Source organism: Nitrospirota bacterium (assembly GCA_026387665.1).
Classification (GTDB): domain Bacteria; phylum Nitrospirota; class Nitrospiria; order Nitrospirales; family Nitrospiraceae; genus Palsa-1315.
Map to the genome: position 1 here is coordinate 1 of JAPLLG010000012.1, position 106,713 is coordinate 106,713.

Genomic DNA, 106,713 nt, shown 5'->3' on the forward strand with positions numbered 1-106,713 from the left:
CGAGGACTTTCAGGTTGCCTACCCGTCACTGAATCCGTCCCTCTCGCGCAACGGGTTGCGGCTATCTCGCAGGCTATTGATTTATTGACGTATTTGGTGGGCCGTGTAGGGGTTGAACCTACGGCCCGCTGATTAAGAGTCAGCTGCTCTACCAACTGAGCTAACGGCCCACCGGGTATGTCTCTGGCAGATATCGTACGTGCGGCTACTGTTTCTTGCCTGTTTGCTGGTGCGCCTGACAGGATTTGAACCTGTGGCCCTCAGCTCCGGAGGCTGATGCTCTATCCAGCTGAGCTACAGGCGCTCCCGCAACCAAGATTGGAGACAGTAGCACAGGGTTTTATCTTCTGTCTAGCCGGATGCTGAAAAAGTCCTCCGGCGTCGTTCTCGCTTTACTCAGAGGCTCAACGTACTAAAACGTACGCCTCGCCCCTTCGCTCGCTGTGGCCTTGCCGGACGGCCTTTTTGAGCATCCGGCGTTGCCACGGGCATGCGACCTGGATGGCACTGACGTGTGCACAAAGCTTTTCCGTCGTCTGCTAGCGCGGGTCTCTGTCAGATCTTTTCTGACTACGGTTGGCTAAGAATCCATAGGGCAGGAAGACTTCTTCCCCGGCTGACCCCGTAGCCAGCCGCAACGCGTCCAGGGCGGCTGATTCTTCCTGGATCAAACGGTCTTCCTCCTCTCGGAATGATGAGGGGAGCCGCAGAATTGGAATGAAGGTTTGGACCTCGCAGGCACCCTGGGCCAGCCCCTGCTGCTCTGTTGGGATACCCATCGATCGGCAGACTAGGGGGCGGTGCTCGTAGAGGCCGCAGCCTCCGTCAGCCTCTAATGCCGGGCAGGGATGCTGGTGGAATTCTGTGGCCAACCGGTCGATCTCCTGATCGGACCAGGTATCGAGCAGATCGGTCTGGGTCAGTTGCGGGAAGGCTGTTTCCATCGCAGTGGTCTGTTCGATGGCGCGTTGTTCGATGCGCTGGCGGTGGTCTGCCGGGAGGCCGGCCAGTCCCTCTTGGAGGATCTGGACGTCGAGGATAGTGATGGGAAAGGGGCCGATGCAGCAGCTGGTGCAGCCGAGCCGGCAGGGCACTTCACCAAGCAGGGAGGCGGTGGCCCGCTGGAACCAGCGATCAGTCTTTTGATACAGGGGGGCAGGGTTAGGTTGCGTTGGACCTGCCACGGTCGCTCATTCCACTTTGACGGAGAGGTCGACGATGAGATCGCCCTTGGGGGAGTAGAAGCCCTGGTTGTCGATCTGGACGATCCCATTGCACTGTTCTTGGTAGAACTCCAGGATCCATCCGTTGAAGTCGTAGCCCTCGTCGGTCATGTCGTTTAAGGAGAATCGAGTCGTGAGCACAAATCGCGCACGCTCGACATATTCGCGCACGAGTCCTGCTTCGATATCGTCGTGAGCGGAGAGGAGGTCGAGAAACTGCGTCTTTTCTTTCTCGAACACGTCTTGATAGGTGCCTCGATCCCGGACGCAGAATATCTGAATCGGCTTCCGGTCACGATCGTATCCGAGCGTGACCTGGACCCAGGCCCATTCGTCCAGCATGGTTTCGTCCATGTCCGGCGGGGCAATCGGCGTTTGGCTACGGGACTTGAGGAACTCCAAGAGCAGCCGGAGCGGGGGGGAGTTTTCTTTTTGACAAAACACGCGAGAATAGAGGAATTCCTCTGCTGGCGCGGCCTCAGCCGGTTGGGCGGCCGAGGGCAGAATCGGTAGTTCTTTTCCCATGCTAGCGACTCCGAGGATACGGCAACATTGCCCCATAAAGGCTATACAGGCCTGTACTTTACGCTGGCTGGTCTCGAAACTGCAAGAGTCAGCGAAGACGTTTCCCTATGCCTGGCCTGTGTTTTTCCGGTTGACAGCCTTCAATCGCTTGGATAGACTCCCGCTGGTTTTCGTCGAATACAGCAGTACGACTGTTCGTTTATGAATGTGGATCGAGTTTGAGCGGAGTCAAGAAGAGGCGGGTTTTGTTGTTTTTCACCATCTTGTTTTTTTAAGGAGGTTACTTGCATGGCTAAATCAATGACCAAGTCGCAGATTGCTGAACATATGGCCGCGAAGACCGGCTTAACCAAGAAGGCCACGGTCCAGATGATCGAGGACTTTGCCGCCTTGGCCTACAAAGAAGCGAAGAACGTCTTCGTGGTGCCCGGGATCGGGAAGCTCGTCTTGGCGAACCGCAAGGCTCGCATGGGACGGAATCCGCAGACCGGTGAGCCCATCAAGATCCCAGCCAAGCGCGTGGTCAAGTTCCGCGTGGCCAAAGCCGCCAAAGACGCGATCCTCGGCAAGAAGTAAGCGGAGGCCGTCCGGCGCAGATCGGACGAGACTCGCTGTAGAGAGAACGACAGGGCCGGCTCCCCGCGAGGGGCGTCGGCCCTGTACTTTGAGGGACTGGCTACATCGAGGGCCCGAGCCCGCTGCCCCCCATCCCGTCGTGACCAACCAGCCTGATTGCATCACCGTCCTGAACCAGTGAGTCGTCGCTGGCGATCTTTTTATTGATGGTCACCAGTACTTTCTTCTCGCGGATGAGCTGGAGGAGGTGGCGCAACTGAATGCCCTGCCGCTGGATCACCTGGCGGACCGACATGGGGGAGGGTACCTCGCAGGCGAGATCTCGCTCTCCATCGGCGGTTTGCAGTTGACCCATCAGCGAAATGGTAATCATGGTCGGATGCTCCTTATACTCAGTCGTGGCGGCTGTCTGTGGGGCGGGGCCATGGCCCGTTGACTCCATGCCGGTGGCCATCGATAATGCCCAGCCATGCCCTCATTGGATATCCAGAATCCCGGGATGCCGGATTTGCAATTCGTTCTGTTCGTGTCGGCCCTCTGCACGGCTGATCTGACGACGTTGAATGTGCCGGCTGAGCTTCGCACGGCCCTCTTCGACCGTTGTTGGGCGCTCATTCATACAGAAACGCCGCCGACCGATCCCAAAGAGCGGGTGCTCGATCTTCGTCAAGGCACAGAACTGACCTTGGAAGCCTGTCAGTCTATCATCCGCTCCCTGCTGACAGAAGCCGGTATTTCTGTCCTTGTCTGGGACCATCCGGTGAGTGAGCCGACCCGCGAAAGCACGCCAGCCGCGAGGCCCTTGATCGATCGGCTGGGGCAATTGTACCCTGATCCCCCTGAGATCGTCGATCCAGAAAAACCGGCAGAATAAGCGACAGACAAGCGAGCGAAGAGGAGCATCGTGCTGGTCATACAAACTGATATCCCAGGCCTCTTACTCATTGAACCGGACCTATTCAGGGATCCACGGGGACTCTTTCTTGAAACGTACCATGCTCGCCGGTATGAGGAGGCGGGCATTCCCGGCCCCTTTGTCCAGGATAACTATTCACAGTCGATGAGGGGCACCTTGCGCGGCCTTCACTATCAAGAGCCCCATGCCCAGGGGAAACTCGTGATGGTGACGGAAGGGGCGGTCTACGATGTCGTGGTGGACATCCGAAAGGGGTCGCCCGGCTTTGGTAACTGGTACGGGGTCGAGCTCTCAGCGGAGAACCGGCGCCAACTCTATGTGCCGCCAGGCTGTGCCCATGGATTCTGCGTGACCAGCGATCGCGCCTCGTTCCTTTATAAATGCACAGACTATTATGCGCCGAACGACGAGCATGGCATCATCTGGAACGATCCAGCCCTGGCCATTCCCTGGCCGGTTGCCACCCCCATCTTGTCCGCGAAGGACCAGGCCTATAAAACTTTAGCCGAGATGGAGTCCTTGTTGCCACGTTATCGGCCGGTCGGATGAGAATCGCTGCGGCCCATTGATCTCGCGAGGATAGCTATGTTATTCAGCGAGGAGACAGTGGTACGATTGCGGTGACGGTGGCCGGACGATTTCATCGTATATGGAGGAGGAAGCAATGGGGAAAAGTTTGAAGGGAACCAAGAGCCACGACAATCTTAAGGGAGCCTTTGCCGGCGAGTCCCAGGCCAATCGGCGTTATCTCTATTTCGCACGTCGGGCTGATATCGAAGGATTTCCCGATATTGGCGGCCTCTTCCGCGACACCTCCGAGGCGGAAACGGGCCATGCCTTCGGGCATCTGGACTTCTTGAAGGAAGTCGGGGATCCGGCGACCGGGGTGCCGATCGGCAATACCGAAGCCAACCTCAAGTCGGCGATCGAAGGCGAAACCTACGAGTACACGCAGATGTATCCCGGGATGGCCAAGACGGCACGGGACGAAGGATTTCCTGAACTGGCCGAATGGTTCGAAACGCTCGCCAAGGCGGAGCGGTCTCATGCGAATCGCTTCACCAAGGGGCTCGAGAGCCTGAAGCAGCTCTAGTTCTGTTCGTTGTCTGATAGCACAAGGGTGGGCTGGGATGACCCGGCCCACCCTTTGTGCTTTCCGATCTTGTATTGCGGGCCCTCACAGGAGACAATGGACACCGTGAATGGTCTGATTCTGATCAATCCCATCGATCCCGCGCAGCTCCACAAAGACACGCAGCGTATTTATGAAGTCTGCGATGGCTGCCGGCGCTGCTTCAATCTTTGTCCTTCGTTCAACACGCTGCTGGACGGCATTGACCAGTATGAGGGCGATGTCGCGAAGCTGACGCCGACTGACCATCAGAAGGTCGTCGACGAATGTTACTACTGCAAACTCTGCTACAACCATTGCCCCTATACGCTGCCGCATCAGTATGGTCTCGACTTCCCCCGTTTGATGATCGCTTGGAAGAAGCACCTGGCCGTCACGCGCGGGGTGAGCTGGCGCGATTGGTTCCTGATCAAGACAGATCTGATCGGCAGCCTCGGGAGTTTGATGGCGCCGGTGGCCAATTGGCTGTTGGGACTTCGACCCCTTCGTGGCTTGATGGAGTCCTGGGTCGGCCTGCATCGTGATCGGCAGGTCCTGCCCTTTGCGCCTGAGACCTTTACCCATTGGTGGAAGCGGCGAGGGACGGCACAGGTTCCTGCTTCTGCGGTGCGGAAGGTCGCGCTCTTCGGGAGCTGCCTGATTAACTATCAGGCGACCGATGTCGGGAAAGCGACGATTCAAGTCCTTGAGAAGAACGGTGTGCATGTGGTGATTCCCGAGCAACAATGTTGCGGCATGCCTTCGTTCGATATTGGCGATACAGTGGCGATTCAAAAAGCCGCCGCGGCGAATATCGCGTCTTTTCTGCCCTGGATAGAGAAGGGCTACGAGATCGTTGTGCCGGTACCCAGTTGCAGCTTGATGTGGAAACGGGAATATCCCGAAATTGTCGGCGGGGCTGAGGCTCAGCGAGTGGCGGAACGGACCTTCGATGTCTGTGAATATTTCATGAGGCTGAAGCGGGAGGGAGCCCTGGCCACCGACTTTACCCAGAAGCCAGGGCGGGTGGCCTACCAGGTTCCCTGCCATCTGCGTGACCAGAACATCGGATTCAAATCCAAGGAGCTGATGGAATGTGCCGGAGCCCAGGTTGAGCTGATTGAGAAATGCTCCGGTCACGACGGCTCCTGGTCTGCCAAAACGGAGTTTTTCCCCCTGTCCATGCTGATTGCGAAAAAGGCTGTGCGCATGATTGAAGAGGCCCCGGCCGATCTGGTTGCCTCTGATTGCCCATTGGCGGGATTGCAGCTGGATCAGGCGGGTGCCATGGCCCATGCCGGCGGCCGATCAACGAAACATCCGATTCAAATCGTGCGCGACGCCTATGGGTTGCCATCATGAACGTCCTGACTTCTCAAGATCTCCTGCCCACAGCTGAGTATGAGCAGCAGCGTGAGCAGTTCCGCGCTCAAATCATTGCGCTGAAGCAGCGGCGCCGGATTTCCCTGGGGCCGCTCATTACGCTCGTTTTTGAAAATCGTGAGACCCTGCGGTTTCAGACTCAGGAAATGATCCGGGTCGAGCAGATCCTCGATCCCCATAAAGTCCAAGAAGAATTGGACGTCTACAATGCCCTCATGCCAGGGTCCGGTGAGTTGAGCGCGACCTTGCTGATTGAGATTACGGAGCCGGAGCGAATGAAGGAATGGCTGGACGTCTTCATGGGACTCGACCATGGAGAAACGGTTGCGATCTGCGCCGGGGGTGAGCAGGCCTTTGGGTTATTCGAAGGGGGCCACAGTCATGAAACGAAGATCAGCGCTGTGCATTTCGTGCGTTTCGCACCGACCGCAGCAATGACTGCCGCCTTTGCCGATTTGCATCTGCCGGTGACGTTGACGGTAAATCATCGCGAATACCACGCGGAGGTTCCTGTTCCCGGAAGCCTGCGCGAAGAGTGGCTGAAAGATCTGAGGTAACATGGCATCTGTTTTACTGACGAAACGGATCGAATTTGCGGCAGCCCATCGCTATATCAAGCCTGAATGGGATGAGGCGAAGAACCGCGCCGTGTTCGGCCTCTGCTACAACCCTCCGGCCCATGGTCATAACTACATGGTCGAGGTGACGGTGGTCGGTGAGGTGGATGCCAAGACCGGCATGGTCGTGAATCTTTTTGATTTGAAACGGATCCTGCTCGATGTGCTGGAGGAATTCGACCATAAGAATCTGAACCTGGATATGGCCTACTTCAAGGACCGGGTTCCCACGTCGGAAAACCTGGCGCGGCTTCTTTGGACCAAGCTGGAAGTGCAGAAAGACATCGGCACGCTCCACACGGTTCGTTTGTATGAAGACGAAGATCTCTATGCGGAGATTACGGCAGAAGGCGGACTCGACGTCGCCAGCGTGACGAGGCGCTATTCCTTTACGGCAGTGCAGGAAGGCAACCAAGGCCGCGAGTGGGATTGTTTCGTTACGGTCCATGGAACCATCGATCCTGTCATCGGCATGGTGACCGACATCGGAGCTCTCAACCGGTTGGTCCAGGGCAAGGTGTTGTCGGCCTTAGATCGCCGCGATCTGTGCCAGGTTCTCGGAACTCAGACCGTGACTGGGGAGCAACTGGTCGAGCATATCTGGAGACAGCTGGTCTCGTCGCTTTCGGCTGGGCGGTTATCGAATGTGCGTCTCGTTCAGTCCCGTGACCTGTCTTTCGACTACGCAGGCTGATGCCTCTACCTTCATTTGGTCCGATCATCTTATGAGCAGACGTTGTATTTATGTATTGCTGATGCTGTTCCTCTCTTGGACGGGGCAGGCTTGGTCTGCCGAGGAGGGGGAGGCGATTGAGAAGACCATCAAAGCAGCAGCCATGGCTGCTGCTACCTTCTCAGAAACCAGAGACAGGCAAGCGGTCTTGAAGCTGTACAGCAAGGACTATGTCGGGATTCAGGATGGCGAAACGGAGACGAGGGATTCAATCGAGCAGTGGCTGGCTGACTATGACGCTGAGCTTAGCAAGGGCAGCGCATTGCGCTTTATCGGTTCAGTGTCGAGGGTGAATGTCCGGATGACAGGCTTCATGGCCTGGGCGACCTACGACTATGTGTTTCAGGCGGTGAGAAAAGGCGAGCTGGAAGCGCAGGACTTTGGGCAATGTACCGCGCTCCTGCGCAAGGACAGTTCCGCCTGGCTGATCTTCCACGAACATTGTTCGAAGCCCAGACGTCCGTAGCCATTCCCTGTTTCATCGCCTTGAAGTCGGATAGGCCAAAGGCCCGAAAGTCTGAAAGCCTCGACGTGAGGACTTTCGACTTTCGGACTTTGTGACTGAGGGTTAGCTCAACTTCGCGAGGGCTTCGAGGATTTCCTTGTCCTCACGCGCCACTTTGATTTCCTGCACCTTCACGTAGGCGACCTTGCCGTTCTTGTCCACGATGACGGTCGCACGCTTGGAGCAGTTCAACGGCTCGAAATAGAGGCCGTAGGCCTTGGCGGTGGTCCGATGCACGTCCGACAGGAGTTGATGCTTGAGCTTCAGGGAGTCAGCCCAGGCCTTGTGCGAAAAGAAGCTGTCGCAGCTGATGCCGAACAGTTCTGAATTGGCCGATTGAAACTTGGGGAAGTCGTTCGTCAAGCAGGCATTTTCGCCCTGACAAACCGGGCTCCAATCCAACGGATAGAAACAGAGCACCACGTTCTTCTTGCCGCGGTAGTCGCTCAGCTTCACGTCCTTCTGGTCCTGATCCTTCAAATTGAAATCCGGTGCCGTATCGCCAACCTTAATTTCTGCTGCTACGTCGCTCATCTGGATGCCTCCTTCTGCTGGGTTTAGTCAGATCGCTGACATACTCGTATGCATTTTTGTACCGTGCGGCTTGAAACCTTGTCAACGGGCCGGAAGGCCTAGAGATGGCCCTGCTGGCCTAGAAGTGCTGAATAACGAAGGAAAACTATGGAAAAGATTTAATTTCCCGAAAGCTCAGCATGCGGCCGGCCGGTGCGGCGGTGCGGTGGTTGGCGATCTCAATATTCCGGCCCAGGAGTCCGAGGCGGACACGGCTCCCGACTTTGGGAGACTGCCCTGTTCTGGTCAACTCGTCTGCCGTTTCCCTCAGGAGATCGCGGATCGGCTGGTCCGGGAGACCGGGGGCGAGAAACATTTCGAGTTCATCCACACCGAACTTGCTGAGGCCGAGGGTGTAGCACCAGGTTCGGTGTTGTTGCTCGTCCTCGCCCTGCATGATCGGGATATGATCGCCGACGATGAAATGGGTGAGGGGGCGATCCCGCCAGTCCGAGGGGTTCACATACTGGTTGGTGGTGACGTCGTAGGCTGTGCCTTGCGTGAGGAGCGTGAGGCCCCTGGCAAGTCGAGCAGCAAACAGGATCGTATCCGGCATGTCACGTGGAGGCACAAGCGAGGGAGCCACGGCCCCCATATGCTCATGTTCCCAGGCGAGCTGTTCTTTCAAGCCTGCGACATGGGTGGCAGGGAGCGGCATCACGATATGAGCCGTCCAGGGTCCATGGGCCGCATGCCAGGACTCCGTGGCCTGCTCCTCGGCGCGCAGCGTCAGAGGCCCGCCGTACTCGAGGTCATACCAGGTCTTGAGTTCTGCGAGAGCCGGCGCGGTCCCCCGATAGCCGACAAAGTAGAGCGGGGGACGGCGCGCGGAAGGTTTGGGACTTTTCTTCCTGATCCTCATCGCAGCCGGAGGCTATTTGCTGGATTTCTTGGCCCGGCGGCGTTCATCCGAGTTGAGGATCTTTTTGCGGATCCGCAGACTCTTCGGCGTCACTTCGATCAGTTCATCCGGGCCGATATATTCAAGCGCGAACTCCAGACCCATTTCCCGCGGCGGCGTGAGGACCAAGGCCTCGTCTGTGCCGGATGCCCGCATGTTGGAGAGCTGCTTTTCTTTACAGACGTTCACGTCCATGTCTTCATCCCGGCTGTTCTCGCCGACGACCATTCCGCGATAGACGTCCACAACCGGCCCGATGAACATGGTTCCGCGATCCTGGGTCATGAAGATGGCATAGCCTGAGCTGGTGCCGTCTTCGCAAGCGACGAGCGACCCGTGTGACGCCACTGCGAGGTCGCGCTGCTCCAGCGGCTCGTAGGCGGCGAAGACATGGTGCATGATGATGGTGCCGCGCGTCTTGGCGACCAGGAGGTTCTTGAGTCCCATGATGCCACGGGTGGGGATATGGTACTCCAGGTGCATTTCGCTTGTCCCGACGTCGGAATGGATGAGCCGCATATGGCGCAACTCGCCACGGCGTTTGCCCAGCTCTTCAATCACGGCGCCCTGATAGGTTTCCGGCACCTGGATGGTCAGTTCCTCATAGGGCTCGAGGACCTTGTCCCCGTCCCGGTGGACAATTACTTCCGGTTGCGAGACTTGCAGTTCGTAGCCTTCCCGGCGCATCGCTTCGATTAAGACGCCGAGATGCAGTTCGCCGCGGCCTGCCACGAGGAACTTGTCCGCACTGTCCGTTTCTTGTACGCGCAGCGACACGTTGGTTTCGAGTTCTTTAAAGAGGCGATCGCGCAAATGCCGGGAGGTCAGGTACTTGCCTTCCCGTCCGGCGAACGGGCTATTGTTCACGGAGAAGGTCATTTGGACGGTCGGCTCGTCGACCGTGACCCTGGTCAATGCGACCGGGTTTTCCGCATCGGCAATGGTGTCGCCGATGCTGACTTCGTCCAGGCCTGCCACTGCGACGATTTCCCCTGCTTCTGCCTGTTCCACATCCGTCCGTTCAAGGCCGGAGTAAACGGCGAGGTCTGATACTTTCCCAGGGAACTTGGCGCCATCCTTCCCGAGGACGACCACATTTTGTCTGCGGGCGATCGAACCGGATTGAATCTTGCCGACTCCCATCTTGCCTTTGTAGAGGTCCTGAATCAGGGAGAGGATCAGAATTTGAAGCGGCGCCTCGGCATTGACGGCCGGTGCGGGAATCTTTTCCAGCACGGTGTCGAGGAGCGGCGTAATGTCCGTGCCTGGCTTCGCGAGATCGTTGGTCGCGGTGCCCTTGATCGCGGCGGTATAGACGATGGGGAAGTCGAGCTGCTCGTCTGTCGCGCCGAGATGGACGAACAGGTCGAAGGTCCGGTTCACCACATCGTCGATGACCGCGTCAGGCCGGTCGATCTTGTTGATGACCACGATGGCCTTGTGGCCGAGCGCGAGGGCTTTCCGCAAGACGAAGGTTGTTTGCGGCATGGGGCCTTCTTTGGCGTCGATCAGGATGAGGACTCCGTCCACCATGCGCAGGGTCCGCTCGACTTCACCGCCGAAATCGGCGTGGCCCGGCGTGTCGACGATGTTGATTTTCACGCCCTTGTAGATGACGCTGGCGTTCTTGGCTCGGATCGTGATGCCGCGCTCGCGCTCCTGGTCCATTGAGTCCATGATCCGCTCGCCCATGTCTTCAATCTTGCGATGGACGTGGGTCTGTCGGAGCACGGCGTCAACCAGCGTCGTCTTGCCATGGTCAACGTGCGCGATAATGGCGATATTGCGGATGTCGCCACGACGCCCTGCGGGGGCGATCTGGTCTGCGACGGGAGATTCTTCTGTGGTGGCGATTGGGTCCATAGACATTGCGGTATGCTCCAAAAAAAAGACGCCCGGAAATCCAGGCGCCGTGGGTTAGTATACCCGAAGCATGGTGCTCGGCACAAGCGATGCAGGCAGGAAGATGTGGACAGGCTGACTCGTTGGCGTAGCCTTGAGTTTTGAGGATCCGCGGGGTGTGGTCGCTTCGATAGTCTTCCCAGTAAAGTAAGACTTTTCAGAGCGTAAGTCAGTGTAATTATGATAGATATCTAGTTATAGCCGTAGCAGTCTTAGTCTCGCCAACCATCGCTCAGTCAAAGACAACCTGTATCTGTTCCAAGTAGGTGTCGAGCTGCGCCAGCTTTGTCTCAATGGTTGCCGTAGTTCCCATTTTCGCAGCCTGTTCGATGGTTGCGGCCATCTCCGAGATACGGTCGAAACCGTAACTCCCGCCGGCGCCTTTCATCCCGTGCGAGACTTTCCGCACTGTCTCGAAATCCTGAGCAGCGACGGCTTCGCGCATGACCACCGTCTCCTTTTTGCGGTTGGCCATGAATTTCGGTATGAGCGGCTCAAAAGAGGCGTCCACATGTACGATCTCCCCTTCCGGTGCTGCAGCGTTGCCGCGAGGGTTGATGTACGTCATGCGGGAATCTCCTTTCGCGAATACCGATTGGCCGCTCGTTAGGATGCCAGTTCCTCTGAATCTTGGGTTCGGAACCGCCGGAGCCTGGCAATCAGAGCCTCCCGTTTGAACGGTTTCAAAATATAATCCTTGGCGCCGAGGGCGAAGGATTCACGGATATCTCGTGCACAGCTATCGGCGGTCAACATGACTACTGGGACCTTCTTCCAGGCCGGTCGTGCCAACCGGGTGATATGGTCCAGCAGCTTTACTCCGTCGGCAAAGGGCAGCTGCATATCTAGCAATACCAGCGCCGGCGCTGGCATCGATTTGATGAGCTTCAGCGCCTCGCGGCCATCGGCGGCGCGCACGACCTGGTAGCCTTCTTTTTCCATGATCAAGGTGACGAGATCCGCCGTGTCGTCTTCGTCCTCGACGAGAAAGAGGGTCGGTTTGGCAGGTACGCCCGGCTCGTTCATAGGGTACCCCTGCTGCACGTGCTGGCCGGGAGCCGACGTCTCGGACCCCTCATAGGCCAGGGAAGACAAGACTTGCTTCACCGTCTGCACCAGGTCTTGCAACCCGGGCTTTTTCACCACGTAGGCCGTGGCTCCTTCAGACAATGCCCGTTGGATATCTGGCTCGTAGTAGTCGGCACTGACCATGATGATCGGCACATGTTTCCACTCATGATGTTGGCGGAACGCCGTCAACAGCTCGAACCCATTGGCATAGGGGACTACGATATCGAGCAGGATCAGCATGGGGGGCTGCATGGTGCCAATGAGGCTAGTGGCCTGGCGGCCATCGACCGCTCGCACCACCCCATAGCCTTCACGTTCAAGGATCGTCTGGAGCAGATCCCCTGTGTCCTGTTCGTCTTCAATGCATAGAATTGTTCGAGCCATGCGACCCTCCTCACTGCTCCCGTATCGAGGCGGTGCGATACGGATCACACAGGGCGATCCCCCGTGTGTGCCCCATAGGCGCCCAATATCGTGCTGTCAGGCAGACCTGTTTCTGCGAAGTGGTCATTGTTACGCGGCCTCCTGTCCTGGGCGCGGACTTGTGTAGATACGAATCGCGTCCAGTAGCGTTTTTTTCTTAATCGGTTTGGTGAGATGTGCGGTACAGCCGGCGGCCAAACTCTTATCGATTTCGTCCTGAAACGCATTAGCCGTAAGGGCCACAATAGGGGTCGGTGTTTGGCCCTGAGTCCGTTCCCATTCACGGATCGTTTGTGTCGCGGTGTAGCCGTCCATGACCGGCATCTGGATATCCATCAAAACCAGGTCGTACCGGCCTGCCTTGAATTTGTCCACGGCTTCCAACCCGTTTTCCGCCATCTCTAAGGCGAGCAGGCTGTTTTTGAGAAAGAGCGCGATGATATCGCGGTTGTCCTCCAGATCCTCGACGAGAAGGACTCGCATGACGGCTGTCGAGGGGCGCTGGGGTGCTGCAGGGGCGGCGGGTGGAGGGCTCGGCAACGCGGTGGCCTGAACGCCTAAGATAGAATGAATCAGATCGAGAAAGGCTTTTCGGTGAATCGGTTTGGTGACGTGGGTGTACGTTTCAGTGTCGGCTCCCGGGGCCATACCGGGTTTCCGCGGGTTCGAGGTCAGCATCATGATTGGGACGGCTTTCCACTCAGGGGTGGCGTGGATCTGCCGGGCCAGTTCGTAGCCGTCTATGCCGGGCATCTGGCCATCGAGAATCATCAGATGCAGAGGTTGCTTGTCTGTATAGAGCCGCTGTAAGAGCGCCAGCGTGGTTGGGCCATCCTCCGCTTCAACAATCTCTCCGCCGGCACGGGTGAGCAATTCCCGGACGATCAGACGATTGGTGTCGTTATCATCGACGACCAGAATGTGCCGTCCGACCAAGTCTGCGGCGGGAATTCTTGCTGGCTCCATCGCGCCGGTGCCAACGGGAAGGCGGAGGAGAGCATGGAAGGTGCTGCCCTGGCCCTCGTTGCTGTGCACCCAGATTCGACCGCCCATCATTTCTGTCAGGCGCGCACTGATGCTCAAGCCGAGGCCGGTGCCGCCGTATTTGCGGGTGGTCGAGGAATCGACTTGGGTAAAATCTTCAAAGATCACCTGACATTTGTCTTCGGGAATTCCGATTCCGGTATCGGCGATCGTCAGGTGGATTATGTCCGGGGTCTCGAGGGGATTGTCCCGCTTGATGTGGACGAGGACATGCCCGCTCTCCGTGAATTTAATGGCATTGCTGAGCAAGTTGATCACGATCTGCCGTACGCGTGTGGGGTCTCCGACCACCAGATCTGGCACCAGCGGATCGATATGGGTAATGAGCTCAAGCCCCTTCGCCTGCGCACGGACGGCCATGAGTTCTGCTGTGTTTTCGATGAGGTCTGGGAGGTCGAAGTTGATGGACTCCAGCTCGACGTACCCGGCTTCGATCTTGGAGAGGTCTAGGATGTTGTAGACCAGATCGAGCAGGGCCGTGGCTGCCCGGTTGAAGCGGTTTACATAGTCGGCCTGTTCGGCGGTCAGGTTGGTCTCGCTCAATAAATCCGCCATGCCGATGATCGCATTCATCGGCGTCCGGATTTCGTGGCTCATCGTGGCGAGGAAGTCGCTCTTTGCCTTGGTGGCAGCCAGCGCCTGGTCGCGCGTGACGATCAATTCGGCATTGCGGTTTTTGAGGAGGGCCGTGGTCTTGGCGAGGGCGGCTTCCGCGCGTTTACGTTCAGAAATGTCGCTAAACGCCACGACGGCGCCGGCCAGCGAATCGGATTCGTAGATGGGGCAGGCAACCATCGCGGCAGCAAAGGCGGTACCGTCCTTTTTCCAGAAGACCCCCTCACTCAGGCGATCACAATTTTCGGCAGCGAAGGCTGAACTGCTCTTTTTCTGGAGGGTCTCCTTGCCGAGGCGGCACCCTTTCCCGGTCCGGCCAACCTGCTCCAGCACACAGGCGTCTGCAGGGTACGGGGAGCCATCTTCGTGGGAATGGTGAATCAGGGCATGCATCGGTTGCCCCAATAACTCTTCGCTGGTGTAGCCTAACATCGCCGCTCCAGCCCGGTTGACAAATGTGCATCGCCCCTCTCGATCGGCTCCGTACAGTCCTTCCGCAGTCGAGTCGAGGAGGAGCCTGATATGGCGATCCAGTCGCTCCTGTTCATGCTGAGTCTGTTTGAACTGGGAGATGTCACGGATGGCCGATAGCACATAGGTGCCACTTTCCATCTCGACATGGCTGAGGCTGATTAAGACGGGAAATTCTCGTCCGTCTTTGTGCTGGGCGAACAGATCTGTTGCGCGACCCATTGGTCTGCGATAGGGCGCGGCCATATACTGTGTGCGCTGTGCGGGGTGCTGACGGCGGAACCGTTCCGGCATCAGCTGCTCGATTTTCTGGCCTAGCAGTTCATCGGGTGTATAGCCGAAGGTCTCTTCAACTATGTGGTTGACGTAGACGATCAGTCCCGCTGCGTCCGCCATCACAAAGGTATCGGGCGTGGCATCCAGGACCGTCGCAAAGTGGGTGAGGCTGCCGGTCAATGCCTGGGCGTGTTTGACGAGGGTAACGGTCATGAAAAACGTGATGATTACCACGATGCTTAGCATGGTCAGGATGATGAGCCGGATGATTTCCTGGCGATGGTAGGCCTCTGAGGTATCCATTTCTGTGGCAAGCCCGATCCCTAAGTCTTCATCCCATATCCAGGCACCCACGAAGGGGACTCCGCGGTAATCGCGGTAGCCGTCGAGGTTGAGACCGGAGTTCCCATCCACAGCTTGTTGCGCCATATAGGTTAGCGGCTGTTGGTCGCGGGATATTGTCGGCCGGAAGCCTTCGACTATGTTGCCGCCAGGATTGCGGATATCAATGTTCAGGATTCCTCGTCCATCGGGACGATCGGCCGAGATGAGGCCGCTTGTTCGTAACTGCGCATCAAATCGGCTTTCGGTGATGAGCCTGCCGGTGCGGTCGAAGGCGTAGGTCTCTCCCGTGTTGCCCAGCCGGCCTAGCTGTGCGATGTGGGTGAAATTCTTGGTGGGGTCGAGGATAAACGCAAGGGCGGCGATGACCGCTCCCTGCCCGTTCCGAACTGGAGTGGCAACAATCATGGCGGGGCTTTTAGCGGGGAGATAGGATCCGTAGCCCAAATCGATATCGGAGGCTGTGAGAAAGGGCAGGCCAAGAGTCGCCGTTCCGGACAGAGCTCCGGCGATCACCTCAGGGGCATATCCTGAAATATCCTGTCCGCCCACCATGGCATCGGCGTTCGCGGCAATCTGCACACCATCCGGGGCGATGACCACAAATCCGAGCGTCTGAGCGTCCTGCGGCGACAGAGGGCGCAACAGCGCCCGGAGAGTCTTCAAAGGCTGGCTGATCCGTAACGTCTTGGAGGTTCGGCGCACAAGAAGTTGCGCAGCGATGATGTGCTCAATTTCCTGGGATTGCGCCCAGGCGGTCACATTGATTTTCCGATCGGTGGCCCAAATCCGCAACCCTCCTTGAGTCGTTTTTAGGACGGTTTGTAGTTCATTGCCGAGGCTCTCTCGCATCCCCTTCTCGATCGTGTGGAGCGCCATCCAGACAATGAGGGCGATCGGAATCAGCACGAGCAGGAGCAAGTAATATTTGTTTTTCCGTCCCAGGGGACTTTTTGACGTCTTCATACGATCTCTCAGTCACCTCAACCTGGTAGGCTGCCGGGCATAGTTCGTGGTCGCGTTCAGACACGCCATTGTCGAGTCGGTTTCGTCAAGTGGGCGGTACAGCCAGCGACAAGGCTTTTGTCGAATTTCCCTTGAAAATATTGGTTGTGATGGCCAGGATCGCGTCGGTGCGGTTCTCATAAGAAGTCAGATCGTTTCTGGTGGCCATGGTGGCGTGTCAAATCCAAGGTTGTCCTCTTGTTGACGCAATGCCGTAGGAGTGCAGATCTACGCATCTGCTCCGGCTTCTTTCTCGGTAATTTCCAGTACTTCTTGAGCGGCTACTGTGCTGGAGGCAGTAGAAGGGATGAGCTCGTACCGATCAGAGTCCTTGCTTGAGTTTTGAGGGTCCGCACGGTATGGTGACCTTCCTGTTCTTGCCAGAGACGCAATCCATATTCGATGGTAACCCCGCGTAATTATGACGGATCGTCAGATATATAGGCAGTATCCGCCTCGTCAGCCACCGCGTCGCCGGTCGTGGCGCTGGTGGCAGGTCTCGCTCCTCAGCCTCGTTGCGGCGTTCCTAGGAGGGATGCTGGGCCTGGGTGGATTGGTCTGGCACCTTGCGAATGATCTTCCTCCATTAGATCAGTTGGAGACGTATCAGCCGAGTCTGGTCACGCAGGTCTATTCCAGCGATCAGCAGCGCATCGGTCAATTTTTCATTGAACGTCGCATCCAGACTCCTTTGGCGGAAATTCCCGAACGGTTCCGTCGTGCTGTCATCGCGGTCGAGGATGTTCGGTTTTTTGAACATCCCGGGCTCGATTACATCGGCATGCTCCGTGCGGCCTGGACGAACGTACGCCGAGGGGGGAAGGTTGAGGGGGCCAGCACGATTACCCAGCAGTTGGCTCGGTCGTTGTTCCTCTCGTCGGAACGCACTTTCGACCGCAAGGTCCGCGAGTTGATTCTGGCTTATAAAATGGAGTTGGTGCTGACGAAGGATAAAATTCTTGAGCTGTATCTGAATCAGATTTATTTCGGGCAAGGCGCCTACGGGATCGCCTCGGCGTCCCAAACCTATTTCGGGAAAGACCTCTCGGCCCTCACGACGGCGGAAGCGGCATTTTTGGCAGGCCTTCCGAAATCCCCCAATAATTATTCGCCGTTTAAAGCCTACGAGCGAGCCAAAAAACGACAAGAGCATGTGCTGACCCGCATGGAAGAGGCAGGATTTTTGACTGAAGCAGAGCGTGAAGAGGCGGCGGCGGAAACGTTGAATTTCAGGCGGCCAGGCGGAGAGCAGGCAGCGCCCTATTTTGTAGAGCATGTCCGGCAGTTGTTGGTCGCCAAGTACGGCGAGGCCCTGGTCTATAAAGGCGGGCTCAAGGTTTTTACGACATTGAATATGGAAATGCAGAAGGCTGCTGAAACGGCCTTTGCGGCCGGCTTGCGCGAATTGGATAAACGTCAAGGGTGGCGTGGTCCGCTTCGAACGGTCGATCCAGCCGTCCTGGCTCCCTCCGTTGTTGGGGTGACTGCCAGTCAAGCTTTGAAGACGGGGGACTATCGAGAGGCGGTCATTACGAAAGTGGCGAAGGATCATTTCCTAGCGCAGGTCGGTCCGGTGACCGCCAGGCTCGCCTTTGAAGATATGGCTTGGGCGAAGCGTCGGCTGACTGGGCCGGACACCGCGAAGGACGCCTTCGTCAATCCGAATCTCAAGCAGGTGCTGAAGCCGGGCGATGTTGTCGAGGTGATGGTGAAGAAGTTGGAGCGTGACGTTGTGCACGTTCAGCTGGAGCAGACGCCCCTCGTTGAGGGAGGGTTGATTGCGCTGGAGCCGGCTAAGGGCGCCATCAGGGCCATGGTTGGCGGATACGATTTCGGCCGCAGTGAGTACAATCGCGCCATCCAGGCCCATCGCCAGCCCGGGTCCGCCTTCAAGCCGATCATCTATGCGGCAGCTCTTAATCAGGGGATGAGCCCTGCGTCAATGATCCTTGATGCGCCGGTTGTCTACGAGCGAGAGCTCGAGGAAAAAACATGGAAGCCTGAAAACTATGGGCATAAGTTCCACGGCATGGTGAGTTTGCGGGAAGCGCTGGCCCATTCCTACAATCTCGCGACAGTTCGGCTGCTGGATAAGGTGGGGATCAGGAATGTGCTTGAGTTCGCCAAAACGGTCGGGATTACCAGCCCGCTGGCCGCAGATTTGTCGTTGGGGCTCGGTTCGTCCTCTGTGGGATTGCTGGAACTGACCTCCGTCTATTCGGTATTGCTCAATGAGGGGAACCGGGTGGAGCCCTACGCGATCGTGTCCGTGGAGGATAGCGCGGGAAAGGTGCTGGAGTTGGCGGAATCGCAAGCCTTGCCGGTGATCTCCAAGGAAACTGCCTACGGGATCACCAACATGATGGAAGATGTGATTCAGAAGGGGACCGGTCAAGCGGCCAAATCTATTGGTCGGCCGATTGCCGGGAAGACCGGAACGACGAACGACTTCATCAATGCCTGGTTCATCGGCGGGGCGCCGAACTTGGTGGCGGGCGTGTATGTGGGCTTTGACGATGGCCGCCCGCTCGGCGAGACGGAATCGGGGGCTCATGCCGCGCTGCCGATTTGGATCAATTTCATGAAGGAGTCGCTCAAGCAGGTCCCTGTGATGGCTTTCACCGTTCCGGAAGGCGTCACGTTTGTGAATGTCGATCCTGCGACGGGGTTGCTCGATGGCGAACAGGAAGGCCAGACCGGCACAGTTGAACTCTTTATCAAGGGCAGCGAGCCGACCCAAGCGCCTCAGCGCCGGCTGGACCCGACGGACTTTTACAAAATGGACCAAATCCCCGAGGGGGTACAAGAGCAGGCTGCTGAAAAAGTCCGCTAGGTAGCAGGGTTCTTGGATTGCCCAGTGGATTAGGATTTCGAGTCCTGATATTCCTCGTGCCAAGCCATCTGAATCGCTTCCAGAATCTTCTCGTTCGACTTCTTGCTATCGTCCTTGAAATCCGGAAGCGCCACGACCCAGGCATGCAGGTCGGTGAAGCGAACCGTGAGCGGGTCCGTCTCCGGATGCTCTTCAACTAAGCGAATGGCGATATCTTCTGTGTCGTTCCATTTCAGATCCATCTGAACTCCTTCGTCGTTCGTGAAGCGCTGCGAAACAGGCTTTCCGAGGCCGCGTCACGTTAGGTCCGAGACCTTCTTGCCCTGGAGCCCTCGTGTGAGCGAATCGTTCAGCATAGCGACGGTCAGGCGCTGCGCCGATCGTTCGAGGTCGGCCATGCGCGCGCGGATGGCGCGGAGATCGTTACCCTCCCTTGCGGCTGCCAGGGCCGAGAGGGCCGCTTGAATGGCCGTGACCTCTTCCGGGGCGACAAGCTGACGCCCTTCGCTCAGGGACTTCTCCGTCGTCGTGATCAAGGCGCCGGCCTCGAGCCTCGTCTCGATCAATTTGCGGGCACTGACGTCCTCTGCTGCAAACTTGAACGAATCCTCGATCATCTGCTCCACTTCGCGGTCGGATAACCCATATGAGGGTTTCACCTCGATGGACTGGCTCTGTCCGGTTCGCATGTCGCTGGCCTTCACGTTCAAGATCCCATTGGCGTCGATAAGGAACGTGACTTCGATGCGCGGCACGCCGGCCGGGAGCGGGGGCACTTTTAGGCGAAATTTTGCCAGGCTGCGATTGTCGTTCGCCAGTTCTCGTTCCCCTTGGAGGATGTGGATATCCACGCCGGTCTGCCCATCGACATAGGTGGTGAACATTTCTTTCGCGCTTGCCGGGATGGTCGTGTTCCGGCGAATCAAGCTGCTCATTACGCCGCCCATGGTTTCGATGCCGAGCGAGAGAGGCGTGACGTCGAGCAAGAGCATGTCCGTCGTGCCGCCGCTGAGGATGTCCGCTTGCACGGCTGCGCCCAGGGCCACGACTTCATCCGGATTGATCTCACAATGGGGGGTCTTCCCGAACAACTCCTGAACCCGTTGCCGCACGAGCGGCATGCGGGTGGAGCCCCCGACCAGCACGATTTCGTCGATCGCGTCCGGAGTGAGCCCCGCGTCTTTCAGGGCCATCCGGCAGGGGGCCAGGGTCCGTTCGATAATTCCCATGGTCAAAGTTTCGAGTTGGTCCCGCGTCAATTCTCGCGTGAAGCGGCCCTTGTTGTCTGGCAGCTCGACCGACACCTGTATTTTCAGTTCGTCGGACAGTTGGATTTTGGCCCGTTCCGCCTCGAGCCGGATCGTTTGCATATGGTCCGGGTAGGCACTGAGGTCGATTCCATGCTGGCTGCGAATGTCTGCCAGGAAGAGGTTGGCAATCTCACGGTCTAGATCGTCTCCGCCTAGGTGGGTGTCGCCGTTCGTAGCCAACACTTCGAAGATGCCGTTTTTAAGTTTGAGGATGGAGATGTCGAAAGTACCCCCGCCGAAGTCGTAGACGGCGATCGTGCCCTGCGTTTTTTCTTGCAGTCCGTAGGCGAGCGAGGCGGCGGTCGGTTCGTTGATAATTCGTAACACGTCCAGCCCGGCGATCATGCCGGCGTCTTTCGTGGCTTGGCGTTGGCTATCGTTGAAGTAGGCTGGGACGGTGATGACGGCTTTCGTGATGCTTTCGCCGAGATGTTCTTCCGCCCGCTGTTTCAGCTCTTTTAAAATCATCGCCGAAATTTGCGGGGGCGAATAGGATTTTTCGCCGAGCTTGATCCGGATCACGCCGCCTTGCTCGGTGAGCGAGTAGGGGAAGTAGGCCAGTTCGCCCTGTACATCCTCAAGGGCCTTTCCCATGAAGCGCTTCACGGAGTAGACCGTCCGCTCGGGATTGCGGGTCAGGTGTTCCTTCGCCGGGTCGCCGACGATCAGGCCATTGTCAGTCATGGCCACGACGGAGGGCACCATCGTACGCTCGTTCCGTCCTGGAATGATGCAGGGGTGGCCCTCTTTCATATAGGCCACGAGCGAATTCGTGGTGCCGAGATCGATGCCGACGATGCGTGACATGGTGGTTATCCGATGGTTGCGACGAGGTCGTTGACGATGCTCTTGACGTAGGTGCGGTTGGAGAGGATCTCTCGCATCTGCTTCAGCAGACGGTCCCGTTCGGCACGGGCGTGGCTAGTTGCGTCGCCTTGATTCTGGAGCGCATCCCAGTCGGTGAAGAGTTGCTGGAGGCTGCTCTCCATGTCCTGTTTGCGCTGCTCCAGGGTCAGTTGTTCCGCTTGGAGTTTGGCGCGAAGCTGTTGCCCTGTTCCCGATGTGGGGTCGGCGGCCCGGTATTCGTTCAGCGTGTCTTGGAGTTCAAGGATTTCCTCGAAGAGGTCGGCCGGAGGCGAGTTCCGGATCTCCTTCACGGCCCCCGCTTCCAGGTCGAGCAGATATTCGGCCCGCTGAATCGGATCGCGGAGGGTGCGATAGGCCGAATTGAGCGTGGCAGAGTTGCCCAGGCTGATGGTCTGTTCCGTCTCGCTTTTGTTCTGATAGAAGTCCGGATGGAAGGCGCGGCTGAGTTCGTAAAACTTGGCTTCCAGCTTGCTTTGGTCGATGGTGAGACGGCGAGGAAATCCGAAGCAGGTGAAGTAGTCGGTTTCTTTCGACACAGGCTGGACCTTGACGCAGCGGTCGCAGAAGTATTCTCCGGACACCTCCGATTGACAGTGCCAGCACATGCTCCTGGCCATCTGTAGCTCACGAGGGTTTGAGCTGTGAGTGTGGTGATGGTCCATCCCGTTACCTCTGTTGTCGTTCATTACGCCGAGAAGGACTCTCCGCAGCCGCACGTTTTGTCGGCGTTCGGATTGACGAACTTGAAATTGCCGCCCAGCAGGTCTTTCTGGAAGTCCAGCTGTGTGCCTTGCAGATAAATGGCGCTCTTGGCGTCGACAATAACTTTGACCCCGTCGATGTCATGGATCTGGTCATGGGGCCCGATCTTTTCGTCGAAGTTGATCGTGTAGCTGAGGCCTGAGCAGCCGCCGCCCTTCACGCCGAGACGGAGCCCGCCTTCAGTGAGGCCCTGCACGTTGATGAGGCGTTTGACTTCCTTGAGCGCCGCCTCGCTGAGCGTAATCACTGGAGCCTGGGTTTCTGCGTTGGTTGTGTCCATGGTGCGCTCCCTTTCTGACGTTACTTCGCGTCGGTCGCGGGTCCGTCGGCTTTCTTCTGGTAGTCTGCGAGGGCGGCTTTGATCGCATCCTCGGCGAGCACGGAGCAATGGATCTTCACCGGTGGCAGGTTCAGCTCCTGCACGATGTCGGTATTCTTGATCTTCTGGGCTTCCTCGATGGTCTTGCCCTTCAGCCACTCGGTGGCGAGGCTGGAGCTGGCGATGGCGGATCCGCAGCCGAAGGTCTTGAACTTCGCGTCCACGATCATATCGTTCTGCACCTTAATCTGAAGCTTCATCACGTCGCCGCACTCCGGGGCTCCGACCATGCCGGTGCCGACCCCTTCCTCATCCTTCTTGAAGCTCCCCATGTTGCGGGGGTTATTGAAATGATCGACGACTTTGTCACTGTAGGCCATGATGCATCCTCCTCTTGCCTGCCCTGGTTAGTGGGCCGCCCATTGGACCGATTTTAAATCGACGCCTTCTTTTGCCATCTCGTACAGCGGGGACATTTCGCGCAACTTGGTGACGATTTCAATCACCTTTGTGATCGTATAGTCGATTTCGTCGTCCGTGTTGAAACGGCCCAAACCGAAGCGGATCGAGGAATGCGCCAGTTCCGTTCCGACTCCCAGGGCGCGGAGCACGTAGGAGGGCTCCAATGTGGCCGAGGTGCAGGCCGAGCCGGACGAGAGGGCGATATCCTTCATCCCCATCAGCAACGATTCGCCTTCCACGTAGGCAAAGGAGATATTGAGGTTGCCGGGGAGCCGGTTGGTCGGATGGCCGTTCAGATAGCTTTCCTCGAGAGCCTTCATAATGCTGGTCTCCAGCCGGTCGCGCATCGCGATCAACCGGGCCGTTTCCTGGACCATCTCCTGCTCGCAGAGTTCGCAGGCCTTCCCGAATCCCACGATCAAGGGCACAGGAAGCGTGCCGGAGCGCATGCCTCGCTCATGTCCGCCTCCGTCCATTTGTGCCACGATGCGAACCCGCGGATTCTTTTTTCTCACGTAGAGAGCCCCGACCCCCTTGGGTCCGTATAGCTTATGGGCCGAGAAGGACATCAGATCGATGCCCATCTCCTGCACATCGACCGGGATCTTGCCGACGCCCTGCGTGGCGTCGCAGTGAAAGAGGATGCCCTTCTCCTTAGCGATCTTGCCGATTTCTTTGACGGGGTTGATCGTGCCGATTTCATTGTTCGCCAGCATGATGGAGATGAGGATCGTCTTCTCTGTGATCGCATTGCGCACATCTTCGGGATTCACCATGCCGAATTTATCGACGGCGAGGCAGGTGACCGTCGCTTTGCCCTTGCCTTCCAACGCTTTGACTGTGTCGAGCACGGCGCGATGTTCGGTGGAGGAGGTAATGATGTGGGTGCCCTTCTCCCCGTACATCTCCAGCACGCCCTTGATCGCGAGGTTGTCCGATTCGGTGGCGCCGCTGGTGAAGACGATTTCTTTCGGGTCGGCCTTGATCAGCTTCGCGATCTGCTTCCTGGCGTTTTCGACGGCTTCCTCCGCGGCCCACCCGAAGGCGTGGTTCCGGCTGGCCGCGTTCCCGAACTTCTCGACGAAGTAGGGGAGCATGGTCTCCAGGACGCGGGGATCCATCGGGGTGGTGGAGTGGTTGTCTAAGAAAATCGGCAATTTCATCGTGCAACTCCTTGTGCCGCGGAAGACTGAATCGTAATGAGGGGTGTGCCACCCATCATGTCTTGCAGGGTCATGTTATTGAGCAATTGGGCGATGCTGTCCTGAACCTTCAACAGCGGTGTGCGGATATTGCAATTGTCCCGCTGCATGCAGAAGTCGCCATCCTTCTCGTGCGAACAATCGGTGATACCCAATGGCCCTTCGATGCTTTCGAGAATTTGCGCGATCGTAATTTTATCTGCGCGCCGCGCCAGCACATACCCGCCTTTCGGGCCATTGTGGCTTTCGATCAGCGCGTTCTTGGCCAGGGTCTGGAGCACTTTGGCCAGGAGTTCGAGGGGAATGTTATATTCCTCCGCGATTTCCTTCGTATTCACGACGCGGCCCGGCATCACGTCGCCGAACTGGGCGGCTGCGATGTGTTGAAGAGCCATGAGGGCGTAGTCTGCTTTTTTTGAAATTTTCAACATTGCTATTGCCGATCTCCAGGGTCGGAGACTATAATGATCTCCGATCAATAAGGTCGGATTAAGGATAGCACGCAGGTTTCTGGCCTGTCAACAATAGGAACGAAGACTGAATTTGGCCTCGAAAGGAACGGTATATGGGCGGAACCAATCCCTATATTGAAAAAGCTAACTATGAGCTGCCTCAGCGAGCCTATAGCGTCACCTTTGTCGCTCCCGATGGAGTGACGACGAAGGTTTTGGTCGATCCAGCCAAGATCCCCTACGGCCCGACAGGGCTTCCGGGAAGTCTCCTGGATGTGGCGATGGGTAGCGGGGTGGCATTGGAACATGTCTGCGGGGGGGTCTGCGCCTGTTCGACCTGCCACATCATCGTGAAGCAGGGGCTGGAGAGCTGTAGTGAAGGGACGGACGATGAGTTCGACCAGTTAGAGAAGGCGCCGCTCACCACGTTGCAGTCACGGCTCGGCTGCCAATGTGTGCCGAACGGTACGAAAGATATCGTGGTTGAGATCCCGGCTGTGAACAAGAACCTCGTGAAGGAAGGGCACTAGTCGTAGGCTTCAGTTTTCACTTCTTTCCGCTCGTATCCCGTTTCCATAAGATAGGCTCTCAATGGCCGCACGAATCCCTTCACCCCGCTGAGGAATGGCGTCATTTTCTGTTTGCCTGCGACGAGGGGGCGCAGGACGGTCAGCGTCGCTTCGACCACTTCCTCGTCTGTCCCCTTCAGCACCATCGGTATATATCGGAATGAGGGTTGCTGTGCGGCTAAGGCCTGCAGTTCAGCGTGGTAGAGCCGTTCACTCTCAGCCGGACCGACCGCAATCAAGGTGGTGGCCGGTAGCAGGCCTGCTATCGCCAACTGCTTCAACATGCAGCGGATCGGCACGATGCCGGTGTAGCGACTGACGAGGAGCAGTTCTCGATCGAGGGAGGGGGGCAGTGAGAAGTTCCCATAGGGGCCGGACAGCAGGAGCTCATCGCCCGGCTTGAGCCCGTAGAGATAGTTCGAGCCGGTTCCATCAGGAACTCGATCGAAGACCAGGGTCAGTTGCCCTGCCTGGGAAGGGGGCTCTGCCAACGAATAGGCGCGATTGAGGGGAGGTTTGATGCCGACAGGGAGTTGCATGGAGACCCACTGACCTGGCTGGAAGAGGATCTTCTGAGTTTTGGGGAGCAGAACCAATTGACGAACGTGGGGCGTGAGATCCATGACCGAGAGGACCGTTGCCGGTTGTGTAGGTTCCGCCATGACGATCTCCTCCCTATTCTCTTATCAGATGACCGCTCCGGATGAAAGGGCGCGCCACAAGCGATTCTGTACAAGACTTTTCACCCCATGCTATAGATACCGACCGTTCCGCAACGATATAGGATTATTCGATGAGCCAAGTCAGAGTGAGATTTGCCCCCAGCCCCACAGGTTTTCTCCACATCGGTGGGGTTCGCACAGCTCTGTTCAATTGGCTCTTTGCTCGTCAGCAGAAGGGCGTGTTTGTCCTTCGCATCGAAGACACGGACCAGGACCGCTCGACCGATGAGTCGATCCAGGCCATCCTTGAGGGGCTGAAGTGGGTGGGGCTAGATTGGGACGAGGGGCCCTTCCGTCAGACCGAGCGTATCGACCTCTATCGCAGCTATGCGATGCAGCTGTTGGAGAAGGGCCAAGCCTATTGGTGTTCCTGCAAAGCGGAAGAACTCGAAGCCAGGCGGAAGGAAGCAGAGGCCAAGGGGCTGTCTCCGAAATACGATAGCCGTTGCCGTGATCGTGGCCTGGCCAATCCAGCCGGCGATGCGGCCCTGCGTTTCAAGGCTCCGTTAGAGGGTGAGACGGCGGTCGACGACCTGATCAAGGGCAAGATTGTCTTCGATAATAGTGTGCAGGACGATCTGATCATTCTCCGGTCGAACGGTTACCCGACATACAACTTTTCAGTGGTGGTCGATGATGCGCTGATGAACATTACTCATGTGGTGCGGGGCGACGATCACTTGACCAATACGCCGCGGCAGATCCCAATCTTTCAAGCGCTCGGGTTTCCCGTTCCTCAGTTCGGGCATTTGCCGATGATTCTGGGTGCGGATAAATCCCGCCTGTCGAAGCGGCATGGAGCCACTTCGATTATGGCCTATAGAGACATGGGTTATCTGCCGGATGCCATGGTGAATTATCTCGTGCGGCTCGGGTGGTCGCATGGGGACCAGGAGCTCTTCACTCGCCAGGAGCTGATCGAGAAGTTTTCCTGGAAGAATGTGCAGACCTCACCTGCCGTGTTCAATCCTGAGAAGCTGATCTGGGTGAACGCGGAATATCTCAAGGTCAGCCAGCCGGCTTTGGTCGCTCAGGCTCTGGTGCCCCTCCTGGAGGCCGCGGGCCTGACAGGCGAAGTCCGGGCTGTTGCGCCCGATTGGCTCGCACAACTGGTCGTCCTCGTGAAAGAGCGGGCGAAGACGCTGGTGGAGATGGTCGAATGGGTAAGGCCCTATTTCGGGCAGGCCGTGACCTTCGATGAGGACGCGGCGAAGAAGTTTCTGACGCCGGCTATCGCGCCGGTCCTTGGTAAATTGCTCGTTCGCTTCGAATCCTTCCCTGTCTTCTCCAAGCAGCAATGGGAAGAGGCCTTTAAGCAGCTGGTCGAGGCAGAAGGGATGAAGATGGGCCAGCTGGCTCAGCCGGTCCGTGTGGCCTTGACCGGCCGCACAGCCAGTCCTGGCCTTTTTGAAGTGATGGAGGTCTTAGGGCGAGACAGGACCATTTTTCGCCTTCGCCAGGGGCTCGACCGGGCCTCGCAGGCCTGAGAAAGTTCCGTTCCGATCAGCATCGATCTTGACGAAGCCAAGAGCCTTATATTATTGTGGCTCTAGGTTGGGGGATCGTCTAGCGGTAGGACGTCAGTTTCTGGATCTGACTACCTAGGTTCGATTCCTAGTCCCCCAGCCAAATAATCTTTCCCGCCCCGTACTTTCAGATCCATGCCTCGATTCCGTACCGCGCTGGGGGATCGTCTAGCGGTAGGACGCCGGCCTTTGGAGCCGGCTACCTAGGTTCGATTCCTAGTCCCCCAGCCATTTTCTTTGATCGCTTCTCTCATTCCCCCCACGCTATGGCAAGTCGTACTTCTTTCCGCGCGTAGCGGCAAGAGCTGCATGGAATCGCTATCGTTTTCGACGAATGCCAAGGAGGAAGGATGGAGAGGCGTGTCCTAGGAAGCTCTTCGAGCCAGTTCAGCTGAAAATATATTGCAGACGCGGTCGAACTCTTGTCGTACCACCGGGATGAGCGTCGACGCTTCTTCCAGGGATTGAGAGGTTCTGAGCCCTTCAAGCTGATCGCACAGTTCGGAGAGCCGGACGGCACCTACTATGGCGCTGCAGGATTTTAACCCGTGGGCCGATTCTAAGAGGGCCTTGCTATCCCGGTTTGCGAGCGCTGCCAGCAGCGTATCGACCAATTTCCTCGAATCCTTAAGGTAGAGGTCTAGTATTTTTGCGAGAATATCGGGGCGTCCTGGTCTCTGGGCCTCCAAGATCGGTTGCCAGGCCTTAGGATTAACGGAAAGGGAGGGTGGCTGTTTGTTATCCTTGTGGTTGAGATGTTCGCCAGTCCCCTGTGGTTCGGTTGTGCCTGCCTTGAGCTGCAGTTTCAATGTTTCCCGCGATTGACGCATGAGGGGGCTTCCTTCCACAGAAACAGGAACGTCGTCAGTTTGGCACAAGAGTTCCTACGTCATTGACCCGAGATCGATGACGAATCGAAACCGCACGTCGCCGCGGAGGACTCGTTCGTAGGCTTCGTTGACTTGTTGAATGGGAATCACTTCAACATCTGACTCGATCTGGTGCGTCGCGCAAAAGTCGAGCATCTCCTGCGTTTCACGGATGCCGCCGATGACGGAGCCAGCGATGCGGCGGCGATGCAGGATGAGGGGAAAGGGTTCCAGGAGTGTCGGTTTATCCGGCACACCGACGAGAATCATCGTGCCGTCGGTTTTCAATAAATTAAGATAGTCGTTGTAATTGTGCGGCGCGGAAACGGTATCGAGGATAAAGTCAAAGCGCCGCTGCAGTTTGGCAAAGGTCTCGGGCTGGGAGGTGAGGGCGAAGTCCGATGCGCCGAGCCGCTCTGCATCTTTCCGTTTCCGTTCGGAGGTGCTCAAGACGGTGACCTGGGCTCCGAGCGCCTTGCCAATCTTCACCGCCATATGGCCCAGTCCGCCCAATCCTACGACCGCCAGCTTGTGATACTTGCCGACGCCCCAATGGCGCAGCGGGGAGTAGGTCGTGATTCCCGCGCATAAGAGCGGGGCGGATCCGGCAGGCGACAGGGCTGAGGGAATCCGCAGCACGTACTGTTCGTCTACGACGATCTGAGTAGAGTAGCCGCCTTGCGTCGGTTGGCCGTCTTTATCGCGGCCGCTATAGGTGAGGAGCATGCCGGCTTCGCAATATTGCTCCTGGCCCTCGCGGCAGGCGGGACAGGTCCGGCAGGAATCCACGAAACAGCCGACGCCGGCTGTTTCGCCCACATGGAACCGTGTGACCGAGCTCCCGACCTGCGTGACCCTGCCGACAATTTCATGACCCGGCACCATGGGGAAAATCGAGCCGCCCCATTCGTCGCGGGCTTGATGAATATCAGAATGGCAGATGCCGCAATGGGTGATCGCGATGAGCACGTCATGGGAACCCACGTCCCGTCGTGTAAAGGAGAAGGGTTGCAGGGCAGCCTTGGCGGTCATTGCTGCATAGCCGTTGGTCGGCAGCATGGCTTGTGCTCCTAGTGAGGGGTCTAATCGGACCGTAACCATAGCAAGATGTCAGAGGCTTGCCAACCAGGAAACGCGCAAACGGGATTGCGTCACCCGGTGTCTCGATCGTCGCCGTCTTCCGATGAGTTGGAGAACGAGGTGTCGAGGGTGAGAGGGGGGCCTGGTATGCGGTAGCGGTCCGTTGCCCAGGCGCCGAGGTCGGTCACTTGGCATCGTTTCGAGCAGAAGGGGCACCAGGGATTGCCGTCCCACGTAGTGGGTTGGCGGCAGAGGGGGCAAGTCATATTCGGCATTATACCATGCTGAATTCGAGAGTCGATGAGGCGACCACCCTGTCCCTTACTTGGAGGGTTGCGCCTTTTCGATTTTGGCCCAGGCGTCCTTGAGTGGCACGGTGCGGTTGAAGACCAGCGCCTCTGCTGTCGAATCTTGGTCGGTACAGAAGTAGCCCAGCCGTTCGAATTGGTACCGGGCGCCGGGTGCCGTTTGCTGCAAACTGGGCTCGACGAGGCAGCCTGTGATTCGTTCCAGCGACGTGGGGTTGAGATAGGTCGTCCAATCCTGGTCCTGCGGCACCTTCGCCAGGTCGGTCGTCAGTAAAGGATTATAGAGACGGACTTCGGCTTTCACCGCATGGTCTGCGGATACCCAATGGATCGTGGCTTTGACTTTGCGTTGCTCCTGGGATGCGCCGCTCATGGTCGTGGGGTCGTAGGTGCAATGGAGTGCCGTGATTTCTCCGGTCTGCGAATCTTTCGTCACCCCGACGCATTTGATGATGTAGGCGTAGCGGAGCCGCACTTCACGTCCCGGGGCGAGGCGGAAGAATTGCTTGGGCGGATCTTCGCGGAAATCGTCCTGCTCGATATAGAGGACGCGGGAGAAGGGGACCTGTCTGCTCCCTGCCGCGGGATCTTCCGGGTTATTGATGGCGCCCAATTCCTCGGACTGGCCTTCGGGATAGTTGTCGAGGATGACCTTGAGCGGCCGCAGGACTGCCATAACGCGCGGCGCTCGCTTGTTCAGGTCCTCGCGAATGAAGTGTTCGAGCAGTTGCATCTCGACAGTGGCCTCGCGCTTGGCGACCCCGATATGTTCACAGAAGGCTCGAATCGCTTCCGGGGTATAGCCGCGGCGGCGCAGGCCCTTGATCGTCGGCAGGCGCGGATCGTCCCATCCGGTCACCAGTTTTTTGCTGACCAATTCCAGCAGCCTTCGCTTACTCATGACGGTATAGGTCAGGTTCAAACGGGCAAATTCGATCTGTTGGGGCCGGTGCGGCGCGTCGGCCTGTTCGACCACCCAGTCATAGAGAGGCCGGTGATCTTCGAATTCCAAGGTGCAGATCGAGTGCGTGATGCCCTCAAGCGCGTCCGAGAGGGGATGCGCATAGTCGTAGGACGGATAGAGGCACCAGGCGCTGCCGGTTCGATAATGGGTCGCATGTTTGATGCGGTAGAGGACCGGGTCGCGCAGGTTGATATTGGGCGAGGCCATGTCGATCTTGGCTCGGAGGGTGTGGGTGCCGTCGGCGAATTCGCCGGCCCTCATGCGTCGGAAGAGGTCCAGGTTGTCGTCGATGGAGCGGCTGCGCGAGGGGCTGTTCTTCCCCCGCTCCGTGAGGGTGCCGCGGTAGGCCCGCATCTCGTCCGCCGTCAAGGTGTCGACATAGGCGAGACCCTTCCGGATCAGGTGCACCGCAAATTCGTGGAGCCGCTCGAAATAATCCGAGGCGAAAAACATCTTCCCCTGCCAGTCGAATCCCAGCCAGCGGACGTCCTCCTGAATGGCCTGGACATATTCAGGGTCTTCGGTGGTCGGGTTGGTATCGTCGAATCGCAGGTGGCAGATGCCGCCCGGAGTGCCGTTCGCCAGGCCGAAGTTTAGACAGATGGATTTCGCATGGCCGATATGGATATAGCCGTTAGGTTCGGGCGGGAAGCGTGTGACGACTCGGCCGCCATGTTTGCCGGCTGCGTGGTCGGCAGCCACGATCTCGCGAATGAAATTTGACGCACTGGACGGTTCAGACATGTGCGGCTGTTCTACCATAAGAACGGCACAGGGGAGAAGGCCTTATCTCAGGCGGGCGGAGGCGGAGCGCTGGGCGGCAGGACGTCCGATATGCCGCTGTTGTACGAGAGTTCTGTCACTTGTCAAAAGGATGGATGGGTCAGCGGGAGATTTAAGGAGACGCTGATTAGCCGATGGATGCGGCGTCGCCGCGGCTTTCCGTCACATCGCCAAAGAGGGTGAGGCCTGTGCCGATGCGGCAGTAGTGCGGGCTGATAGTGACCAGTTCGCCCTGGTGGGTATAGAAGTGTCCGACGGTGATGCGGACTTTTCTTCTTTGTATGAGGCAGGCTTCGAACACCGTGTGGCCGCTTGCCCGGTCGGCCACGGTGACGGAAGGAGAGTCGTCCTGAGTCGCCTCGCGTCCGGTCTTGGCCTGGACGGTGAAGCGGCCCGCGCTGTGAGCGGAGAGCGCGTTCCGTCTGATGTGCCCGATGCGCGTGCCCTGGTCATCGTAAAAGTCCATGGTGAGGAGCAGCGCCAAGGGATCGGACTGCATCTCCAGCACCACCTGCTCCTTGCCTTGGAGCGTGAGGACGCCATTCGTATTTCGAAACACGTTCGAACCGACCTGCAATTCAAGGCCTTGCTCGGGTTTTTCGAGGTCGATCAGCTCCGGAGAGTCTGTGATGCCGGTGGTTTTTGTTTGGAGCGGATTGTTCATGTTTTCGGATGGGTCTGCTGATGGGGAGCGGGGCGACCATCGAAGAATCCCCTCTCCCTGAGGCCCGTCACGCGTATTTTCTTCAAGGTAGGCTATGCCACGGTCTCTGTCAAGTCGTGGGCCTGTCAGCGGTGTAGGGACCTGACCACCGTGCCGCCCCATCAGGAATTGAAAAGTGAAAAGCCCCTGTGCTACTGTGGCCATTCGATTCCACGTCATGGATGTCTGGTCCCATCGTCTAGCCTGGCCTAGGACGGAGCCCTCTCAAGGCTTAAACACGGGTTCAAATCCCGTTGGGACCACCACACCATGCTTACCAAGCCCTTACCCCGTCTCTTCGCTGCAGGCATTTCTCGCCCGCTTTTCTCGTCACGTCTTGCGCGGCAACTTCGTTGACGCCTCTATCGCCGGTTGTGTATGTTGTGCGGAAAGAATGTGCCGTGCTGCTCTTCACTTCTATGGCAGGTAGACTTTCCTATGGGTGCACGTGAATTCCGCGATGGGGCGCAAGATGGGCTCGAGGCGCTCGAGCCTCTCGATCCGGACCAAATCGCATCGTTCGATGGCCTGCTGACTGCCATGCGAAAGACCGCCTTCGGAGGCCGCCGCTTAGGCGAAGCTTACGAAGTGCTCTGGGCGATGATCGAGGATCCCGATTGCTTCGTCGTGCTGACTCTGTCCGGGGCGATGACCATTGCCAAGATGGGCAAGATCATCAGCTCGATGATCGATCACGGGATGGTGCAAGCGGTCGTCTCGACTGGCGCCTTGATCGCTCATGGGCTGAGCGAGTCGGTCGGTAAGACCCATTATCGGCACCATCCGTCCATGTCCGATGAAGAGTTGTTCCAAAAGGGCTACAACCGGGTGTACGACACCTTGGAGATGGAATCCAACCTGAACTACGTGGAGCAGGTGGTTTCTCAGACGATGAAACGGGTCAAGCCTGAACAGACTCTGTCCTCCGAGATCCTGACCCGTGAACTGGGTCAGACGCTTGCGGAAGAATATGACGGGGCTGGTATTCTCAAAAGCGCCTATCTGAAAAATGTCCCTGTTTTCATTCCGGCCTTTACCGATTCCGAGATGGGGTTGGATGTCGGGACCTGGGCGATGGGGCGGGAGCTCGATCGGGCTCGTGCGCAGCTCCAAGGGGGCAGCGACCTTGATGTGTTGCGGGCGATTCATGGCGCCTATCCCTCGTTCAATCCCTATCTCGATCTCAATAGTTATGCGAGCCACGTCGTGTCGGCTAAGAAGCTGGGGATCTTTACGATCGGCGGGGGCGTGCCGCGCAATTGGGCGCAGCAAGTCGGCCCCTACATCGAGATCAGCAATTCGCGGCTCGGCCTCAATGTGCAGCCGCCTCGGTTTCAGTACGGCGTGCGCATCTGTCCGGAACCGGATTATTGGGGCGGATTGAGCGGCTGTACCTACCAGGAAGGCATTTCGTGGGGAAAGTTTGTGCCGCCGGAAGAAGGCGGGCGTTTTGCGGAAGTCTTGAGCGATGCTACGGTTGTCTGGCCTCTTCTCATGGTCGGATTGCTGGAGCGCGCCAAAGCGAAGCGCGCGGCCCGCCCATGATGGCGGCGCGCCTGTTTCGCACAATGGCGGCGCTGGTGCTGGCCCTCGTGCCATTGACTCAGGCAAGCGCCGGGTCGATCATAGACGACGGCCGCATCAGAGGGCGGGTAGATGCGCCGCTGACCCTGATCGAGTATTCCGATTTTACGTGCGGGTACTGCGTCAAGTTTTTCAAGGAAACCTTGCCCCGGTTGCAGGCCAAATATATCGATACGGGCAAAGTGCGGTTTGTGTATCGGGATTATCCAAGGGCGGATCAGGGAGTTGCCGTTGAAGCGGCAGTGGCGGCGCGTTGCGCCGGAGCGCAGGGCCGGTATTGGCCGATGCATGACCGGCTCTTCAGCGGCGGTGGCCGGTTGGATTCGGGATCGTTCAAGGGCTATGCGAAGATGATGGGCCTGGATCAGGCGGCCTTTGCCAAGTGTTTCGATGAGCGCCAACATCTGGAAGCCATTTTTCAGGATCGCCAAGAAGCGAACCGGTGGGGGTTTCATGGCACTCCCGGCTTTATTCTGATCCGGACGGTCGGGGGACCAACGGAAAAAGAGCCGGCCATCGCGATCCCCGGCGCATTTCCGTTCGAAGAATTTGCGGAAGAGATTGATCGCATGCTGGCCACGGCTCCGCGTTCCCAGGGAGCTCCCCTGGAGCCTTCCGGACCGACGGCGGTGGCACAGAATAGTCAGTCCATCATTCATTAAGGATCACCCCTATGTCTGCCACACAATCGTTTTGGTCCGTTCCTCCGCGCGCAGGGGAGCCTGCCTACCGGGTTTGCATGTCCTGTCTGTCGGAAGTCTTCTATCTCAAGGTGCCCATGCCGGATTGTCCGACCTGCCACGGCGTCTCGACCTATGAGGCCTTCACGCTCGAAGCGATTCGTGACTGGGGCACAGAGGACCTGATTGCCAAGGCCGGTATCGCCCAGCAAGAGGCCAGCCTTGAGCCGGTCCCTGCAGCATCGGTCAAGTCCGTCGACTAAGGCTTCATTATCCGCGGGGCGTCTCTCGTGCAAGACCCACGTCCATTTTTAATCGGAGGCCTGTGGCGGCAGGGGGAAACCTCTGTCCCTGTGAACAATCCGTTTACGGGGGAGCGGCTTGCCACGGTCTCCTACGCCAGCTCTTCCGATGCAGAGGCTGCGATCCAATCGACGGTCGATGCCGCTGCCGTGATGGGAGCCCTGCCGTCCCATGCCCGCTATCAGTTGCTGCAAAAGATCGCCGGTGCCATCCATGACCGGCGCGAGGAATTTGCCCGTCTGATGACGGCGGAAGCAGGCAAGCCGATCGCCGATGCAAAGCGGGAAGTCAGCCGGGCCGTCCAGACCTTTACCATTGCGGCAGAGGAAGCGAAGCGCATTCCCGGCGAGGTGATTCCTCTCGACTGGACGCCGGGGACTGATTCGCATCTCGGCATTCTCCGCCGGGTTCCGATCGGTCCGGTGCTCGGGATTACGCCCTTTAACTTTCCTCTGAATCTTGTCGCGCACAAGGTTGCTCCGGCCTTGGCTGCCGGCAATGCCATCCTCATCAAGCCTGCGCCACAGACGCCTCTGACTGCGCTCCTCCTGGGCGAAGTGGCGCTGGAGGCAGGGCTTCCTCCCGGCGCGCTGAACATCCTGCCCTGCGACAATACAGTGGCGGAGCAGCTCGTCGTCGATCCCCGCTTTAAGCTTCTGAGCTTTACCGGCAGCGCTCCCGTCGGATGGATGTTGAAGGCCAAGTGCGGGAAGAAAAAAGTGGTGCTGGAGCTGGGCGGGAATGCCGGTGTGATCGTGGAGCCAGATGCCGATCTGGAGTTCGCCGCGCAGCGCTGCGCAGCCGGCGGGTTCGGCTATGCAGGCCAGACCTGTATTTCCGTGCAGCGAATCTTCGTCCATCATTCCATCGCAGAGTCTTTCACGGCGAAGTTGCTGGCGCAGGTCGCGCGGCTGAAGGCTGGGGATCCCAGCGATGAGGCGACGGTCGTCGGCCCCTTGATCGATCAGGCCGCTGCCCATCGTGTGGAGGAGTGGGTTGGGGAAGCGGTCTCGCAGGGGGCGTTGGTGCTCCTGGGGGGTACACGTGTGGGCTCGGTCATGGAGGCCACGGTGCTGTCGCAGGTCACGCCGACGATGAAAGTTTCTTGCCGGGAAGTGTTCGGACCGGTGGTGACGGTGACTCCCTATTGCCATTTCAACGAAGCGATTGCGGCGTTGAACCAGTCCGACTACGGGCTGCAGGCCGGGGTCTTCACTCAGGATGTGAATGCCATTTTCCATGCCTTTCGGCAGCTTGAAGTCGGGGCGGTGCTGGCCAACGAGATTCCGACCTTTCGGGCCGATCACATGCCTTATGGCGGCGTGAAGGACTCGGGGATCGGGCGCGAAGGGATTCAGGCGGCGATGGAGGATATGACGGAGCCTCGCATGCTGGTGTTGAACCTGAAGCCTCCGGCCGGGGCCTAAATAAAAAAACGCCTCGGGATATTGCGAAGCGGCGTCAATTCTTGGTAGAACAGCCACCCTGCATGTGTAGGAAGGTTTGAGAGCCGTATTTCAGCTAACGAGGCGTCCGGCATCCGGTTGGTCGGACGAAGTAAGGAGAAGAGACGATGGTACCTACGCAGATGTTTCTGACGCGAGGCGTTGGAGTTCACAAAGAAAAGCTGGCCTCCTTCGAGGAGGCCTTGCGTAGTGCCGGCGTCGCGTATTGCAATCTCGTCACGGTGTCGTCGATTCTTCCGCCGAATTGTAAAATCATCCCGCGTGCACGCGGCGAGAAGTTATTGAACCCCGGTGAGATTACGTTCTGTGTGATGGCGCGGTCGGAAACGAATGAACGGAATCGCCTGGTCTCTGCGTCAATTGGGTTGGCGGTTCCCACGGATCGTCGCACCTACGGCTATCTGTCCGAGCACCATGCGCATGGCGAAACCGATGAAGAGACGGGCGAATATACGGAAGACTTGGCGGCACAGATGCTGGCCACAACGCTCGGCGTCGAGTTCGATCCGAACATCGCGTGGAAAGAACGGGAACAGGTCTTCAAGATGGCCGGGAAGATCGTTCGGACCCAAAACATCACTCAGTCCGCTATTGGGAAACCCAATCGCTGGACGACGGTAGTGGCGTTTGCCGTGTTCATCCCGGAAGAAAATATCCCGAAGCGGCGCCGGTAGTCCTGCCACGTGAGCATACGCCCATGACACTTCCCGCCGGATGGGAAGGCACCGACCAGAACTTCCTCGGGCTTGAAGAGCCCTGGTGCCATCCTGATCGCGCGGGCGTCTACGTCCTGCCCGCGCCCTACGAACATACCTCCAGCTACGTGCGGGGCTCCGATCGGGGTCCATCAGCCATCATCGAGGCCTCGCAGCAAGTCGAGTTGTACGACGAAACGCTCGGCTGTGAACCCTATCGTGAGTGGGGCGGGGTGGCGACCATCCGCTCGCTTGATCTTGCCGGCAAAGTCGATAAGCAGGCGGTGGATGCGATTGAATCGTTCGTTGCGCCCCATGTCGGAGCCGGGCGGTTTGCCGTCACCTTGACCGGTGAACATACAGGCGCGCTGGGGGCGATTCGAGCCCATGCCAAACGCTATCCCGATCTTTGCGTGGTCCAAATCGATGCGCATGGGGACTTGCGGAAGGCCTATCAAGGCAATCCCTATAGTCATGCCAGCGTCATGGCCCGCGTGGTTGACGACGGGTTGCCGCTGGTCCAAGTCGGCATTCGCTCCATCTCCCCCGAAGAAGTGGAGCTGATGAAGAGTACGGATCGCATCGCCACGTTCTTTGCCGCCAACATCCTCGATCCCTCAGGTCCTTACGAAGGCAAGGCCTCCCGCTGGATTCCAGAGGTGGTGAAGGCCTGTCGCGGGCCGGTCTATCTGACGTTCGATTGTGACGGGCTCGATGCCTCGCTGGTCCCGGCGCTGGGCACTCCTGAACCTGGCGGGTTGGGGTGGTACGATACGCTGAACCTCATCACGGCCTTGGCCAATGGGCCTGGCATCCTCGGGATGGACATCAGCGAGATCGCCCCGATCGAAGGGTTCGTCGCGCCCCAGTTTTGTATCGCCAGGCTGATCTACCGCATGCTGGGACGGATCAAAGCGGGCCGGCGCGTTCATTGAAACGGCATACCACCTCGTGACTGAGAAACTGCGCATCAATAAGTTTTTTACGCACCACGGGATTTGTTCCCGGCGAGAGGCGGATCGCCTGGTTGAATCCGGTCGCGTGACCATCAATCAGCGGGTGGCGTCCCTGGGAGATAAGGTCAGTCCTGAGGACGTGATCGCGCGGGACGGCCAGGTGATTCCCTGGGGGACGGCCCCGGTCTATATCAAGTATTACAAGCCGGTAGGCGTGACGACGACCAGTGAGTCGCATGTGACCAGGAACATCATTTCGGAGATCGGTCATCCGGAGCGGATTTTTCCGATCGGTCGGCTCGACAAGGACTCTTCCGGCCTCATTCTGCTCACGAACGATGGAGACATCGTGAATGAGATTCTCCGAACCGAGCATGGCCATGAACGGGAATATGAGGTGTCCGTCGATCATCCGTTCGATCAGACGTTTATCGACCACATGGCGCAAGGGGTCGTCATTCTCGACCGCCCGACCAAGCCCTGCCGGGTCGAACGAATCGGTCCCGCGAGGTTCCGCATCATCCTCACCGAAGGACGCAATCGGCAGATCCGGCGCATGTGCCAGCTCTTGGGCTATCGGGTGCTTGCGCTGCATCGCGTCAGGATCATGCATATTACGCTTGCGGGGCTGGTTCCCGAATCCTGGAAACCGCTGACCGATGAGGAGCGCAGGCAGCTCTTTCAGGCGGTCGGGCGGGGGGGCAGTCATGGTGAGACGCAGAGCGGGTGACTCGGCAGTGAATTAGTCCTGGCGCAGCGCCTGTTGTGGGCTGTCATCGGCCAGCGGGACAGGGTGGGGGCGGGAGTCGATCGCAGGCTCGTTTGAGCCGCCGGCCCGAGGGGCTGTCTCTCCGCGCTGCCTGGTGAAAAAGAGATTTAAAAAGGCGACAAAGAAACTCCCCCCTACGATCAGCAGACCTGTACGCTGAATCGCTTTCGTCCCTTCATCGCGCATATCCTTGGCCACGTCCGCCACGGTGTCCAACAGTCGATCCAGCGCCAGACTCACCTGAATCATTTTCGGACCGGCGTTGTCGGAGGCATGCTCTTCCGCTTTCCGCCTGATGGCTTCCCGCTCTGCCGGGGAGACAGCCGTCCATTCCTGCGTCAAGAGTTGCACGGTCGTGCTGGCCACAGAAAAGTATTGGTCGAGACTCTGCCTGACCGCTTCGATATCTTCCGGTTCACTGCGGCCGCTTCGTGAGACGCGGAGTCCGGCTGCCGCATAGCGATCGACGGCATGTTGAATTTTTGCGCGCTGGCCCGGCAAAGACTCCGTGATCCGTTCGAAGTCTTTCTGGCTGTCCGCTGCGAGGGCGCGGATGATGGTGTTCCGGTAGCGCATGGCGTCTGCGGAAATGTGGGCGAGATCGGCGGCGCCGAGCGTGTACTCGGTGTACATGATTCGCAGGTCCTGGTCGACGCTGCTCAAGGCCTGTCCGCTCATCCAGCCCAGTCCTGCGATGAGCAGGCTGATGAGCAGCTGCGAGGCGCTCGGGCGAAATGATCGAAGAAAGGTTATAAGTCCCACCGTACTCCTTCGCTCAATCAAGAATGATTCGCCGGTCGACGTGCGGTGTGAGGTTGGGATCGTTCGATACGAAGATCGTCGACCAGGGCTCATCTTTGGAGCAGAGCCGCCGTAAGATGGTCTCGCGCAGGGTCGGTTGCATGGTATGGAGGATGCCGTCAAAGATCAGAATTTGCGGGCGGGCCAGGATCGTCCGCGCGAGCAAGATCCGTATGATATGCGTCGGGGCCAGCGCCTTCCCGGGCGCCCTGATGTGGGTCTTGAGTCCCTGCGGGAGCGCATCGACCTCTTCTTCCAGTTCGGTGAAGCGCAAGGCCCACCGGATGTCGCCATACGGAACATAGGACCGCCCGAGGACGATATTATCCTCGATCGTGCCTTCAAACAGGGTGAGTTGGGAGTCGATCATGAACCCCCGGCAACGATTGATCGTGTGAAGGTCGAGATGGCGAAGGTCCACTCCATTGTACCGAATGACGCCGCCGGTCGGCGCTTCCATGCCGGCCAGGATTCGCGCGAGTGCTGTTTTGGCTGCCGCTGTGCCGGCGTAGATGCCGATCTTTTCGCCGGGGGTGACTTCAAGATTGAAATGTTCGAAAGTCGGCGGCATGCCTGGGTGGGTGAATGCCAGGTCTTTGCAGGTCACGCGAATGCCGTGAATGGTTGGATCCGGCAGCGTGACGGACAGGGCGATGGAGGCTTGGTCCTTCGGAAGTGAGAACAGAAAATTGAGCTCGTACAGTCCGGTTAAGAAATAATAAATGTGTCCCATGCGTTTGACAACGGCATCGAGACTCAAGAGGAGGCCACTGACGACGACTTCGGCAGCCACCAGTTGTCCGAGCGTCAACTGCCCCATGGACAACAACCATCCGGCGGTAGCGAGGAGCCCGCTGTGGGCGACGGCTTGCCAGCCGACCGATCCCAGGTACTGGCGGATCAGAATGCCAAAGCGGGTTTGTCTGGTCTCGACGTAGGAGTGGACTAACTCGTCCGTTCTTGTCATCACCAGCGCTTGGCTGTCCGTGGATTTGAAGTGCAGCAGATTGTGTGCGATCTCCTGCAGCCAGTGCAGGGCCTCATACTTCGCATGGGACATATCGATGGTGGCCTTGAGCCCTCCATGCGACATGAGAAAAAAGACGACGCTGAATCCTGCCAGGAGCAGTGCGTTATACAGCAAGAAGTAGGGATGATAGAAGACGAGGATGGTCAGGCCCACTGCGCCGCCTACGATGACATTGATCAGGTCAACGAGGAGCACCGAGAGCGCCCGCTGCATGAAGACTGTTTCCATGAAGAAATTGGCATAGCGGGGCTGGAATTCCTGAAATTGCAGATGGGGCAGCTGTTGGGCCATGCCGAGGGCGACGCGAGCGAAGATCCGGCGCTCCAGCACTTCGACGGCGTAGAACTGTAGGGCGCGAAACGTTCCAACGAACATGAGCCCGGCCACCATGACACCTGCGAGGGTCACAATGGTGATGGGCTGAATGGCAAAGGCAAAGGTGTTGACGAGTTCTTGGACGGTGAGCGGGACGATGAGCGAGAAGAGTCCGATGGCAATCGAATACGAAAAAATCAGGGCGAGGATCCGCCGTTCCAAGCGGAAGAGGACGCCCAGGCAACCGAGCATCAGCTGAAACAAGTTTGGCTGGCTACCGACCGGATTTTGCACGGATTCCGTCTTCTTCCTCAGCTCGGTCCCGCCTTGTGTCGCACAGTCTGGCGAGGGTCGGGATGAGTTGTCTATGGGAACGGGCGCACATTTTTCTCACGCTATCAAAGCACAAAAATAAAAGCCACTTCTGATTCCTCAGTCTTTGGTGCGATAGGTGACGGGAGTCGTGTACGGCGTGGTTTTCGCCCAGGCTCCGATCGCCCATTGGTAGAGGGCCAGGGCTTTTTGATAGTCCGCTTTGGCGCGGATGACCTGGTTTTCCGAGTCGACCGAATTCCGTTCCCGCAAGTTGACGAAGAGGACGCTGGTGGCTCCCAGGCTAAACCGGAACCGTTCCCCTTCTTCGAGCGTCTTGGCCAGGCGGAGCGACTCGGTTGCGGCCGCCACCCGTTCTTTGGCTCGTTCAATGGCGGAGAGGGCATTGTCCACGTCGACGAGTACTTGTTGCTCGCGGAACTGCTGCATGAAGACAAATCGATCTGCCTTGCCTTGCGCTTCCAGGACTTCGCCGCGGCTCTTGCGCTGGAGAATGGGAATTCTGAGCTCCAGCCCGAAGCGGTAGCCGAGCCCCAATACGAACTTTTCCGGCGCGCGGGCCGGCGCCGCCTCTGCATCCAGGCTTGGGAGGAGGTTATTTTTGGCCAGCTCAAGGTCGATATTGTTCAGTTTGGCCTCGATGCCGATTTCCTTAATCTCCGGGCGCTCGACCTTGGCTTGGAGTTTGTGGGCCTGGATGGTGTCGGGCGCCGGCACCAGCATCTGCGACGGGAAGTTCGGGACTCGCTCTAACGGTGGGGTCACGGGGGCATTGTTGTCCCAGAGGAACATGGAGAGTTTCAGTTGCTCCTGCTCTACCAGCCGCTGCACGGCGATGGCCGTTTCGCGCCGGCGCTGGACTTCCTGATTGGCTTCGACCACGTCGAGCGGCGCGACGGCTCCCGCTTTGGCGCGACCTTCGACCTGTTTATGGCGATCTTCAGCCACTCCCACGGCCCGGCGCTGCACGTCCGCCAGCTTCACCGCTGTGACCCAATCCCAGAACTGCGTGGCGGCCGCGAGGAAGAGGTCCTGCCTCGTTTGGGCAATTTGCACCTCTGCGCGGGGATTGGCCAATTCGGATCGCTGGAGTTCGGCATTCTCAGGATTCATCATGAGGCCTCGGAGGAGGGGCAGGTAGCCTCCGAGGAGGACTTGATTGTTGTGGCCGAACGAGAGGTCTGGAATGGTGGCGTCGCCGATCGCCTTTCGCACGCCCGCGCTGTAGCGAAATCCCCAGGGATGGCGGGCTTCGACGAGGGTATCGTTGAAGCCCATGGTTTGAGTGCCTTTGCCTGGCTCCGAGCTCTTGATGAATCGTTCGATTTCCGTATCGTTGACGAGGGTCGGCTCAAAGGCACCGAGCGCTTTGAGCATTTTCCCGCGGGCCATCGTTTTCTCCGTGCCGGCGCCCCTGAGGAGCGGGTGGGAACGATCGATCCAGGCGTGAATCTCTTCCACGCTCAAGGGGATCGGGGGCAGCGGTTTTGATTTTGCCGCCTCTCCCGCAGCAGCGGGGAGGGGGCACAGCCAGATCGTTCCCAGGAGCAGGACGATCGGGATGCAGCGGCTGGCATTCATGGGACGGATTCCTTTGTGCCGCATTTACTTTGCCCCTCGCCCTGCTTTCGGCAAGAGGGTGTCGATCAGGCTCGGCGGGCGCTCTTGATAGTCCGGCGGGAAGAGGTTGAAGCGCCGCCAGAGTTCGTACCAGAGGGGGACCCGGTTCAAGATGACCCATCCCATCGCTTTCGTTCCCTGGCGGACATGTTCCTGGGGGGGCCAGGACCGGTCGTTTGGGTCCGGGACCACCCAGAAGCGAAAGCTGCCCTTGCCGTCGTCGACTTGATCGATGACCTTGATCAATCCTCCATAGGTGCCGGCCATGATTTCCGGCCAGGCCGGGAGCGGAATGGCGGGGATCCCGTAGAACAGAATGCGAACTTTGCGGCCCACGTTGAGCAGCGGCGCGTCGATTCCGTCAGCCACCATCTCAATGGCTTTGTCGGTGCTCGTCGGAGAAAGCTTCACGAGTTTATCCCCGGGACGGACGGTTTCCCCGGCCCCGGCGTGAGCCATTTTCACTACGGTGCCATCGATCGGGGCGAGGATGCGGCTGGCGAGCCGGCGTTGCTCCGCATTGGACATCCGCAAGGAGACATCGGCCAGTTGGTCGGTGGCTTTGGCCGCGTCGCCGATGGAGGCTTCACGGGCCGCTTCGGCATCGAGCAATCGCTGCAGGACCTCGGCGCTGATTTGGTCGCGGCCAAAGCTGAGGGCTTTCATCGCCTGTCCCGCGCCCTTGAGGTTGGCCTGCGCCCCGGTCAGATCGGCTTTGGTGGCGATCGCCGACTGGATGGTTAGCTCGAGTTCGCGTTGCGATACGAGGCCCTGTTCCGCCAACTGTTTGTGCCGGTTTACGTTTAGTTCAGCGGTGGAGACCGCAATTTTTGCCGATTCGACCTTCTGGTAGGCCTCCCGCACCTTATTTTCCGCTTCGATCACCCGCGCCTGGGCGGAGGGGACCGCGGACTTGACGAGGTTCTGCATCTCCACGATCCGCTTATCCAATTGCTCGGCGCGCGCGAGCGCGGCTTTGCGAGACTGGTCCAGCGCCTTGCGTCGTTGGTCCAGAAAAGGCAGGAGGTCCGGGGCCATGAAGTTGGGATCGTAGTCGTCCAATTCCAGGATGAGGTCGCCTTGCTTGACGCGCACCCCCTCAAAGATGTGCCATTTCTTGATCCGCCCGGTGATCTGGGCTTCGATATCTTGCGGCCGTTCGTAGGGCATATAGGCGGAGAGTTGCCCGGTGACGGTAATCGTCTGGGTCCAGGGCAGGAAGGCAATGATCACGAGAAACAGCAGCACCAGCTTAATGGCGAGGCGCGAGGAAAACTTGAGACGTTCGGGGATTTGGACCTCTTCCCAGGACTGGAGCTTGGTCGAAGTCGCCAGGTCGTCGATCGCGATCTCGTCCAGACCTGTGTCCTGTTGAACGAGGGAGCGGACTTTATTTCGCAAATTCTGCGTGAAACGCGCCACCGAGTTCTCCTCGCCAGAGCAGGGAAGCTAATACAACGGTCCTATCATAGTGGAAGCGGCGTATCTGGTCAATTTTTCAGCGCATCTGGTTATTCTGGAGAGGGCTGCGCTTGACCATCAGTCAGAGAATCGCTAAGGTGAGGGCTTCGTTGAGAGCCATGATCCGCAAGAGAAAGGCCGCACGAATATGCCCCGTCTTAGCAAAACCCCACGATCACAAGCCAGGCGTCGAAAGACGGAGCGCGCACAGCCCTTGGTCGGGGTGTTGGGCGGCAGCAAGTCCGATTTCCCGATTTTAGAAAAGGCCGTGGCGATGCTGGCGGATCTCGGGATCACGAGCGAGCTGCTGGTCGTCTCCGCGCATCGGACGCCGGACCGCTTGTTTGCCTATGCAGAACAGGCTCCCGGCCGGGGGATTGAAGTCATTATTGCCGGAGCCGGCGGGGCCGCCCATCTGCCCGGGATGCTGGCGGCAAAGACCCATCTGCCGGTTATCGGGGTTCCGATCCCGACGGAGAATCTTCGCGGACTCGATTCGCTTCTCTCCATCGTGCAAATGCCAAAAGGAATTCCCGTCGCGACCGTGGCGATCGGAGGGGCGGAGAATGCCGGCTTGTTGGCTGCGCAAATCCTGGCCGGCCGGTATCCGGCGATTGCTACCCGCGTGAAATTATTCCGTCAGACTCAGACCGACAGCGTGCTCCAGTCTCCTGAAGCGAAGGGTCTGGTGACCGGCACGAAGGGCCCCGGCCGTCCGAGTCGCTGGCCGTGAAGCGAGCGGTCATCGAGCCAGGATCGGTCCTGGGCGTGCTAGGCGGAGGACAATTGGGCGCCATGTTCACCCTGGCGGCGCTCCGCCTCGGTTATCAGGTCGCAGTCTGGGATCCGGATCCAGAGGCGCCGGCCCATCGTGTCGCCACCCACAGTTTCCCCTTCTCGTTTACCGATCAACAGGCTCTTGCGCGATTCGCTGACCTGGTCAGCGTCGTGACCTATGAATGGGAGAATATCCCCGCGGAGCTCTGTCGTTCGTTGGAACAGCGAAAGCCGGTTCGTCCATCGAGCGCCGTCCTGAGCGTGATTCAGGATCGCCTTGAGCAAAAGGGTTTCCTCTCCTCCCACGGATTCCCCGTTCCCTCCTTCGCGATCCTGACATCTCCCGATCAATTGGCGCCGGCCCTCCGACAGGTCGGGTATCCAGCCCTCTGTAAGACGGCTACGGCTGGTTATGATGGCAAGGGCCAGTGGCGCATTAGCCGGGAGCCCGATGTCCGTGAGGTGGAACGGGCCCTGTCGAAATCCGCTTGCCCCGGCATGCGATGGATCGTGGAGGCCTTTGTCCCGTTTGAACGGGAACTCTCGATCCTGGTGGTCCGTGGATCTGACGGACAGAGTTGCACCTATCCCTTGGTGGAGAATGAACATGACGAGGGGATTCTGCGAACTACCAAGGTGCCGGCCCAGGCTTCTTCAGTGGTGGCAGAGCGGGCGGCTGTGCTGGCGCGTCAGGTGGTGGATCGGCTGGAAGGGGTCGGGGTCTTCTGTCTCGAACTGTTTGAGTTGTCTGGCGGAGAGTTGCTGATCAATGAGGTTGCGCCGCGGCCCCATAACTCAGGCCATTACACGCTCGATGCCTGCAGCGTGTCTCAATTCGAGCAACAGGTTCGTGCGACGTGCGGGATGCCGCTCGGTGAGGTGCGGCTGCTGAGTCCAGCCGTGATGGTGAATCTGATCGGAGAAGAGGCCGCGGCCTTTGTGAAGGGGGCAGGGAGCCGAGCGCTGTTGGCTATTCCCGGTGCAGTACTCCACCTCTATGGCAAGCCGGAAATCCGCCCTCGTCGTAAGATGGGCCATGTCACATTTCTCGGCGGGACGCTCGATCTCGCCCTTGCACGCGCGCAGCAATTCCGCGTCAGTTTTTCGCATGAGCGCTAGCGTTCCCATCTGTTTCTGTGGCTTGGCGCGAAGAATGGCACGTCCTTCCGTTTGAACAGACCGATCAGCGCCATTCCTGCGAGAAACCCGCCGATATGGGCGAAGAAGGCCACGCCGCCTCCCTTACTGCCGATACTCATGCCCCCGCTGAAGAGTTGCATCACGAACCACATGCCGAGGACGAAACCCGCGGCCACCTTCGTGATGCCTAGTCCCGGTATCAGGACCAGCACGCGAGCTCGCGGGAACAACAATAGATAAGCGCCTAGGACACCGGAAATGGCGCCGCTGGCTCCGATCATGGGGACCGTCGAAGAGGGATCGGTCAGGGCGTGGCTCAAGGCGGCGAGGACTCCGCACGTGAGGTAGAAGAGGGCATATTTCGCGTGGCCCATGGCGTCCTCGATGTTGTTCCCGAAGACCCAGAGGTACAGCATATTGCCGATGAGGTGCATCCAGCCGCCGTGGAGAAACATGCTCGTGAGCAAGGTTGCATAGGCGGGAATGGCCACGACCGTCTCCGGGAGGTTGGCCTGTCCGAACAGGAGGGCGGGGATCGCCCCGTATTGGAACGCGAAGGTGTTGTCCGGTCCGGCAGGGAGGCTGATCTGATGGAGAAAGACGAGGACGCAGGCCACAATGGACGCGATTGTGACGACTGGTGTTAGCTCGGTTGGGTTATCGTCGTGGAGGGGGATCACGGTGTCACGACGAGGAGGGAGGGCGGCGACGGTCGATGACTTTCCGTGGCAGTGCCGGATTATCCGGCAAGGTGCCATCAGGGCCCAGCAGGACGGAGAACCCCGCCGCATGCGTATGGCCTCCGCCGCCGAAGGACGCGGCGATGGCTCCCACGTCCGCTCCGTCCTCGCGCGAACGCATACTGTAATAGCGGCGGCCATCGCGATCGTGCCACATGACGCAGAACGGATGTTGCGCGGAGAGGCGCTCGCCGACCTGACTGGTCAAGATCGCGGTTTGGACCGAGGGCACGATGGCTCCCTGAAAGTCGATCAAGGTGGCCTGCGCCGCGAGTTTGCTCACGAGTTCGTTTTCATAACGGAGGATGGCGCGTCCCTCCTGTTCCAGATCTTTTTGCTGGAAGCTGCTCCAGAGCTGATAATCGAACGGATGGGAGGCCAGGGCCGCGCTGATTTCACGGCTGGAGGGGAGGGCCCAGGTCCAGAGGTCTTTGTCTTGGATATAGTTGAGGAGCCAGGGCGCCGGCTGATCGTGCGCCCATTCCCAGGCCAGGACCGCTCCGGACTTTTTCATGTCGAAGTAGGCATAGGGAAGGCCGGCCAGGGCCTTTTCTGCGGTGATGTGGTGATCGAGGACGAGAAGGGCCTGCGCGTCAGCGGCGATGGCGTCCAATATCTCGCGGGTATAGCTGAAATCTACGATGACGACTCGTTGGCCCTGCAGTCCTTCCGGAGGGGGATTCCCATGTTTGACGGGGATGAATCGAGCCGCGGGAAATTTATTCCGGATCGCCCAGGCTGCGCCGAATCCATCGGCGCATTCCGCGTGATAGAGGACGACCGTGGGGGGGGCAGCGAATGGGTGTTGTGAACGGGAGCCAGCCATTGATGCGGAGCATACCATGACGCTTCGTCGAGACTAAAGCGTCTTGTACGAAGAGGTCAGAACCTGTTCAGGTGATCGATCAGTTGACGCAACCGGCTTGCGCTCTGGCGGTTGGAGGCAAAGACCAAGCGAGGCAAGTTTCTGAGATTCGGTTCGTCGAGTTCTTCCGGAAGGGCCGCGCGCAGCTCAAAGGTCCCCTCGGACAACAGATCGCCGAAGGTCTGGTGAAGGCCCGCCACTTGCTCAGGGGAGATGCCTGTTTTTAGCCGCAGGGCCAATTGCCGCCCGACATAGCGCATGGAATGGAATCGGCGGTAGAACGTGTGGATTTCCTCGATGGCCTCGTCCACAGACGTGGTGATCTTGAACAGGCTGAGATCTTCCTGGTTAATCAGTTTCCTGGCCAGGAGCTGCTTGGTGACGAAGGCATACCAGTCGTCCCAATAGTCGCAGCCTGGCGCTTGGAGGCAGACGATCGGCTGGGGGTCGCTCTTGCCGGTTTGGGCGAGGGTCAAAATTTCAAACCCTTCGTCATGGGTGCCGAAGCCGCCGGGAAACAGCGCGATCGCGTTCGCTTCTTTCTGGAAAATGAGTTTGCGGGTGAAGAAGTATTTGAACGTGACGAGCTTCGGGTCGTCGGCAATGGTCCGATTCGGGCCCTGTTCGAAGGGCAGCATGATATTGACCCCGAAACTGTTCTCCCGGCCCGCGCCCTCTTGGCAGGCGCGCATGATCCCGTCGGCTCCGCCGGTAATGACCATGAACCCTTCTTCGACGATCTGACGGGAAAACCGGGAGGCCATCTCGTAATTCGGATCGTCTGTGGCGGTGCGGGCTGAGCCGAAGATGCTGATCTTGCGCCGGTTGCGGTAGTCGTGGAAGACATGGAAGGCGTGACGGAGTTCTTTGACGGCGCGGTTGACGATCTTGAGATCCAGGGCGTCCAGATGGGAATCGTGGAGCCGGAGCGTCCCGGCCAGGAGTTCTTTCATGATCGCGGCCTGGAGGTCGTCCTCCGGACTGTCGAGCAGGAGCCGAATTTGGCTGAGCAACTCGTCGTTCGAGGGCATGGGGCGGGAACGGTTCGTGGAAGTTTTCATGGGGTCATCCCTATGCGATGAGGGGGCCAAATGACTGTAGAAAAACTCTACCAGCTGATCGCTGATTGGTCAAAGGAATGGAGAATTATGTGTACGTTAGGAACGGCTGGGGGTGGCAGGCATGGTCTGAAGCGCCCAGGCCCTGATGCGGGTGAGGTTGGAGGAGGTGAGGTCGGTGAACTGCACATCGACCTGCCAGGCGCGAGGCTCTGTTTCCGGGTTTTCGCAGGCCAGCACCTTCCCACGAATGGTCAGGGGCGTGTTTTGGCCGGAGATGGAAAAGGCCAGGACGACGTTCGTCTTGGGCGCGAGTTTCGTCGCCGATTCGATCAAGGCGCCGACGTGGTTCAGCTGGATGATCATGGCGTTATAGTTGAGTCCCTGCGCCAGGGCCTGTCCGGGCACACTCACCACGACGGGGATCCTTGCCGCATGTCTGGGCGGGCTGAGCATCAGGTCTTGGGCGCTGAGCACCCCGATCGGCTGGTTCTGTTTCGTGACGATCAAGAGGGACGCGCCGGTCGCCAGCATGAGGGTCGAGGCTTCTGCCAGGGCCTGATCATGCTCGATGAACTGGACCGGGCGGGTCATGATGGCCCGGACTTCGATGTCGTGCGGCTCAAGCCCCTGCGCGACGACTTTTTTCACGATGTCGGTCGCAGTCATCAAGCCGAACTGCGCATCCGTATCCTTCACGAGCAGGCAGGGGGCCTGTTCGTGTTCGAGCAATAGCGCCGCCTCACTGACGGAAAGGTCTCCGGGAATTTGCACAACGCCTGGTGTCATCATATGGGCAATCACAGTTGGTATCAGATGTGTAGCCTTGGAGGGCTTGTTCTGGGCGTCCGGCATGGGTGTCAAACCTCTTCCGACTCGCGTCCGCACGATTCGTGAGGGTTCCGCCCCCGGCGACGTCAGCCAAGTATAGCAGACGGGGCGTTCTCGTCTGGGACCGGGGCGTTCCTTGTCAAACAAGGGGTTTGGCGAATAGACTAGAATGATTCATGGGCCAATACAAGAATCGATCGATGGGCAATCACAACGCCATGCAACAGGATTTTCAACGCCGTCTCAGGCCGATTCCCCCACAGGGGATGGGCCTGTCGGTCGACGTCTATTCCCCCGATCTGTTCGAACTGATGACGCAGCTCAAGGCGCGAGGCCTCAGGCCGAACTATCTTGAAGCCTTTAAGGCGACGACGACCGCTCTGACCGCGGTTCGACAGGCGCTGCCAGATCTGGCGCTGGCCTATCACGGAGAAGGCCTTTGGATCACCCAGCCGGACGTGCAAGGGTCGCCGTTCTTCCAGCAGGACGTCGACGAGATGGTCATGCAGCTTAATTGTATACAGAGTCTCTGGCTGAATCATGAATGTGCGATGAAGCAGATGGCCGGCTACTCGTTCGGCACCTATGTGCCGCCGTTGTATACGCCGCTGAGCGCCGAAGTGGTGGCGGATAATATCGCCACGGTGCAGCAGGCGATGGATCGGCAGGGTGCCCGCGCGGACGGAACCGCGCCGCTCTTTCTTTTGGAGTTGCCGCCGCTCACCTATTTTTCAGCCGGCAGGATCACGATTCCTCATTTTTTCAGGCTGGTGGCGGATCTCGTGCCCTGCGGTCTCGTCTTGGACATCGGGCACCTCTGGACGGTCTATCGCTATACAACGGCCTGCCGACGGATGTCCCTTGAGCAATTCGTCAGGGAGTTTCTCGATGAGTTTCCTCTGGAGCGGGTGGTTGAAATTCATGTGGCCGGCTTGGCCTGTCATGAATCGGCCGGTGAGTCGGAGTTGAGAGCGGAGCCTCCAGCCTGGCTGGATGCCCATGCAGCCTCGATTCCAGCGGTCCTCTTCATGATGCTCGAACAGGTCCTGGCCCATCCGAACCTCGTGAGCCTGAGGGCTGTGGCGTTGGAGGTGGACACCAAGCCGATCGAGACGATTGTGGAGGAATATGCAGAGGCGGTCCGGCGTTTCGACCCTGTCGTTCAGCGGACGATGGCCAGAGGGTTGGGCGCTGAACAGATGGATCGGGCGTTGCCGTCCTGTTCAACCCAAGAGCCGGTCAGTCAATCTGCTCGGCAGCAGTTGCGTGACGACTATGGTCTCTATGCGCAAATTATTTCCGGGCAAGTTCCTGTGACAGGACCCGACTGGCAGGAAACGGCGGAAGATCAAAGAGGACTTACGTCCTACAGCACGACCTATTTGCCCTACGAGATCCTTCATTGGGGCGGCGATCTGAGCGAGATGTTTCCGCAGACCTGCAGGCTGTTAGCGGCGCGAGGCGTCGATCTGGCCGAGTTTGTATCCTTCTGGTTTCGCGCGCCCCGTCCCCTCACCGAGTCCTACGATTTCTTTCTGCTCAAGATCGAACGGTTCATCGAGTTTGTGGCGGAGTTCACGCCGGAGGCGCTGGCCTGCGTCGAAGAGGAAAGTGCTGTGCTGAGGCAGGCCTATGCGGAGGCGAATGAAGTGGTGGGGCCTGTGATGGAGATCGGACAAGCCTGATGAGCTTCTGGCAATCACTGACCGGGCCGATCATCGGTATGGCACCGATGGATGGGGTCACCGATGCGACCTTTCGCCATACCGTGGCGCTGCAGGGGAAGCCGGATGTCTCATTCACGGAGTTCACGCATGTGCATGACGTCTGCCGGGGGCCGGAGTTCCTGCTGGACTCCCTCGTGTATCACGAGGCGGAACGGCCGGTCGTCGCGCAGCTCTACGGGAAAGATCCGGACCTCTTCTATCAGGCGGCCCATGCAGTCTGTGAGTTGGGGTTCGATGGGCTGGATATCAACATGGGCTGCCCTTCGCGCAGCGTCGCCTCGTCCGGATCAGGCGCAGGGCTGATTCGAACGCCGGATGTGGCCCATGCGATCATGCAGGCCACTCGACAGGGGATCGCCGATTGGGCGGCAGGCCAGACCCTTGAGCGAGCGGGGCTCAAACCAGGCAGAGTCGAGGCCATTCAGCGGATGAACGAGCAACGGCAGGATGCTCGCCCGCTCGTTCGCGAAACGATTCCCCTGTCCGTCAAGACCCGCCTCGGCTACGACGTGGCGATCGTCGACCGTTGGATCGAACATCTTCTCCTGGAACAGCCGGCCGTGATTTCTCTGCATGGCCGCACCTTGCAACAAATGTATCGAGGGGAAGCGGATTGGAGCGCCATTGCCCGGGCGGCAGAGATTGCGCGGGGCAGCGGAACCCTCTTGTTCGGCAATGGCGATGTGCATAGTCTCCAGGATGTCGTGCGCCGCGTGCGCGAGACAGGCGTCGATGGTGTGTTGGTTGGCCGGGCCACCCTCGGAGCCCCCTGGTTCTTTCAGCAGAAAGAGGAGGCGCGAGCCCTGTTGCGGCAGCAGCTCCCTGGCGGAGGGCCCGAGCCGGTCACGCCGTCACTCGACGCTCGTTTTGAGATGCTGCTCGATCATGCCAGACGGTTCGAGGCTGCCTGTGGAACCGGGCAGTTCAGGCGGATGCGCAAACATCTGGGGTGGTACTGCAAGGGATTTCCCCATGCCGCGTCGCTTCGAGCCAGCATGGTCCGGGTCTCGTCGGCTGCCGACGTGGAAGAGGTGCTGGCGAACTTTCGCAAGACCTGCGCGACGCTCCCTGAGGTTCCTGACCAGCTGCAGTCCGAACCCTTTGCCTCGACGCAACCCTCTCCGGCTCTATAGATGTCACTCATTCTGGCCTCCACCTCTCCACGCCGCCGCGAACTCCTCGCCCTGCTGGGTATTCCGTTCGACGTACAGAGCCCCTCGTTCGAAGAGCGGCTGGAACCTGGCCGGACCGCAACCGAGCAGGTGCAGGATTTTGCGCAGGGCAAGGCCAGATCTGTGGCGCAACACAAGCCTGAGGCGGTCGTGCTGGGGAGTGATGCGGTGATCGAGCTGGACCATGAGGTGATGGGGAAGCCGGCCGATCTGGCGGAGGCTCGTTCGATGCTCCGGCGCCTGGCAGGCCGTGACCATCGAGTCCTCACATCGGTCGCGCTCGTCTGTTCAGTTCGCGCGCTCGACCAGGTTGCCCTGTCCTCAGCCGTCGTGAGGATGAAGCCCTACGATGAGCGAGCGTACGAGGGCTACCTGGCGACAGGAGAAAGTCTCGGCAAGGCTGGCGCCTATTCGATCCAGGGAGCAGGCGGGGACTTAATCGAGTCCATCGATGGTGACTTTTTGACCGTGGTCGGCCTGCCGCTCCGTCTGGTCGCCCGGTTGCTTGCGCAAGCCGGGATGAGCCTGCCGGTCGATCTTGAAAGCCTGTACGTCACCAAGCCCTACCCCAACTGGACTCGCTTCTCCGGTTGATTGCAAAGGGGGGAGGGTTTTCGTACAATGCCGCCCCATCATTCATTCCTGGTGTTGCGTACGGAGGAAGTTATGATTGTGAGAGGTCTGACATCTATGGCGCGAGTCGGTGGCGTCGCCACCTGTGTAGTCGTGGGCCTGTTGACGGTCGTCGGTCTTCGTCCTGCCTTGGCGATCGACGTGAAACTGTCCCCGGAAGAGGCGCAGAAGGCCTTGGAGGCAGGGCGGGCGCCGATGGAGAAGGCCAGCAGTCCTGAAGAGGTGAAGAAAATCCTCCAGCATGCCTCGATGGTCACGCGGGTCGGAGCCGACCCGGAAAAAGATTCTTGTGGCGCCAGCGCCATCCTCCGGACCAAGCGCTATCGGCTGGAAGCCTTCGGCCGGCAGGAAGCGGCGGAGTCCAAGAAGCGGAAGACGGATGTGCGCATGCCCGACGAGTTCATCAAGAAGGTCGTGGACATGTCGAACATGGAGATTGAAGTGCAGCTCTGCGGCGATGACGAATATTTTGCCGAAGGCGCGTTGATCGAGTTGCAGCAGGGCTCCAAAAAGATCAAGCCCATCGATATTGCCGCCGCCGACCGTGGCCGCAAGAACGAGGGCAGTGGGCCGGCCTACCGGTCGCGTTTTACTGCGCGGTTTGCCTATGAGAAATTCGATCCCAACGCGGCGTCCGTGTTTGTGATCAATCTTCAGGACGGAAAAGAAGTGAGAATCCCTGCCGACTTTTCCAAGGTGAAATAGGTTCCGTTTTTCGGTCCTGACTGATAGAGGACTCTGGTCCTCTGTCAGTCGGGAATCGTCCTAGCCGCTCCGTCAGTGATCTGGCCCTGCCCTTGCATTTTCATCCTGCTCAGTTGCTTGAACCATCCTAAAGCTGGCAAATTGGGGCATTTGTCCCCAACTGGTAGGTTTGTCTGTCGCATTTTGCAGCAGGATGATGGGCTTTCATCGTATCCATAGCTTATTTCTGGATTGTAGTGATTGAGGGAGGATTGTGGCATGACCGAAGAATGGGGCGCGATTCTCGTTGTGGACGATGATGCGGAAATGCGAGAGCTGGTCCATGATGTGCTCAAGGATCGTGGGCATCAGATCACGACGGCGGGTAGCGGCCAGGAGGCCCTCACATTATTGGGGGGGGCAGACTATGCGGTCGTGCTGACCGATCTACGGATGAAAGGGATGCTTGGGACGGAGTTGCTGACGGAGATCCGGCGTCTCTATCCAGATATCGGGGTTGTGCTCATGACGGCCTTCGGAACAGTGGACACGGCGGTGGAGGCCATGAAGCGGGGCGCCAGCGATTATTTGACCAAGCCGGTGAAGAACGACGAGTTGGTGCGGGTCGTCGAGCGGGTGATCCGAGAAGCCGGATTACGGCGAGAAGTGAATCGGCTTAGACGGGAAGTGCATAAGGAATATAGTTTTCATCACATCATCGGCAAGAGCAAGCCGATGCAGGAGGTGTTCGATCTGATCCGGCGCGTCGCCGACAGCCCCACGAATCTGTTGATCACCGGCGAGAGCGGCACAGGCAAGGAATTAGTGGCGAAGGCCATCCATTATAATAGCGACCGGAAGGATGCGCCCTTTATCCCTGTCAACTGTGCCGCCATTCCAGAGCAACTGCTCGAAAGCGAGCTGTTCGGCCATATGAGAGGGTCGTTCACCGATGCGAAGATGGACAAGCGGGGCCTTTTCGAAGAGGCGCAGAAGGGCACGTTGTTTCTGGACGAGATCAGTGAGCTGCCGCTGATGCTGCAGGCTAAGATCTTGCGCGCGATTCAGGAGAAAGAGATTCGCCGTGTGGGCGCAAATAAGCCGATCGCGGTTGATGTGCGCATCATTGCGGCGACGAATCTCCATCTGACGGAGGAGGTGAAGGCGAAGCGTTTTCGGGAGGACCTGTACTACCGGCTCAATGTGATCGAGCTGCGCTTGCCTCCCTTGCGCGAGCGCCGCGAAGATATTCCTTTGCTCGTGGATGCGTTCATGAAGAAGTGCGCCGAGGTTCGCGGGAAACAGATTCAGGGGGTGAGCGAGTCGGCCTTGGCGATGTTGGTGGATTATGCCTGGCCGGGCAATGTGCGCGAATTGGAAAATGTGATCGAACGGGCCGTCACGCTCACCAGGAGCGAAAAAATCGTTCCTGGCGATCTCCCTGCGGCGATCCAGGGAGCCAGGGGCGATCGGCGCATCCTCGACGATGCGGCGGAACGGACCCTGCCGCTGGACGAAGTGGAAAAGGAATATATCCTCAAGATCCTCGAAAAGACCGGCGGCAATAAGTATCAGGCGGCTCAGATACTGGGGATCGACCGCAAAACGCTCTATCGGAAATTGGGCGAGATCGAGGGGAAGACGCCAGCGTGAACTCAGAATCGTTCGACAGCGAGGAACAGTTTCGTCTCATTGTGGAGGCCGCTCCCAATGGCATGTTGCTTACTGACGAGAACGGGACGATTGTGATGGCGAATGCCTCAGCCCTCCGCCAATTCGGCTACGAGCGGGATGAGTTGCTCGGTCGGTCTGTCGAGGTGCTCATTCCTGGGTCCTCTCGATCTGATCACCGGCAGCACCATGCCGGCTTTATGAAGGCGCCTGAAGCCCGGTCGATGGGGGGGCGGCGCGAGCTGTTCGGTTTGCGGAAGGACGGCAGTGAATTTGCCGTTGAAATCGGACTCACGCCCATTCAGACAGCCAAGGGGCGCGGAGTGGTGGCGTCGATCGTGGATATTTCTGAGCGCAAACGTCTGGAGGCGCAGCTCCGACAGGCGGAGCGGTTGGCGGAGTTGGGCACCTTGGCGTCCGGCATGGCGCATGAAATTGGGACGCCGATGAATGTGATCCTGGGGCGCGCGGAATATCTGCTCCATCGCACCGCCGACGAAGGAATGAAGAAGGGGCTTACCACGATCGTCACGCAGGTTGAGCGCATTACCAAGGTGATGAATCAGCTCCTGGCCTTTGCCAGGCGGAGGACTCCGGAGCGGCGGGCTGTCGATCTCGGTGCGATCGTGGAGGATAGTCTGGAGATGTTCCAGGAGCGGATCGCCCACAGCCGCATTAGGGTCGACAAGATGTTTGCCTCGCCATTGCCTCCTGTTCGTGCTGATCGGGACCAGGTCATGCAAGTGCTCATCAATCTCGTGATGAACAGTCTCCATGCCATGTCGGAGGGGGGGGCGCTCAGGCTGAGCCTCGCTCGTGATGGCAATTACGCGCGACTCGACGTTGCCGATACAGGCCATGGCATGCCGGAGGAGATCCGTTCGAAAGTCTTCGATCCGTTTTTTACCACCAAAGAGTTCGGAAAGGGGACGGGCTTGGGCCTCACGGTGGTGAAGGGCATCATCGAGGAACATGGTGGAACTATTATGCTGGAGAGTGTTGTTGAAAAGGGCACGACCTTTACCATCCGTCTTCCCCTCGATCTGGCTGAGACGGCCGGGACTTCTTCATCGACAGGAGCCTAACGGACGGCCGATGGATGCGGAGCCTCCTCTGGCGCGATCTGCGACAGAAATCGGCAGGCCTCTGTCCCAATTCTCACCAGACTCATAGCCGTTCCTGCTGCAAGTTCTCGGATTGCGCCAGAATATTAAGCTGGCTGGCTCACTTACGAGTCTCCTGTTCTAGCGACCGATCGGGACCAGGCTGGCATGGGTCGTGAAGTCTTTCCCTCGCAAGGGGGCCAAGGGGGCAATGAATGTGATGGTGGAAAGGAAGCCAGTGGTGTTACTCATCGCTGAAGATGATCAGGAAATGCGGAGCCTCCTCTGTGATGAACTCTGGGATCTGGGGGTGTCGATCCGGGAAGCCGCCGATGGGGACGAGGCGCTTCGATCGGTGCTTGATGCCCGCCCGACGCTGATTCTCACGGATCTTCGTATGCCGGCTGGCGGCTTGGATTATATTTCCAGGCTTCGGACCTTTGCTCCCGGCGTGCCGATTGTATTGCTCACGTCATTTGGAGATTCGAAAACGAGAGCCGATGCCTTGGCGATCGGCGTGGAGGCCTACTTCGATAAGCCGGTGCGCCTGAGCGAGCTCAAAGGGGCCGTGCGGCGTCTCCTAGGCCCGGCATTGGATGGAAAAATCGACTGAATTTCTGTATCGTACAACATCGTTAGTATATTGCGAGGTATGAGATGGCCGGATCTCAAAAGCCCCATTCGGTAGTTCCTCCCTTTGCAGATCCCGTTCTTGCCGCTCGACTGGAAGCCATCAAGCAATTAGCCGGTGGGTTTTCCGAGCGAGTGGCGGTGGTGGATCGAAATTTCAATGTGGTGTATGCGAATGAATCTGCCTGGCTGGAGGAAGCCGCTCCGTCGTCTGATCATTCGGCCAAGTGCTATGAAGCCTTTGCTCACCGGGAAGATCCCTGTGGCGCCTGCCCTGCGACGAACCTGTTCGAATCGCCCGATGTCCGGTCCGTGGCCTGTTCTTCCGGAGGGGATGGTGTGGCCTGTGGCATGCATCAGGCCTTTCCGCTTGTCTCGAGCAGCGGAGAGGTCGAGTCTGTGTTGGTGCGGTTCAAGGCGCCGTTGAATCCTGCGAGTGCTGCCGGGGGCGATGCTTCGGCTGTGCGGGATGACGTGAGGCTCGGTGAGCTGATCGGTTCGAGCAAGCCGATGCGGGAGCTCCTCGACATGATCCGGCTGGTGGCCGACAGCAGCGCGACTGTGTTGATTCAAGGGGAGAGCGGCACCGGGAAGGAACTGGTCGCCAAGACGATTCACCGCACCAGCTATCGACGGGATAAGCCCTTCGTCGTGGTCGATTGCGGTTCGTTGCCGGAAACATTGTTGGAAAGCGAGCTGTTCGGACATGTGAAGGGGTCCTTCACGGGCGCCCACGCTTCGAAGCGAGGGCTCTTTGAGGAAGCCGACGGAGGCACGATCTTTCTGGATGAGATCGCGGACACAACGGCGACGTTTCAAGCCAAGTTGCTGCGGGTGCTGCAAGAGGGAGAGATCAAACCGGTCGGAGGCAATCAATCGATCAAGATCGATGCGCGGGTGATTTCCGCGACGAATAAGGATCTCGTCGAACTCGTCAAGGCCAAGGCCTTTCGCCAGGATTTGTATTATCGGCTCGCCGTGCTCCCGCTCTATCTTCCGGCGCTCCGGGATCGACGAGAGGATATTCCTCTCCTGGTACAGCATTTCGTCGAGGTGTCCTGCAAGCGCCATGGGCAGGAAGTCCGTCATGTGCCGCGGGAGATGATGCAGGCCCTGACCCAGGCCCCCTGGCCCGGCAATGTGCGGGAGTTGCAACATTACCTTGAGCGGGCGGTCGTCACCACGAGCGGGTCCGAGTTGCAGTGCAAGGATCTCGTGGCGGCGGGACGGGAGCAGGCGGGAGATGATCTCCGCACTGTGGCGCGTGGGGCCGCCCAACAGGCCGAACGCGCAAGAATTCTGCAGGCCCTCCAGCAGACTGGAGGCAATCGCGCTAAAGCGGCCAAGCTCCTCAAGGTTAGCCGCGCCAGCCTCTATAACAAGCTTCGCACCTACGAATTGGGCGACGTCTAGCAGGCTGTTGAAAAAGTCTGCCAGCATCGCTCTCAAGAGCCATAAAAAGTAAAACGTAGGGATATCGAGTGATTCCCCCTCTGAATCGTTGTACCTCTTACATCTCACGTTTGACGTTCCCTGCCCGCGTTTCTGTTCTTGGGCTAGCTTCTGCCCGTTTCCGCCCCATCATATGGCTGCAATTGTCTAATGGATTGGACAGTGCATCTACTTGAAATGTAGTGGCTTGTCGGTATTCCTGCTTTTGGCTGTCTAGTCTTGTGGAAGTTTGACCGAGATAGGCCTCTTGGCCTCACCGTGCCATCAATTGCAAATCGCCAGGATTAGAGCGGAATAACGGCTGATTTATGCCAATAGCTTCAAGAGGGCATGTAAGTTGCGAATACGTAGCGCTGCTGGTGGGGGTCTGGGTAATTTTGGACCGGCCTCCGAATGACCCTCTCCTCCGCAAAGAGGAACCCCCCACCAGCGCTTAACGAAGGCCATGAGACGTGATGCGGGCTTTGTCGGACAGGCAACGAAATACGAGCGACGAGTAGTTTCAACCAACCCGCCTGGTGAGGCGGGCATAACAGGGGAGGCCGTACTATGAGGGGTGATGTGTTTCAACCAACGCGCAGGCGGCGCCGTACGGGGTTGGCGTTGATGCTGCAGAGCGTCTTGCTGGTCGGCAGTCTGGTGGCAACACCAGGGCTGTTTGCGGCGGGATCGGGAGAGGGGGCCCATCAGGGGCATGCCACTCCGGTTGCGATGCCGGGCTGGACCCAGCAGTTGAAAGGCCAGACGGTGGTGGAAAACGCCATCGAAGGCCGTTCCGGCAATGCAGAGAAGATGGAGATGCAGCATCATCGCCTGATGGAGAAGCTCGAGCAGCAGGCGCAGAAAGACGCCAAGGCTCAGCAGACGTCCGGTGCATTCAACGAAATGTCGATGATGCACCAGTATATGGGACAGGACGGCAGCAGCTTCCTGCTCATGTCGGACGGCACCAAGGGCGAGCCGGTGATGGCCTCGGGCGGGAAGTGTCCCGCCGGTGTGCCGGTCAAGAAGTATGACGTGTCGATGATCAATGTCGAGATCACGTTGAACCGGTGGCTCGATTTCTATCCTGGGTACATGTACGCGCTGACTCAGGACCTCGACAAGGTCCGCAGCGAGGAGGCCAAGAACAAGGCCTCTCGCGACAAGGATGGTTTCGATCCGGGAGCCGTGTCGACCGGGTTGCAGGGCGACATGATTCAGCCTCTGGTGCTCCGTGCCAACCAGGGCGACTGCGTGAAGATGACGCTCCGCAATCAGATGGAGGGCGAGGACGGCAGCTTGTTCATCAGCGCCTCCAGCATGATTGTGAGCGCGACCGGCAAGCCGGCCCTGACGACGAACCCCGAGTCCATCGTGGCTCCGGGCAAGGCGCAGGAGTTCGAGTGGTACATCCATCCGCAGATGCAGGAGGGTGTGCGGCAGTTCCATTCCTACAGCCATGACCGTGAGTTGACCGTGTTGGGCCTCTTCGGCGCGTTCATCGTGGAGCCGAAGGGATCGAGCTACGTCGATGCGTTGGGGACCGGCCCTGACAAGCAGGTCACGAGCGGCTGGCAGGTGAACATCGATAACGGGTCCGGACCGGACTTCCGCGAATTCGTGCTCTTCTATCACGAAATCGGCGACGAAGCCTTCCGTCCCTTGAACAAGAAGGGCGACTTCCTGCCCCAGCGCGATCCGCTGACGGATGCCTATCGTCCGGGTGGCCGTGCGATCAACTATCGCAGCGAGCCCTTCGGCATCGATCAGATGCATTTGCAGCATGAGTATTTCGGCTTCGAAGACGAGTCGATGGCCTACAGCGCCTATACGTTCGGCGATACGCCGACCACGATTGCCCGCGGTTATCTGGGTGATCCGGTCAAGTGGCGGCTGGTCCATGGTGGATCGGAAGTGTTTCACTCCCACCATCCGCATAGCGGAACGATTCGTTGGCAGCGCAGCCCGCGCGCCGATCAGGACGAACATTGGTACAAGGGCCAGGATGGTCCGGTGAAGTATCCGGTCGTCCGGACCAAGTCTGATCGCGTGGACGTGGAAGTCATCGGGCCCTCAGAAGCCTTGGACCTCGAACCGGAATGCGGCGGCGGTGGCTGTCAGCATTTGGCGGGCGAGTTCCTCTATCACTGCCATGTTGCGCACCACTATGTGGCGGGCATGTGGGGCTACGGACGTTTCTACAATACGTTGCAAGTCGGTTCGGCCCACACAGACACGATGCCGGACTTGGCAGAATTGCCGGACCGCAAGGGCCGGATGAAGATGGGCGTGTCGTCCGACAAGTTGATCGGGACGACCGTCGATTGGTTCGGGAAGGTCTTCAAGATTGTCGACAAGAGCCAGAAGACCAACTGGAAGTCCGATCCTGTCATTGTGAACATCAAGGATTGGGTCGAGATATTTGTGCCGGCCGCTGGTCAGCCAGGCCACACGAACGATGAGAAGGCCCAGATCATGTCCTACGATTCCACCGTATGGGATTGGAAGTGGGATGGCAACATTGCCCGTGGCGAGCGCGAAAGCACCGCGGCAAATCCGAAGTACCCGGCGGCAGCCAAGTGGGATGACAGCACCAGACCGGCCATCCTGTTTGATCCGACCACGGCCAAGATGTCCTGGCCGTTGTTCAAGCCGCACTTCGGCAAGCGGGTGCCCTTCTCCGCGAACCACAGTGGTGCGCCATGGCTGGAGCCGATTCACCAGGACGCAAACGGTGAGCGGACTTCCGAGCCGGCGCAGCCGGGCGAGCAGGGCCGTTGGAGCCTCTGCCCCGACAATGCCAATCGCAAGCATTACAACATCCACTTCGTCCGTATGCCGATCACCCTGGCCAAGAAGCAGGGGAAAGAGCCGGCGATGGTCGACAAGGACGGTCTGATCTACGTACTCCATGAAGAGGAGACCCTGACCAGAGCGAACGACGACCTCAAGCTCCCCGCCGTCATCCGCGCCAACGTGTATGACTGTGTGGACTTGCTGTTGACGAGCGAGTGGGACGACGACGATTACACGAATTTCCAGTCGTCCAAGATCAACATCCATCCCCACTTCTTCCAGTTCGACACGGGGAATTCGGATGGTGTCATTTCCGGGTTCGAGTATGAAATGTCGGTCCGGCCGTTCACCATGTGGGGCAAGAAGACCAAGCATGGGTTGCCGGCTCCGATGGTCGGGAAGTTGACGGGTGCCGTGAAGGCGGGCACTGCGTCCATCAATATTCAGATGGCGCCTGGCGCCACGCCGTTCCATGTGAACACCGAAGTGATGGTGGGCATGGATTGTTTGGAAAAGGGTAACGATGCCGCGGCGTCATTGCCGCGGGATAAGAGCTGTCAGGAAGTCGCCCGGATCAAAGAGATCAAGGGCGCGACCGTGACGTTCTTCAAGCCGCTGAAGCAGAACCATCCGGCGGGCGATCTCGTGTCGCCGGAGTTCGTCCGCTACCGGTGGTGGGTGGACGTCGATATGGGGACCGTGTTCTGGCACGACCACGCGTTCGGCGCGACGACCTGGCCGCATGGCGGGTTCGGCGTGACGATCGTGGAGCCGTTCGGGTCCACCTATCACGATCCGAAGAACGGCAAGCTGGTGTATAGCGGCCCGATCGCCGATATTCACAGCAACGAGCCGATCGGAGCCGGTGTCAGCGGCAGCTTCCGTGAGTTGATGGTGTCGATCCATGACACTGTTCCGCACACGGTGAACACCATCGAGGCGGGCAATCCTCCGGGACAGCCCATCGAAGTGGCGTTGGAAGCAGGTAAGACCATTTCGTTCCAGATGCCGGATAAGATTCTGGCCTCTCCGAACAAGTATATCAACGGCGGTACGCATACGACCGGCAGCGGTTTCAACTTCCGCGCGGCCCCGTTTGCGCAACGTTTGTCCAACAATCCGGATACGTCCAAGCTGTTCAGCAGCGCGATCCATGGCGATCCCGGTACGCCGCTCTTGCGGGCGTACACAGGGGACACCATGGTGTTCCGTTTGTTGCACCAGCTCATGAACGAATCCCACGTCTGGACGATCTCCGGCCATACGTTCCTCACGGAGCGCTATGCGGCGGATGCCAATCGGAAGAACTCGATTCACGTCGGGATCGCCGAGCGGTATGACCTCGTGACCAAGGCGGGCGGATTCCAGGGTATGCCGGGCGACTACATTCACTTCAACGGCAGAACGTCACACTTTGCCGAAGGTGGATGGGGCATCGTGCGCGTACTCGACAAGGAAACGGCGGATCTGAAGCCGCTCCCGAAGGGAACCAATCCTCTCGGGATTCCCGCGACGCCAAGCTCGGTCTGTCCGGCCGATGCTCCGGTGAAGAACTTCAACGTCGTGTCCTTGGACCGTCCGTTGAAGCTCCATCCGAAGGCGCCGGATACGATCGAAGTCGATTTCGAGCGCAAGATTGAAATGACGGTGCCGGAAGGCAAGATCTTCGCGCTGGAAGAAGAAGCGACCACCGTGTCGGGCAATGTGATGCCGAGTCCGCTCACGTTGCGCGTCAACCTTGGTGACTGCATCAAGGTGAATCTGAAGAACAAGATGAAGGCAAGCCGGGCGTCATTCTTTGCGCCGGGTCTGGCCTTCGATCCGAAAGACAGCCAGGGCTTGAACGTCGGCAACAATGCCGGCGATCAGACGGTGGCCCCGGGCGAGAGCCGCACCTATACCTACTACGCACATCCGGCGAACAAGGAAACGACGTCGCTGGTGTGGGACGGTGGCAACATCGTCGTGAATCCGCGCAACGGATTGTACGGCGCCATCGTGGTCGGTCCGCGCGGGTCGCAGTATCGCGATCCGGTGACCGGTGCGGATCTGTCGCAGAAGAATGCCTGGAGAGCTGACGTCATTGTCGACGCCAGCTTGACGGAGAATGTCGGCAAGCGGAATTACCGTGACGTGGCCCTCTTCTTCCAAGACGAGGACAACATCATCGGCACCGCGTTCATGCCTTATGTGCAAAACGTGGCCGGGTTGACGTCGGTCAACTACCGCGCGGAACCCTATAAGTTCCGTGAGGAGCAAGGCTGCTCGCTGGGCAAGATTTTCCAGCCCTGCGTGGTGGACAAGCCGGAAGATCCGGTGACGCCTCTGATCGAGGCGCATGCCGGTGACGCGGTCCGTATCCATGTGATCGGCGCGAACAGCGAACAGAACGGGATGTTTGCGGTCGAAGGCCATGAATGGCCGATCGAACCCTACATGCCTGGCGCCGACCAGATCAGCGTCGTGGAGTACGCCGGGTCCGAGATCCTCGATGTCTTCATCCGTGGCGGTGCGGGCGGCCCGTATCGTCAGGTGGGAGACTTCGTGTGGTCCAATGCGCGGCTGCCCTACACGCAGTCGGGACAATGGGGCTACCTCCGTGTGTTGCCAGCCGGTGACTCACGGATCCAACCGCTGGGCGCGCACGGAGCTGGCGCCAAGCATGCGGATGTGCAGCCCGAGCCTCGCGCTATTCCGACTGCGATGAAGTAGGCAGCAGCGGAATAGTATCGGTCGAGACGGGGGAGCTGCGCGTAAGGTGTGGCTCCCCCGTTTTCTTAGAAGCAGAATGGACAGCGATAGAAAAGACTGAACGAGTTGAAGAGCGGCGGATCACGAATGGAATTGCATCACTACAGTTTGGCGTGGCAAATCAGGGTCGCCTTGGCAATCGGCCTGCTGGCCTGGGGGTTTCTGCTGAATGGCGCAGTGCATGCCAACCATTTGTCTCCCAAGCATGATCCCTGGGCGCAGCCTTGGGAACTAGAACGGCTGGCCTTGCTGGAGGTTCCTGAAGGCATGGTTTCGGTGCCGGGGGGGCCGTTTTTGATGGGCAGTAACCCTAAGGTGGATCGCGCCGCCGGTCCTCAAGAGTTGCCGCAGCGGCCCGTGTCCCTGGATGCCTTCGAGATCGACCGGTACGAAGTCACCAACGTCCATTACCTTCGATTCGTGTTGGGCACAGGGGCGGCGTGGCCGGAGTTTTGGATGCAGGATCCCTTTCTCGAAAAGATCGCATCGCATCCGGTCATCGGGGTGAGCTGGGAGGAGGCCAATGCCTATTGCCGCTGGGTTGGCAAACGGCTTCCGACCGAGGCGGAGTGGGAGAAGGCCGCGCGCGGTGAAGATGGCAGGATGTTTCCCTGGGGCAACGAACCGGCCGGGTGGATGAAAAGCAATATCGCCCATTCCGGTTCGAAGCGCGGATTCAAGTATCCGCCCCTCGCCAATGTGAATCGGTACGACAAGGGCGTCAGTCCCTACGGCGTCTATCAAATGGCGGGCAACGTGAGTGAATGGGTGTCGGATTGGTTCGACCCCGAATACTATCGCCGCGACTTATCGGACAATCCGACTGGGCCTGCCTCCGGCGAACTCAAAGTTTTTCGCGGTGGCTCCTGGAACGAAGATCCGGAGGTTGCGCGATCCGCCGGGCGCAATGGCGGCACGCCGGATCGCAGAAGTTATTTGACGGGATTGCGCTGTGCGAAATCAACATTTGGCAAGGGGCTAGAGGCGAAAGGCGAAGGGCGAAGGGGTTGAGTCTGACTATCGCTCGCCCCTTGCCTCGCGCCCTTAGCCTGGGTAACAAAAGAGGAGGCCGGTTATGAGTGAGGTGCGAATGGAAAGGCTAGTGACGGTCAATCGAGTCGTAAATATGATTATCGCTGCGGTCGTGGCCCTGGTGATTGCGAACGTCGCCTGGGGGCTCGATACGCAGGACGTGACGATGGAGTGGACTGAGGCAGGGAAAAAGCTCGCGGCGGAACGGGCCGCCAAGTGGAGACCCAAGGATGACATGGTCCTCGTGCCGGCCGGTGAGTTTGTGATGGGCAGCGACAAGAAGACGGACCGGCTCGCCTATCGCGGCGAGATTCCACAGCGGCATGTTTATCTGGATGCCTTCGAGATCGGCAAGTACGAAGTGACGGCGTTGGAATATCTCGGATTTGTGCTCGCGACGAACCGTCCGCCGCAAGTGGACTGGCGGTATGACGGTGGAAATTTCCAGGAGGCGATGGCGCATCACCCCATCATGCACGTGTCCTGGTATGACGCCGATGCCTACTGCAAGTGGGCAGGCAAGCGGCTGCCGACGGAAGCGGAATGGGAGAAAGCGGCGCGCGGAGTGGACGGGCGGCTCTTTCCCTGGGGCAAAGAATATGCGGGGCCGAGCCGAGCGAATTTCGGGAGAACCGGCCTGTCCGGTCCGGTGCGGGATCGTCCGGAACGACTCTTATTGTATCCGCCGATTATTTCGGTCGATAAATATGAGAATGCCGTGAGCCCCTACGGGCTGTACCAGACGATCGGGAACGTGTCCGAATGGGTGGCCGATTGGTATGACCAGGACTATTACGCGGCAGCGCCTGACCGGAACCCCAAAGGCCCTGAGACCGGCACCCAGAAAGCCTTCCGGGGTGGTGGGTGGATGGACAGCACGACGACTATGCGGGTCGCGATGAGGAACGGAACCGATCCCAATACGAGGATCAATTGGATGGGATTCCGTTGCGCGAAGGATGTGCCGGAGGGGGCAGGGGCAAAAGTGTCGCAGCTTGCGCCGTAAAGGGAGGCACCGGTGATGCAGTTATTCACTAGGCTGATCGCGCGAGCAGGCGAGCGCAGGTCAGCGGAACGGTCGGGGGACAAGGAACGTCTTCCGATGATCACCCAGGGAGGGGAGCATGATGCAGGTTCGGAAGAGAAGCAGGAACATTGGAGTGTGGGTTGCCGCGATTGCGATCGCCGGGGGGCTCGCTGTTTGTGCTGTATCGCCGGCCTCGGCTGAAGAAGCTGGCAACATGGTGTTCTATCGCGGCGGGTTTACCAGGCTGAGTAGCGACCGATCTGGTGAAACGTTTGCAAACGGGTCTACTGGGCAAAAAAACGATAGCAATATCGGTTGGTATGCGGGGGCCGGCCTCGATTTTCTCTTGTCCAAGGATACATGGGGCGCGATGGACAAGACCTGGGCGGTTGGTGAGCTTGGGGTCCAGTTCAATCGGTTTGCGTCGAACTCAGTGAGGGGCGCCGGGGTGTCTGGTTCAACAAATGACGTGAAGACTCAATTGACGATGGTGACGATCGATGTCTCGCCAAAAATTAAGTTCAGGGAGGGAAGTGCCTTTCGTCCCTGGATTATCCCGATCGGGCTGGATATCCATGTGATCAGCCCTCCATCGAATCAGACTCAGTACCTCGATATCGGGGTCCAGTTCGGCGCCGGAGCTGAGTATCAAGTCTGGAAGGCTTTCAAGCTCGGCGTGGATGCCCGTTTCCATTTGGCGGCTGGGATGACCAACACGACGAATAACTACTTCACGGTTGGTCCCTATGTCGGAGTGTCATTCTAATTAACGGCGATTAGCTCGGCAGCGATGAACCTTATCGTCCACATACCTCATCGGGTCGCGGAGACTGATTCGAGCGCGTTGAGCCTGGCTCAACGCGCTCCTATCTTCACCGTAGGGCAGATGAACGGGAAGCAGGTGAACATGGCCCAGTTCCCCTCGCTGCCGGAGGGGTTGGATGGCGCGCTGCAGCTGATCGGCGAAGCCATCCGTTTCCCTGGCGCCTGGGCGAGCGTGAATGATCGTCCGGTTTCCAGCCTGGCGAAGCTTTGGCAACGAATCGAGTGTTATCGAGAAAGTTTAGTGGCGCCAGACCCTGTTCGTTATTGTGCGGAACGAACGGCACTGTTCAATGCTCTCGTCGGATGTGACGCGCATCGTTGTCCTGTGCCTTGTCAGTTTATCTGCACACCTTGTATGGAGATGGTTCAGGACGGGGCGCCAATCCATGAGGCGCAGCGGTTCGAGGTCGCGGCCGCATTGGCGGAGATCGACTGGTGCCCTCGCCTGAAACTGCCGACTCAATCTGGACCGACCCAGACTCCACTCTTGAACCCCGGTCACTCCACCACGTAATGTGGCGGAGCAATGGGGACTTCTCTTCTTATATGGCTCCATCTTCTCGCGGCGATCAGCTGGATCGGCGGGACGATATTTTTGTCGCTAGTGCTGATGCCGGTGTTCAAGCGCGAACCGTTCACCGCTCAGAGACCCCTGCTCTTTCGAGCCGTCGCCAGGCGGTTTCGCATAGTGGTCTGGGGCGCAATCACGGTTCTTTTGCTCACGGGGCCTTTGTTGTTGCATCAGAGGGGGATCTCCCTCAGTGATCCATCGAGTTGGCCGATGATTTTGACGGTGAAGCTGGGGCTCGTGACGTTTCTCTTGTTCTTGACCCTGACCCACGACCTTGTTCTCGGGCCGCTCGTCGGGAAGATCGCGCAGTCCCCAGCTGAGAGCCGAACCAGGTTCGAGCAAGCCCTGGTTCAGTGGTCTCCTTGGGCTGCACGGTTCTCTCTCGTATTGACGTTGGGGATTTTGTTTGCCGCGGTCCTGCTGGTGCGGTCTTAGCCCTGATATCTGCTTGGGCCTGTAGCTATATGCCACAGGGGAAATTGGGGGCACTGTAGCAGGACTCCCCCTGGCTCCCTTTTCATCTGTCCAATTTCACTCGAAACACTCAATATTCCTCTGGAAGTCTCCAGCTCTGAGAAGCTCTCCCAGGGCCCCTTCTTTGCAGTTCTAATGCAAGGTTGAGGGCGGCGAATTGTTTCAGCCTCCCGCAATCTTGCGATATCGGAGGATCTCATCTCTATGCCGGTGAATAAGAAAATCTCTTTTTCGATTTGGTATGTCTTTCTCGCCATCTGGGCCGTCATCCTCGTGCACGATTTCATCCATGCACTGCAGAAGCTGGAAGAGCTTCCCTATAGCGAATTCAGGACTCTCGTGGCGGCTGGTAGCGTGGCGGAAGTCACGGTCACTCATCAGACCTTGACCGGGAAGCTGAAGCCGGAAGAGGGCTCCAAAGAGCAGAAGTTATTCACGACCATCAGGGTCGAGGACCCGGATCTCGTTAAAGAACTGAATGCGCATCACGTGAAGTTCACCGGAGTAATTGAGACGACGTTCGTGAGGGACCTCCTCTCCTGGCTGTTGCCGACGCTGGTCTTCGTCGGGATCTGGTTTTTTATCTTCCGGCGTCTCGGGCAGGGCCAGGGCGGGTTCATGACGGTGGGGCAGTCGAAGGCGAAGATCTATGCGGAGAAGGATACGAAGGTCACCTTCGCCGATGTGGCAGGTGTGGACGAAGCCAAGGATGAACTGCGCGAGGTGATTGAGTTTCTGCAGACGCCGGAAAAGTTCACACGTCTGGGAGGCAAGATTCCGAAAGGGATCTTGCTCGTCGGCCCGCCGGGAACCGGCAAGACGCTTCTGGCCCGAGCCGTGGCGGGAGAGGCAGGGGTCACGTTCTTCAGCATCAGCGGGTCCGAGTTCGTGGAAATGTTCGTGGGGGTCGGGGCAGCCCGCGTGCGGGATCTGTTCGAGCAGGCCAAGGTCAAGGCCCCCTGCATTATTTTTATCGACGAATTAGATGCGATCGGGAAGGCTCGCGGGATGGGACCCATGGCGCATGAGGAGCGGGAGCAGACGCTCAATCAATTGCTGGTTGAGATGGACGGCTTCGATCCCCGTATCGGCGTCATTCTCATGGCGGCCACCAACCGGCCTGAGATCCTGGATCCAGCATTGTTGCGGGCCGGCCGGTTTGACCGCCAAGTATTGGTCGATCGACCGGACAAGATCGGCCGTCTGGCCATCTTGCGGGTCCATGCAAAGCAGGTGGTTCTTGGTCCCGATGCCGATCTCGAGGTGATTGCCGGGATGACGCCGGGATTTTCCGGGGCCGACCTCGCCAATATCATCAACGAGGCGACGCTCTTGACCGTTCGCCGTGGCAAGGAGCAGGTGGGGCTTCCGGAATTGCAAGAAGCGGTGGAGCGGGTCGTGGCAGGGCTGGAGAAGAAGAACCGGGTGCTCAACAAGATGGAGAAGGAGCGGGTCGCGCACCATGAAGTGGGCCATGCCTTGGTGGCCCTGTCGCTTCCCGGAGCAGACCCGATCCAGAAGATCTCGATCATTCCTCGAGGGATTGCCGCGTTGGGCTATACCCTGCAGCTCCCGACCGAGGATCGTTTTTTGATGGCCAAGACGGAGTTGGAGAATAAGATCGCCGTCTTGCTCGGAGGACGGATTGCGGAAGAATTGATCTTCGGCGAGGCGTCCACGGGAGCGCAGAATGATTTGGTCAAGGCGACGGACATTGCCAAGAGCATGGTCAAGTCCTACGGGATGAGCGAGAGGCTGGGGACCGTCACGTTGGAGCGTGAGCGCCAGCCTCTCTTTATGCAGATCCAGCTCTCCCAGGAGAAGGGCGACTATTCGGAGGAGACTGCCCGCGAGATCGACTGTGAAGTGCGCCGCATCATCGATGAGCAATACGAGCGGGTGAAGTTGCTGCTGGCGGAACAGAAGGCCTCGCTTCGTGAAGGGGCGAAGCAGTTGCTCGAGCATGAAGTGATCAGCGGGGCGGATCTCAAGACCATTATGGAAAAATAGGATCGTGATGTCTCTGTCAGCATCGGTACAAGGGGAACGGGCGAGCCTCACGATCAGACAGGACGAGGCCCTGCACTGTACCGGACCATGGACGCTCCAGCACCTGCCGGATCTCGAACGGGCGGTGGCTCTCCTGCCGTGGCCCCGGTCGAGTGAGCTGCTGTGCGATGCAGGTCGCATCACAGCCATGGACACGGGGGGAGCCGTGATGCTGTACCGAATGGTGATGCAACTCCGTCAGCAGGGGCGGCAAGTGTCGGTTGAAGGGTTGCGTGCTGAGTTTGCCGAGCTGCTTCGCATGGTGTCTGCCAATTGGGATCGCATCGAGGTCGCTCCAGCGACGAAAACCGGGCGGATGGAACAGTTTCATCGAATGATTTCTGGGCAGGCTAAGCAGGCTGTGAGGGCGCTGGGGTTCGTCGGCGAGAGCACGGTCGGGGTCTGGCGATTGCTGAAGAGGCCGTCACTCATTCGTTGGCGGGCGCTGTTGAGAAGTCTTGAGCTGGATGGGTTCAATGCATTGCCCATCACGGGGCTACTCGCCTTCTTGATCGGGGTGGTGATTTCCTATCAGGGGGCGGAGCAGTTGCGGAAGTTCGGCACCAATATTTTCGTGGTGGATCTGGTCGGGATCTCGTTGTTGCGAGAGATCTCTCCGCTGATCGTCGCTATTCTGATCGCCGGCCGTTCCGGTTCGGCCTATGCGGCGCAGATCGGGACGATGAAGGTGACGGAGGAACTGGACGCGGTTCAGACGTTAGGCCTGTCGCCGATGCAATTGTTGGTGCTGCCTCGGGTTTTTGCGTTGATGCTCATCTTGCCGTTGCTCACGGTCTATGCGGATGGGCTGGGCGTGTTCGGCGGCATGTTGATCGCCTCGAATCAGCTCCATGTCAGTTTTACCGAGTTTGTGATGCGCTTTGAAGAAGCGGTGGCCCTGCGGCACTTTCTCATCGGAATCGGAAAGGCGCCGTTCTTTGCCATTATCATTGCGCTGGTGGGCTGCTATCAGGGGTTTCAAATCCGAGGGGGTGTGGATGATGTAGGGCGGCACACGACCACCAGCGTCGTGCAAAGTATCTTCCTGGTCATCGTGTTCGACGCATTGTGCAGCATTCTGTTGAGTTGGTGGAATTTATAACGATAATCACAGGCACGAGGCAGGGGGCGAATGGTTAACTCTGAGTTACAGGTTGCGACGCAGGCGGCTGTGCCGATCATTGAGGTCTGCCACGTTTCCACTCGATTCGGAGAAGCGGTCGTGCACGAGGATGTGAGTCTCACGATTCTGCAGGGGGAGATCTTTGCCATTGCCGGAGGGAACGGGTGCGGGAAATCCACGTTGATGCGAGAGATCGTCGGACTGCAAGAGCCGACCTCAGGGTCCACGCGGCTTTTCGGAGTGGACAGCCAGTCGTTGCGCGATGGACAACCGCAAGAGAATCATCGACGGTTTGGCGTGATGTTTCAGCAGGGCGCGTTGTTCAGTTCGCTCACGTTGGCGGAGAATGTTGCGGTGCCGCTGAAAGAGCACACGCAGCTGAGTCCGGAAATGATTCATGACATTGTCGCGCTGAAGATTGCCTTGGTAGGTCTGCCGTCGGAGAGCGCCACAAAATACCCGAACGAGCTCAGCGGGGGCATGCGGAGACGGGCCGCCCTCGCGCGGGCCATCGTGATGGACCCGGAGTTGTTGTTCTTGGATGAGCCGACTGCCGGGCTGGATCCAATCATGGCGGCGGGGTTCGACGAGTTGGTGATGCAGTTGAAAGCGTTATTGGGATTGACAGTGGTGATGGTGACCCACGATCTCGATTCGCTCTGGCGCATTTCAGACCGTGTCGCGGTGCTAGGCCACGGAAAGGTGCTGGGCATCGGCACCATGCAGGAATTATCGCGCTCGAACGATCCTCTGATTCGTGAATATTTCCATGGTCCGCGCGGGCGGGCGGCGGAAAGCCAACACAAAGAGGGAACATGGAACCCAGAGTCAACTACGTTGTAGTCGGAGTATTTGTCGCAGCCTTGGGGGCGGCGGTCTTGCTGGTCGTCCTTTGGTTGGGGAAGTCCGATTACCGGGGGATCTATGACCGGTATTATGCCTACACGCAGGAATCTGTCGCCGGGTTGAGCGTCAACTCGACGGTAAAATACCGGGGGGTCGACGTCGGGCGCGTGAAGGATATCGTGTTGAATCCGGAGAATCCTGAAGAGGTCCGGTTGACCCTCGATATTCTTCACGCCACACCGGTTAAAACGGATACGGTTGCGGTACTCGAAACGCAAGGGCTGACGGGACTGGCCAGAGTCAATCTGAACGGAGGAAGTCGAGAGTCGCCGGCCCTGGAGGTGGCGCCGGGCCAGAAGTATCCGGTCATCAAGACAGGTCCCTCGCTGTTTTTTCGCATCGACATGGAAATTTCTCGCCTGCTCGCTGATCAGGGCCTGACAAAGCTGCTCGCTAACGTGAATACGCTCAGTCAGAATGCGACGGATGTGGTTGGTGAAGAGAATCGGGCCGCGCTCAGGCAGATCCTGAAAGATTTCGCTGAACTGACGCAGGCACTTGCCGTGCGCGGCGCTGAAGTGGAGAAGGGCATACACAGTGCTTCGCAAGCGGCGGAGCATGTCGCGATGATGACCGAAACAATGAACAAACAGATGCCCGCCTTGTTAGAGCGAGTCAATAAAAGTGCCGCGGCGCTCCAGATCATGACCGAGGAATTGGCTCGCACGGGAAAGGCTGTGAGGTCGGTTCTCCAAGAAAGCCGTCCGGATATTGAACAGTTCACCCGACAGACGTTGAGCGAGACGGGCGCACTGGTGACCGAACTCCGGGCACTCACGGGAACGTTGCAGCGTGTGGCGCGTCAACTGGAGCAGGAGCCGAGTTCGCTCGTGCTGGGAACGAAGACTCCCCAGCGAGGACCGGGAGAGTAGCCGATGAGGACGATGCAGGTGCGGCTATATAGGTTGATGGGAATCGGGATTGTCTTGCTGGCACTGGCTGGTTGTCTGTCACTTCCGCGTGAAGAGAGACCAATCCATACGTTCATCTTGAGCCTGGGCAGCCCGGCAAGAGGGGCTGCTTTCTCTGAAGGAAAACCAGGAGCCGGGATTCTCGTCGTGAACGTGCCGGTGGCACGGCCAGGGTTCGAGACGCCACGGATGGCCTATACGCAGCGGCCCTATGAAATGAGCTATTACGCGACCCATCAATGGGCGGACCCCCCGGCCAGGATGATGACCCCCTTACTCGTTCAGGTCCTGGAACAGACGGGCGCGTGGCGCGCCATTGTCCCGATGCCGACATCCGTGCGGGGCGACTATCGGGTAGATATCGACCAGGTGGAACTCATACAGACATTTTTGCAGAAACCGAGTCAGATGCGCGTCGCGTTGCGAATACAAATAATCAAGCTGCCTGACTATCTGGTGCTCGGCACCCGCCTGTTTGACGTGGTGGAAGAGGCGGCGAGTGAGGATGCCTATGGCGGGGCGGTGGCGGCAAATTTGGCAGTCAATAGGCTCGTAAAGGAGGTGGCCGGCTGGCTGAGCGGTTGTGTCTCCGGCGGCCAGGGGCTTGGCTGTTCACGATGAAGCAATCGCTCAAGACCGGCTTCAGCTTTGGATTGACGTCCGGTGTGATCACGACGCTCGGCCTGATGGTCGGGCTGCATGCCGGAACCCATTCCAGGCTTGCGGTCATCGGCGGCATTGTGACCATTGCGGTGGCCGATGCCCTGTCTGATGCGCTGGGCATTCATATTGCGGAGGAGTCTAAAAACAATGGGGCCGTGTCTGAAATCTGGGAAGCCACCATTGCCACCTTCGTGGCCAAGTTCCTGATTGCGCTGACCTTTGTCGTGCCGGTGCTCTTGCTGCCGCTGGAGGAGGCCATGACGGTGAGCGTGGGATGGGGACTCGTGCTGCTCGCGGTGCTGAGCTACCTCCTGGCGCGGGCCCAGCAGATCTCGGCTTGGACAGTCATCGCGGAGCATTTAGTCATTGGCGTCAGCGTGATCGCGATCACGCATTATGTGGGCGACTGGATTCATTCGACGGTGAGTTAGTTCGTTTACAGTGCCACGCGGATGTCACTGAAGGGACCATTGATGGTGCAGCCCCCGCTCGTCGCGTACTTTTCTATGGAGATCGGCCTTGAGTCCGGGATGCCGACCTATTCGGGAGGGCTTGGTGTGCTTGCCGGCGACACGATTCGCTCGGCTGCGGATCTCGACGTGCCGATGGTGGCGGTGTCCTTGCTGCATCGGCGAGGGTACTTTTTTCAGCGTCTGGATGCGCACGGTCAGCAAAGCGAGGAGCCTGTCGCCTGGCCGGTCAATGATTTCGCGGAATTGATCGACGAGCGCGTCACGGTCGACATCGAAGGTCGTACGGTCCATGTTAGGGCCTGGCGGTATCGAGTAACAGGTGAGTCTGGCTCTGTCGTTCCCGTGTATCTGCTCGATACCGATGTGAGTGAGAATCAGCCCTGGGACCGGACCCTCACCGATGTGCTCTACGGAGGCGACGACCATTATCGTTTGTGTCAGGAGGTAGTGCTGGGGATCGGGGGGCTCCGCCTGCTGCGGGCGCTCGGATGCCGGGACATTCTCCGGTTTCATATGAATGAGGGGCATGCCGCCTTGCTCGTCCTCGCGCTGGTGGAAGAGAAACTGGCTGTCCAGGGCCAGTCGGAATCCGTATCGGCCGATCTCATTGAAACTGTTCGTGAACAGTGCGTCTTTACGACCCATACTCCCGTGCCGGCAGGGCACGATCAATTTTCAGAGGAACTTGCCAGGCAGGTATTAGGAGAGCATCGATGGGCCAGGCTGAAGGCCTGCGGCATCGAGCAGCGGTTGAATTTGACGCAACTGGCCCTGCGGGGCTCCCGGTATGTCAACGGGGTGGCGATGAAGCATGGGGAGGTCTCGCACAGCATGTTCCCCGGCTATCCGATCCATTCCATTACCAACGGAGTTCACGCGGTCACGTGGACCGCTCCCTCGTTCCAGAAGCTCTTCGATACCCATCTGCCGGACTGGCGGCGCGATCAACTCTCGCTGCGCTATGCCGTGGGCATTCCCACCTCGGACATCTGGGCGGCGCATGTGGAAGCCAAGCGTACCTTAGTCGAACATGTGAATCGGGAGTCGAACGCGGGCTTCGATCGCGAGGTGTTGACGATCGGATTCGCCCGTCGATTCGCAGCCTACAAACGTGCCGGTCTGATTTTTCAGGATCTCGACCGGCTCAAAAAGATTGCTCGAGAGGTCGGGCCGATCCAGATCGTCTTTGCCGGCAAGGCGCATCCGCACGATCGCGATGGCAAGGACCTGATCGCGCACATCCATGAGATGGGTGATGCGCTGCAGGGCGTGGTCGCGGTGTCCTATCTGACCAATTACGACATGGAGGTGGCCAAGATGCTCTGTGCCGGTGTCGATGTGTGGCTCAATACACCGTTGCCGCCGATGGAGGCATCAGGGACGAGCGGGATGAAGGCGGCGATGAACGGGGTCCCGAGCCTGAGCGTGCTGGACGGCTGGTGGATCGAGGGCCATCTCGAAGGTGTAACCGGCTGGTCGATCGGCGATCGGGTGGAGGCCTGCCTGGAGCCTCAGTCCGGGATGGACGCCTGTCACGCAGCGGAACTTTATAGAAAATTGGAAGAGAAGGTCTTGCCCTGTTTTTATAAGGAGCAAGAACGCTTTATCGAGATCATGCGGCACGCGATTGCATTGAACGGAGCGTTTTTCAATACGCAGCGCATGGTCGCACAGTATCTCCACGATGCCTATCGATTGGGGCAAGCGCCTGTGCAGCAGAGCCCGGGGTCGGCATGAGCCCCTCACATGGTTTCATCTTGACCATCAATGGCGGATCGTCGAGCCTCAAGTGTTCGCTCTTCCAAGTTGCTCCTCCTCTCACTCGTGTGGTGTCCTGCCTGGCCGATCGAATCGGGTTTCCGGAGGCAACGCTGACCCTTACGGACGTGGCCAGCGGTAACAGCGAGCGCAGGACGATCCAGGCCGCGCATCACAAGGATTGTGTCGATCCGCTCATCGCCTGGCTGAAGCAGAAGATCACGATCACAGACCTTGTGGCCATCGGGCATCGCGTGGTGCACGGAGGACAACGTTATCGCGAGCCGCAGCGCCTCACTCCGGAAATCATGGGTGAACTGCGCCGGCTCAGTCCCTACGATCCGGAACATCTGCCTGCCGAGATCGAGCTGATCGAGACGTTTGGCGCGCGCTATCCAGCGCTCCCGCAAGTCGCTTGCTTCGACACTGCCTTTCACCGCGACATGCCGCGTGTCGCACGTCTCTTGCCCATTCCCAGACGATACGAGGCCACCGGTGTGCAGCGCTATGGGTTTCACGGCCTGTCCTATGCCTACTTGATGGAGGAACTCAGGCGTCTTGCGCCTCATGAGGCGCAGGGTCTGGTCATCCTGGCTCATCTAGGAAATGGGGCGAGCATGGCGGCGGTGCGCGGGGGCAAGAGCATTGATACGAGCATGGGATTTACGCCCACAGCGGGGTTGCCGATGAGCACTCGTTCAGGCGATCTCGACCCGGGGCTCGTGTCCTATTTGTCGAGAACGGAAGGCATGACCGTGGAGCAGTTCCATACGATGGTCAATCAGCAATCGGGGTTGCTTGGGGTCTCGGAGACCAGTTCAGACCTGCGGGACCTCTTGGCCAGTGAAAGCCACGATTCACGTGCGGCTGAAGCCGTGGCACTCTTCTGCTACCAGGCCAAGAAGTGGATCGGCTCATTTGCCGCTGCCTTGGGCGGGCTTGATACGCTGGTTTTCAGCGGCGGTATCGGTGAGAACTCGTCGGTTATCCGATCGCGCATCTGTGAGGGACTGGAGTTCCTCGGCGTCGCAGTGGATGAGGCTTCCAACAGAGCGGGCGCCTCAGTCATTTCGAAGGAGGGCAGCGGCGTCACCGTTCGTATGATCCCTACGGATGAAGAAAGTCAGATTGCCCGTTCCGTCCTTCAACTGCTGGACGAGACGTAGGGGCCGTAACGTGGAAGAGTCAGCCGCCTAGTTTAGCATGACGAGGAATCAATGAATCAGACCAAGAAGAAACCGCTGAGCTCAGACCTGCTCGGAAATATGCACGCCTATTGGCGAGCGGCGAATTATCTCTCCGTGGGGCAGATTTATCTCTACGGCAATCCCTTGCTGAAGAAGCCGCTCACGCTGGCCCATATCAAGCCGCGCTTGCTCGGCCACTGGGGTACGACGCCGGGGCTGAACTTCGTCTATGTCCATTTGAACCGTATCATTAAGAGATACGATTTGAACGTCATGTATGTCACAGGGCCGGGCCATGGTGGACCGGGGCTCGTGGCGAACGCCTATTTGGAGGGCACCTATAGCGAGGTCTATCCGAGCATCTCGCAAGATGAACAGGGGATGAAGCGGCTCTTCACCCAGTTCTCGTTTCCCGGCGGCATTCCGAGTCACGTCTCACCGGAGACACCGGGGTCTATCCACGAGGGCGGCGAGTTGGGGTATTCGCTCTCGCATGCGTTCGGCGCGGTGTTCGACAATCCGGATCTGCTCGTCGCCTGTGTCGTGGGCGATGGGGAAGCGGAAACCGGCCCGTTGGCGACCAGTTGGCATTCGAACAAGTTTCTGAACCCTGTGCACGACGGTGCCGTGCTGCCGATCCTGCATTTGAACGGGTACAAGATCGCCGGCCCCACGGTGCTGGCGAGGCTTCCGCACGACGAATTGGAATCGCTCTTCATCGGCTACGGCTACCGCCCCTATTTCGTCGAGGGCGATGAGCCGATGACCATGCATCAACAGATGGCTGCCACCCTCGACGCGGTCGTGGCTGACATCAAAAAGATTCAGCGCGACGCACGGACCAAAGGATTTAAAAAACGGTCTCGGTGGCCGATGATCGTCCTGCGTTCACCGAAGGGCTGGACAGGGCCGAAGATCGTGGATGGGAAGCGGGCTGAAGGCACATTCCGTTCGCATCAAGTGCCGATGGGTGACATGGATAAGCCCGGTCACATCAGAATTCTTGAGCAGTGGATGAAGAGTTACAAACCGGAAGAACTCTTTGACAAGACCGGCACACTCATCCCTGAATTGGCGGATCTAGCACCGACCGGCCCCTTCCGCATGAGCGCCAATCCCCACGCCAACGGCGGTCTCTTGCTGCACGACCTGCACCTGCCAGATTTCCGCGATTACGCTGTAAAGGTACCGAAGCCCGGGGCAGTGGAGGGCGAAGCCACACGCGTCCAAGGCGAGTTTATTCGTGATGTGGTCAAATCGAACTCCACCAATTTCCGTGTGTTCAGCCCGGATGAGACAGCCTCAAACCGCTGGGGTGCGGTATTCGAGGTGACGAACCGATGCTCGACCGCCGAGATCATTCCCGGCGACGATCATGTGGCGCCGGATGGCCGCGTGATGGAAATGTTGAGCGAGCATCAGTGCGAAGGCTGGCTCGAAGGCTATCTCTTGACGGGCCGCCACGGCATGTTCTCCTGCTATGAAGCCTTTATCCATATCGTCGATTCAATGTTCAATCAGCATGCCAAGTGGCTCAAAGTATCGAATCAGATTCCCTGGCGGCGGCCGATTGCGTCCTTGAATTATCTTTTGTCGTCGCATGTGTGGCGGCAGGACCACAACGGGTTCAGCCACCAGGACCCGGGGTTCATCGACCACGTGGTGAACAAAAAAGCCGAGGTCATCCGGGTCTATCTCCCGCCTGACGCGAACACCCTGTTGTCCGTCACCGACCATTGTCTGCGCAGCCGCAACTACGTGAACGTGATCGTGGCCGGCAAGCAACCGGCCCTCCAGTGGTTGAATATGGACGCCGCGATCAAACACTGCACCGCCGGCCTTGGCATCTGGCCATGGGCTAGCAACGATCAGGGATGCGAGCCTGATGTCGTGATGGCCTGCTGCGGTGACGTGCCGACGCTCGAAACGTTAGCCGCCGTCGAGTTGCTCAGGAAGTTTTTCCCCGGTCTGAAAATTAGGGTGATTAATGTGGTGGACTTGATGAAACTCCAGCCTCAGCGCGAGCACCCTCACGGGTTGAGCGACAAGGAGTTCGATAGCCTGTTCACAACTGATAAGCCAATCATCTTCGCGTTTCATGGCTATCCCTGGCTGATTCATCGCCTGACCTATCGACGGACGAACCACAAGAATTTGCATGTGCGCGGGTATAAGGAGGAAGGTACGACCACCACTCCCTTCGATATTACGGTGATGAATGATCTCGACCGGTTCCACCTGGTCGGTGATGTGATCGACCGTCTGCCCCAGTTGGGATCCCGGGCTGCCTATGCCAAGCAAACCCTCGGTGAGAAACTCATTGAGCATAAGCAATACATCTCGGAGCACGGGGATGATCTGCCGGAGATCCGCAATTGGCGATGGAGTGGAAAGGGATGAGGGCTGCGTTGTGTTGTGCAAAGGAACGAGCGTGGAGATGGAAGTCATTCAGTGGAAGGAAGGGCTATGATGGCACTGGGCGAAACCGATCTCGACGCAACGTACGAGCGCCTTCTCACCCTCTGGACCTCCGGGGTGCGGGACTATCACACGATGCTCTCCGACTACCTCACGGCCCATTCTATTTTTGTCGCGGTGATCGGACTAATCCTGTCGCGGGAGCGCGTGGCCTTCTCCTTCACGGTACTGATTGTGCTGCTCTGTGTCTTCGGGGTTCTCCTCTGCCTTCAAATGGCGATCGTCCTCGGCCGGTTGTCAGGTCAGAATGCCCTGTGGGAGTGGCGACTGAGAGGAGTCGAGCAGGAGCCTGAGTGGCATGCGGAGCAGCTGGTGACCAGTCTCCACCGGCTTCATGAGCTCCGGCAGCCGATTGAGGATCGACGGAACGAGCCCCCGGTGTTTGAGCCGAACTGGGCCTTCCGCCAGCATCGTCAGTGGTGGGCTCATCGCGCCATCAGCTTCCCGTGGTTTTTCGGGAGCGTGTACGCGTTGCTGCTGGTGTGGAGCGTGACAAAATTGCTGAACGCCTGAGCCGTAGGTTGCCCGAAAGGATCGCTCTGACGATGTCTGATGCCTGGAGTTTTTGGAGCCGTCCATCGGCCGAGGTGATGCAGCAGCTGGAGACGGTTCCCCAGGGACTCTCCGGCGATGAGGCGCGGCGACGTCATGTGCGCGATGCACATCTCTTGTTGAAACCGAAGAGCCGGCTGTCCACCTATCAGCTGTTATTCCGGCAATTTACCAGTCCGATCATCCTCATTCTCCTGGGTGCCGCGGGGCTGGCCTTCTTTTTGGCGGACCGGAGCGACACGGCGATTATTCTCATGATCGTGCTCGTCAGTGGCCTGCTCGGGTTCTGGCAGGAACGGAGCGCGAACCAAGCAGTGGCCAGCCTGCTCGCGATCGTGCAGATCAAAGCCGATGTATGGCGGGACGGAATCCAGGTCGCTGTGCCGGTTGAAGAGGTCGTGCCGGGCGATGTCGTGCTGCTCAGGGCTGGCGATACGATTCCCAGCGATTGTCTCCTGCTTGCATCCAAAGATCTGTTCGTGGACGAGGCGACGCTCACAGGCGAGACCTATCCCGTCGAGAAAGTCTGCGGCCTCCTGTCAGCCGATAGTCCCCTGGCTCGACGGACGAATAGTCTCTTTCTCGGGACCCATGTCGTGAGCGGAACCGGTACGGCGGTCGTGGTGCACATTGGATCGGACACGGAATTCGGGAAGGTCTCCGGCCGGCTACAGCTCAGGCCGCCCGAGACGGAGTTCGAGCGAGGCATTAGGCAATTCGGTTATTTACTGCTGGAAGTGACCATCGTGTTGGTCGTGGCCATATTTGCGGTCAACGTGTATCTGGCCAGGCCTGTGCTCGAAGCCTTTCTGTTCTCTTTGGCCCTCGCGGTGGGCCTCACCCCGCAGCTGCTGCCGGCCATCATCAGCATCAATTTGGCCCATGGGGCCAAGCGGATGGCCCAACAGAAAGTGATTGTGAAGCGATTGGCCTCGATCGAAAATTTCGGGAGCATGACCGTTTTCTGCTCGGACAAGACCGGGACATTGACCGAAGGGCTCGTCCGGCTGAAGGCCGCCTACGATATCGCGGGCAACCAGAGCGAGAGGGTGCTCTTGCACGGCGGGCTCAATGCGAGTTTCGAAACCGGATTTCTCAACCCGATTGACGAAGCCATCCGTGCCGCTCGCTCGTTCGATCTCACCCCCTATCGAAAATTGGATGAGGAGCCCTACGACTTCGTGCGCAAACGGTTGTCGGTGTTAGTCGCGACGCCGACCATCCATCTCCTGGTGACCAAGGGGGCTCTGGCGAATGTCTTGGCGGTCTGTTCCACCGCTGAGACTGCGGACGGTACCTTGGTCGAGTTGGCTGTCGTGCGGGAGACCATCCTTGCGCAGATGGCGCAGTGGTCTGCCAAGGGATGGCGGGTGCTCGGGCTTGCGTCTCGCGAGATGGGTGCACAAGAGGGCATGACCAAGGACGATGAGGCGGGCATGACGTTCCTGGGATTCCTCGTGTTCGAAGATCCGATCAAGGCCGATGTCCCGGGCACCATCGGCCGTCTCAAGGACCTGGGCGTCAGCCTGAAGATCGTGACCGGCGACAATCGCCTCGTTGCGGCCTATGTCGGTCAGGCGATCGGCTTGTCGAATGGGCACCTCTTGACCGGTGAAGACTTGCGGCAGATGAGTGATGAAGCGCTGGTGTCGCGCGTGAATGACGTCCATGTGTTTGCCGAGGTCGAGCCGAATCAGAAAGAACGGATCATCCTGGCGTTGAAAAAGGCAGGCCACGTGGTCGGGTATGGGGGCGACGGCATCAATGATGCCTCGGCCTTGCACGCGGCGGACGTCGGCGTGTCCGTCGAAAGCGCGGTGGACGTGGCGAAAGAAGCGGCGGATATCGTGTTGCTGGAAAAGGATCTTGGCATCCTTGTCGAAGGCGTGCAGGAGGGGCGGAGGACGTTCGCCAACACCTTGAAGTATGTTTTTATGGCGACCAGCGCGAACTTCGGCAACATGTTCAGCATGGCGGGGGCGTCGCTCTTTCTGTCCTTTCTGCCCCTGCTGCCCAAACAAATATTATTGACCAATCTTCTGACCGACATTCCGGAAATGACCATCGCCGGTGATCGCGTGGATGAGGAGCTGATCGATCGGCCCAGACGGTGGAACATCGTCTTCATTCGAAAATTCATGCTCACGTTCGGCTTGGTGAGCTCCATCTTCGATTATCTTACATTTGGTGTGCTGCTTTGGTTCCTGGAAGCCGGGGTCGAGGAATTCAGGACCGGGTGGTTTGTGGAGTCGGTGATCTCCGCCTCGGTCATCGTGCTGGTGGTCCGGAGTCGTCGGCCGTTCATGCGCAGCCGACCGAGCCGTGGTCTGCTGGTTGCGACGCTCGCGGTGGTGGGCCTGACGCTGCTGCTGCCCTATACGCCGTTACGAGGGCCGCTAGGGTTCGTGCCGTTGCCGGCATCGTTTCTGGTTGCCTTGTTCTGTATCGTTGTCGGGTATATCGGCGTGGCCGAGGTGGCAAAGAAGATCTTTTACCGGCGTGTCCTCTATTGACGAGGGTTGTCGCTGTGACAGCGTTCTACGGCAGCCTTTTGATAGGACTGACTATGGTCGAGGAGACGACTTTCACAACAGGGAATGAACGGCCGGTGAATCCTTTCCCGCTCTCGTCGATCATACAGGTAGAGTAAATCGGGAGGTGATTCGATGAAGCTCAATGAATGGTTGCGGCTGATTGCCGGTCTCTTTGTCCTCTTGGCGGTTGTGCTGGGGGCCGTTGTTCACCCCTATTGGAATTATGTTGCGGCGTTTGTGGCGCTGAATCAGATCCAGTCCGCCTTCACCGGCTGGTGTCCGATGATGGCCTTCTTGCGCAGGCTGGGCGTGCAGGAGTGAGTAGGAGGATGGATCGTTGTCTATGGATATCGTGACTCAGCAGAAAGAAAAGGTCGCCATGTGCCGGCTTGTGCTCGTCCTAGCGACCTCGGTCCTTTTCTCGGCCTGCAACTCCCGGGAGGAGCCGGTCCAGCCGGGGCAGCCTTTGACAGCCCCTGCGTCGATCCAGGCGGTAGTGATACAGGTGGAGACGGTCCAAGTTCCGCTCCGCGTCGAAGTGACGGGGCAGATCACAGCCGTGGCGCAGGCGACGTTGTCGAGCCAAATCCAATCGACCGTGGAAAAGTTGCTGGTGCGGGAGGGGACTGCTGTGAAGAAGGGCCAGACGCTGGTGGTCCTCGACAGCCGTGATGTACGGGCAGAACTCGCCCGGGCGCAAGCAGAGTCTGAGAATGCCCTCGCGCATCTGGCTCGGATGAAGCAACTGTACGGCGAGGATGCGGTGTCGAAGCAGGAGAAGGAGAATGCCGACCGTACGTTCAAAGTGGCCGAGGCCAGTCGACGGGCCGCCCTCACGAAGGTGAGCTACACGATCGTCACGGCGCCCTTCGACGGAGTCATCACGGAAAAGAAGATCGAGGCCGGCGAGATCGCATCCCCGGGACAGCCGCTTCTCAAAATGGAAGACCCGCAACGATTACGATTAGAGGCAACGGTGGCGGAAGGGGATCTCCAAGCTCTCTCGCGCGGCGAGACGATTCCTGTGACGATCGATGCGCTCGGCTCCAAGACCCTCTCCGGCACGGTGGCGCAAATCCTTCCGGTGGGCGATCCTGCGACCCATACGTTCCTGGTCAAAGTCGAGTTGCCGCCCACGGCGGGGCTCAAAACCGGGATGTTCGGGCGCCTGTTGCTGGATAAGGGAACCGGTCAGACGTTGGTCGTGCCTCGCGCTGCCGTGATCGAGCGCGGCGAGCTCACAGGGATCTATATCGTCGGCCCTGATTCGTTGGCCCGCCTCCGCTGGGTGAAGTCGGGACGCGCGGTGGGCGAGTCGATCGAGATTCTGTCCGGAGTGACAGCCGGAGAACGGCTCCTGGCGAACGCCAGTACAGGCATCGAGGGAACCCGGATCGAAATCGTGAAGGGTAAGGAGTAAAGGGTCAATCATTGGCTATGCCCCACGTCGGTTTCTCAGGCCGCCTGGCCGGTCTGTTCATCGGGAGTAAGCTCACGCCCCTGATTTTATTGGGGGCCCTGTTGCTCGGCCTGTTCGCCGTCGTCGTCACCCCGCGAGAAGAAGAGCCGCAAATCGTCGTGCCGATGGCCGATGTCTTCCTGTCGTTCCCCGGCGCATCCGCGAAGATCGTCGAGGAACAACTCACCAAACCTTTCGAGCGCAAGATCTCCGAGATTCGAGGGGTCGAATATGTCTATTCGATCTCGCGGCCAAACGGCGCGCTGATCATCGTGCGGTTCTATGTCGGCGAGCCGATGGAGCAGAGCCTCGTCGATCTGTACGATAAGCTCATGTCCAACCAGGAACTGCTCCCGCCCGGCGCAGGCCCCTTTCTCGTGAAGCCGCGGGACATCAATGACGTGCCCATCGTCACGGTGACGCTGTCCAGCGACCGCTACGGCGATGCCCAGCTCCATCAATTGGCCGAGCATGTGCTCGAACAGGTGAAGAAGGTGCCGGGGACCGCGGGCGGATTTTTCGTCGGCGGGCGCCCTCGTGAACTGCGTATTCAGATCGACCCGGCCCGTATGCGCGCGTATGGGGTGACGCCCCTCGATATGGCCGGCGTGATTAGGGGAGAAAATCTGGCGCTGCCGGCCGGCCGCTTCCAAAGTCAGAACCGCGAATATGTGTTGGCAACCGGCCGCTTCATCCGTTCTCGCGAAGATCTCGAAGCATTGGTCGTGGGCGTCCGCGATGGCAGGCCAATCTATCTCCGGCAGGTTGCGGACGTGATCGACGGCCCTTCCGACGTCACGCGATATGTCTGGTTCGGCCTGGGAGCCGGGGGGGATCGTAAGACGGGAGACGTGAAACGTGACGCACAGGAAGAGTCTCCTGCCGTGACCGTGGCGGTGGCCAAGCAGCGGGGCATGAATGCTGTCACCGTCACTCGCGAGGTGCTCCGCACCGTCGAGGAGCTGAAGGGCACGATCATTCCGTCCGACGTGCGGGTTACGGTCACGCGCGATTACGGCGAGACGGCCGATGAGAAGGCGAACGAACTGCTCTGGCATCTACTGATCGCCGTCGCGGCGGTGGTGCTCTTTCTCGGGCTGACCCTGGGTATGCGGCCGGCGATGGTCGTGTCGCTGGCGATACCCGTGACCATCGCCCTCACGCTCTTCACCTCTATGCTGATCGGCTACACCATCAACCGGGTCACGCTCTTCGCCTTGATCTTTTCGATCGGCATCTTGGTCGATGACGCCATCGTCGTGGTGGAGAACACCTATCGGCACCTTACCCTGCGCCGCCGTCCCCACCTCGAGGCTTCCATCTATGCCGTGGACGAAGTGGGGAATCCCACGATCCTGGCCACTTTCACCGTGATCGCGGCCCTCCTGCCGATGGCCTTTATCTCCGGCCTGATGGGACCTTACATGCGGCCGATTCCGGTCAATGCGTCGATCGCCATGTTCTTTTCCTTACTGGTCGCCTTCGTCGTCGTGCCCTGGTTCTGCCAGACCTGCTACCGGGAAGGCGCGGTGATGAAGGGCCTGGAGCATGACGATGCGGTAGGGGGCTGGACCTATCGGTTTTATCAACGGGTTCTCACGCCGTTGCTCAATCGCCCCTGGCTGGCTTATACGTTCCTGGGCATGATTGTACTGCTGCTGTTCGCGTCGGTGGCGCTGTTCTATACGAGGAGCGTGACGGTCAAAATGCTCCCCTTCGACAATAAGAGTGAATTGCAGTTGGTCGTCGATATGCCCGAGGGCACCACGTTGGAAGAAACCGCGCGGGTGACGAAGGCCGTGACTCAATACGTGCGCGCGGTTCCCGAAGTACGCGACTACCAGGCCTATGTCGGGACGGCTTCGCCTTTCAACTTTAACGGCCTGGTCCGTCATTACTATCTCCGCGAGGGGAGCCATCAAGCCGATATTCAGATCAATCTGGTGGCCAAGGATCAGCGGTCGGCGCAGAGCCACGAGCTCGCCAGGCTGGTGCGGCCTGCCGTGCAGGAGATCGGCCGCCGGTTCGGCGCGAACGTGAAGGTGGTGGAAGTGCCACCGGGGCCTCCCGTGCAATCGGTGCTGGTGGCGGAAGTCTATGGACCGGACTACGATCGGCAACGGGCTCTGGCCAAAGATATTCGAACCATGTTCGAGGCCACTCCCGGTGTAGCGGATGTGGACGACTTCATGGAGCACGACCAAATTAAATATGTTTTCACGGTTGATCATGCGAAGGCGGCCTTGGCAGGGGTCCCCTCGGACGACATCGTGAAGACGTTGCGTATGGCGCTGGGCGGGGACAAGATCGGCCTGGTGCATATTCCCAAGGAGAAGAGTCCTGTCCAGATCGTCTTGCGGCTGCCGCAGGCGGAGCGGACCGGGCTAGAGCATCTCGGAGAAATTTCCGTGCGGCGGCCGACCGGTGAAATGGTGCAGCTGTCGGAGCTTCTACGGTTGGAACAGACGATCGAAGAGACAGCCATCTATCATAAGAATCAGAAGCCGGTGGTCTATGTCGTCGGCGATGTCGGAGGGGCCGGTGCGGAGAAGGCGGAGAGCCCCGTCTACGGGGTACTCGGTATCGGCGACCGGCTGAAAGCCTATCGTCCGCCGGAAGGCTATGAGATCGAGCAGCATTACGCGATGGCGCCCTGGTCCGAGAGTCGGCTGGCGGTGAAGTGGGACGGGGAATGGCAGATCACCTATGAGACATTCCGGGACATGGGGATCGCGTTTGCCCTCGCCATGCTGCTGATCTATCTCTTGATCGTCGGTCAGTTCCAGTCGTTTCTCACGCCGCTCGTCATCATGGCGCCCATTCCCCTGACGTTGATCGGAATCGTACCGGGGCATTGGCTCACCGGCTCGTATTTTACCGCCACGTCGATGATCGGGTTCATCGCCTTGGCGGGCATCATCGTGCGCAATTCGATTCTGCTGGTGGATTTCATCGAGCTGCAACGGGGCGAGGGCTGGCCCTTGCAGGAAGCGGTGATCCGGGCCGGAGCCATCCGCACACGCCCGATTCTCTTGACCGCGGCGGCGCTGATGGTCGGGGCCTTCGTCATCATCCTCGATCCGATCTTTCAGGGGCTCGCGGTATCGCTGCTGTTTGGAGTCGGCGCGTCGACCCTGCTGACGTTGGTCGTGATCCCGGTTCTGTACGTCAGCCTGATGAAACGGTCGAGTCCTCATGGGACGACAGAGGCAGATGGCGAGAAGCAGGTGGCTGCGACGAGCGAGCCGTGAAACATGCATCGTGAAACGTACGAGCGAGAATCCAAGCAGAGAGGGGAAGGAGCCATGGAAACAAGACCGAAGTCCTATACCTATCACATGGCGGTGAAATGGACAGAGCAGCGCAAGGGAGTCATCTCCTGTGCGGGAAAACCGGATATCCAGGTGGCGACGCCGCCGGAGTTCAAGGGGCATGAAGGCATCTGGTCGCCAGAGGATTTCTTCGTTGCGTCCGCCAACATCTGTTTGATGACAACGTTCTTATCAGTGGCGGAGCGAGCAGGTCTGGCCTTTACCTCCTACGAGAGTGCGGCTGAAGGAAAGCTGGAATTGGTCGAGGGGAAGTTTCAGTTCACGGCTATCACGTTGAAGCCGATCATTACGCTTCCGGCCAACGCCGATGTTGCCAAAGCGAAGGAGCTGATCGAGAAAGCCGAAGCGAACTGCCTGATTTCCAGCTCTATGAAGGCGAGAGTGAGCTTGGAGCCGACCATCCGATAGCAGGATGCTAAAAACGTCTGCCAGTCTGTCTTGTGCATTTGGTCTGTTTGGCCTGTCTGGTTTGTTTGGTTGCATGAGCCTAACCAGATGGACCAAATAAATTTGATAACCAGCCAGACCGGGTTTGTCTAGACGTGCAGGCCATCGAAGTTCTGTTCTGCCGAAACGGTTTTCCCGCACCCCGCTAGTCTCTCTCCTCTGTGGCGTCTTGCGACAGTGACCGGATTCTCTGCGGGGTCTTTCTCGCCAGTTACGGCGATCTGTCGGCGTAATCCGCGGGTCTTCTTTCTTAACATATTGTTTGTACAGATGTTTAGCCATGCACAATTCCATGCCTGACTGGCATCTCACTCGCAAAGAGTTATAGAGGATGAGAGTGAAGAGGCATCTTACTGTGATGGAGGCGGTGCGATGAAAGCTATATTGGTCGGTCTCGCGGTTGTGGCGATGGCCGGAGGAAGCCTGAGGGAGTTGAATGTATCTCAGCCGGAGCGTGATGTGCTCAGCGGCAGAGTGATCTATTCGACGATCTGCATCCGTTGTCACGGAGTCGAGGGGAAAGGGGATGGGTCGATGAAGTTCACGCCTCCGGTCGCTGACCTCACGTCCCCGGCGGTGCAAGGGAAGCTGGATGCGAGGTTGTTCAAGAGCGTGCATGACGGTAAGCCGAATACCGCGATGGGAGCCTGGAGGGAAGCACTCACGGACGATGAGATTTGGGATGCGCTCGCCTATGTGCGAACGCTGGCGCCTGAGCAAACTGGCGGCATGGGAAGCGGGCTCCGATGAGGTCGAATCTCTGCCGGGTCGTGTTGGGGCTGTGGATCGTGACGATTGTGGTGGCTGGATGGTTTTTCGTGCAGGGGTGGACGACGGCTGGCACGGATGGACGGATGCAAATTGTCTTAGCGCCGGCAGAGCGAGACCTGATCCTGGGCGAGATGCGGATGCTCCTGAAGGCGGTCCATGGCGTGGTCACAGGTTTGGCTGGCCAGGATCAGGCGGCAGATCGAACACAGATTGAAATGGCGGCCCGATCGGGGGGAATGGGCATGGCGGCGGACGTGAATCCGGCGCTCATGGCGAAATTGCCGCTTCCGTTCAAACAGATGGGCATGTCGATTCATAAAGACATGGATGCCCTCGCGGATGCGGTTGTCCAGAAAGAGACCCCGCAACAGATTCTCCAGCGCCTCTCCAGCATGACTGTGCGCTGCACGACGTGCCATGATTTGTATCGATTCGGAGTGGAGAAGTAGCGGTCAGCTTTCAGTGATCAGCCCGACAGCCTCTGAGTCCGAGCGCTGATGGCTGAAAGCTGTGGGCTGATAGCCTCAGCACAATCAAGGAGGTGCAGTCATGACATGCAATGTAGGGGGAATTGAACGGCCGATCCGGATCATTCTGGGGATTGCGTTGCTCGGGATCGGAGCTTTTGCGGAGTTGCCCCCGGTAGGAACCGGTGTCACATTGGTTGTCGGGACGATCGCCCTGATCACGGGCGCGATCGGCTTTTGCCCGGCCTGGACCTTGCTGGGAATCAATACCTGCCAGACGAAGAAGGGATGAGGAGCGCTGTCAGCGAGCCGTACGACGAGACAGTGATCTTGAAAGTGTTGGGTATTGTGACGTTGGAGAAGCCGGCATGAACACAGTATCTGCCCCGTTTTCTATGCGAGTGTGCCAGCTTACGAAGCTGGGGATGCTGGCGCTGACGGGGCTGTTGCTCACGGCCTGTGTCGGCGGTCCGGCGGATCGAGCGGATGCCGTAAGGATGGCGGATGTCTTGAAGGGCAAGACGAAGCAGGATCTCCTTGCCTGTGCCGGTGCGCCGCGAAGGGAGAGCCTGTCGCAGGGGCTGATCACGATGGTCTATCAGGAGGAGGCCGAGCTCGTTGAACGCTCCATCCCTGGCGCGAAGTCGAGCGGGGCACGGAGCATCCCGCATAGTTGCCGGGCAACCGTTATCCTCAAGGATGGTCGCGTGACCGATGTGCGATTCGAGTCGGTGCCGGAATGGATAGGGGCTGAGAACCATTGTGAGGAGATCTTCCTGCGCTGTGCCCCATAAGGGTGGCCGTCTAGTCGGAGCATTGGGCTGCTGCAGCCCTTGCAGGATATTCCGTGTGAGCGTAGCATTTGCACAGGCCTGTCGGTTGAACGTGCGTGGAGCGGGAACGGCGGTTGCGGTGATCATCTCTGCCACAATCTCTAACAGGCTGCGGGGAAGCTCGGTTGATACGAAAAACATGGCCAAAGTAGTCCATACGGTGCTGGGGTCAGCACAACCTCAGGATGCTCAAAAAGGCCGTCCAGCAAGGCTGCAGGCGAGTCTAAACCGGAGGCGTACCCTCAGGGGTACGTTGAGGATTTTGATGAGCCGCGAACGAAGCTGGCGGACTTTTTCAGCATACTGCTAAAGGATCATCGGAGGAATATGGTGAGTGAGCAACCGGGGAGTCCTGAAGAGGGAGGGGACCATACGCCTGTCGGTTCGAGGCGGACGTTTTTTGGTTGGGTGACGAAGGTTGCGGCAGGGCTGGTCGGGTTCGGGCTCGCGATTCCCTTGGCCGGCTATGTGATCTCGCCCGCGTTGCGGCGTCGAGCCCAATCGTGGGTTGAGGTCGGTCGGCTCGATGCTTTGCCGGAGGGAGAGCCGACGCAGCTCGACTATGTGACGATCGCCAGAGACGGGTACATGGAGGCCAAGACCCAGAAGGCTGTCTGGGCAGTTAAACAGCCGGGCGGAGCTGTCACCGTGTTTGCGCCGCTCTGCACGCATCTGGGCTGCGGCTATCACTGGGATACGACGGACCGGCAGTTCAAGTGTCCCTGCCATGGAAGCGTCTATGATGTGACAGGAGAGGTCTTGGCTGGCCCGGCTCCCCGTGCCTTGGACCGTTTGCCGACGAAAATCGAAGCGGGCCGCCTGCTCGTCATGTACAAAGAGTTCAAGTCCGGACGGAAGGACATCGTTGAACTGTAACAGAGGTCAAGCTTCTGAAAGGCTGCATGGCTGAAGCAGGCGATATGCCGGTGACGAGAAGCTTATGCGATCAACTGCAGATCACTGCAGCGGAGCTGCAGACGAGGCGGGCGTTTCTTTCATTTGGCGAGCTAGACGCGCAAAATCTCGTTGAGATCCATGACGTGATTGCCTCCCATATCGACGAGCTGACCGGGGAATTCTACGGCCATCTCCTGCAATTCGAGGAACTGCGCGAGATCCTGTCAGACCGGAAGCTTGTGGACCGACTCAAGTGGGCGCAGCGCCAGTACTTGCTCAGCCTTGGGCAATCCGCCGCCGGGGTAGAGTATGCGGAGGGGCGGCTGCGAATTGGATTGACGCATGAACGGGTCGGGCTGAAGCAGAAATGGTACTTAGGCGCGTACAACAAGCTCTTCGAATTGATCGTGCAACGGCTGACCGCTCGTTATCCGGAAGACGCGCTCAGGCTCTCCTCGCTGATCCTCACGTTGAACAGGATCGTTACCCTCGACGAGATCTTTGTGGTGGAGACCTACTATCGGGCGACGACGCAACGGTTGGAGGCCAGTTTGGGGCAATTGAAAGGCACCCACCGGCAGCTTGAAGACCTCTCCAGGCAGGACTCGCTCACGCCGGTGAACAACCGGCGCGCGCTGATGGAGGCGCTGGCGTTGGAATTTCACCGGAGCCGGCGGTACCGGCATCCCTTCGCTCTGTTGTTTCTGGATGTGGACCACTTCAAGAAAATCAATGACCGGCATGGGCATGTATTTGGCGACCATGTGCTGCTCCACGTGGTGCAGCTAGCCAGGGGAATCATCCGTCCGCCTGACATCATCGGCCGCTATGGCGGTGAGGAGTTTCTGATCGGGTTGGTGGAGTGTGAGCAGGCCGGAGCGTTGCAGATTGCCGAGCGCATCAGGCTGAAAATCGCACAGGATCAGTTCGTGTGGGAGCAGCAGTCCACTGCGGTGACGGTCAGCATCGGGGTGGTGATGTTATCTCCGGATATTGACCAAGTCGAGACGCTCATTGCGCGGGCGGATCAAGCGATGTATCACGCCAAGCGCGGGGGGCGGAATCGAGTCGAGTTGTACCACGAAGCCTGCGCGACGAAGGGTCAGCCAAAATGATGCGAAACACCCTCTATGCATGGCTCGACCGCCGCTTGAACCTCAAGTCGGTCGAACGGACCCTGCTCGACGAGCCGATTCCAGGCGGCGCCAGCTGGATCTATGTGTTTGGCTCGGCCACGCTCTTTCTCTTTCTGCTCCAGGCCATCACCGGCATGTTCCTCGCGATCTATTATGCGCCGACGCCGGACCATGCCTACGACAGCATCCAGTTCATTGAAGAACAGGTTTCGTTCGGCGCGTTCGTGCGCGGGCTCCATCACTGGGGCGCGTCGGGGATGGTGGTCGCGATCGGGCTGCATATGCTGCAGACGTTTTTGTATGGAGCCTATAAGCCGCCGCGCGAAGTGATGTGGATGGTCGGCGTGGTGCTCTTTCTCATCGTGATGGCGTTCGCCTTCACCGGCTATCTGTTGCCGTGGGACCAGACGGCCTACTGGGCGACGCAGATCGGACTCAACATGGTGGGCACCGTTCCGCTGGTCGGGGAGTTCCTGATGAAAGTCATGCGGGGCGGGGAGTTGTTGGGGGCCCTCACCTTGTCACGCTTTTTTGCCGTCCATGTCTTGTTTCTGCCGGCCCTGCTGATCGCCTTGATCGCCGCGCATCTCTTTATTCTGCGTCGTGTGGGGCCGGCCGGGCCCTGGACGGATGAGCGGGCGTCGCTCAGCCGCGAGACATTCTATCCTCGGCAGGTCTATATGGACGCGGTGGTCATGCTGGCGGTCTTTGCCATCCTGTCGAGCCTGGCGCTGCTGGTGCCCTTTCCCTTGACCGACAAGGCGAACCCCTCCGACACGAGTTTTGTGCCGGTGCCGGAATGGTATTTCCTCTTCTACTACGAGTTATTGAAGTATGTGCATGGGCCGTTGGAACCCTTAGCGACGTGGGTGTTGCCGCTGGTCGTTGTGCTCGGCCTGTTCTTCTGGCCCTTTATCGATAGGAATCCGGTGCGCAACCCGATCAAGCGCCCTGCGGCATTGGTCTCGGGAGTGCTGTTTCTCCTCGTGGTCTTTTCCTTGCTGGGCATTTCGCTCAAGAACCTCTATGCCGTGCCGCGTGTGGATCCGGCTCTTGCGCGCGGGCGCGCCCTCTTTAGTCAATTCGGCTGCGCCGGCTGTCATCGTATTCACGGTGAAGGGGGCGCGGTGGGGCCAGACCTGTCCTACGTCGGCGATAAGAGGCCTGAACGAGAATGGCACCTACAACATTTTCGAGATCCTCAGTCTGTATCGCCCGGGTCGTTCATGCCGAAATTTCCGTTGGACGATAGGCAACTGAACGATGTGACGAGCTATATGTTGAGCCTCAAGCGAATCTCATAGGCTAAGGTTCAATCTGACTGCGTGAGCGCGCCTGGCAGTTTCCTCCTGTGGCATCCCGCAACAATCAGATGGCCTGCACTGTGGCCATTTGCTTCAACAGAATTGGGACCTGACGGTTAATCGTTTGATTTCACAGGTAACGTGACCAGCAAGTTGTCTGTGTGAGTGGCACGGTCTTGGCACAATGGGGGAGTATGATGATGCGGATATTGTCGGTTATTCTTGGGATGACCCTGCTCGTGAGCTGTTCCGGCGCGGGTAGGCGGGTTACGACCGAGGAGCTTCGGGGGGCTGACCAAATCGAGAGCGCTATGATCGAGTTCATGCCACCCTCTCCGGAAACCATCCCTGGCAGTCAGCTGGGTGAGCAGATCCGGCTGGGCTATCAGATTGTCGTCGATACGCAGGACTATGCGAAGCCCTATGTCGGCAATCGCCTCAACTGCACCAACTGCCACCTCGACGGCGGGCTCAATCCGAACGCGGCTTCGTTTGTCGGTCTTGCGTCGGTTTATCCTGAGTACCGCTCCCGCAACGCGAAGGTGAACACGCTCGCCGATCGGATCAACGAATGTTTCGAGCGGAGCCTGAACGGCCGAGCGCTCCCTCCGGACAGTTCCAAGCTGCAGGCCGTCGTGGCCTACATCACCTGGCTCTCGCATGGAGTGCCGCAAGGGGCAACGTTGCCCTGGCGGGGCCTCCAACACATCAAGTCAGGGCGTCCTCTCGACCCAACCAACGGGAAGAAAATATTTGCGAACAAATGCGCCTTCTGCCACGGCTCGGACGGCCAGGGGACGATGGCCGCGCCGCCTGTCTGGGGGCCCCAGTCCTACAACATTGCCGCGAGCATGGCGCGGGTGAGTGTCGCCGCCGCCTTCATCAAGTCGAATATGCCCCGCACGGTCGGGTGGACCCTGTCGGACGATGATGCCTACGATGTCGCAGCCTATGTGAATAGCCAGCCCCGTCCAGACTTTGTGGACAAGCTTGGCGACTGGCCGAAGGGCGGCCGGCCTGCGGATGCGCCGTACTAACGTATAGAGCCGTTCGTGCGGGACTTGCGAGAAGCGCGCGCACAGAAGTTCGAAGCTCCCGGCTCGAAGCTCAGAGAACCTCGAACGTAGAACCAGGAACTTCGAACCGTTGCCGGGTTCGCTTACGAGGTTGGAAGGGGGCGATATGACACTCACCGTCGCATACCATGGTGGGACCCGCTACGACATTACGAGTGGGGCCCATCGAGTGGTGACCGATCAGCCGATCGAAGAGGGAGGGCAGGATGCCGGCATGAGCCCTGTCGAACTCTTCGTCGGTTCCATCGCTAGCTGTGTCGGATATTTCGTCGGTCGCTATTGTGATCGTCATCACATCTCGACCAAGGGCTTGAGCGTCGAGGCGGAATGGACTATGGCGGAACAGCCGCATCGAGTGGGCCAGATTACCCTCGCGATTCACCTGCCCCATCGTCTCACGGTCGAACAGAGTGAGCGACTGCTCAAAGTGGCGCATGGCTGCACCGTGCATCAATCTATTGCAGTGCCTGCCGGGGTTGAAATCTCACTTAATTCCCATCATCGCCAGGCAGGGCAGTGACCGGGGAAAAAGGGACGGTCTGTCAGGCCTACCTAGCCTGTCTCGTTTATTTGGTTAGACCAGATAGACGAGATAGACCAGACCGACCAGATGGACCATTCCTGAATGATTGGTATCGAGGAGGAGGATGATGATGCAAAGAAGACGGGTCATGGTTGTCGGTACCATGCTGATGTTGGCCGCGGCGATGGGACTATCACCTCGATTGTCGTTCGGTAGTGACCAGTCGCGGGCGAAGGAGATCATTCAGCAGACTTGTGTGCAATGCCACAGGCTGGAAGGCAAGGCGGATTCCCGCTTCAACCTGAAGGCGCCGGATCTGATCTGGGTCGGCAGTAAATATCAGCGGTCCTGGTTGATCCGGTGGCTGACGGGCAAGGAAGCGCCCTTGTATGCCAAGGGCTATCGATGGGATCTGACAGAGGTTCCCTCCAAGCATCCGATGGTCACTGAGCCGGAGGCTAAGGCCATTGCCGATTATTTTGCCGAGCACAACAGGGATCCGCGAGTGACAATCGGCGCATTCGATCTGTCCAAGGTGACGAAGTTCGAGGCGACGTTTGGCGGGATGGCCTACAAGGCGCATGCCTGTCTCGGCTGTCATGTGATCGAAGAGAACGGCAAGTTCATCGGGGGGCCGCAGAGCGCGTCCCTCGTGGCGGCGGGACAGAGGTACGACCAGGACTGGCTCTTCCGTTTTGGGCAGAATCCACAAGACTTCGTGCCTCATAGCGGGGAGTTTCTGGCCGATGCGACAGAGCCACAGCTCCGCGCGGTGATCGGGTTCTTGATGGTGCAGGGGGTGAACGATTTTAAATATTATGAACCCTGGACCAGCGCAGAATTTGGAAAGGCCAGCGTCGGTCGTGGCAAGGTGATCTATAAAGAATATTGCATGCAGTGCCATGGCGCGACCGGCAAGGGTGACGGTCCGGCTGCGTCAGGTCTGGACCCCAAGCCCGCGATCCATGCCAATATCGCATTCGATCAGGTGCCGACGGAGTATCTCTATAATATGATCAATCATGGCGGCGCGGCGATGGGCAAATCCGCCAATATGCCCTATTGGGGGTTGACCATCGGGCAGCAGGGTGTCGCCGATGTCATGGCGTATCTGAAGGCAAATTTCAAAGGCCCGAAGTAGGAAACACGTGTGAAGCGTCTTTCGTATCTCGCGGAGTGTGAAGCACGCCCGCGAGATACGAAAGACGAACGATGAGGAACGGAGGATCAATCGATGGCGACATTCATCATTTCAGGCAGCCGGGGCACGGACGACCCCACGATGGCGACGTTGCCGTTTATTGCCGCGAAGGTCGCGAAGGAGCAAGGGCACGATGTCGTGCTCTGGCTATGGAACGAAGCTGTGACGCTCGGGCGCAAGGGCAGCGCCGATCACGTGACGGGAGTGAATTTGACGCCGCTGAAAGATCTGCTGGCGGCCGTGCAAGCGGCGAACATTCCCATCTGGGTCTGCGGGGCCTGCGCGGTGGCGAGACAGATGAAGGATTCAGACCTTGTGGCTGGTGCGGCCATCAAGGGTATGCCGGATTACATCAAGGCTGTGGCGGAGCGGGATAAGAACCTGTCGTTTTGAGGTCGGCGGCTATGGCCCTTACGAGGACAGAGGCGCGTCCAGCACTTCGCGAATCTTGTGTGTCAGCTCATTGGGCGTGAAGGGCTTTTGGAGAAACGCCACGCCTGGCTCCAGAACACTCTGATGATTCTCGACCAGGTCTGTATATCCGGATATGTAGAGCACTTTTATATCGACCCGCATCGGCTGGATGGAATGGGCGAGCTCCCATCCACTCATGCCCGGCATGACCACATCGGTCAGCAGCAAGTGGATCCGCTTCTCATAGGCCTGGCAGAGTTTCATGGCTGCGGGGCCTCCTGAGGCTTCCAGGACCTGATATCCGTTCTCTTGGAGCGCTTCCCGGCTGATTTGCCTGACCATCTCATTGTCTTCGACCAATAGAATCGTTTCGGATCCCATTGCCGCCTGACCCTGACGTGCACCGTTTTCTTCAGGCAGGGCCACCGGTTTTACCCTGGGGAGATAGAGGGTAAAGATGGCTCCATGCTTCGGTTCGCTGTGAACCGTGATGACGCCTCCGCTTTGCTTGACGATCCCATAGGTCATGGAGAGGCCAAGCCCTGTGCCCTTGCCGACTTCCTTGGTGGTGAAGAAGGGATCGAAAATGCGGGCTTGGGTCTCCGCATCCATCCCGCAGCCCGTATCAGTGATGGTCAACGTCACATAAGAACCGGCCGGGATGATGGAACGGAAATGAACCGTCTGCTCTTTCAATTCGACGTTGGCTGTTTCTAGGGTGAGCGTCCCCCCGTCCGGCATGGCGTCTCTGGCATTGACGGCCAGATTCATGATCACCTGGTCCATCTGCCCCGGATCGACTTCCACCAATCCCAGATCCCGCGTGAAGACCGACAGCACCTTGATGTGTTCGCCCAGGAGCGGCTGGAGCATCGGAACGATATTCGCGATCGCCTCATTCAGGTTCAAGACTTGCGGCTGCAGCACTTGTTGCCGGCTAAAAGCCAGTAACTGTTGGGTCAGGAGGGCGCCCCGCTCCCCTGCGGCCTGAATCCGCTCCACATTTTTGCGGACCAGATCGTTCATGTCCAGCCGATTTCGCAGCAGCGAACAGCAACCGATCACCACCGTCAAGAGGTTATTGAAGTCATGGGCGATGCCGCCCGCTAGTTTCCCCATGGCTTCCATTTTTTGGGATTGCCGAAGCTGGCTCTCGCTGTCATGCAGGGCCTGTTCCATTCGCCGCTGGTCGGTGATGTCGCGGTTGATGCTCAGGACGGAGATAATGTTTTGCTGAGTATCACGCAGCGGAGCCGAATGCGCCTCCACCCACCGGAGCGCGCCGCGCAGCCCCCTCATCCGAAACGACAGGATCCCTGATTGACCTTTGCAGATCGCGTGATGGGCCTGTTGAAATGCCGCGCGATCGTCGGGATGGATCAGGCTCACGACAGGTTGTCCAATGATTTCGTCGGCTGAGTGGGCCTCAACCAGGGCCAGGCCGGTCGGATTGATGGACAGTAGGGTGCCGTCCAGGCTGACGGTGGTGACACATTCCGGTTCAGATTCCACGATGGAACGGAATTGGTCCTCCGCGGTTCGCAGCGCACCGCTCAATCGCCGGACGGTTTTGCGGACTACCGTGACGGTAACCAGGAGCAGCACCAGCGTCGCCAGCAGCTGCCGCGTGAGCATGTTATAGGCTTGTGTCCTGCTCTCTTCAAGCGACAGCTCCACGAGGATCCAGCCTGCGGGATGAGGCTGCGGGTCGTTGAGTTGGGAGCCGTTCACCGATGAAGGCGCGCGATCACGTTCTTCGGTATCATGCACTGGCTCAAAGACCACCATCCGCTCCTGGCCCTGTTCATCGGCGCCGATCGACACGTACTCACGGCCGTTTTTCTCGGCCTCGCACAACATGTCATTGGCCAATGTCGTGCCGATGAGGGCGACCTGATCCGAGGCGATCACCATGCGCTGCGCATCCAGGACCAGGACCCGTCGAATGTCTGGATCACGGACGCCCTCGGTCAAGGATCGCTGCACCAGGTACAGATTGTCGGATACCACGGTGCCGCCGACGGAGACCAATCCACGCGCCAGGGCCAGCCCGCGCCGCTCCGCCTGTTCCCGCGTGCGAATCTGCTCCTTGCCGATGAGCACGGCTCCGTACACCAGCATGAGCAAGGTGATCACAGTCGAGAGGCTCCAGATGAGCCGCTGTTCAGGGGACCAGGCTGTCTTGCTGCGGAGCAGCGAAGGGAACCACCGAGAGACCATAGATTCTTCCTAGAATTCTAATTCGACGTTCATCGAGGCGCGAGACTCTCCTCCGGGAACCGTGAGCGTGTGTTCGCTGAAGCCGAGCGTCTCATGCCAGACCCGCACAACGTACGTTCCCGGCGGGATCGCTGTGATTTCAAAGCTCCCGGCCGCATCGGTGACGGCAAAGTACGGATGCTCGAAGACCTGGATCGTCGCCCGCATAAAGGGGTGTGCCGCACAGAGTACAAGCAGCAGGCCCGGTTCGTTCAGGGTCCGGTGGATGGGCGGCACGCCCTTGGGCATCGCCACATTCAACAGGGTCGTGCCTTGGGTGGTTTCTCTGCGGAGCCTGGTGTTATGCAGGATCGGATCTTCATTGGTGACCACCAGGGCTGTCCCTACGGCTGCGGCCTGCACCCGCGGGACAAACCGGCAGCGGCGGTTCTCTATTTTTACGCCCTGCTCTATCGGGAACGGTTTGCCGTTCTCGATGCCTTCAATGCTGACGATGGCCTCTGCGACTCCATGGGATTGCGGATCGACGTGCAGCGCTTCCTTCAGAATGGAAGCCCCGCAAAACGCGCTGTCGCGAGGAACCCGCAACCATTCAGGCCGTGGCATCGGTCCGTTGAATGTCACATGGCCTCGTAGCGAGCTGCCTCGCACCGCCTGGTCGATCTGATAGGCGGCCCCTTCGTGGATTTCTCCCGCAAACCCCAGCAGACAGACCAGGGCGATGCCGACCGACGCCGGGGTCATGAATCGTTGTCGTTCCTGACGCGTCCTGTGACTCATGAGGTCAAACATAAGATCCTAATTCGTTCCGGTTGATTCCCAGGTTACAGACTGTTCAGGATTCGTTGCCGTTGCGCCTGATATTCCTCTTTGGTAATCAGGCCTTGCTCCCACAGTTTCTGGAGCCTCTTCAGTCGTTCCCGGATCTGATCGGACTGGCTCTCGCTGCTCCCGGACTGCGCGTTGAATTCATCCTGTTCCGCACGAGGCCTGTTGGAAGAAGATAGGACAGCCCGGTACTGGATGTCTACATCTGACAGGTGCGAGAAGAGGGGCCGGTTCATGTTCCCGGCCACGGCCTGCACCGAGTGGTAGGAGCCCGGCACCACTTCATAGAAGGACTCACCGGCCGGCCGCACCGGATCATGCCGTATTTGTTCCTGGATAAACGGCATGGAGAGGGCATGGCGATAATTGGCCAAGACGAGATGGATGCGGTCGCTCGTGGCGAAAAACGCGCCGGACGTGATCTCGACCAGGTCATGGTCGCGCCGGCGGCTGAGGAAGAACTCGACCCACTGGTCCGGCCTTGCCGTTGCGAAGCCTTCCGCCAGGTAGCGAGCCAGATATTGCCGCTCCTCCTTGTCGAAGGCCTCTCGCGCATCGGGGGCCATCCCGATGGACAGGAGCCCTCTGCGCGGTTTGACGGATAGTCCCGCGAGCAGGCGCGCCCAATCCTGCTCCTCCATCACCAGCGGATGGGCAAAGGGTTTAACTGCCCAGCTCACATCCTCTCCGTAACGCGCATTCAACAGCACATACCGGTCTGGACTGTCATGGACCGTTTTCGTCAGGCGGATCGTTTCGGTGCAGGAACTGAATAGGGGGACCAGGGTTGCGACGCAGAGGAGCAGTCGCAGGGATGCGAAGGGCTTCATCGGTCTTGGTCGCCAGAACAGGTCCGTCATGTCGTTACCACATCATCATATATTCGAGGAGGAAGGTATGGCCGGATGTGCCGTTTAGCTCCAGCCCCTTGTTATCTGTCAGGGTATATTCCACCGCCGCCCGTCCCCAGGTTTGGACCCGCGTGACCGCTCCGGCCGTGTAGAGCTTGCGGACGCTGTTCGGACGTCCCACATCCTGGTCGATGAAGGAAAACCGCTCGATGAAGGTCAGCTCCGGCCCCATGAAGAATTGCTGAGATTCTAGGTAGAACGCGTTGCCGTCCTTATTCGGCCCCGCTTGTATCGGCATACTATCGTGGCTGCGCACGTAGCCTCCCTGCAGTTCAAAGTAGCCGATCTCTCCCATGGGCACGACCTTGTTCAGATAGAGGCCGGTGCGCCAGAAGTCCACCCGCTGGCTGAGGGAGGGGCCATTCGCCAGAAGATACGTAGTCCCCTTGTTGTAGAAGACCGTGAGTCCGGAGGCAATGTCGTCCAGAATATGTTGATAGGCGACGAGATAATCTTTTTGCGCATCGGTATCCCCGGCATTGGCGGTGCCGCTTCCGTTTTTATCCACCCCGTTCAGCACCTGGGCCATAATCTTTCCCTGCCCCTGGACGTAGGCGGCTTCGATTCCTTTTTGAACGGTATCGAAACTAATCGGCGCACCGTTGCCTGTGAGCCTGGTGCTGCTGACCGGGTTGGCCGTGATGCCAGCCTGGCGATCCAAGCCGCCCAGCCCTCGTTGCTGGAAGTAGTGCATCTGTCCTCCCGTCAAGCTGAAGAAGCGGTCGGACTTCCCCATCACGCCCTGAATCTGCCCATCGAAGCTGACGTTGCCTGTTCCCGCGACCTGGGTATGAGTCCAGATCGACACATTCTGCGAGACGGCCCCGGCAAAGTAGAGGGAGAAGTCCTTCAGTAGGGCTTCGCTCCTGGCGAGCTCCTTGTTATGGCTCTGGTAGGCGAGCTGGGTTGTCAGGCGGGTCGCGAGGAAGTCGCCCAGCTTTGTGACGTCCTGATCCTTGTTGAATTCCGTGGGGGTGCGGTAGCCGGCCCAGCGGAACTTCTGGCCGAAGGAGTTTAAACGGGGAGGATGCGGATAGTGGCACATGGCACAATCGGCATTGTACTTGCGCGCAAACGCCGGAGTAGCTTGGGATTCCCTGACCGGAGTCAGCGCGGCGATTGCCAGAATGACCAGCCCGAATGAGAGCCCTGCGATAATATGCTTATTCATATTGGGCCGGCTCGCTAGGAACGCGTGCTTACGCGTGAAAGAGCCATCATGGGGCGAGTCTCATCGGCCATGGTGCCAGCCTGAACGATAGCGCGAGGGAGCGGTGCTGAATCTGTCACCGAATATCAGCTCCTTGTCTTCGTGAGCAGCCGGTGAGGCAACAGATGACGCGCCATAGCCGTAATTGATAAACCTGACACAGTATCTTGTCAATGTATTTGCGTATGGGGTAGGACTTGGCTGCAGCCCGCGTCTAGAACTGTTTTTGCCGGATCATTGCCCCAGGGATGGATGACCGGTCAGGACAAGCAGGAGACCCTTGATCGGGGTAGGTTGATTCCACCGTCACGGAGGATGGTAGAGTGGAGTTCATAACGGACAGGAGGGACCCCCGATGCATCCGATTCATCCGATCATCGTTCATTTCCCCATTGCGTTGTTGTGCGTGAGCGTGGCGTTCGATGTCCTCGCTCGCCGTTGGCCGACTGGAGGCTTTCGAGACACGAGCCTCTATTGCCTGTTGGCCGGTGTGATGGGTGCGGCGCTCGCGGTAGTCACAGGCGGGATGGAGGAAGAGCTGGCCGAGCGGGCCGGTGCGCCTGAGTCGGTGCTGGAACTCCATGAAAGCCTGGGCACGGTGACCCTGGTTGTCTTTGCGGCCTTGTTAGGATTGCGTTTCGCCACGCAGCGGGGGTGGATCAAAGACATTCCTCCTCTCACGCTTGGGCTTGGCGTAATCGGGATCGTCATCCTGGCTCTGGCCGGTTATTGGGGCGGCGAGCTCGTGTATGTGTACGGGATCGGGGTGAACGCCATGATGGTTCCGGTGACTCCCTAGCTGGATGGTGGGAAGCGCTGAACGCTGCACGATGAGGAGTGAACAGATGATCAAAGGAGCAAGGCGATGAAGACTCGTATCTTCCCATTGATAGTCGCAGTGGTTTTTCTTGCCGCTTCTGCTGGGGCCGCTGAGCGGCATATGATGCAGCCGCTGGTGCCGGCGGAGAAGCTGGCCGACGCGCGCGCGCTCACGAGCCCCTTGCCGAGTTCTCCGGAGATCGTCGCGCAGGGCAAGGCGCTCTACAACGGCAAGGGGACCTGTTTCAATTGTCATGGGAAAGAGGGGGATGGTAAGGGACCGGTGGCGGCCCAGTTGGATCCTTCGCCGCGCAATTTCCAGCACCATGGATTCTGGCGCCATCGCACGGAAGGCGAAATCTTCTGGGTCATCAAAAACGGATCGCCCGGCACCGGCATGATCGGATTTGCCGGTCAACTGACCGATGAGGAGATCTGGACCCTCATCCAGTATGAGCGCAGTTTCGCCGGAGAACATGGCCCCGGCATGATGGGACCTGGCGGCGGCATGGGCGGCAGGGAACATCGTGGACCGAGGGGTGGCATGGGCGGGTGTGAAGGCGAAGCCTGCGTCCGGTAACGGGACGCCCGGGCAACTCAACTCTCATTATCAGTGGTTGTCTATTGCTGCGGTGGGGTGACGGTGAGGCGGGCGATCACGTCGCCCAATTGCTGCAACAGGGTGGGCTTATAGACAATCTCTTTGATGCCTGCGGCGAGGATGGCCGCTTGGGCTGTGGGGGAGAGATACCCCGACACGACCACCACCGGCAGATCAGCGCGGAGGTGGGCGAGTGCGCTGGCGACATCCAGGCCGGACATCCCCGGCATGTTGTAGTCCGTCACGACGACATCGAACCCGGACGGATCGGCGCGGACCGCGTCGATCGCCTCCGCCGGTTTGGTACAGCCGGTGACTCGGTAGCCGAGCGGTTCGAACTTAGCCCGGATTAATTCCACCAACATCTCCTCGTCGTCCAGATAAAGCAGATGGCGGTTTCTGCCCTGTCGCTGGGCGGGCGTCGTCCCGGCCGACTCGCGCGGGTGGGCCGGTGCATCCACGGCGGGGAAGTAGAGGTGAAAGGTCGTGCTCTGGTTTGGGCGGCTGTCCACGACGATGGCGCCCTCGTGCCCTCGGACGATGCCGTGGACCACGCTCAAGCCGAGGCCCGTGCCCTGCCCGACGGGCTTGGTGGTAAAGAAGGGGTCGAAGATGCGCTCCACCGTTTCTGGCTCCATGCCGCAGCCGGTATCACGGACGGACAGGCGCGCATAGCGGCCAGGCGGCAGTATCACATGGAGACTGTGCAGCGGATGGGCCAGCATGACCGGCGTCAGATTCACCGCAATGGACCCCGGTTGTTCATTCAGCGCATGCCAGGCATTGGTGCAGAGGTTCATCAAGACTTGATGGACCTGGGTCGCATCGGCCAGGACGTGGGGCGTCGCCGCATCGTAGGTGGCGGTCAGCTCGATGCCGGCCGGGAGGGTGGCCCGCAGCAAGGCGAGGGCTTCGTATATGACCGGGGCAAGGTCCAGCGCGGTGCGTGAGAATTCTTGCTGATGCGTGAAGGTGAGGATTTGCTGCACAAGGTGGGAGGCCCGGTTGCCGGCTTCGATAATTCTCGTGAGGTTCGGCTGGACCGGATGACCGGCGGCGGTCTTCATGGCGGCCATTTCAGCGTTGCCGAGGATAGCGGTGAGGATATTGTTGAAGTCATGGGCGACGCCGCCGGCCAGTTGCCCGATTGCCTCCATCTTCTGCATCTGGCGGATTTGGTCCTGAAACGCCTGCAAAGCCGCCTCTGCCTGTTTGCGCTCGGTGATGTCGCGTGTAAAGCAACGGGTGTGAATGAATGTGCCGTTCTTCCGCAAGACGCTTGAATCAATCAGCACGTCCTTGATCGAGCCGTCTTTGCTCCGCAAGCGGGCGGCACATTCCTGAACCGTCTCGCCGCAGCTGAGGCAATCGAGAAGTTTCTGGATGATCGGTTGGTCGACATGGAAGTCGGCGATGTGGTGTCCGATGTACTCCTCGCGGCTGTAGCCGAGGAGATCCAGTTCTGTCTGGTTCGCCCAGAGGATGATCCCGTCCGCTCCCACCCAGTGCATGCTCACGGTGGCGTGCTCAATGAAGTCCGACAGTTCGTTCGTCTTCTCGGCGAGTGCCTCCTCCGCCCGTTTGCGTTCCGTGATGTCCCGCACAATGCCACACGTATAGCCCCGTCCCTCGTGCTCGAGATAGGCGATGGAGGCCTCGACAGGAAACTCCGTCCCATCCTTGCGCCGATGAAGGGATTCGTACGTGGCTGACCTGCCCTGTTTGATGGACGTGAGCCGCTGCTGAAACCGTTCAGGATCATGCTGTGGGGTAATATCCGGGATGCGCAACGTCAGCAGTTCCTCCCGCGTATACCCCAACGATCGGCAGGCTGCTTCATTGACGTAGACAAACCGCTTCGTGTCATCGGCCCACAGCACGGCGTCAGCCGCGTGTTCCACGGCGAATTGCGTGAGCCGCAATTGACTCTCCACCTGTTTGCGCTCGGTGATGTCTTTGACGACGGCTAGGTGCCTGGTCAGGGCTTCGTTCCCTGCCTGCAGGGGCGAGACGGTCAACTCCACCCAGACGATGGAGCCGTCTTTACGGATGTACCGTTTCTCCAGGGTGAACTCGCGCAGCTCGCCGCGTTTGAGTCGCTCCATCTGGGCGAGATCCGACGCGAGGTCGTCGGGATGGGTGATGGACATGAAGTCGAGCGCGAGCATCTGTTCCATGGAGTAGCCGACGATCTCGCCGTACTTGCGGTTGACCCGGATGAAACGCCCCGTTGTCGTGTCGATCTCCGCGACGCCCACGGCCGCCTGCTCGAAGAGAGTCCGCAAGCGTTCTTCACTCTCGCGCAACTCGCCCGTGCGCTCGGTGACGAGCCGTTCAAGGCTCCTGTTGAGTGTGCGGACTGTTTCTTCAGAGGCTTTCTGCTCGGTGATGTCGCGGAAGATGCCGCGTGTGGCCACAGGCCTGCCGTTTTCAACGCGCAGACTCACTTGGCCTTCCGCGACGACGGCGCGTCCGTTTTTCGTCCGGAACAAGATCTCCACCAATCCCACCTTCTCACCGGCGAGGATTTGCTGCAGGAAGCCGCGGTAATGATCACGGCACTCGGCCTGGATAACGTCAAAGACGTTCAGCACCGCCACTTCGTCCGCGGAGTATCCTAGCGTCTCGCGCCAGGCGCGGTTCACGAAGAGGAGGCGTCCATCCGGTGCGACGCTTTGGATCAGGTCGCTCGTGCCGTCGAACAGATCGCGGAGTTGCCCCTCGCTCTGCGTGAGGGCGGCCGTGCGCGCCCGGACTGTTTCATCCAAGGTGGCATTGGCTTCTTGCAATGTGCGCTCCAGCCGGTGCTTGGCGAGGGCGGCTTGGAGGGTGGCAGACAGCTCGCGTTCTTCGAAGGGCTTGAGCAGATAGCCGAATGTCCCGTTCCCGATCGCCTCTTCGATCAGTTGGGCATCGGAAAAGGCGCTGAGAAAGACGATCGGCACGTTCAGGAGCCGGCGCAGGCGGGCGGCCGTTTCGATGCCGTCCAGTTCACCGGCCAGGCAGATATCCATCAGCACGATGTCGGGGTTGGTTCGGGGAATGTCTTCCAGCGCCTGTTCGCCGCGCGCCGCCTTGCCACAGACCTGGTAGCCCAAGCGCATCAAGCGATCGACGAGCTCCATGACGATCAGCGCCTCGTCCTCCACGATGTAGATGCGTGTAGTGTCCATTGATGGTTCCGTCAGGTTCGGCGCCTAGGGGCTGTTCAGCAGCCGCTCGACTTCATCGCGTAATACCGATAGCTGGAACGGCTTTTTGAGGAAACCCCTGAATCCCTTGTCTCCATATTGCAGACGGAGCGTGTCAGGATGATAGCCGCTGACGAGCAGCACCTTCGTGCCGGGTTTGATTTGTTGCAGCGCCTCGAAGGTCTGGAGGCCGTCCATCCCCGGCATGCTCAGGTCGAGCAGGACGCAGCCGATCTCGCGATGGTGCTCTTGGAATAGCGCCAGGGCCGCTGCGCCGCTGTCGGCGGTGAGCACTCGATAGCCGGAAAGCTCCAGGATCTCTTGGCTCAAGGCCCGTATCATGGCGGCATCATCCACCACCAAAATCGTGTCAGCCGAATCGGGCCTGCCTCCACCAGCCTGCTGAGGGGGCGCCGGTTCTGTGGCGGCGCGTGGCCGGTCTTGGATGGGGAAGAGGATGCGAACCTTGGTGCCCTGTCCGGGATGGCTGGTGACCAAGAGGCCGCCCTTGTGCGACTGGACGATTCCGCGGACGGCCGGCA

Annotated in this window: 98 protein-coding genes and 5 tRNA genes; 65 read left to right on the top strand and 38 right to left on the bottom strand. The window is 58.9% G+C overall.

What is annotated here, in order from left to right:
- Positions 1-94: 94 nt before the first annotated feature.
- The 4 genes from NT179_10160 to NT179_10175 all read right to left on the bottom strand — a co-directional run bounded on the left by NT179_10160 (position 95) and on the right by NT179_10175 (position 1,748).
- Positions 95-170 (bottom strand) — tRNA-Lys (locus NT179_10160).
- 57 nt (positions 171-227) lie between these two features.
- Positions 228-304: transfer RNA gene (locus NT179_10165), tRNA-Arg, on the bottom strand.
- Between the two features lie 235 nt (positions 305-539).
- Positions 540-1,184, bottom strand: a complete 645-nt coding sequence (locus tag NT179_10170; GenBank protein MCX5722376.1) for a YkgJ family cysteine cluster protein — start codon at positions 1,182-1,184, stop codon at positions 540-542.
- A 6-nt stretch (positions 1,185-1,190) separates the two neighbouring features.
- On the bottom strand, positions 1,191-1,748 hold the full coding sequence (locus NT179_10175; GenBank protein MCX5722377.1) for a hypothetical protein: 558 nt from the start codon (positions 1,746-1,748) through the stop codon (positions 1,191-1,193).
- A 288-nt stretch (positions 1,749-2,036) separates the two neighbouring features.
- Between NT179_10175 and NT179_10180 the strand changes: the two genes are divergently transcribed.
- Positions 2,037-2,324, top strand: a complete 288-nt coding sequence (locus tag NT179_10180) for an HU family DNA-binding protein (GenBank protein ID MCX5722378.1) — start codon at positions 2,037-2,039, stop codon at positions 2,322-2,324.
- A 100-nt stretch (positions 2,325-2,424) separates the two neighbouring features.
- Here NT179_10180 and NT179_10185 read toward each other — a convergent pair whose 3' ends face one another.
- On the bottom strand, positions 2,425-2,697 hold the full coding sequence (locus NT179_10185) for a MoaD/ThiS family protein (GenBank protein ID MCX5722379.1): 273 nt from the start codon (positions 2,695-2,697) through the stop codon (positions 2,425-2,427).
- Between the two features lie 96 nt (positions 2,698-2,793).
- On the opposite strand from NT179_10185, the gene NT179_10190 reads away from it, so the two are divergent.
- The 7 genes from NT179_10190 (at position 2,794) to NT179_10220 (ending at position 7,550) form a co-directional block, all read left to right on the top strand.
- Positions 2,794-3,198, top strand: coding sequence for a hypothetical protein (locus tag NT179_10190; protein MCX5722380.1), 405 nt, complete (start codon positions 2,794-2,796; stop codon positions 3,196-3,198).
- Between the two features lie 30 nt (positions 3,199-3,228).
- Positions 3,229-3,789, top strand: coding sequence for a dTDP-4-dehydrorhamnose 3,5-epimerase (gene rfbC / locus NT179_10195; GenBank protein ID MCX5722381.1), 561 nt, complete (start codon positions 3,229-3,231; stop codon positions 3,787-3,789).
- A 115-nt stretch (positions 3,790-3,904) separates the two neighbouring features.
- Positions 3,905-4,333: a rubrerythrin family protein gene (locus NT179_10200; protein MCX5722382.1), complete on the top strand. Its 429-nt coding sequence runs from the start codon at positions 3,905-3,907 to the stop codon at positions 4,331-4,333.
- 96 nt (positions 4,334-4,429) lie between these two features.
- Positions 4,430-5,713 carry a heterodisulfide reductase-related iron-sulfur binding cluster gene (locus tag NT179_10205; GenBank protein MCX5722383.1) on the top strand — a complete coding sequence of 428 codons (1,284 nt, stop codon included), beginning with the start codon at positions 4,430-4,432 and terminating at the stop codon, positions 5,711-5,713.
- The gene (locus NT179_10210; GenBank protein ID MCX5722384.1) at positions 5,710-6,291 is read left to right on the top strand and encodes a DUF3501 family protein; all 582 of its coding nucleotides are present in this window, start codon (positions 5,710-5,712) and stop codon (positions 6,289-6,291) included. The genes NT179_10205 and NT179_10210 overlap by 4 nt, the downstream gene beginning before the upstream one ends.
- Before the next feature lies 1 nt (position 6,292).
- Entirely contained in the window at positions 6,293-7,045 is a 753-nt protein-coding gene (locus NT179_10215; protein MCX5722385.1) for a 6-carboxytetrahydropterin synthase, read from the top strand.
- A 61-nt stretch (positions 7,046-7,106) separates the two neighbouring features.
- Complete coding sequence (locus NT179_10220) at positions 7,107-7,550, top strand: nuclear transport factor 2 family protein (GenBank protein MCX5722386.1); 444 nt, start codon at positions 7,107-7,109, stop codon at positions 7,548-7,550.
- 102 nt (positions 7,551-7,652) lie between these two features.
- On the opposite strand, the gene NT179_10225 is transcribed toward NT179_10220, so the two are convergent.
- The 6 genes from NT179_10225 to NT179_10250 form a co-directional block, all read right to left on the bottom strand.
- A complete protein-coding gene (locus NT179_10225) occupies positions 7,653-8,123 on the bottom strand; it encodes a redoxin domain-containing protein (GenBank protein MCX5722387.1) in 471 nt (156 codons plus the stop codon).
- A 145-nt stretch (positions 8,124-8,268) separates the two neighbouring features.
- Positions 8,269-9,024 carry a hypothetical protein gene (locus NT179_10230; protein ID MCX5722388.1) on the bottom strand — a complete coding sequence of 252 codons (756 nt, stop codon included), beginning with the start codon at positions 9,022-9,024 and terminating at the stop codon, positions 8,269-8,271.
- 12 nt (positions 9,025-9,036) lie between these two features.
- Positions 9,037-10,932 (bottom strand): translational GTPase TypA, encoded by a 1,896-nt coding sequence (typA, locus tag NT179_10235; GenBank protein ID MCX5722389.1) that lies wholly within the window; start codon positions 10,930-10,932, stop codon positions 9,037-9,039.
- Between the two features lie 265 nt (positions 10,933-11,197).
- Entirely contained in the window at positions 11,198-11,533 is a 336-nt protein-coding gene (locus NT179_10240) for an Hpt domain-containing protein (GenBank protein ID MCX5722390.1), read from the bottom strand.
- 38 nt (positions 11,534-11,571) lie between these two features.
- The gene (locus tag NT179_10245; protein MCX5722391.1) at positions 11,572-12,420 is read right to left on the bottom strand and encodes a response regulator; all 849 of its coding nucleotides are present in this window, start codon (positions 12,418-12,420) and stop codon (positions 11,572-11,574) included.
- 129 nt (positions 12,421-12,549) lie between these two features.
- The gene (locus NT179_10250) at positions 12,550-16,173 is read right to left on the bottom strand and encodes a response regulator (GenBank protein ID MCX5722392.1); all 3,624 of its coding nucleotides are present in this window, start codon (positions 16,171-16,173) and stop codon (positions 12,550-12,552) included.
- 574 nt (positions 16,174-16,747) lie between these two features.
- Between NT179_10250 and NT179_10255 the strand changes: the two genes are divergently transcribed.
- Positions 16,748-19,045 (top strand): PBP1A family penicillin-binding protein, encoded by a 2,298-nt coding sequence (locus NT179_10255; protein ID MCX5722393.1) that lies wholly within the window; start codon positions 16,748-16,750, stop codon positions 19,043-19,045.
- A 29-nt stretch (positions 19,046-19,074) separates the two neighbouring features.
- Here NT179_10255 and iscX read toward each other — a convergent pair whose 3' ends face one another.
- From iscX to NT179_10290, 7 genes are all read right to left on the bottom strand, one after another.
- On the bottom strand, positions 19,075-19,287 hold the full coding sequence (gene iscX, locus NT179_10260; GenBank protein ID MCX5722394.1) for a Fe-S cluster assembly protein IscX: 213 nt from the start codon (positions 19,285-19,287) through the stop codon (positions 19,075-19,077).
- 54 nt (positions 19,288-19,341) lie between these two features.
- Positions 19,342-21,162, bottom strand: a complete 1,821-nt coding sequence (dnaK, locus tag NT179_10265) for a molecular chaperone DnaK (protein ID MCX5722395.1) — start codon at positions 21,160-21,162, stop codon at positions 19,342-19,344.
- A gap of 5 nt (positions 21,163-21,167) precedes the next feature.
- Positions 21,168-21,758 (bottom strand): Fe-S protein assembly co-chaperone HscB, encoded by a 591-nt coding sequence (gene hscB, locus NT179_10270; GenBank protein MCX5722396.1) that lies wholly within the window; start codon positions 21,756-21,758, stop codon positions 21,168-21,170.
- A 149-nt stretch (positions 21,759-21,907) separates the two neighbouring features.
- A complete protein-coding gene (locus tag NT179_10275; protein ID MCX5722397.1) occupies positions 21,908-22,264 on the bottom strand; it encodes an iron-sulfur cluster assembly accessory protein in 357 nt (118 codons plus the stop codon).
- Between the two features lie 20 nt (positions 22,265-22,284).
- Positions 22,285-22,683, bottom strand: a complete 399-nt coding sequence (iscU, locus tag NT179_10280; protein MCX5722398.1) for a Fe-S cluster assembly scaffold IscU — start codon at positions 22,681-22,683, stop codon at positions 22,285-22,287.
- Between the two features lie 27 nt (positions 22,684-22,710).
- Positions 22,711-23,928: an IscS subfamily cysteine desulfurase gene (locus NT179_10285; protein ID MCX5722399.1), complete on the bottom strand. Its 1,218-nt coding sequence runs from the start codon at positions 23,926-23,928 to the stop codon at positions 22,711-22,713.
- Positions 23,925-24,398, bottom strand: coding sequence for an Rrf2 family transcriptional regulator (locus NT179_10290; protein ID MCX5722400.1), 474 nt, complete (start codon positions 24,396-24,398; stop codon positions 23,925-23,927). Before NT179_10290 ends, NT179_10285 begins: the two co-directional genes overlap by 4 nt.
- Before the next feature lie 134 nt (positions 24,399-24,532).
- On the opposite strand from NT179_10290, the gene NT179_10295 reads away from it, so the two are divergent.
- Entirely contained in the window at positions 24,533-24,949 is a 417-nt protein-coding gene (locus tag NT179_10295; GenBank protein ID MCX5722401.1) for a 2Fe-2S iron-sulfur cluster-binding protein, read from the top strand.
- Here the strand turns inward: NT179_10295 and NT179_10300 are convergent.
- Entirely contained in the window at positions 24,946-25,650 is a 705-nt protein-coding gene (locus NT179_10300) for an FAD-dependent oxidoreductase (protein MCX5722402.1), read from the bottom strand. The two genes, NT179_10295 and NT179_10300, sit on opposite strands and share 4 nt — an antisense overlap.
- 131 nt (positions 25,651-25,781) lie before the next feature.
- Here NT179_10300 and gltX point away from each other — a divergent pair, with 131 nt between their 5' ends.
- From gltX to NT179_10315, 3 genes are all read left to right on the top strand, one after another.
- Positions 25,782-27,197, top strand: a complete 1,416-nt coding sequence (gltX, locus tag NT179_10305) for a glutamate--tRNA ligase (protein ID MCX5722403.1) — start codon at positions 25,782-25,784, stop codon at positions 27,195-27,197.
- A 68-nt stretch (positions 27,198-27,265) separates the two neighbouring features.
- A tRNA-Gln gene (locus NT179_10310) sits at positions 27,266-27,339 on the top strand.
- 54 nt (positions 27,340-27,393) lie between these two features.
- Positions 27,394-27,467, top strand: a tRNA-Gln gene (locus NT179_10315).
- A gap of 134 nt (positions 27,468-27,601) precedes the next feature.
- Here the strand turns inward: NT179_10315 and NT179_10320 are convergent.
- The 5 genes from NT179_10320 to NT179_10340 all read right to left on the bottom strand — a co-directional run bounded on the left by NT179_10320 (position 27,602) and on the right by NT179_10340 (position 31,904).
- The gene (locus NT179_10320; GenBank protein ID MCX5722404.1) at positions 27,602-28,066 is read right to left on the bottom strand and encodes an Hpt domain-containing protein; all 465 of its coding nucleotides are present in this window, start codon (positions 28,064-28,066) and stop codon (positions 27,602-27,604) included.
- Between the two features lie 54 nt (positions 28,067-28,120).
- A complete protein-coding gene (locus NT179_10325) occupies positions 28,121-29,164 on the bottom strand; it encodes an NAD(P)-dependent alcohol dehydrogenase (GenBank protein ID MCX5722405.1) in 1,044 nt (347 codons plus the stop codon).
- Between the two features lie 92 nt (positions 29,165-29,256).
- Complete coding sequence (yacG, locus tag NT179_10330; GenBank protein MCX5722406.1) at positions 29,257-29,460, bottom strand: DNA gyrase inhibitor YacG; 204 nt, start codon at positions 29,458-29,460, stop codon at positions 29,257-29,259.
- Positions 29,461-29,506: 46 nt separating this feature from the next.
- The gene (locus NT179_10335; protein MCX5722407.1) at positions 29,507-31,201 is read right to left on the bottom strand and encodes a glutamine--tRNA ligase/YqeY domain fusion protein; all 1,695 of its coding nucleotides are present in this window, start codon (positions 31,199-31,201) and stop codon (positions 29,507-29,509) included.
- 166 nt (positions 31,202-31,367) lie between these two features.
- Positions 31,368-31,904, bottom strand: coding sequence for a hypothetical protein (locus tag NT179_10340; GenBank protein MCX5722408.1), 537 nt, complete (start codon positions 31,902-31,904; stop codon positions 31,368-31,370).
- Positions 31,905-32,131: 227 nt separating this feature from the next.
- Between NT179_10340 and NT179_10345 the strand changes: the two genes are divergently transcribed.
- From NT179_10345 to NT179_10380, 8 genes are all read left to right on the top strand, one after another.
- Positions 32,132-32,209: transfer RNA gene (locus NT179_10345), tRNA-Glu, on the top strand.
- A 172-nt stretch (positions 32,210-32,381) separates the two neighbouring features.
- Complete coding sequence (locus NT179_10350) at positions 32,382-33,488, top strand: deoxyhypusine synthase family protein (protein ID MCX5722409.1); 1,107 nt, start codon at positions 32,382-32,384, stop codon at positions 33,486-33,488.
- Complete coding sequence (locus tag NT179_10355) at positions 33,485-34,189, top strand: thioredoxin domain-containing protein (GenBank protein MCX5722410.1); 705 nt, start codon at positions 33,485-33,487, stop codon at positions 34,187-34,189. Before NT179_10350 ends, NT179_10355 begins: the two co-directional genes overlap by 4 nt.
- An 11-nt stretch (positions 34,190-34,200) precedes the next feature.
- Positions 34,201-34,470, top strand: coding sequence for a hypothetical protein (locus NT179_10360; protein MCX5722411.1), 270 nt, complete (start codon positions 34,201-34,203; stop codon positions 34,468-34,470).
- A 27-nt stretch (positions 34,471-34,497) separates the two neighbouring features.
- The gene (locus NT179_10365) at positions 34,498-35,937 is read left to right on the top strand and encodes an aldehyde dehydrogenase family protein (protein MCX5722412.1); all 1,440 of its coding nucleotides are present in this window, start codon (positions 34,498-34,500) and stop codon (positions 35,935-35,937) included.
- 146 nt (positions 35,938-36,083) lie between these two features.
- On the top strand, positions 36,084-36,650 hold the full coding sequence (locus tag NT179_10370; protein MCX5722413.1) for an arginine decarboxylase, pyruvoyl-dependent: 567 nt from the start codon (positions 36,084-36,086) through the stop codon (positions 36,648-36,650).
- Between the two features lie 23 nt (positions 36,651-36,673).
- Positions 36,674-37,606: an agmatinase gene (gene speB, locus NT179_10375; protein MCX5722414.1), complete on the top strand. Its 933-nt coding sequence runs from the start codon at positions 36,674-36,676 to the stop codon at positions 37,604-37,606.
- Positions 37,607-37,634: 28 nt separating this feature from the next.
- Entirely contained in the window at positions 37,635-38,357 is a 723-nt protein-coding gene (locus NT179_10380) for a pseudouridine synthase (protein MCX5722415.1), read from the top strand.
- A gap of 12 nt (positions 38,358-38,369) precedes the next feature.
- On the opposite strand, the gene NT179_10385 is transcribed toward NT179_10380, so the two are convergent.
- From NT179_10385 to NT179_10400, 4 genes are all read right to left on the bottom strand, one after another.
- Entirely contained in the window at positions 38,370-39,158 is a 789-nt protein-coding gene (locus tag NT179_10385) for an MCP four helix bundle domain-containing protein (protein MCX5722416.1), read from the bottom strand.
- A 13-nt stretch (positions 39,159-39,171) separates the two neighbouring features.
- Complete coding sequence (locus NT179_10390) at positions 39,172-40,836, bottom strand: ATP-binding cassette domain-containing protein (protein ID MCX5722417.1); 1,665 nt, start codon at positions 40,834-40,836, stop codon at positions 39,172-39,174.
- A gap of 138 nt (positions 40,837-40,974) precedes the next feature.
- On the bottom strand, positions 40,975-42,480 hold the full coding sequence (locus NT179_10395; GenBank protein MCX5722418.1) for a TolC family protein: 1,506 nt from the start codon (positions 42,478-42,480) through the stop codon (positions 40,975-40,977).
- Positions 42,481-43,917 (bottom strand): biotin/lipoyl-binding protein, encoded by a 1,437-nt coding sequence (locus tag NT179_10400; GenBank protein MCX5722419.1) that lies wholly within the window; start codon positions 43,915-43,917, stop codon positions 42,481-42,483.
- A 187-nt stretch (positions 43,918-44,104) separates the two neighbouring features.
- Between NT179_10400 and purE the strand changes: the two genes are divergently transcribed.
- Positions 44,105-44,689, top strand: a complete 585-nt coding sequence (gene purE, locus NT179_10405; protein ID MCX5722420.1) for a 5-(carboxyamino)imidazole ribonucleotide mutase — start codon at positions 44,105-44,107, stop codon at positions 44,687-44,689.
- Positions 44,686-45,852, top strand: coding sequence for a 5-(carboxyamino)imidazole ribonucleotide synthase (locus NT179_10410; GenBank protein MCX5722421.1), 1,167 nt, complete (start codon positions 44,686-44,688; stop codon positions 45,850-45,852). Before purE ends, NT179_10410 begins: the two co-directional genes overlap by 4 nt.
- On the opposite strand, the gene NT179_10415 is transcribed toward NT179_10410, so the two are convergent.
- The 4 genes from NT179_10415 to NT179_10430 all read right to left on the bottom strand — a co-directional run bounded on the left by NT179_10415 (position 45,849) and on the right by NT179_10430 (position 49,328).
- Entirely contained in the window at positions 45,849-46,553 is a 705-nt protein-coding gene (locus NT179_10415) for a rhomboid family intramembrane serine protease (GenBank protein MCX5722422.1), read from the bottom strand. The genes NT179_10410 and NT179_10415 overlap by 4 nt on opposite strands.
- Positions 46,554-46,557: 4 nt before the next feature.
- Complete coding sequence (locus NT179_10420) at positions 46,558-47,439, bottom strand: phosphoesterase (GenBank protein ID MCX5722423.1); 882 nt, start codon at positions 47,437-47,439, stop codon at positions 46,558-46,560.
- Between the two features lie 56 nt (positions 47,440-47,495).
- On the bottom strand, positions 47,496-48,539 hold the full coding sequence (locus NT179_10425) for a TIGR00730 family Rossman fold protein (GenBank protein MCX5722424.1): 1,044 nt from the start codon (positions 48,537-48,539) through the stop codon (positions 47,496-47,498).
- A gap of 96 nt (positions 48,540-48,635) precedes the next feature.
- Positions 48,636-49,328, bottom strand: coding sequence for a CBS domain-containing protein (locus NT179_10430; GenBank protein MCX5722425.1), 693 nt, complete (start codon positions 49,326-49,328; stop codon positions 48,636-48,638).
- A gap of 215 nt (positions 49,329-49,543) precedes the next feature.
- On the opposite strand from NT179_10430, the gene NT179_10435 reads away from it, so the two are divergent.
- From NT179_10435 to NT179_10630, 40 genes are all read left to right on the top strand, one after another.
- A complete protein-coding gene (locus NT179_10435) occupies positions 49,544-51,052 on the top strand; it encodes a DUF692 family protein (GenBank protein ID MCX5722426.1) in 1,509 nt (502 codons plus the stop codon).
- Positions 51,052-52,227, top strand: a complete 1,176-nt coding sequence (locus NT179_10440) for a tRNA-dihydrouridine synthase (protein ID MCX5722427.1) — start codon at positions 51,052-51,054, stop codon at positions 52,225-52,227. Before NT179_10435 ends, NT179_10440 begins: the two co-directional genes overlap by 1 nt.
- The gene (locus NT179_10445; GenBank protein ID MCX5722428.1) at positions 52,228-52,860 is read left to right on the top strand and encodes a Maf family protein; all 633 of its coding nucleotides are present in this window, start codon (positions 52,228-52,230) and stop codon (positions 52,858-52,860) included.
- A gap of 72 nt (positions 52,861-52,932) precedes the next feature.
- On the top strand, positions 52,933-53,604 hold the full coding sequence (locus NT179_10450) for a hypothetical protein (protein MCX5722429.1): 672 nt from the start codon (positions 52,933-52,935) through the stop codon (positions 53,602-53,604).
- A 258-nt stretch (positions 53,605-53,862) separates the two neighbouring features.
- Positions 53,863-55,236 (top strand): sigma-54 dependent transcriptional regulator, encoded by a 1,374-nt coding sequence (locus tag NT179_10455; protein ID MCX5722430.1) that lies wholly within the window; start codon positions 53,863-53,865, stop codon positions 55,234-55,236.
- On the top strand, positions 55,233-56,339 hold the full coding sequence (locus NT179_10460) for a PAS domain S-box protein (GenBank protein ID MCX5722431.1): 1,107 nt from the start codon (positions 55,233-55,235) through the stop codon (positions 56,337-56,339). The genes NT179_10455 and NT179_10460 overlap by 4 nt, the downstream gene beginning before the upstream one ends.
- 259 nt (positions 56,340-56,598) lie before the next feature.
- The gene (locus tag NT179_10465) at positions 56,599-56,970 is read left to right on the top strand and encodes a response regulator (protein MCX5722432.1); all 372 of its coding nucleotides are present in this window, start codon (positions 56,599-56,601) and stop codon (positions 56,968-56,970) included.
- Between the two features lie 44 nt (positions 56,971-57,014).
- Positions 57,015-58,400: a sigma-54 dependent transcriptional regulator gene (locus NT179_10470; GenBank protein MCX5722433.1), complete on the top strand. Its 1,386-nt coding sequence runs from the start codon at positions 57,015-57,017 to the stop codon at positions 58,398-58,400.
- A 600-nt stretch (positions 58,401-59,000) separates the two neighbouring features.
- Entirely contained in the window at positions 59,001-63,929 is a 4,929-nt protein-coding gene (locus NT179_10475) for a hypothetical protein (protein ID MCX5722434.1), read from the top strand.
- A 126-nt stretch (positions 63,930-64,055) separates the two neighbouring features.
- Positions 64,056-64,979, top strand: coding sequence for a formylglycine-generating enzyme family protein (locus NT179_10480; protein ID MCX5722435.1), 924 nt, complete (start codon positions 64,056-64,058; stop codon positions 64,977-64,979).
- A gap of 64 nt (positions 64,980-65,043) precedes the next feature.
- Positions 65,044-66,006: an SUMF1/EgtB/PvdO family nonheme iron enzyme gene (locus NT179_10485; GenBank protein MCX5722436.1), complete on the top strand. Its 963-nt coding sequence runs from the start codon at positions 65,044-65,046 to the stop codon at positions 66,004-66,006.
- 118 nt (positions 66,007-66,124) lie between these two features.
- Positions 66,125-66,793, top strand: a complete 669-nt coding sequence (locus NT179_10490; GenBank protein ID MCX5722437.1) for a hypothetical protein — start codon at positions 66,125-66,127, stop codon at positions 66,791-66,793.
- Between the two features lie 141 nt (positions 66,794-66,934).
- The gene (locus NT179_10495; GenBank protein MCX5722438.1) at positions 66,935-67,366 is read left to right on the top strand and encodes a hypothetical protein; all 432 of its coding nucleotides are present in this window, start codon (positions 66,935-66,937) and stop codon (positions 67,364-67,366) included.
- Positions 67,367-67,378: 12 nt separating this feature from the next.
- The gene (locus NT179_10500) at positions 67,379-67,858 is read left to right on the top strand and encodes a hypothetical protein (protein ID MCX5722439.1); all 480 of its coding nucleotides are present in this window, start codon (positions 67,379-67,381) and stop codon (positions 67,856-67,858) included.
- A 243-nt stretch (positions 67,859-68,101) separates the two neighbouring features.
- Positions 68,102-69,907, top strand: coding sequence for an ATP-dependent zinc metalloprotease FtsH (gene ftsH, locus NT179_10505; protein ID MCX5722440.1), 1,806 nt, complete (start codon positions 68,102-68,104; stop codon positions 69,905-69,907).
- Positions 69,908-69,914: 7 nt separating this feature from the next.
- Positions 69,915-71,048 (top strand): MlaE family lipid ABC transporter permease subunit, encoded by a 1,134-nt coding sequence (locus NT179_10510; protein MCX5722441.1) that lies wholly within the window; start codon positions 69,915-69,917, stop codon positions 71,046-71,048.
- Between the two features lie 30 nt (positions 71,049-71,078).
- Positions 71,079-71,912: an ATP-binding cassette domain-containing protein gene (locus tag NT179_10515; protein ID MCX5722442.1), complete on the top strand. Its 834-nt coding sequence runs from the start codon at positions 71,079-71,081 to the stop codon at positions 71,910-71,912.
- Entirely contained in the window at positions 71,885-72,847 is a 963-nt protein-coding gene (locus NT179_10520) for an MlaD family protein (protein ID MCX5722443.1), read from the top strand. Before NT179_10515 ends, NT179_10520 begins: the two co-directional genes overlap by 28 nt.
- A gap of 3 nt (positions 72,848-72,850) precedes the next feature.
- Positions 72,851-73,507, top strand: coding sequence for an ABC-type transport auxiliary lipoprotein family protein (locus tag NT179_10525; GenBank protein MCX5722444.1), 657 nt, complete (start codon positions 72,851-72,853; stop codon positions 73,505-73,507).
- Positions 73,504-73,980: a hypothetical protein gene (locus NT179_10530; protein ID MCX5722445.1), complete on the top strand. Its 477-nt coding sequence runs from the start codon at positions 73,504-73,506 to the stop codon at positions 73,978-73,980. Before NT179_10525 ends, NT179_10530 begins: the two co-directional genes overlap by 4 nt.
- Positions 73,981-74,022: 42 nt before the next feature.
- Positions 74,023-75,759 (top strand): alpha-glucan family phosphorylase, encoded by a 1,737-nt coding sequence (glgP, locus tag NT179_10535; protein ID MCX5722446.1) that lies wholly within the window; start codon positions 74,023-74,025, stop codon positions 75,757-75,759.
- Positions 75,756-76,946 (top strand): acetate/propionate family kinase, encoded by a 1,191-nt coding sequence (locus NT179_10540; protein ID MCX5722447.1) that lies wholly within the window; start codon positions 75,756-75,758, stop codon positions 76,944-76,946. Before glgP ends, NT179_10540 begins: the two co-directional genes overlap by 4 nt.
- A gap of 51 nt (positions 76,947-76,997) precedes the next feature.
- Positions 76,998-79,367: a phosphoketolase family protein gene (locus tag NT179_10545; protein ID MCX5722448.1), complete on the top strand. Its 2,370-nt coding sequence runs from the start codon at positions 76,998-77,000 to the stop codon at positions 79,365-79,367.
- Between the two features lie 66 nt (positions 79,368-79,433).
- On the top strand, positions 79,434-79,958 hold the full coding sequence (locus NT179_10550) for a hypothetical protein (protein MCX5722449.1): 525 nt from the start codon (positions 79,434-79,436) through the stop codon (positions 79,956-79,958).
- A gap of 32 nt (positions 79,959-79,990) precedes the next feature.
- Positions 79,991-82,510 (top strand): magnesium-translocating P-type ATPase, encoded by a 2,520-nt coding sequence (mgtA, locus tag NT179_10555; protein ID MCX5722450.1) that lies wholly within the window; start codon positions 79,991-79,993, stop codon positions 82,508-82,510.
- A gap of 153 nt (positions 82,511-82,663) precedes the next feature.
- Positions 82,664-82,852 (top strand): DUF2892 domain-containing protein, encoded by a 189-nt coding sequence (locus NT179_10560; GenBank protein MCX5722451.1) that lies wholly within the window; start codon positions 82,664-82,666, stop codon positions 82,850-82,852.
- 22 nt (positions 82,853-82,874) lie between these two features.
- Positions 82,875-83,951 carry an efflux RND transporter periplasmic adaptor subunit gene (locus NT179_10565; GenBank protein ID MCX5722452.1) on the top strand — a complete coding sequence of 359 codons (1,077 nt, stop codon included), beginning with the start codon at positions 82,875-82,877 and terminating at the stop codon, positions 83,949-83,951.
- A 17-nt stretch (positions 83,952-83,968) separates the two neighbouring features.
- The gene (locus tag NT179_10570) at positions 83,969-87,241 is read left to right on the top strand and encodes an efflux RND transporter permease subunit (protein MCX5722453.1); all 3,273 of its coding nucleotides are present in this window, start codon (positions 83,969-83,971) and stop codon (positions 87,239-87,241) included.
- Positions 87,242-87,295: 54 nt separating this feature from the next.
- On the top strand, positions 87,296-87,730 hold the full coding sequence (locus tag NT179_10575; protein ID MCX5722454.1) for an OsmC family protein: 435 nt from the start codon (positions 87,296-87,298) through the stop codon (positions 87,728-87,730).
- 411 nt (positions 87,731-88,141) lie between these two features.
- Entirely contained in the window at positions 88,142-88,519 is a 378-nt protein-coding gene (locus tag NT179_10580) for a cytochrome c (GenBank protein ID MCX5722455.1), read from the top strand.
- Positions 88,516-88,989, top strand: a complete 474-nt coding sequence (locus NT179_10585; GenBank protein ID MCX5722456.1) for a hypothetical protein — start codon at positions 88,516-88,518, stop codon at positions 88,987-88,989. The genes NT179_10580 and NT179_10585 overlap by 4 nt, the downstream gene beginning before the upstream one ends.
- Before the next feature lie 100 nt (positions 88,990-89,089).
- A complete protein-coding gene (locus NT179_10590; protein MCX5722457.1) occupies positions 89,090-89,299 on the top strand; it encodes a DUF2892 domain-containing protein in 210 nt (69 codons plus the stop codon).
- A gap of 76 nt (positions 89,300-89,375) precedes the next feature.
- A complete protein-coding gene (locus NT179_10595) occupies positions 89,376-89,801 on the top strand; it encodes a hypothetical protein (GenBank protein MCX5722458.1) in 426 nt (141 codons plus the stop codon).
- A 366-nt stretch (positions 89,802-90,167) separates the two neighbouring features.
- Positions 90,168-90,716 (top strand): ubiquinol-cytochrome c reductase iron-sulfur subunit, encoded by a 549-nt coding sequence (locus NT179_10600; protein ID MCX5722459.1) that lies wholly within the window; start codon positions 90,168-90,170, stop codon positions 90,714-90,716.
- Between the two features lie 44 nt (positions 90,717-90,760).
- Complete coding sequence (locus tag NT179_10605) at positions 90,761-91,852, top strand: diguanylate cyclase (GenBank protein ID MCX5722460.1); 1,092 nt, start codon at positions 90,761-90,763, stop codon at positions 91,850-91,852.
- Positions 91,849-93,177: a cytochrome b N-terminal domain-containing protein gene (locus tag NT179_10610; protein MCX5722461.1), complete on the top strand. Its 1,329-nt coding sequence runs from the start codon at positions 91,849-91,851 to the stop codon at positions 93,175-93,177. The genes NT179_10605 and NT179_10610 overlap by 4 nt, the downstream gene beginning before the upstream one ends.
- 311 nt (positions 93,178-93,488) lie before the next feature.
- Positions 93,489-94,214: a c-type cytochrome gene (locus NT179_10615; GenBank protein MCX5722462.1), complete on the top strand. Its 726-nt coding sequence runs from the start codon at positions 93,489-93,491 to the stop codon at positions 94,212-94,214.
- Positions 94,215-94,359: 145 nt separating this feature from the next.
- Positions 94,360-94,773: an OsmC family protein gene (locus NT179_10620; protein ID MCX5722463.1), complete on the top strand. Its 414-nt coding sequence runs from the start codon at positions 94,360-94,362 to the stop codon at positions 94,771-94,773.
- Between the two features lie 151 nt (positions 94,774-94,924).
- Positions 94,925-95,917 (top strand): cytochrome c, encoded by a 993-nt coding sequence (locus NT179_10625; GenBank protein ID MCX5722464.1) that lies wholly within the window; start codon positions 94,925-94,927, stop codon positions 95,915-95,917.
- A gap of 93 nt (positions 95,918-96,010) precedes the next feature.
- Positions 96,011-96,370 (top strand): DsrE family protein, encoded by a 360-nt coding sequence (locus NT179_10630; GenBank protein MCX5722465.1) that lies wholly within the window; start codon positions 96,011-96,013, stop codon positions 96,368-96,370.
- 18 nt (positions 96,371-96,388) lie between these two features.
- On the opposite strand, the gene NT179_10635 is transcribed toward NT179_10630, so the two are convergent.
- Genes NT179_10635 through NT179_10650 form a run of 4 tightly spaced genes read right to left on the bottom strand, consistent with a single transcriptional unit; the run spans position 96,389 to position 101,521 of the window.
- Positions 96,389-98,611, bottom strand: coding sequence for an ATP-binding protein (locus tag NT179_10635; GenBank protein MCX5722466.1), 2,223 nt, complete (start codon positions 98,609-98,611; stop codon positions 96,389-96,391).
- 9 nt (positions 98,612-98,620) lie between these two features.
- Positions 98,621-99,391, bottom strand: coding sequence for a carboxypeptidase regulatory-like domain-containing protein (locus NT179_10640; GenBank protein ID MCX5722467.1), 771 nt, complete (start codon positions 99,389-99,391; stop codon positions 98,621-98,623).
- Between the two features lie 44 nt (positions 99,392-99,435).
- Positions 99,436-100,299, bottom strand: a complete 864-nt coding sequence (locus tag NT179_10645; GenBank protein MCX5722468.1) for an SHOCT domain-containing protein — start codon at positions 100,297-100,299, stop codon at positions 99,436-99,438.
- Positions 100,300-100,303: 4 nt separating this feature from the next.
- Positions 100,304-101,521, bottom strand: a complete 1,218-nt coding sequence (locus tag NT179_10650) for a hypothetical protein (GenBank protein MCX5722469.1) — start codon at positions 101,519-101,521, stop codon at positions 100,304-100,306.
- A 394-nt stretch (positions 101,522-101,915) separates the two neighbouring features.
- Here NT179_10650 and NT179_10655 point away from each other — a divergent pair, with 394 nt between their 5' ends.
- On the top strand, positions 101,916-102,359 hold the full coding sequence (locus NT179_10655) for a DUF2231 domain-containing protein (GenBank protein ID MCX5722470.1): 444 nt from the start codon (positions 101,916-101,918) through the stop codon (positions 102,357-102,359).
- 66 nt (positions 102,360-102,425) lie between these two features.
- Positions 102,426-102,959 (top strand): c-type cytochrome, encoded by a 534-nt coding sequence (locus tag NT179_10660; GenBank protein ID MCX5722471.1) that lies wholly within the window; start codon positions 102,426-102,428, stop codon positions 102,957-102,959.
- 41 nt (positions 102,960-103,000) lie between these two features.
- Here the strand turns inward: NT179_10660 and NT179_10665 are convergent, their stop codons facing one another.
- Positions 103,001-106,153, bottom strand: a complete 3,153-nt coding sequence (locus tag NT179_10665) for a PAS domain S-box protein (GenBank protein ID MCX5722472.1) — start codon at positions 106,151-106,153, stop codon at positions 103,001-103,003.
- Positions 106,154-106,177: 24 nt separating this feature from the next.
- The coding region (locus NT179_10670; protein MCX5722473.1) for a hybrid sensor histidine kinase/response regulator at positions 106,178-106,713 on the bottom strand (536 nt) is incomplete at its 5' end.

Excerpts from the sequence above, each read along its gene's own strand:
- NT179_10175 (MCX5722377.1), bottom strand. The coding sequence starts at position 1,748 with ATGGGAAAAGAACTACCGATTCTGCCCTCGGCCGCCCAACCGGCTGAG.
- NT179_10180 (MCX5722378.1), top strand. The coding sequence starts at position 2,037 with ATGGCTAAATCAATGACCAAGTCGCAGATTGCTGAACATATGGCCGCG.
- NT179_10185 (MCX5722379.1), bottom strand. The coding sequence starts at position 2,697 with ATGATTACCATTTCGCTGATGGGTCAACTGCAAACCGCCGATGGAGAG.
- NT179_10190 (MCX5722380.1), top strand. The coding sequence starts at position 2,794 with ATGCCCTCATTGGATATCCAGAATCCCGGGATGCCGGATTTGCAATTC.
- NT179_10200 (MCX5722382.1), top strand. The coding sequence starts at position 3,905 with ATGGGGAAAAGTTTGAAGGGAACCAAGAGCCACGACAATCTTAAGGGA.
- NT179_10205 (MCX5722383.1), top strand. The coding sequence starts at position 4,430 with ATGGACACCGTGAATGGTCTGATTCTGATCAATCCCATCGATCCCGCG.
- NT179_10210 (MCX5722384.1), top strand. The coding sequence starts at position 5,710 with ATGAACGTCCTGACTTCTCAAGATCTCCTGCCCACAGCTGAGTATGAG.
- NT179_10215 (MCX5722385.1), top strand. The coding sequence starts at position 6,293 with ATGGCATCTGTTTTACTGACGAAACGGATCGAATTTGCGGCAGCCCAT.
- NT179_10220 (MCX5722386.1), top strand. The coding sequence starts at position 7,107 with ATGCTGTTCCTCTCTTGGACGGGGCAGGCTTGGTCTGCCGAGGAGGGG.
- NT179_10225 (MCX5722387.1), bottom strand. The coding sequence starts at position 8,123 with ATGAGCGACGTAGCAGCAGAAATTAAGGTTGGCGATACGGCACCGGAT.
- NT179_10230 (MCX5722388.1), bottom strand. The coding sequence starts at position 9,024 with ATGAGGATCAGGAAGAAAAGTCCCAAACCTTCCGCGCGCCGTCCCCCG.
- typA (MCX5722389.1), bottom strand. The coding sequence starts at position 10,932 with ATGTCTATGGACCCAATCGCCACCACAGAAGAATCTCCCGTCGCAGAC.
- NT179_10240 (MCX5722390.1), bottom strand. The coding sequence starts at position 11,533 with ATGACGTACATCAACCCTCGCGGCAACGCTGCAGCACCGGAAGGGGAG.
- NT179_10245 (MCX5722391.1), bottom strand. The coding sequence starts at position 12,420 with ATGGCTCGAACAATTCTATGCATTGAAGACGAACAGGACACAGGGGAT.
- NT179_10250 (MCX5722392.1), bottom strand. The coding sequence starts at position 16,173 with ATGAAGACGTCAAAAAGTCCCCTGGGACGGAAAAACAAATATTACTTG.
- NT179_10255 (MCX5722393.1), top strand. The coding sequence starts at position 16,748 with ATGCTGGGCCTGGGTGGATTGGTCTGGCACCTTGCGAATGATCTTCCT.
- iscX (MCX5722394.1), bottom strand. The coding sequence starts at position 19,287 with ATGGATCTGAAATGGAACGACACAGAAGATATCGCCATTCGCTTAGTT.
- dnaK (MCX5722395.1), bottom strand. The coding sequence starts at position 21,162 with ATGTCACGCATCGTCGGCATCGATCTCGGCACCACGAATTCGCTCGTG.
- NT179_10275 (MCX5722397.1), bottom strand. The coding sequence starts at position 22,264 with ATGGACACAACCAACGCAGAAACCCAGGCTCCAGTGATTACGCTCAGC.
- iscU (MCX5722398.1), bottom strand. The coding sequence starts at position 22,683 with ATGGCCTACAGTGACAAAGTCGTCGATCATTTCAATAACCCCCGCAAC.
- NT179_10285 (MCX5722399.1), bottom strand. The coding sequence starts at position 23,928 with ATGAAATTGCCGATTTTCTTAGACAACCACTCCACCACCCCGATGGAT.
- NT179_10290 (MCX5722400.1), bottom strand. The coding sequence starts at position 24,398 with ATGTTGAAAATTTCAAAAAAAGCAGACTACGCCCTCATGGCTCTTCAA.
- NT179_10295 (MCX5722401.1), top strand. The coding sequence starts at position 24,533 with ATGGGCGGAACCAATCCCTATATTGAAAAAGCTAACTATGAGCTGCCT.
- NT179_10300 (MCX5722402.1), bottom strand. The coding sequence starts at position 25,650 with ATGGCGGAACCTACACAACCGGCAACGGTCCTCTCGGTCATGGATCTC.
- gltX (MCX5722403.1), top strand. The coding sequence starts at position 25,782 with ATGAGCCAAGTCAGAGTGAGATTTGCCCCCAGCCCCACAGGTTTTCTC.
- NT179_10320 (MCX5722404.1), bottom strand. The coding sequence starts at position 28,066 with ATGCGTCAATCGCGGGAAACATTGAAACTGCAGCTCAAGGCAGGCACA.
- NT179_10325 (MCX5722405.1), bottom strand. The coding sequence starts at position 29,164 with ATGCTGCCGACCAACGGCTATGCAGCAATGACCGCCAAGGCTGCCCTG.
- yacG (MCX5722406.1), bottom strand. The coding sequence starts at position 29,460 with ATGCCGAATATGACTTGCCCCCTCTGCCGCCAACCCACTACGTGGGAC.
- NT179_10335 (MCX5722407.1), bottom strand. The coding sequence starts at position 31,201 with ATGTCTGAACCGTCCAGTGCGTCAAATTTCATTCGCGAGATCGTGGCT.
- NT179_10340 (MCX5722408.1), bottom strand. The coding sequence starts at position 31,904 with ATGAACAATCCGCTCCAAACAAAAACCACCGGCATCACAGACTCTCCG.
- NT179_10350 (MCX5722409.1), top strand. The coding sequence starts at position 32,382 with ATGGGTGCACGTGAATTCCGCGATGGGGCGCAAGATGGGCTCGAGGCG.
- NT179_10355 (MCX5722410.1), top strand. The coding sequence starts at position 33,485 with ATGATGGCGGCGCGCCTGTTTCGCACAATGGCGGCGCTGGTGCTGGCC.
- NT179_10360 (MCX5722411.1), top strand. The coding sequence starts at position 34,201 with ATGTCTGCCACACAATCGTTTTGGTCCGTTCCTCCGCGCGCAGGGGAG.
- NT179_10370 (MCX5722413.1), top strand. The coding sequence starts at position 36,084 with ATGGTACCTACGCAGATGTTTCTGACGCGAGGCGTTGGAGTTCACAAA.
- speB (MCX5722414.1), top strand. The coding sequence starts at position 36,674 with ATGACACTTCCCGCCGGATGGGAAGGCACCGACCAGAACTTCCTCGGG.
- NT179_10395 (MCX5722418.1), bottom strand. The coding sequence starts at position 42,480 with ATGCGGCACAAAGGAATCCGTCCCATGAATGCCAGCCGCTGCATCCCG.
- purE (MCX5722420.1), top strand. The coding sequence starts at position 44,105 with ATGCCCCGTCTTAGCAAAACCCCACGATCACAAGCCAGGCGTCGAAAG.
- NT179_10420 (MCX5722423.1), bottom strand. The coding sequence starts at position 47,439 with ATGGCTGGCTCCCGTTCACAACACCCATTCGCTGCCCCCCCCACGGTC.
- NT179_10425 (MCX5722424.1), bottom strand. The coding sequence starts at position 48,539 with ATGAAAACTTCCACGAACCGTTCCCGCCCCATGCCCTCGAACGACGAG.
- NT179_10430 (MCX5722425.1), bottom strand. The coding sequence starts at position 49,328 with ATGATGACACCAGGCGTTGTGCAAATTCCCGGAGACCTTTCCGTCAGT.
- NT179_10435 (MCX5722426.1), top strand. The coding sequence starts at position 49,544 with ATGGGCCAATACAAGAATCGATCGATGGGCAATCACAACGCCATGCAA.
- NT179_10440 (MCX5722427.1), top strand. The coding sequence starts at position 51,052 with ATGAGCTTCTGGCAATCACTGACCGGGCCGATCATCGGTATGGCACCG.
- NT179_10445 (MCX5722428.1), top strand. The coding sequence starts at position 52,228 with ATGTCACTCATTCTGGCCTCCACCTCTCCACGCCGCCGCGAACTCCTC.
- NT179_10450 (MCX5722429.1), top strand. The coding sequence starts at position 52,933 with ATGATTGTGAGAGGTCTGACATCTATGGCGCGAGTCGGTGGCGTCGCC.
- NT179_10455 (MCX5722430.1), top strand. The coding sequence starts at position 53,863 with ATGACCGAAGAATGGGGCGCGATTCTCGTTGTGGACGATGATGCGGAA.
- NT179_10470 (MCX5722433.1), top strand. The coding sequence starts at position 57,015 with ATGGCCGGATCTCAAAAGCCCCATTCGGTAGTTCCTCCCTTTGCAGAT.
- NT179_10480 (MCX5722435.1), top strand. The coding sequence starts at position 64,056 with ATGGAATTGCATCACTACAGTTTGGCGTGGCAAATCAGGGTCGCCTTG.
- NT179_10485 (MCX5722436.1), top strand. The coding sequence starts at position 65,044 with ATGAGTGAGGTGCGAATGGAAAGGCTAGTGACGGTCAATCGAGTCGTA.
- NT179_10490 (MCX5722437.1), top strand. The coding sequence starts at position 66,125 with ATGATGCAGGTTCGGAAGAGAAGCAGGAACATTGGAGTGTGGGTTGCC.
- NT179_10495 (MCX5722438.1), top strand. The coding sequence starts at position 66,935 with ATGGCCCAGTTCCCCTCGCTGCCGGAGGGGTTGGATGGCGCGCTGCAG.
- NT179_10500 (MCX5722439.1), top strand. The coding sequence starts at position 67,379 with ATGGGGACTTCTCTTCTTATATGGCTCCATCTTCTCGCGGCGATCAGC.
- ftsH (MCX5722440.1), top strand. The coding sequence starts at position 68,102 with ATGCCGGTGAATAAGAAAATCTCTTTTTCGATTTGGTATGTCTTTCTC.
- NT179_10510 (MCX5722441.1), top strand. The coding sequence starts at position 69,915 with ATGTCTCTGTCAGCATCGGTACAAGGGGAACGGGCGAGCCTCACGATC.
- NT179_10515 (MCX5722442.1), top strand. The coding sequence starts at position 71,079 with ATGGTTAACTCTGAGTTACAGGTTGCGACGCAGGCGGCTGTGCCGATC.
- NT179_10520 (MCX5722443.1), top strand. The coding sequence starts at position 71,885 with ATGGAACCCAGAGTCAACTACGTTGTAGTCGGAGTATTTGTCGCAGCC.
- NT179_10525 (MCX5722444.1), top strand. The coding sequence starts at position 72,851 with ATGAGGACGATGCAGGTGCGGCTATATAGGTTGATGGGAATCGGGATT.
- NT179_10530 (MCX5722445.1), top strand. The coding sequence starts at position 73,504 with ATGAAGCAATCGCTCAAGACCGGCTTCAGCTTTGGATTGACGTCCGGT.
- glgP (MCX5722446.1), top strand. The coding sequence starts at position 74,023 with ATGGTGCAGCCCCCGCTCGTCGCGTACTTTTCTATGGAGATCGGCCTT.
- NT179_10540 (MCX5722447.1), top strand. The coding sequence starts at position 75,756 with ATGAGCCCCTCACATGGTTTCATCTTGACCATCAATGGCGGATCGTCG.
- NT179_10545 (MCX5722448.1), top strand. The coding sequence starts at position 76,998 with ATGAATCAGACCAAGAAGAAACCGCTGAGCTCAGACCTGCTCGGAAAT.
- NT179_10550 (MCX5722449.1), top strand. The coding sequence starts at position 79,434 with ATGATGGCACTGGGCGAAACCGATCTCGACGCAACGTACGAGCGCCTT.
- mgtA (MCX5722450.1), top strand. The coding sequence starts at position 79,991 with ATGTCTGATGCCTGGAGTTTTTGGAGCCGTCCATCGGCCGAGGTGATG.
- NT179_10560 (MCX5722451.1), top strand. The coding sequence starts at position 82,664 with ATGAAGCTCAATGAATGGTTGCGGCTGATTGCCGGTCTCTTTGTCCTC.
- NT179_10565 (MCX5722452.1), top strand. The coding sequence starts at position 82,875 with ATGGATATCGTGACTCAGCAGAAAGAAAAGGTCGCCATGTGCCGGCTT.
- NT179_10570 (MCX5722453.1), top strand. The coding sequence starts at position 83,969 with ATGCCCCACGTCGGTTTCTCAGGCCGCCTGGCCGGTCTGTTCATCGGG.
- NT179_10575 (MCX5722454.1), top strand. The coding sequence starts at position 87,296 with ATGGAAACAAGACCGAAGTCCTATACCTATCACATGGCGGTGAAATGG.
- NT179_10580 (MCX5722455.1), top strand. The coding sequence starts at position 88,142 with ATGAAAGCTATATTGGTCGGTCTCGCGGTTGTGGCGATGGCCGGAGGA.
- NT179_10585 (MCX5722456.1), top strand. The coding sequence starts at position 88,516 with ATGAGGTCGAATCTCTGCCGGGTCGTGTTGGGGCTGTGGATCGTGACG.
- NT179_10590 (MCX5722457.1), top strand. The coding sequence starts at position 89,090 with ATGACATGCAATGTAGGGGGAATTGAACGGCCGATCCGGATCATTCTG.
- NT179_10595 (MCX5722458.1), top strand. The coding sequence starts at position 89,376 with ATGAACACAGTATCTGCCCCGTTTTCTATGCGAGTGTGCCAGCTTACG.
- NT179_10600 (MCX5722459.1), top strand. The coding sequence starts at position 90,168 with ATGGTGAGTGAGCAACCGGGGAGTCCTGAAGAGGGAGGGGACCATACG.
- NT179_10605 (MCX5722460.1), top strand. The coding sequence starts at position 90,761 with ATGCCGGTGACGAGAAGCTTATGCGATCAACTGCAGATCACTGCAGCG.
- NT179_10610 (MCX5722461.1), top strand. The coding sequence starts at position 91,849 with ATGATGCGAAACACCCTCTATGCATGGCTCGACCGCCGCTTGAACCTC.
- NT179_10615 (MCX5722462.1), top strand. The coding sequence starts at position 93,489 with ATGATCGAGTTCATGCCACCCTCTCCGGAAACCATCCCTGGCAGTCAG.
- NT179_10620 (MCX5722463.1), top strand. The coding sequence starts at position 94,360 with ATGACACTCACCGTCGCATACCATGGTGGGACCCGCTACGACATTACG.
- NT179_10625 (MCX5722464.1), top strand. The coding sequence starts at position 94,925 with ATGGTTGTCGGTACCATGCTGATGTTGGCCGCGGCGATGGGACTATCA.
- NT179_10630 (MCX5722465.1), top strand. The coding sequence starts at position 96,011 with ATGGCGACATTCATCATTTCAGGCAGCCGGGGCACGGACGACCCCACG.
- NT179_10635 (MCX5722466.1), bottom strand. The coding sequence starts at position 98,611 with ATGGTCTCTCGGTGGTTCCCTTCGCTGCTCCGCAGCAAGACAGCCTGG.
- NT179_10640 (MCX5722467.1), bottom strand. The coding sequence starts at position 99,391 with ATGAGTCACAGGACGCGTCAGGAACGACAACGATTCATGACCCCGGCG.
- NT179_10645 (MCX5722468.1), bottom strand. The coding sequence starts at position 100,299 with ATGACGGACCTGTTCTGGCGACCAAGACCGATGAAGCCCTTCGCATCC.
- NT179_10650 (MCX5722469.1), bottom strand. The coding sequence starts at position 101,521 with ATGAATAAGCATATTATCGCAGGGCTCTCATTCGGGCTGGTCATTCTG.
- NT179_10655 (MCX5722470.1), top strand. The coding sequence starts at position 101,916 with ATGCATCCGATTCATCCGATCATCGTTCATTTCCCCATTGCGTTGTTG.
- NT179_10660 (MCX5722471.1), top strand. The coding sequence starts at position 102,426 with ATGAAGACTCGTATCTTCCCATTGATAGTCGCAGTGGTTTTTCTTGCC.
- NT179_10665 (MCX5722472.1), bottom strand. The coding sequence starts at position 106,153 with ATGGACACTACACGCATCTACATCGTGGAGGACGAGGCGCTGATCGTC.